The organism is Bacillus sp. F19 (genome assembly GCA_023823795.1).
In the GTDB taxonomy this organism is placed as follows: Bacteria; Bacillota; Bacilli; order Bacillales; family Bacillaceae; genus Bacillus_P.
In genome coordinates, this window is sequence record CP085710.1 from 865,073 (window position 1) to 980,415 (window position 115,343).

General features: G+C 39.8%; 100 protein-coding genes and 3 pseudogenes (1 of these 103 cut by a window edge). 77 read left to right on the forward strand and 26 right to left on the reverse strand.

Annotated elements, in window-relative coordinates:
• The 4 genes from LIT25_04540 to LIT25_04555 all read left to right on the forward strand — a co-directional run.
• Positions 1-310: the end of a coproporphyrinogen III oxidase gene (locus tag LIT25_04540; protein USK34636.1), read on the forward strand. 1,214 nt of this gene lie to the left of the window's left edge; only the last 310 of its 1,524 coding nucleotides appear in the window; the start codon falls outside the window, past its left edge; its stop codon occupies positions 308-310.
• 459 nt (positions 311-769) lie between these two features.
• Positions 770-1,825, forward strand: a complete 1,056-nt coding sequence (gene aroC / locus LIT25_04545; GenBank protein ID USK34637.1) for a chorismate synthase — start codon at positions 770-772, stop codon at positions 1,823-1,825.
• Positions 1,826-1,851: 26 nt separating this feature from the next.
• Positions 1,852-3,615 (forward strand): tetratricopeptide repeat protein, encoded by a 1,764-nt coding sequence (locus LIT25_04550; protein USK34638.1) that lies wholly within the window; start codon positions 1,852-1,854, stop codon positions 3,613-3,615.
• Between the two features lie 138 nt (positions 3,616-3,753).
• On the forward strand, positions 3,754-4,059 hold the full coding sequence (locus tag LIT25_04555; GenBank protein ID USK34639.1) for a transposase zinc-binding domain-containing protein: 306 nt from the start codon (positions 3,754-3,756) through the stop codon (positions 4,057-4,059).
• Positions 4,060-4,245: 186 nt separating this feature from the next.
• Here LIT25_04555 and LIT25_04560 read toward each other — a convergent pair whose 3' ends face one another.
• From LIT25_04560 to LIT25_04575, 4 genes are read right to left on the reverse strand one after another with little or no spacing between them, the layout of a single operon-like run.
• Positions 4,246-4,485, reverse strand: a complete 240-nt coding sequence (locus tag LIT25_04560; GenBank protein USK34640.1) for a hypothetical protein — start codon at positions 4,483-4,485, stop codon at positions 4,246-4,248.
• Positions 4,486-4,542: 57 nt separating this feature from the next.
• Positions 4,543-5,265: a hypothetical protein gene (locus tag LIT25_04565; protein ID USK36158.1), complete on the reverse strand. Its 723-nt coding sequence runs from the start codon at positions 5,263-5,265 to the stop codon at positions 4,543-4,545.
• A 7-nt stretch (positions 5,266-5,272) separates the two neighbouring features.
• Positions 5,273-5,824 carry a hypothetical protein gene (locus LIT25_04570; protein USK34641.1) on the reverse strand — a complete coding sequence of 184 codons (552 nt, stop codon included), beginning with the start codon at positions 5,822-5,824 and terminating at the stop codon, positions 5,273-5,275.
• 1 nt (position 5,825) lies between these two features.
• Positions 5,826-6,584, reverse strand: coding sequence for a TIGR03032 family protein (locus tag LIT25_04575; protein ID USK34642.1), 759 nt, complete (start codon positions 6,582-6,584; stop codon positions 5,826-5,828).
• A 496-nt stretch (positions 6,585-7,080) separates the two neighbouring features.
• Between LIT25_04575 and LIT25_04580 the strand changes: the two genes are divergently transcribed.
• From LIT25_04580 to LIT25_04605, 6 genes and pseudogenes are all read left to right on the forward strand, one after another.
• Positions 7,081-7,233 carry a hypothetical protein gene (locus LIT25_04580; protein USK34643.1) on the forward strand — a complete coding sequence of 51 codons (153 nt, stop codon included), beginning with the start codon at positions 7,081-7,083 and terminating at the stop codon, positions 7,231-7,233.
• A gap of 22 nt (positions 7,234-7,255) precedes the next feature.
• Positions 7,256-7,441 (forward strand): annotated as a pseudogene (locus LIT25_04585) (adenylyl-sulfate kinase).
• Positions 7,442-7,739: 298 nt separating this feature from the next.
• A complete protein-coding gene (locus LIT25_04590) occupies positions 7,740-9,083 on the forward strand; it encodes an AMP-binding protein (protein ID USK34644.1) in 1,344 nt (447 codons plus the stop codon).
• A 33-nt stretch (positions 9,084-9,116) separates the two neighbouring features.
• Positions 9,117-10,352, forward strand: coding sequence for an AMP-binding protein (locus tag LIT25_04595; GenBank protein USK34645.1), 1,236 nt, complete (start codon positions 9,117-9,119; stop codon positions 10,350-10,352).
• Between the two features lie 86 nt (positions 10,353-10,438).
• Positions 10,439-11,266 (forward strand): bifunctional 3-deoxy-7-phosphoheptulonate synthase/chorismate mutase, encoded by an 828-nt coding sequence (locus LIT25_04600; protein USK34646.1) that lies wholly within the window; start codon positions 10,439-10,441, stop codon positions 11,264-11,266.
• A gap of 57 nt (positions 11,267-11,323) precedes the next feature.
• Positions 11,324-11,920, forward strand: a complete 597-nt coding sequence (locus tag LIT25_04605) for a 4-hydroxybenzoate synthetase (GenBank protein ID USK34647.1) — start codon at positions 11,324-11,326, stop codon at positions 11,918-11,920.
• Between the two features lie 122 nt (positions 11,921-12,042).
• Here LIT25_04605 and LIT25_04610 read toward each other — a convergent pair whose 3' ends face one another.
• Complete coding sequence (locus LIT25_04610; GenBank protein USK34648.1) at positions 12,043-12,321, reverse strand: hypothetical protein; 279 nt, start codon at positions 12,319-12,321, stop codon at positions 12,043-12,045.
• Positions 12,322-12,850: 529 nt separating this feature from the next.
• The gene (locus LIT25_04615) at positions 12,851-13,063 is read right to left on the reverse strand and encodes a hypothetical protein (protein USK34649.1); all 213 of its coding nucleotides are present in this window, start codon (positions 13,061-13,063) and stop codon (positions 12,851-12,853) included.
• A 170-nt stretch (positions 13,064-13,233) separates the two neighbouring features.
• Between LIT25_04615 and LIT25_04620 the strand changes: the two genes are divergently transcribed.
• The 8 genes from LIT25_04620 (at position 13,234) to LIT25_04655 (ending at position 21,560) form a co-directional block, all read left to right on the forward strand.
• The gene (locus LIT25_04620; protein USK34650.1) at positions 13,234-14,334 is read left to right on the forward strand and encodes a hypothetical protein; all 1,101 of its coding nucleotides are present in this window, start codon (positions 13,234-13,236) and stop codon (positions 14,332-14,334) included.
• 48 nt (positions 14,335-14,382) lie between these two features.
• A complete protein-coding gene (locus LIT25_04625) occupies positions 14,383-14,562 on the forward strand; it encodes a hypothetical protein (protein USK34651.1) in 180 nt (59 codons plus the stop codon).
• A 105-nt stretch (positions 14,563-14,667) separates the two neighbouring features.
• Positions 14,668-15,477 carry a CPBP family intramembrane metalloprotease gene (locus tag LIT25_04630; GenBank protein ID USK34652.1) on the forward strand — a complete coding sequence of 270 codons (810 nt, stop codon included), beginning with the start codon at positions 14,668-14,670 and terminating at the stop codon, positions 15,475-15,477.
• A gap of 473 nt (positions 15,478-15,950) precedes the next feature.
• Positions 15,951-17,510, forward strand: coding sequence for a fatty acid--CoA ligase (locus tag LIT25_04635; GenBank protein ID USK34653.1), 1,560 nt, complete (start codon positions 15,951-15,953; stop codon positions 17,508-17,510).
• Between the two features lie 19 nt (positions 17,511-17,529).
• Positions 17,530-18,681, forward strand: coding sequence for an acyl-CoA dehydrogenase family protein (locus LIT25_04640; GenBank protein ID USK34654.1), 1,152 nt, complete (start codon positions 17,530-17,532; stop codon positions 18,679-18,681).
• Between the two features lie 15 nt (positions 18,682-18,696).
• Positions 18,697-19,560, forward strand: coding sequence for an NAD(P)-binding domain-containing protein (locus LIT25_04645; protein ID USK34655.1), 864 nt, complete (start codon positions 18,697-18,699; stop codon positions 19,558-19,560).
• Complete coding sequence (locus LIT25_04650; protein ID USK34656.1) at positions 19,557-20,708, forward strand: thiolase family protein; 1,152 nt, start codon at positions 19,557-19,559, stop codon at positions 20,706-20,708. The genes LIT25_04645 and LIT25_04650 overlap by 4 nt, the downstream gene beginning before the upstream one ends.
• Before the next feature lie 75 nt (positions 20,709-20,783).
• Positions 20,784-21,560: an enoyl-CoA hydratase gene (locus LIT25_04655; GenBank protein ID USK34657.1), complete on the forward strand. Its 777-nt coding sequence runs from the start codon at positions 20,784-20,786 to the stop codon at positions 21,558-21,560.
• Positions 21,561-21,991: 431 nt separating this feature from the next.
• On the opposite strand, the gene LIT25_04660 is transcribed toward LIT25_04655, so the two are convergent.
• Positions 21,992-22,177 carry a hypothetical protein gene (locus LIT25_04660; GenBank protein USK34658.1) on the reverse strand — a complete coding sequence of 62 codons (186 nt, stop codon included), beginning with the start codon at positions 22,175-22,177 and terminating at the stop codon, positions 21,992-21,994.
• Between the two features lie 139 nt (positions 22,178-22,316).
• On the opposite strand from LIT25_04660, the gene LIT25_04665 reads away from it, so the two are divergent.
• The 7 genes from LIT25_04665 to LIT25_04695 all read left to right on the forward strand — a co-directional run bounded on the left by LIT25_04665 (position 22,317) and on the right by LIT25_04695 (position 33,177).
• Complete coding sequence (locus tag LIT25_04665) at positions 22,317-23,216, forward strand: ABC transporter ATP-binding protein (protein USK34659.1); 900 nt, start codon at positions 22,317-22,319, stop codon at positions 23,214-23,216.
• The gene (locus LIT25_04670; GenBank protein USK34660.1) at positions 23,209-24,471 is read left to right on the forward strand and encodes an ABC transporter permease; all 1,263 of its coding nucleotides are present in this window, start codon (positions 23,209-23,211) and stop codon (positions 24,469-24,471) included. The genes LIT25_04665 and LIT25_04670 overlap by 8 nt, the downstream gene beginning before the upstream one ends.
• A gap of 470 nt (positions 24,472-24,941) precedes the next feature.
• Positions 24,942-26,174 carry a DNA repair exonuclease gene (locus LIT25_04675; GenBank protein USK34661.1) on the forward strand — a complete coding sequence of 411 codons (1,233 nt, stop codon included), beginning with the start codon at positions 24,942-24,944 and terminating at the stop codon, positions 26,172-26,174.
• A gap of 9 nt (positions 26,175-26,183) precedes the next feature.
• Positions 26,184-29,207 carry an AAA family ATPase gene (locus LIT25_04680; GenBank protein ID USK34662.1) on the forward strand — a complete coding sequence of 1,008 codons (3,024 nt, stop codon included), beginning with the start codon at positions 26,184-26,186 and terminating at the stop codon, positions 29,205-29,207.
• A gap of 37 nt (positions 29,208-29,244) precedes the next feature.
• Positions 29,245-30,459, forward strand: coding sequence for an MFS transporter (locus LIT25_04685; GenBank protein ID USK34663.1), 1,215 nt, complete (start codon positions 29,245-29,247; stop codon positions 30,457-30,459).
• A gap of 76 nt (positions 30,460-30,535) precedes the next feature.
• Positions 30,536-31,480 carry a 3'-5' exoribonuclease YhaM gene (yhaM, locus tag LIT25_04690; protein USK36159.1) on the forward strand — a complete coding sequence of 315 codons (945 nt, stop codon included), beginning with the start codon at positions 30,536-30,538 and terminating at the stop codon, positions 31,478-31,480.
• 1,505 nt (positions 31,481-32,985) lie between these two features.
• Positions 32,986-33,177: a sporulation YhaL family protein gene (locus LIT25_04695; protein USK34664.1), complete on the forward strand. Its 192-nt coding sequence runs from the start codon at positions 32,986-32,988 to the stop codon at positions 33,175-33,177.
• A 37-nt stretch (positions 33,178-33,214) separates the two neighbouring features.
• On the opposite strand, the gene LIT25_04700 is transcribed toward LIT25_04695, so the two are convergent.
• Positions 33,215-34,084 (reverse strand): peptidylprolyl isomerase, encoded by an 870-nt coding sequence (locus LIT25_04700; GenBank protein USK34665.1) that lies wholly within the window; start codon positions 34,082-34,084, stop codon positions 33,215-33,217.
• Between the two features lie 177 nt (positions 34,085-34,261).
• Between LIT25_04700 and LIT25_04705 the strand changes: the two genes are divergently transcribed.
• Positions 34,262-34,348 carry a YjcZ family sporulation protein gene (locus LIT25_04705; protein USK36160.1) on the forward strand — a complete coding sequence of 29 codons (87 nt, stop codon included), beginning with the start codon at positions 34,262-34,264 and terminating at the stop codon, positions 34,346-34,348.
• A 60-nt stretch (positions 34,349-34,408) separates the two neighbouring features.
• Entirely contained in the window at positions 34,409-34,489 is an 81-nt protein-coding gene (locus LIT25_04710) for a YjcZ family sporulation protein (GenBank protein ID USK36161.1), read from the forward strand.
• Between the two features lie 94 nt (positions 34,490-34,583).
• Here the strand turns inward: LIT25_04710 and LIT25_04715 are convergent, their stop codons facing one another.
• Together LIT25_04715 and LIT25_04720 are read right to left on the reverse strand one after the other, a co-directional pair.
• Positions 34,584-34,763, reverse strand: a complete 180-nt coding sequence (locus LIT25_04715; GenBank protein ID USK34666.1) for a hypothetical protein — start codon at positions 34,761-34,763, stop codon at positions 34,584-34,586.
• A 189-nt stretch (positions 34,764-34,952) separates the two neighbouring features.
• On the reverse strand, positions 34,953-35,489 hold the full coding sequence (locus tag LIT25_04720; GenBank protein ID USK34667.1) for a DUF3267 domain-containing protein: 537 nt from the start codon (positions 35,487-35,489) through the stop codon (positions 34,953-34,955).
• 215 nt (positions 35,490-35,704) lie between these two features.
• Between LIT25_04720 and LIT25_04725 the strand changes: the two genes are divergently transcribed.
• The gene (locus LIT25_04725) at positions 35,705-36,040 is read left to right on the forward strand and encodes a YhaI family protein (protein USK34668.1); all 336 of its coding nucleotides are present in this window, start codon (positions 35,705-35,707) and stop codon (positions 36,038-36,040) included.
• On the opposite strand, the gene LIT25_04730 is transcribed toward LIT25_04725, so the two are convergent.
• Together LIT25_04730 and LIT25_04735 are read right to left on the reverse strand one after the other, a co-directional pair.
• Positions 36,027-36,623: an HTH-type transcriptional regulator Hpr gene (locus tag LIT25_04730; protein ID USK34669.1), complete on the reverse strand. Its 597-nt coding sequence runs from the start codon at positions 36,621-36,623 to the stop codon at positions 36,027-36,029. The two genes, LIT25_04725 and LIT25_04730, sit on opposite strands and share 14 nt — an antisense overlap.
• Positions 36,624-36,824: 201 nt before the next feature.
• Positions 36,825-37,181: a YtxH domain-containing protein gene (locus tag LIT25_04735; protein ID USK34670.1), complete on the reverse strand. Its 357-nt coding sequence runs from the start codon at positions 37,179-37,181 to the stop codon at positions 36,825-36,827.
• A gap of 158 nt (positions 37,182-37,339) precedes the next feature.
• Here LIT25_04735 and LIT25_04740 point away from each other — a divergent pair, with 158 nt between their 5' ends.
• Positions 37,340-37,531: a hypothetical protein gene (locus tag LIT25_04740; GenBank protein ID USK34671.1), complete on the forward strand. Its 192-nt coding sequence runs from the start codon at positions 37,340-37,342 to the stop codon at positions 37,529-37,531.
• A gap of 61 nt (positions 37,532-37,592) precedes the next feature.
• Here LIT25_04740 and LIT25_04745 read toward each other — a convergent pair whose 3' ends face one another.
• From LIT25_04745 to LIT25_04755, 3 genes are all read right to left on the reverse strand, one after another.
• On the reverse strand, positions 37,593-38,114 hold the full coding sequence (locus LIT25_04745; GenBank protein ID USK34672.1) for a tryptophan transporter: 522 nt from the start codon (positions 38,112-38,114) through the stop codon (positions 37,593-37,595).
• A 116-nt stretch (positions 38,115-38,230) separates the two neighbouring features.
• Complete coding sequence (gene serC, locus LIT25_04750; GenBank protein USK34673.1) at positions 38,231-39,307, reverse strand: 3-phosphoserine/phosphohydroxythreonine transaminase; 1,077 nt, start codon at positions 39,305-39,307, stop codon at positions 38,231-38,233.
• Positions 39,308-39,442: 135 nt separating this feature from the next.
• Positions 39,443-39,865 (reverse strand): HIT family protein, encoded by a 423-nt coding sequence (locus tag LIT25_04755; GenBank protein ID USK34674.1) that lies wholly within the window; start codon positions 39,863-39,865, stop codon positions 39,443-39,445.
• Positions 39,866-40,577: 712 nt separating this feature from the next.
• Between LIT25_04755 and LIT25_04760 the strand changes: the two genes are divergently transcribed.
• The 3 genes from LIT25_04760 to LIT25_04770 are packed head-to-tail and all read left to right on the forward strand — an operon-like array spanning position 40,578 to position 43,268.
• Entirely contained in the window at positions 40,578-41,324 is a 747-nt protein-coding gene (locus LIT25_04760) for an ABC transporter ATP-binding protein (protein ID USK34675.1), read from the forward strand.
• Positions 41,311-42,540, forward strand: coding sequence for an ABC transporter permease (locus LIT25_04765; GenBank protein USK34676.1), 1,230 nt, complete (start codon positions 41,311-41,313; stop codon positions 42,538-42,540). Before LIT25_04760 ends, LIT25_04765 begins: the two co-directional genes overlap by 14 nt.
• Positions 42,541-42,554: 14 nt before the next feature.
• Positions 42,555-43,268 (forward strand): EcsC family protein, encoded by a 714-nt coding sequence (locus LIT25_04770; GenBank protein USK34677.1) that lies wholly within the window; start codon positions 42,555-42,557, stop codon positions 43,266-43,268.
• A 42-nt stretch (positions 43,269-43,310) separates the two neighbouring features.
• Here the strand turns inward: LIT25_04770 and LIT25_04775 are convergent, their stop codons facing one another.
• Positions 43,311-44,465 carry an amidohydrolase gene (locus LIT25_04775; GenBank protein ID USK36162.1) on the reverse strand — a complete coding sequence of 385 codons (1,155 nt, stop codon included), beginning with the start codon at positions 44,463-44,465 and terminating at the stop codon, positions 43,311-43,313.
• A 213-nt stretch (positions 44,466-44,678) separates the two neighbouring features.
• On the opposite strand from LIT25_04775, the gene LIT25_04780 reads away from it, so the two are divergent.
• Complete coding sequence (locus LIT25_04780) at positions 44,679-45,173, forward strand: phosphatase PAP2 family protein (protein ID USK34678.1); 495 nt, start codon at positions 44,679-44,681, stop codon at positions 45,171-45,173.
• Between the two features lie 176 nt (positions 45,174-45,349).
• Here the strand turns inward: LIT25_04780 and LIT25_04785 are convergent, their stop codons facing one another.
• Positions 45,350-46,735: a hypothetical protein gene (locus tag LIT25_04785; GenBank protein USK34679.1), complete on the reverse strand. Its 1,386-nt coding sequence runs from the start codon at positions 46,733-46,735 to the stop codon at positions 45,350-45,352.
• Between the two features lie 256 nt (positions 46,736-46,991).
• On the reverse strand, positions 46,992-47,495 hold the full coding sequence (locus tag LIT25_04790) for an antibiotic biosynthesis monooxygenase (protein USK34680.1): 504 nt from the start codon (positions 47,493-47,495) through the stop codon (positions 46,992-46,994).
• A 147-nt stretch (positions 47,496-47,642) separates the two neighbouring features.
• On the opposite strand from LIT25_04790, the gene LIT25_04795 reads away from it, so the two are divergent.
• From LIT25_04795 to LIT25_04830, 8 genes and pseudogenes are all read left to right on the forward strand, one after another.
• A complete protein-coding gene (locus LIT25_04795; protein ID USK34681.1) occupies positions 47,643-49,784 on the forward strand; it encodes a PBP1A family penicillin-binding protein in 2,142 nt (713 codons plus the stop codon).
• A 780-nt stretch (positions 49,785-50,564) separates the two neighbouring features.
• A complete protein-coding gene (gene hemE / locus LIT25_04800; protein ID USK34682.1) occupies positions 50,565-51,626 on the forward strand; it encodes a uroporphyrinogen decarboxylase in 1,062 nt (353 codons plus the stop codon).
• Positions 51,627-51,696: 70 nt separating this feature from the next.
• On the forward strand, positions 51,697-52,635 hold the full coding sequence (gene hemH, locus LIT25_04805) for a ferrochelatase (protein USK34683.1): 939 nt from the start codon (positions 51,697-51,699) through the stop codon (positions 52,633-52,635).
• 51 nt (positions 52,636-52,686) lie between these two features.
• On the forward strand, positions 52,687-54,108 hold the full coding sequence (gene hemY / locus LIT25_04810; GenBank protein ID USK34684.1) for a protoporphyrinogen oxidase: 1,422 nt from the start codon (positions 52,687-52,689) through the stop codon (positions 54,106-54,108).
• Positions 54,109-54,237: 129 nt separating this feature from the next.
• Positions 54,238-54,810 (forward strand): TetR/AcrR family transcriptional regulator, encoded by a 573-nt coding sequence (locus LIT25_04815; protein USK34685.1) that lies wholly within the window; start codon positions 54,238-54,240, stop codon positions 54,808-54,810.
• Between the two features lie 79 nt (positions 54,811-54,889).
• Positions 54,890-57,367 carry a YhgE/Pip domain-containing protein gene (locus tag LIT25_04820; protein USK34686.1) on the forward strand — a complete coding sequence of 826 codons (2,478 nt, stop codon included), beginning with the start codon at positions 54,890-54,892 and terminating at the stop codon, positions 57,365-57,367.
• 298 nt (positions 57,368-57,665) lie between these two features.
• On the forward strand, positions 57,666-58,679 hold the full coding sequence (locus LIT25_04825) for a LacI family transcriptional regulator (protein ID USK34687.1): 1,014 nt from the start codon (positions 57,666-57,668) through the stop codon (positions 58,677-58,679).
• Between the two features lie 147 nt (positions 58,680-58,826).
• Positions 58,827-59,295 (forward strand): annotated as a pseudogene (locus tag LIT25_04830) (catalase).
• Positions 59,296-59,463: 168 nt separating this feature from the next.
• Here LIT25_04830 and LIT25_04835 read toward each other — a convergent pair.
• A complete protein-coding gene (locus LIT25_04835; GenBank protein USK34688.1) occupies positions 59,464-59,598 on the reverse strand; it encodes a YhfH family protein in 135 nt (44 codons plus the stop codon).
• 272 nt (positions 59,599-59,870) lie between these two features.
• On the opposite strand from LIT25_04835, the gene LIT25_04840 reads away from it, so the two are divergent.
• From LIT25_04840 to LIT25_04855, 4 genes are all read left to right on the forward strand, one after another.
• On the forward strand, positions 59,871-60,611 hold the full coding sequence (locus LIT25_04840) for an MBL fold metallo-hydrolase (GenBank protein USK34689.1): 741 nt from the start codon (positions 59,871-59,873) through the stop codon (positions 60,609-60,611).
• A gap of 12 nt (positions 60,612-60,623) precedes the next feature.
• A complete protein-coding gene (locus LIT25_04845) occupies positions 60,624-61,613 on the forward strand; it encodes a lipoate--protein ligase (GenBank protein USK34690.1) in 990 nt (329 codons plus the stop codon).
• A 160-nt stretch (positions 61,614-61,773) separates the two neighbouring features.
• Entirely contained in the window at positions 61,774-63,330 is a 1,557-nt protein-coding gene (locus LIT25_04850) for a fatty acid--CoA ligase family protein (GenBank protein USK34691.1), read from the forward strand.
• Between the two features lie 17 nt (positions 63,331-63,347).
• Positions 63,348-64,118, forward strand: coding sequence for an enoyl-CoA hydratase/isomerase family protein (locus LIT25_04855; GenBank protein ID USK34692.1), 771 nt, complete (start codon positions 63,348-63,350; stop codon positions 64,116-64,118).
• A gap of 32 nt (positions 64,119-64,150) precedes the next feature.
• On the opposite strand, the gene LIT25_04860 is transcribed toward LIT25_04855, so the two are convergent.
• Positions 64,151-64,690, reverse strand: a complete 540-nt coding sequence (locus tag LIT25_04860) for a short-chain dehydrogenase (GenBank protein ID USK36163.1) — start codon at positions 64,688-64,690, stop codon at positions 64,151-64,153.
• Between the two features lie 178 nt (positions 64,691-64,868).
• Between LIT25_04860 and LIT25_04865 the strand changes: the two genes are divergently transcribed.
• The 5 genes from LIT25_04865 (at position 64,869) to aceA (ending at position 69,351) form a co-directional block, all read left to right on the forward strand.
• Positions 64,869-65,420: an XRE family transcriptional regulator gene (locus LIT25_04865; GenBank protein ID USK34693.1), complete on the forward strand. Its 552-nt coding sequence runs from the start codon at positions 64,869-64,871 to the stop codon at positions 65,418-65,420.
• Between the two features lie 17 nt (positions 65,421-65,437).
• On the forward strand, positions 65,438-66,157 hold the full coding sequence (locus LIT25_04870) for an AzlC family ABC transporter permease (protein USK34694.1): 720 nt from the start codon (positions 65,438-65,440) through the stop codon (positions 66,155-66,157).
• Positions 66,147-66,452, forward strand: coding sequence for an AzlD domain-containing protein (locus LIT25_04875; protein ID USK34695.1), 306 nt, complete (start codon positions 66,147-66,149; stop codon positions 66,450-66,452). The genes LIT25_04870 and LIT25_04875 overlap by 11 nt, the downstream gene beginning before the upstream one ends.
• 73 nt (positions 66,453-66,525) lie before the next feature.
• A complete protein-coding gene (locus LIT25_04880) occupies positions 66,526-67,794 on the forward strand; it encodes a M48 family metallopeptidase (GenBank protein ID USK34696.1) in 1,269 nt (422 codons plus the stop codon).
• 270 nt (positions 67,795-68,064) lie between these two features.
• Entirely contained in the window at positions 68,065-69,351 is a 1,287-nt protein-coding gene (aceA, locus tag LIT25_04885) for an isocitrate lyase (GenBank protein USK34697.1), read from the forward strand.
• A 597-nt stretch (positions 69,352-69,948) separates the two neighbouring features.
• Here aceA and LIT25_04890 read toward each other — a convergent pair.
• On the reverse strand, positions 69,949-70,182 hold the full coding sequence (locus LIT25_04890) for an IDEAL domain-containing protein (protein USK34698.1): 234 nt from the start codon (positions 70,180-70,182) through the stop codon (positions 69,949-69,951).
• Between the two features lie 448 nt (positions 70,183-70,630).
• Between LIT25_04890 and LIT25_04895 the strand changes: the two genes are divergently transcribed.
• The 12 genes from LIT25_04895 to LIT25_04950 all read left to right on the forward strand — a co-directional run bounded on the left by LIT25_04895 (position 70,631) and on the right by LIT25_04950 (position 90,763).
• Positions 70,631-73,342 carry an alpha-mannosidase gene (locus LIT25_04895; protein ID USK34699.1) on the forward strand — a complete coding sequence of 904 codons (2,712 nt, stop codon included), beginning with the start codon at positions 70,631-70,633 and terminating at the stop codon, positions 73,340-73,342.
• Positions 73,343-73,380: 38 nt separating this feature from the next.
• Complete coding sequence (locus LIT25_04900) at positions 73,381-74,673, forward strand: glycoside hydrolase family 125 protein (GenBank protein ID USK36164.1); 1,293 nt, start codon at positions 73,381-73,383, stop codon at positions 74,671-74,673.
• A gap of 19 nt (positions 74,674-74,692) precedes the next feature.
• Positions 74,693-77,338: a discoidin domain-containing protein gene (locus tag LIT25_04905; protein USK34700.1), complete on the forward strand. Its 2,646-nt coding sequence runs from the start codon at positions 74,693-74,695 to the stop codon at positions 77,336-77,338.
• 144 nt (positions 77,339-77,482) lie between these two features.
• Positions 77,483-78,118: a YesL family protein gene (locus LIT25_04910; protein USK34701.1), complete on the forward strand. Its 636-nt coding sequence runs from the start codon at positions 77,483-77,485 to the stop codon at positions 78,116-78,118.
• The gene (locus LIT25_04915; protein USK34702.1) at positions 78,099-81,245 is read left to right on the forward strand and encodes an alpha-mannosidase; all 3,147 of its coding nucleotides are present in this window, start codon (positions 78,099-78,101) and stop codon (positions 81,243-81,245) included. The genes LIT25_04910 and LIT25_04915 overlap by 20 nt, the downstream gene beginning before the upstream one ends.
• Before the next feature lie 102 nt (positions 81,246-81,347).
• A complete protein-coding gene (locus LIT25_04920; GenBank protein ID USK34703.1) occupies positions 81,348-83,153 on the forward strand; it encodes a sensor histidine kinase in 1,806 nt (601 codons plus the stop codon).
• Positions 83,146-84,678, forward strand: a complete 1,533-nt coding sequence (locus tag LIT25_04925; GenBank protein ID USK34704.1) for a response regulator transcription factor — start codon at positions 83,146-83,148, stop codon at positions 84,676-84,678. The genes LIT25_04920 and LIT25_04925 overlap by 8 nt, the downstream gene beginning before the upstream one ends.
• Before the next feature lie 259 nt (positions 84,679-84,937).
• Positions 84,938-85,876 carry a sugar ABC transporter permease gene (locus tag LIT25_04930; GenBank protein ID USK34705.1) on the forward strand — a complete coding sequence of 313 codons (939 nt, stop codon included), beginning with the start codon at positions 84,938-84,940 and terminating at the stop codon, positions 85,874-85,876.
• Positions 85,877-86,012: 136 nt separating this feature from the next.
• Positions 86,013-86,867: a carbohydrate ABC transporter permease gene (locus LIT25_04935; GenBank protein ID USK36165.1), complete on the forward strand. Its 855-nt coding sequence runs from the start codon at positions 86,013-86,015 to the stop codon at positions 86,865-86,867.
• A 37-nt stretch (positions 86,868-86,904) separates the two neighbouring features.
• A complete protein-coding gene (locus tag LIT25_04940; protein USK34706.1) occupies positions 86,905-88,368 on the forward strand; it encodes an ABC transporter substrate-binding protein in 1,464 nt (487 codons plus the stop codon).
• Positions 88,369-88,432: 64 nt separating this feature from the next.
• Positions 88,433-89,830 carry a glycoside hydrolase family 1 protein gene (locus tag LIT25_04945; GenBank protein USK34707.1) on the forward strand — a complete coding sequence of 466 codons (1,398 nt, stop codon included), beginning with the start codon at positions 88,433-88,435 and terminating at the stop codon, positions 89,828-89,830.
• Positions 89,831-89,854: 24 nt separating this feature from the next.
• A complete protein-coding gene (locus LIT25_04950) occupies positions 89,855-90,763 on the forward strand; it encodes an ROK family protein (protein ID USK34708.1) in 909 nt (302 codons plus the stop codon).
• Positions 90,764-90,876: 113 nt separating this feature from the next.
• Here LIT25_04950 and LIT25_04955 read toward each other — a convergent pair.
• Positions 90,877-92,234: pseudogene (locus tag LIT25_04955) on the reverse strand (IS1182 family transposase).
• Between the two features lie 357 nt (positions 92,235-92,591).
• Between LIT25_04955 and LIT25_04960 the strand changes: the two are divergent.
• From LIT25_04960 to LIT25_05000, 9 genes are all read left to right on the forward strand, one after another.
• A complete protein-coding gene (locus LIT25_04960; protein ID USK34709.1) occupies positions 92,592-92,783 on the forward strand; it encodes a hypothetical protein in 192 nt (63 codons plus the stop codon).
• Between the two features lie 75 nt (positions 92,784-92,858).
• Positions 92,859-93,860, forward strand: coding sequence for a LacI family transcriptional regulator (locus LIT25_04965; GenBank protein ID USK34710.1), 1,002 nt, complete (start codon positions 92,859-92,861; stop codon positions 93,858-93,860).
• A 124-nt stretch (positions 93,861-93,984) separates the two neighbouring features.
• Positions 93,985-95,007 (forward strand): inositol 2-dehydrogenase, encoded by a 1,023-nt coding sequence (iolG, locus tag LIT25_04970; GenBank protein USK34711.1) that lies wholly within the window; start codon positions 93,985-93,987, stop codon positions 95,005-95,007.
• 21 nt (positions 95,008-95,028) lie between these two features.
• On the forward strand, positions 95,029-96,051 hold the full coding sequence (gene iolC, locus LIT25_04975; protein USK34712.1) for a 5-dehydro-2-deoxygluconokinase: 1,023 nt from the start codon (positions 95,029-95,031) through the stop codon (positions 96,049-96,051).
• Position 96,052: 1 nt separating this feature from the next.
• Positions 96,053-97,516: a CoA-acylating methylmalonate-semialdehyde dehydrogenase gene (locus tag LIT25_04980; GenBank protein ID USK34713.1), complete on the forward strand. Its 1,464-nt coding sequence runs from the start codon at positions 96,053-96,055 to the stop codon at positions 97,514-97,516.
• Positions 97,517-97,642: 126 nt separating this feature from the next.
• Positions 97,643-99,562, forward strand: a complete 1,920-nt coding sequence (gene iolD, locus LIT25_04985) for a 3D-(3,5/4)-trihydroxycyclohexane-1,2-dione acylhydrolase (decyclizing) (GenBank protein USK34714.1) — start codon at positions 97,643-97,645, stop codon at positions 99,560-99,562.
• A 14-nt stretch (positions 99,563-99,576) separates the two neighbouring features.
• Positions 99,577-100,473, forward strand: coding sequence for a myo-inosose-2 dehydratase (iolE, locus tag LIT25_04990; GenBank protein ID USK34715.1), 897 nt, complete (start codon positions 99,577-99,579; stop codon positions 100,471-100,473).
• Positions 100,474-100,672: 199 nt separating this feature from the next.
• Positions 100,673-101,461: a 5-deoxy-glucuronate isomerase gene (locus tag LIT25_04995; protein USK34716.1), complete on the forward strand. Its 789-nt coding sequence runs from the start codon at positions 100,673-100,675 to the stop codon at positions 101,459-101,461.
• Positions 101,462-101,606: 145 nt separating this feature from the next.
• Positions 101,607-102,836, forward strand: a complete 1,230-nt coding sequence (locus LIT25_05000) for an MFS transporter (GenBank protein USK36166.1) — start codon at positions 101,607-101,609, stop codon at positions 102,834-102,836.
• Positions 102,837-102,997: 161 nt separating this feature from the next.
• On the opposite strand, the gene LIT25_05005 is transcribed toward LIT25_05000, so the two are convergent.
• The 3 genes from LIT25_05005 to LIT25_05015 form a co-directional block, all read right to left on the reverse strand.
• Positions 102,998-103,948 carry a hypothetical protein gene (locus tag LIT25_05005; GenBank protein USK34717.1) on the reverse strand — a complete coding sequence of 317 codons (951 nt, stop codon included), beginning with the start codon at positions 103,946-103,948 and terminating at the stop codon, positions 102,998-103,000.
• Between the two features lie 14 nt (positions 103,949-103,962).
• Complete coding sequence (locus tag LIT25_05010; GenBank protein ID USK34718.1) at positions 103,963-105,063, reverse strand: hypothetical protein; 1,101 nt, start codon at positions 105,061-105,063, stop codon at positions 103,963-103,965.
• 249 nt (positions 105,064-105,312) lie between these two features.
• Entirely contained in the window at positions 105,313-106,020 is a 708-nt protein-coding gene (locus LIT25_05015) for a hypothetical protein (protein ID USK34719.1), read from the reverse strand.
• 750 nt (positions 106,021-106,770) lie between these two features.
• Between LIT25_05015 and LIT25_05020 the strand changes: the two genes are divergently transcribed.
• The 6 genes from LIT25_05020 to LIT25_05045 all read left to right on the forward strand — a co-directional run bounded on the left by LIT25_05020 (position 106,771) and on the right by LIT25_05045 (position 112,053).
• Positions 106,771-107,163 carry a TIR domain-containing protein gene (locus LIT25_05020; GenBank protein ID USK34720.1) on the forward strand — a complete coding sequence of 131 codons (393 nt, stop codon included), beginning with the start codon at positions 106,771-106,773 and terminating at the stop codon, positions 107,161-107,163.
• A gap of 62 nt (positions 107,164-107,225) precedes the next feature.
• Positions 107,226-108,467, forward strand: a complete 1,242-nt coding sequence (locus LIT25_05025) for a DUF4071 domain-containing protein (protein USK34721.1) — start codon at positions 107,226-107,228, stop codon at positions 108,465-108,467.
• Positions 108,468-108,501: 34 nt separating this feature from the next.
• Entirely contained in the window at positions 108,502-109,380 is an 879-nt protein-coding gene (locus LIT25_05030) for a DUF4231 domain-containing protein (protein ID USK34722.1), read from the forward strand.
• A gap of 244 nt (positions 109,381-109,624) precedes the next feature.
• Positions 109,625-110,518, forward strand: coding sequence for a retron St85 family effector protein (locus tag LIT25_05035; protein USK34723.1), 894 nt, complete (start codon positions 109,625-109,627; stop codon positions 110,516-110,518).
• A gap of 182 nt (positions 110,519-110,700) precedes the next feature.
• Entirely contained in the window at positions 110,701-111,879 is a 1,179-nt protein-coding gene (locus tag LIT25_05040) for a retron St85 family RNA-directed DNA polymerase (protein USK34724.1), read from the forward strand.
• A gap of 54 nt (positions 111,880-111,933) precedes the next feature.
• Positions 111,934-112,053: a YolD-like family protein gene (locus LIT25_05045; GenBank protein USK36167.1), complete on the forward strand. Its 120-nt coding sequence runs from the start codon at positions 111,934-111,936 to the stop codon at positions 112,051-112,053.
• A gap of 373 nt (positions 112,054-112,426) precedes the next feature.
• On the opposite strand, the gene LIT25_05050 is transcribed toward LIT25_05045, so the two are convergent.
• Positions 112,427-114,727 carry a DUF2726 domain-containing protein gene (locus tag LIT25_05050; protein ID USK34725.1) on the reverse strand — a complete coding sequence of 767 codons (2,301 nt, stop codon included), beginning with the start codon at positions 114,725-114,727 and terminating at the stop codon, positions 112,427-112,429.
• Between the last annotated feature and the right edge of the window lie 616 nt (positions 114,728-115,343).

The window sequence follows — 115,343 nt, forward strand, 5'->3', positions numbered from 1 at the left end:
CCATGCCGTAAAATGGACGGATGAGAATGGATACGCCCCTTATTACCTGTACCGTCAAAAAAACATACTTGGCAATCTGGAAAACGTAGGCTATGCGCTTGAAGGGCAGGACAGCATCTACAACATTATGATAATGGAAGAACAGCAATCCATTATCGGTCTTGGGTGCGGTGCTGCAAGCAAATTTGTGGACCCTAAGACAGGGAAAATTACACAATTTGCAAATCCAAAGGATCCAAAATCCTATAACGATAGCTTCCAGCACTATACTGACGCGAAAATTAAAATTCTGGACGAAATGTTTGGCTGATTTTGAGATGAGAGGCTTTCCCATGTATTGGGAAAGCCTCTTTTTTAGTAAGGACTGATTTTCTTTTTGTACCTGTAGAAGAAGGAGAGTAGAAGTGTTGTATTAAAATAAAAAAATTATGTGTTTATACTTATTGCTGTTTTTTAATTAATCGATTCTTGCATATCACGTATCATTATCCTGGAAAAAATGTTTCACAATAATTGCGGACAAAACCTGCTTATCCAATTATTTTTTGGCATAACGATGCGTTTAACATTGGCATTAGCCGAGAACATATCATAAGAAAGGGCATATAATTATTATGTAATTCTTTATTTATGCATAGTAGATAGGAAAACCATGATTGGCACATAGGTAACCATGTGAAAGTATTGCCGCTATTTGTTCTAAATTTCTTCCAACTTACTATCCGGCATGGCGATACAAATGAAGCTGATCAAAGGAGGACTTTACAGTATGGCTGGAAATACGTTCGGCGAGATGTTCAAAATCACGACCTTCGGAGAGTCGCATGGAGCGGCGGTCGGTGTCATCGTGGACGGTGTGACGCCTGAGGTCGATCTGAGCGAAGAATATATTCAGATTCAGATGAATCGCAGAAAGCCAGGCCAATCCACCGTGACTTCACCGCGCAAAGAATACGATATCGTCCATATTTTATCAGGTGTATTTGAGGGGAAGACGACCGGTACGCCGCTTTTTGTGATCCTGCACAATCATGACATGAACCCGGCAGCTTACAGCAGTATTCAACATGCTTTCCGCCCGGGCCATGCGGACTTTACGTATCTCAAGAAGTACGGAATTCGTGATCACCGAGGGAGTGGGAGGGCATCCGGAAGGGAAACAGCAGGCCGAGTGGTAGGTGGGGCAGTGGCGCGTAAACTACTGGAACGAAGGGGTGTGCAGGTGCTGGCTTATACGAAAGAAATCGGGGGAATTGCATGCCGGTTGTTCGAAGAGCAAGCCATCGAGCAAAATGCCGTCCGTGCCTGCGACCCGACAGCAGCAACTGAAATGACGAATAAGATCGAGCAGTTGGCGGCGGTTGGCGACAGCTGCGGAGGCATCGTAGAATGCCGGATCCGCGGTGTCATCCCCGGCCTCGGTGAACCGGTATTCGATAAGCTGGATGCAGAGTTAGCCAAGGCAATGTTATCTATCGGCGCGGTGAAAGGCATAGAATTTGGTTCTGGCTTCTCCGCAGCTTCGATGCTTGGAAGCGAGCATAACGACGAGATGAGCTCCGCTGGTTTTTTGTCTAATCATTCGGGTGGGATTATCGGCGGAATAAGTACAGGACAAGAAATCATTTTCCGAGTTGTCGTAAAGCCGACGTCATCGATTTCGGTTCCGCAGAAGACGATCAACGTTAGAGGAGAAGAACAGGAGATTCGAACAGAAGGCAGGCATGATCCGTGTATTTGCCCGAGAATCGTGCCGGTCATCGAGGCGATGGCATGCCTGGTATTGGAAGATCATTATAAACGACAAACCGCTATGCTGGGCTGAAGATTATTTAGAACGGAGAGTTATCCATGTCTGACGACAAGCTGGAGAGTGAGAGGAAGTTAAAGGATTTACTGGTACGTTTAACGGATTCGCCATTTTACAAACGAAAATTAGCGGATTATAATCTGATGAACATAGGGTTAAAGAAAATCTCTACATTGCCGATTACAGTAAAAGGCGAACTTCGAAAGGCAGGAGCATTTGACCATCTTGCTGTTGACCGTAAAGAAACGGTGCATTATTGCGAATCGTTCGGCACTACTGGAGAACCGACATCTGCTTGGTTTACGAAGGAGGATTTGGAAACCGGCATAAGACAAATAAAAGGATGCAGGGTACGGTTTGACAAAGAAGACATTGTACTGCTTCGATTTCCACATGGATTGACGGCTACCGCATTTCTAATGCAGCAAACCTGCCTTCAAGTGGGGGCGACGATCATCCCCGAGCACAGTACGGTTACACCTTATCCTAAGGTGCTTGATCTCATGAATCGACTGTACGTCACGATCATTGCCGGATCTCCTCGAGAGATAGAATTGCTGGCCGAGACGACGCGCTTGCTAGGTTTAAACAGTAGCGAGCATTTCCCCTCTCTCCGGGCGATTATTGTTACCGGAGAAGTAGTGGGTGAACGTCGAAAGGAGCATTTGAAACGGAGGTGGGGTGTTCCAATAATTGATATATATAGTACTGCCGAGACTGCTAATATTGCAGCTATGTGCGAGCATGGCGCGATGCATGTCTTAGAGCAGGACGTTGTGGTTGAAGCGCTGAAGGAAGATGGTTCCGGGCTTGCCAAACCGGGGGAGAGGGGGCTCGCTGCGATTACGACATTGTCCCATCAAGCTTCACCGCTGCTGCGGTATCTCAACGAAGACGTGATCTCAGTCGAGCAGGGTTTATGCGCATGCGGCCAAACCGAAAGCAAGCTCGTCCATTATGGTCGACTGAAGAATAGAACTAGATTTGGGGAGATTGTGTTGGATGACAAGGATATTCAGGACGCCATATACTCGTTGGCTCCGGTACCCGATGCTTGGAAAGCTATGCAGCAAGAGAACGGATTTCATATGATTCTCGATTCGGAGCGATATGCCGATTGGTCGTTAGAGGGAATTCAGGTTCAATTATCCGAAATGCTGAAGGTGACGGTAACCGCGGAGATCGGCTTCGGTACGCTGCTTAACCGGGATGAGCTCGCACGAAATGTTGCTTCAAAGAGACAGGTCTATATATGTAAGCGCGACAACGAAGATCCCGACACAAGCAGCTCCATTCTACTGCGAGACTTGCTTCGTCGCGGTTACAGCGAGTTTATGAGCTGCAAGTACGAGAAAGCACAGCAATTGTTCGAAGAGGCGGTAGCGCTGATTCCACACAGTGCAGAAGCGCATGCATGGCTGGCTGCGGTTTACGGTCGGCAGATAGATGCCGCTTGGAGTTTGACGGAGAAAATTGAACTTTTTCCGATGCTGGAAAACGAGATCACGACCGCCCTTGAAATCGACCCGACATTGCCACTCGCTAGGAGAATGAACGGATCCAAATTGTTAAATACGCCGTATATGCTAGGTGGAGACCCCGCCGCCGCAGCCAATGAATTCCGTTATTGTATCGACCAGGGGATGAATGACGTTGAAATATGGGTATCCCTGGCTGAATGCTATATGAAAACGGATGATCCGGTTAAAGCGAAAGAAGTACTAAAAGTAGCATTGGCTCTAGAGCCAATGCATGAAAGGGCGGCACAATTATTGCAGCAAGCAAAAAAACGCAAGCATTTATGAAAAATAGAGAATAAAAGGTAAGAAAGTATAAAGTTCCTGAAAATATCACAGACATAATAACTGTGATATTTTTTGTTATAATAATATCAGAATTTATAAATGGGTGCCCCATTTTGGCTTTTGCGTTAAAAAAGGTGTATGGAAACAAACATCTTGAGACGTATTTTTTTCGATCACCATCATCATTGGGAGGTGTTTATAAAAAAACATGACCAAACGCCTCGTCCGATTGTGAGAAAAGAGATGGAAAAATTTCGAGACTGTGGGAATCCAAAGAATGGGTTTAAACTATTCGTGTGCGAAGGTTGTCATGATCCGATGATTTGTCACAAGTGTTCGTGTTATTTTGAATACAAAGGAGAAGTCTGTCCTCAGGATGGCGAGTTAGTGAAAAAGGCAGTATGTGAAACAAGCCATCAACTATCATTGCTTGGCTTGTCATGAGGAAGAGGAAATTCCTTATGATGTCGTACGAGATTTTGACATCATGGATGAAGGAGATCCGACCGTCCCACCACAATTTAGCTGTGAAAAATGTAGAGCAGAAATGTATCCATAATACTACAAAGGCATTCATGGCCAGGAATACAAACTATCGGACCCTCTCATCATAACAAATGACCGGGCTGGTTATGCCCGGTTTTTCTTAATACCCTCTAACCCATTCGTCATCATTTCTTGTCCAGCTGCTACGGCACCATTCCTCAAGGTAGTAAGGATTCGGGGAGACTGATTTACATCACTACCACTCACCTCAACATCCATTTCATTGATGAATCGTGTAGCACCGGTGATCAAAGCAGTTGTAATGATAGGCTTGGATTGTTCGCTTATTTTCTTAACGATCTTCTTAAAAGCATCTTTTGACATGCGTGTCACCTCCTTTCAAAAGAAACTTTCCCTCCCTATGGCCTGTTGCAGCATGGACTAGCGCCGTCCTTTCTTTTTGAGCCGTTTGCGGGGAGTTTCTTCTTTCTTTTGCTTCGCCCAGCTTAGGAGCTCGCCCCCGGCGGCACGAGCGGCCCTTCTTATCAAAATTGATGTGGGTTTCTCGGCGTTCGGTATTTGCTCAACAGCTGGTTTCCCTTCCAAAGACTTAAGCCTTAGCTTGAGGAGATGCAGAAAATCAGGATCCTGCGTTTCGTTCTTCACCCTTTTCCAGCATATAGTCGCAGCCTGATTTCGACCGATCCGGCAGTATACCTCGCCAAGTTCGTAGATAAGCTGCAAGTATTTTTCGGTCTCAAGGAAGCCTTCTTCATGCATTTCCCGATCGATGAGAAAGGTGTAATCTTCAATCACCGTTTGGGACCGGTGGAAATGCTTTTCAGGCAACATATATACGGTCTTGCCTCGCAGCAGTCGGATCTTGCCATCCTGAGGGGCGGCACTTACCGCTCCATCAAGAAGCTTCAGTCCTGCTTTCGACCACCTCAATTTATCCAACGGTTTTGTCTTATCCCGAGCGATTAGCATCATGGTGATGCCATGGTATGCATCCGCAAGCGGCTGGCCCGGATAGTCGGATCGCACCCGTTCCAACAACTGATGCATGTCTTGAACGGCCTTTTCATTGCCTTCTACGGCGTCCTTGTGTAGTGAAATAACCTGCTCAAGTAACATCTCGATATCCTTCTCGCTTACATTCACCAATTGTCTATTCCTCCCCTGTAATTTTTTTCTGTTTCTTTTTCTTTGATGTCAACTGGGTTAATTGTTGCAATACTTCATTCGCTTCGCTCAATTTTCCTACATTTTGGTAAGCATCACTTAGATCCTCCATAATTCCCCTCACTTGCTTATTAGTAAGGTAACCGGGATCTTCTTTATAACGATCCAGCAGGAAGGATAAGTCTTCGATTGCCGTCTGTGAGCAATGGAAGAAGGACTCTGGCAGCCGCAGACATACATTTGCACGCAACAACCGAATTTCCTTCTGGTTCGGGTCCATGGATATTGCTTGATTCAATGAATCTAGTCCTTCTTGCGCTTTATCCGCTTTTTCCAGTGGCTGAACAGCATCTCGTCCTAATAGCGCAAGTGTGCTGCCGTAATAGGCTTCAATAAGAGCATTGTCGGGCTCGGTATTGCGAAGCTTTAAGAAAATCTCATAGGCGATTTTCACCGCCTTTTTATCTCCGTCTACGCCTTTCATAAGAACCCTTTTTCCTTCCTCTAATTGCTTCATATGGGTGTCGTTTTTTTTCATTTCAATTCCCCCCTTCCAACGAAAAATCCGGATCAAGAACAAGAATCTGATACACCTGTTGCGCTGGCAATGATACAAATCGAGAGATTCTAAATTCGGGATTGTAGACATAGATTCCGCCATCCAAGCAGCAATTCGAGAACTCGTGAGGGATTCGTAAAACATGCCTCATCCTGCTCTGTCCGATAAAGATCGTATCGTCCGTTATTGCAAGTCCGCGTGTAAAACCTGGTAGTTGAATCGGCGCCTCGTTCCCGATTAGGACACTGAACGACATAGAGTCGCAATAAGATAGTTTGTTTTGATGCACCATTACCGAATGAGGCATATACAAACTCTTTACGACGACATGATTCGCCGGGTCTATGCCGAGGTGTTGACCGGGATGAAAATCGGTCAAATCAATCGCGACAATCCCACCGTTTTTATGAATCGGGTCCAGATACCATTTACCATAGGGAGAAAACATAGAAACATATAAAGTACGACTATCCAACCAAATGTCATTAATATGATGAACGTCTTTGTCCGCAGAATTGAATCGAATCTCCCCTATTCGGGTGAACGTATCGGTCTCATAGCATCCAATCGCATTAATCGCCGTTTCCACAACCAAAACAACATTATCATTAAACTTAACGATGTCGTGAAAATCGAGTTTCAAGTGTTTCGTTTTCTGGATGACTTGGAACCTCTCGTCCATAGTAATGATCTGATTATCGTCGGATGTTACGAATAATCGATCCTTAACCAATGTCATTCCCGAACAACTGCCGGTATAAAGCTTCTCCAAAGCGTTATTTTTAAAGTCTAGCAAAAATAGTCCACCCTGATCTGAACCACTTGCTGGACAGCTTATTAGAAGACGTGTATTGAGATATTCAAAATCTTGATCATTCTCCAATCCGAATAACAACACGGATCAATCCCCTCCTTAAAATAAACGATTTGTGTTAGTTACGATATGTATGGTTTATATGAACGGTTTGGATGAAATACTCATTTTTACAAAATGTGTTTTTGTCCGAATCAAGTCTAACTTTCGTATTTAGATATTCAAAATCTTGATCATTCTCCAATCCGAATAACAACACGGATCAATCCCCTCCTTAAAATAAACGAATTGTGCTAGTTACGATATGTATGGTTTATATAAACGGTTTGGATAAAATACTCATTTTTATAAAATGTGTTTTTGTCCGAATCAAGTCTGACTTTCCTTGCATTTCATAAAGAGAAAGGAAGGAGTGGAGAACATGAATGATGGAAAGCTAAATAAAGAAGAGAAAAAAGCAGAAAAAACAAAAAAAAGAGAAGAGAAGTTGGCAAAAAAAATGGAAGAGAAGCAGGTTAAAGATAAACGGAAATTAGAAAAGAAAGAAGCAAAAAAGATTGAAGCAAGAAATTAATAGAGATGGATCAAAACTGTCCAAGGAAACAATTCGCAGTATATCGGAGGTTGCAAAGCTGTTTATAGATGCGGGAATGGTTACGCCTTTTCGCACGGACCGTGCCCTCACTCGTTTTTTACTTCTTGAAGGTGATTTTATCAAAATTTATGTGACGTGTTCGCTCGGCGAATGCGAAAGACGCGAACCTAAAGGTCTTTATAAAAAGGTCACAGGATCTGCGCAACGAAATCTCCTACCGTTTGCTTATCGGTTTCTATAACGGTCTCTTGTGAACTAGGATTCATAAGGATAGGATATACCGGTAAATTCCAAGGATTTACTGCTTTACATTTCTATAACTATATTTTCCAAGAGACGCAATGATAGTTATCCGTTGGGACAGCCACAATCGATATTAGGCTTCAGGTGGTTGTAGGATGTTGTCTATCTTGGGCCATTGGTACATGCAGTTTAGGCCGCGTAGATTCTAAGAGTATTAAGAATACATGGAATGGAGGATTTAGATGAAGTTTCAAACTCATAAGATGACAGTTTCCATTGACGAACATTCATCCCATCTAGAACAATTCAAGGAATTTTATAAGCAATTGGATGATGAAGGAAAAACTATTGAAATACTTCCTCATCAAAAAACAGAAGATTATCAGTTAAAGGCTGTTAACGCCACTCTTGCTCATGTGTGGAACCGAAATGAATACTACCGTTCGACATTGGAAGAGGCAGGCTTCACAGAGCCTAAAATCGATAGTCTAGAACAATTAGCTTCCGTACCGATGCTGAAGAAAGATGTCATTAGAGGTGATAAACAAAAGATATTATGCGTCGATCCGAAAGAAATAGGCCAAGTTCACCTTACTAGCGGCACATCGGGTAAGCCAATATATACCTCTTACACATTAGCTGATCAATATGTATACGATCTGCTGCCGAAGTATTTGGAGCTGTTTAAGGAGACGAACGATGATGTCGCGGCAATTGCGCTGCCTTATGAATTTGCGCTGCCCGGCCTTGGATTTCAGCGATTATTTCAATTTGCGTTTGGTACGGCGGTTCTATCGCTTGGCAAAGGCGGTTACATGGCTCCTATCGATAAGTCGTTGGAATTAATGAAGGAATTTCAAGCCACGGTCCTTACTACAACCCCTTCTTACGCAGCACTCCTAGCAGAAGAAAGCGAGAAGTTCGGTATAAAAATTGGTGAAGATATTCGCCTGAAGAAAATTTGGCTTACCGGCGAAGGATGCTCCTTCACCTTCCGCGAACGGCTGGAAAAGTGGTGGGGATGCGAAGTCTCGTTCTTCTACGGATCAACCGAGTGCGGAGTTATCGGTGTAGAATGCAGTAAGCATAAAGGGTATCACGTCATGGAAGGGCATGTGAAAGTCGAAATCGTTGATCCGGTTTCAGAGGAAGTGCTTCCGTACGGTCGAACGGGAGAAATCGTTGTGACAACGCTGCTGCGTGAAGGAATGCCGATGGTACGCTACCGGACCGGGGATCTTGGCAACTTGCAAAAATCCAAATGCGATTGCGGAATCACATTGGACGTTATGCAGCTAAGAGGCCGAATGGAGCACATGCTGCGCGTGGGCACTGAAGACTATTCTCCATTCTTGATCGAGCACTTTCTCATGGAGATTCCCGAAGTAGGTTTATGGTATCACCTAAAGCTGGATCAAGGAGTGCTCACAATCGAAGCCGAGAAGTTTCGGACGAAGCTAAGTGACGAGCAATTGGCGGCGAAAATTCAAAAGCATATGGCTGATCGGATTGGGATACATTGCGAAGTCGTAATCAGACACGATATCCCTCGTACGTACGGCAAAGCGACCAGAGTATTCAATTAGCTATATACAAAAAAGGAGAGAGGAGGTGCCTTAATGAGCGACATCGATAGAGAGAGGGCGAAAAAGTTTCAGGAGATGTATGTGCGTATTCTAAAATCCCCTCTGTACAAGAGGAAATTATCGGACTATGCTTTAAACGGCATTGGATTGAGTCACATCCAGACACTTCCGTTAACGACAAAGGAAGATCTGCGGAAAGCGGGCATCTTCGGTCACCTCGCCGTCGATATGAAGGAAATCGCTCAATATTACGAATCGACCGGCACGACCGGGGAGCCCTCTGCTGCCTGGTTTACGCAAAAAGATATGATAATTGGCGGAAGACAATTGAAGGAATGCGGTGTGCGTTTGACGTCTGAAGATCTGGTGCTGATCCGTTTTCCTTACGCAATGGCGCTGCCTGCATTCTTAATGCAGCATGCAGCTTGGCAGACAGGAGCTGGGGTCGTTCCCGCAAGCGGACGTACTGTAGTTACCCCTTACCCCAGAGTGTTAAGCCTGATGAAACAGCTTTCTGTCACGGTGTTGGCGGGACTCCCGCGTGAGATGGAACTGCTGGCCGAAGCGGCTCGTCTCGGCGGTTCTGAGCCGAGCAAGGACTTTCCGGCTCTGCGCGCCATATGCGTCGCAGGTGAATTAATGAGCGACAAGCGCAGGGAGCATATAGAAAAGCTGTGGAGCGTGCCTGTATTTAATATGTACGGTTCGACGGAAACTGCCAATATCGCTACAATGTGCGAGTATGGCACAATGCATATCGTAGAACAAGATTTTTTCGTAGAAGTCCTGAATGAGGACGGTTCAAGCCCCGTCGCTTATGGAGAAAGAGGGTTTGCGGCGATCACGACGCTTTCCCATCAGGGTTCTCCTCTGCTGCGATACTTTAATGAAGACATTATCTCTGTAGAGCCCTGTTTATGCGATTGCGGCCGAGCTGGAGCCAAGCTGGTTCACTACGGCAGAAGCAAGGATCGAATCCGTTTCGGAAACACCGTCCTAGACGCAATGGATATTCAGGAAGCCGTATATTCGTTGTCTCCTGCTCCGGATGCTTGGAAGGTGCTAGAGCAGGAAGAGGGGTTGCACATTTTACTAGATTCGCATGATTCCGGGAAATGGTCCGAGGAAAATATCCGTTCTCGATTATCTTCTCGACTTCAAGTGCCGGTCACCGTTGAAATCACTGCGTTGCTCGATCGTGTCGATCTCATGAGTAACGTTCCATCGATAAAGCCTGTATATATCAAAAAGCGAAGTAACGGCGCATAGAAATAGATCCATTGAATTCGGGTAGCATAACGATAATTGGTTAGGAAGATTCCCATTAATTAGGCTGAAAGAAAGGATTGTTTATCATGAGCGATAAATTGCAGCAAGAGAAACCACCGCTTCTCGTAAGCCGCCACCATAAAAGCGAGGATACGATTATTAATATTAAGCAAGCGGTGATCGGTGGTTCTTCGCATACGCTGATCGCAGGTCCCTGCTCGATCGAATCGAGAGATCAGCTCGTAACGGTTGCTTCCGCTTTAAAGAAAGCTGGCATAACGGTCTTACGCGGCGGGGCGTTCAAACCGAGAACTTCTCCTTACGATTTTCAAGGGCTCGGTGAAGAGGGATTAAAAATTATGAAGGATGTGGCGGATGAAATCGGATTGGTGACCATCAGCGAAATTATGAGTCCCACTCAAATCGATACAGCCGCCCGTTATATCGATATCTTTCAAATAGGCGCGCGCAACATGCAGAACTTCGACCTGCTGAAAGCCGTCGGGCAAACGAAGAAGCCCATACTACTGAAACGCGGCCTTTCCGCTACTTTGGAGGAGTTTATGCTCGCAGCAGAATATATTCTGCATCAAGGGAATGACCAGGTCATGTTAATGGAACGTGGTATACGCACTTTCGAGAAAGCGACTCGTAATACGCTTGATATTTCCGCTGTTCCAATCTTAAAGCAGGAGACCCATCTTCCAGTGCTAGTGGATGTCACTCATTCTACCGGGCGGAAAGATATTCTGCTGCCTTGTGCAAAGGCGGCGCTTGCCGCTGGCGCCGACGGGATTATGGTTGAGGTGCACCCGAATCCCCCGGCCGCTCTCTCCGACGCGAAGCAGCAAGTCAACATTGATGAGTTTCATGCGTTCTGGAAGGGGCTCTGCGATTCCGGTTTGTACCATTAACAATTTTCCATAACTGGCGAAGAGAGTCGCACACAATTGTCTAATGGAGGTGAGAGTATGATAGACTCACAGTTTGAGCGAAAGGCGTCGGATGTTTTACACGGTTTGATATTCGATTTTCTATTAGTAACGGATGGACGGACAACGGATTTGCTAGAAATGCTGTTGAACGAGAAACTTATTGTACATGTGATCCGGCAAGAACAAATAGGTGAAGAGGATGCAAACCTGATGGGTGAATCCTCGGGAGGTCCGTACTATATTCGAGAATCGGTTTTGATCGGCGAGAAAAGTCGATTTGTCGTGTCACACAACATTGCGCTTGTATATTCTAAGCATGTACCTCCCGCTTTGTTCGAGAAAATTGCGCATCAACAAGAGGGAATTGGAAAAGCGATCAGCTCACTCGGAATGCGTACATTCCGAAAGGTGGCCGACTCCGGATTCATGAACGAAGCGGAAACGGTCGATCTTTTCGGGCGGCCGATCAAGATCCACTTTCCTAATCTGCAAAATAAGGTGCCTTACAAAAGATACTTCATTTATTTCGGACGTAAACCGGGGATTCAGATGCTCGAATATTTCCATCCGAGCATCATCGGACACCGTTTACAGCAAGGGATGACGAAAGAGCAATCGAACAAAGAAGAATAAGGTTCTGAAAGAAGAGTAACTGACCACTGGCTGGCTTTACAGGGAGAAACGCATCCCTTAGAGTCAGCCAGTGCTTTTGAATATGCAGGACTCACCAGTGAATTATATGCTGACAGGCTTCCTTATTTTTTTCTCGATTTTGCTTTCATTTGTTCGAAGATATCGACTCCGGAGGCGACCATTTGTTCACCAGCATATTGTACACCCTTCTTTACGGCTTCGAATAATTTTCCTGCAACGATATCGACGGGTTGATCACGATCTTCTAAAGCTTCAATGATTTCTTGCTCGGCTACGTCTGCTCCGTTTTTAACCGCCGTCGTGTAGTTAGCGGTAAAGTATCTAAATCCCCGATTGATTTCGCGAAAAATTCTCGAAAACTCTTGATTTTCCCTCGACAACTGTTTCACCTCCTTACGATACTACATTTAGCCATTCTCGGCTCTTTCCTCGTTCAACATACCACTGCAATACTCCGCTTCCTGAAAACGATCGACCCGTTGATGCGCTTCACCAAGTTCGTAGATCATTCTATAATAAGTGTCTTTATCAAGACTGCCCGGTTGACGTAGTTCCCAATCAGGTAAGATGGATATAGTCTTCAATGGCTGTTACCACAGGATACAAGGATCGATCGGGTAACAGGGAAGATGCGGAATTGCGGAGCATACGGACCGCAGTATCCTAGGGTGAATAAGCGACAGCTTCACCCGAGAAGACTCAGCCCTCGTCTCGCCAGCTCTCTCTTTTCTATCGGATTCGAGGCATCCCTTGCCATTAAAACCGCAACGTTGCCGTGGTATGCTTTCGTTACCCGAGCATCCCGGATGATCCAGACGCAATTGTGCGAATATGCGGTTTGCTTTCCAAATGGAGTCTACATTTCCTGCTGCCCCTTCATCATGAAACAAAAATCGCTTCAGCCAGCCTTTACTCGTCGGATTCGGCTTTTAACGCGATCGCAACCTCGTCATCCTGCATCGGAACGGAATCAATCGTTCCCGTTTGTTTCCTGCCGTCCCTAGATGTAAGCAATGCAACGATAACGCCCGCCACTAGTACGAAAACAAACACGCCGCATAAACTCATACCTAGAATGAATAAGATTCTATCCCTAAAAAAATCCATGTTCCTTGTTTTCATTCTGCTTTCAGTCCTTCCGTATAAGAATAGTTCAGTATATGATTAAATATCCTAGATCATATAGGTATTGGACTATTATTGGGTGAATTCCGCTTCAGCCCAATCCAGATTCGCTAACTCACATAAACATATACAGAGTCATTAAACATATAAAAGGAGGTTCCCAATCAATGGATCATATCCAGAGGGAAACTGATTCTAATCCGGTCGCAGATGAAGAAGCACTTTCGACAGTTTCGAAACAGGAGGACGATTTGGAGTGGAAGCGGTTTATCCAAAAAGAGTTAGGGAAACTAGAAAATCAGGAAATGGATGAAGGGAAAGAAGACTCAGAGAAACTAGACTCAGAGAAGACCTCGCCGGCTGAGACGGAGTTTACTCTCAGTTCCCTTATCGAGCAGATACCTATAGAACAATTGGTCGGTTCGGCAATACGAATTTTTAATAAGAAGACAGAACCGGAAAAAACAGACGACAAACCAAAAAAGGTATCTAAAATAGAAAAGGAAAAAGATAAAAAGATAAAAAAGGAGAAACAAGAAAAAAAAACGAAAGAACGAAATCAATTGACAGAGGGAAAACGACGAATAGAAGAAAGTAAAAATAACTACCATGAAGAGAAGAAAAAGAAAAAAGAACAAAAGGAAGAAGATAAAAAGATAAAAAAGGAGAAACAAGAAAAAGAAACGAAAGAACGAAATCAATTGACAGAGGAAAAACGACAAATAGAAGAAAGTAAAAATAACTACCATGAAGAGAAGAAAAAGATAAAAGAACAAAAGGAAGAAGATAAAAAGATAAAAAAGGAGAAACAAGAAAAAGAAACGAAAGAACGAAATCAATTGACAGAGGAAAAACGACAAATAAAAGAAAGTAAAAATAACTACCATGAAGAGAAGAAAAAGATAAAAGAACAAAAGGAAGAAGATAAAAAGATAAAAAAGGAGAAACAAGAAAAAGAAACGAAAGAACGAAATCAATTGACAGAGGAAAAACGACAAATAGAAGAAAGTAAAAATAACTACCATGAAGAGAAGAAAAAGATAAAAGAACAAAAGGAAGAAGATAAAAAGATAAAAAAGGAGAAACAAGAAAAAGAAACGAAAGAACGAAATCAATTGACAGAGGAAAAACGACAAATAGAAGAAAGTAAAAATAACTACCATGAAGAGAAGAAAAAGATAAAAGAATCTAAAAAGCATGATTATGATAAATATGAAGATGATCAGGAAGAAGAAACAGTCTTAATCATCCGTTCTAGAAGGAGATAATAGATTTGTTCAATGAATAAAAATAGACCCCATTATCAGAGGTCTCAAGTGGGCTATACATCATGGGATAACAGAGAAGTAGATGAATTCAGACCGTTTACAGAAGATGCTCTTAAACGATTTCAAGCCGATCAAAAGATATATGGTAACAATGAACCGACTGGTGTGTATGATTACGTGACAGCTCGTGCTTTTGCTTTGGTGTTGTCCGTTTACCATAAGCATTAGATTGAATCTAGATAAGAAAAAAGCCCTTCCTATTGAAGGGACTTATTTTAACGGGTTATTTTCAGAATAGATCGATAACGACTAAGAGAAGGAGCATCACGACTGATGAAGGAGACTCTTTTATTTCATTCCACTGTTTTACGAAATATAGCGTCATTGTTCTTATTTGGGTCACTTATTATCATTTTGCAAACAAATCACTACCTGCTGATGAGTGTTTGGGGAATATGCGCATGGTTATTCTTCATCAATAAATCAATGAGATTTTTTATCGTGACAACGATGGCTTTCGGAATCGGATTCTTTCTATATGGCTATGTGAACTCGCATTTGATCACCGACCTGAATCCTGAGGAAATGCTCATCATACTCAATAGGCTGTCGTTGATTTTTCTCATTCTTCCGTTAACAGCCATATCGCTTATTTACAAACTTCCTTTCATGCGCTATTGGCAGAAGCCGCAATGGGGTGAGTTGGTTCGCGTACCGTTTATTTTGTCAGGCTGCCATCATACGAAGGTAAGTGTATTTCTCTCCATTGCGATGATTATAAATCTCATTGCTTTTATTCCATTTATTGTGAATAATGGTTGGGCATACATCCAGGAAATTTGGCGGTTCATGCTTATTTTTTCAATCATTAACTCCGTGCTTGAAGAAATCATTTGGAGAGGCATGCTTCTAAGTCGTTTTTCTGAGCACTTTGGCAATCGATGGGCGGTAATGATAACGAGCATAGGCTTTGGGCTGCAGCATTATTCCCTTGGATTCTCTTGGGGTGGTTGCCTTGTATTTACTTTGGGAGGGCTGTTTTTCGGGGCAATTACAGTCAAATCAAAAAGTATCGTTCCTGCAGTAATATGGCATATGTCAATCAATGCCTTAATGGTTCTTAGCGGAATGATATTAAAATAAATCAATGTATGGATATCCCTCGCCAAATGAAAGGAAAATCTAAAGACAAGCGTGAGAAAGAGCCTGTCCCAAAACGAAAGGAAGACATAACTCAACCTATTCCATATCGATGATATTGAGGACGTTCATTATGAAAGAGGTGACTCTCACGGGATCGGAATTAAAACGATCTCGTATTTCCCGAGTGACAGGGGGACAGAATATCAGTCTATCTTCACCAGTATCGTCAATTTCCCGTTTATCAAAAAATGTTATCTATATTTTAGTTATTCCATTAAATCCCTTAAATTTAGGATCTTTTTTTTTGGGGGCAATTATCATCAATTGTATTTTACATAACCATCTAATGAAAGATTTCAGATGCAATGAAGGAATTTTCAGAAAAATGATGAATGTTAATAAAGGGTTCATTTAAAAGGTAAGACTATCATCTTATTTTTTGTAAACGCTTTCTATCTAAAGGAGGAGTTTCTGTGTATTTAACAATTGGAAAGACTTTTGATTTGACTGCTGAGAAATACCCATCAAAAGAAGCAATTTACGATGTCCGCAGGGGGATTCGCTTATCGTATGCCGATTGGCAGAAGGAAGTGAATAAGCTTGCAAATGCTTTTTTAGAAGCGGGCATAAAAAAAGGAGACCGCATCTCAACGTATCTTTTTAATACGATTGAGCTTGCAACCGCTTATTTTGCAAGTGCCAAAATCGGTGCAGTCATCAATCCAATTAACTTCAGGCTGAAAGCTCAGGAGGTCGCTTATATTTTAAATGATGCCAAACCTTCCATCGTCCTTTTCGAACGGGCGCTTGAGCCTCAAATCAGTGAAATACAATCCCAATTTGATCAGATCTCCTTCTGGTTTATAGACAGTGAATCGCCTTCATATGCATCAAGCTATCATGATAACGTGAAGGATACAAAAAATAATCTTGAAGAAATAGAAGTAACTGAAAATGATTTATATGCCATCATGTATACGAGCGGAACGACTGGAAGGCCTAAAGGAGTTCTTCATCGTCACCGCGATATGATTGAGCAAAATCATGTTTGTATCGCTTTAAAAAGGCTGACAAAGGATGACCGGGGATTGGTAGCTGCGCCAATGTTTCACTGTGCTGAGCTACATTGCTGTTTCCTTCCGCGTGTTCAGGTCGGCGGGAGCAATGTAATCCTTCATCACTTTGAGCCGGAGCTTGTCCTCCAGCTTATTGAAGAGGAAAAAGTTACGGTTTTCTTCGGAGCACCAACGATGTGGAACATGATGCTTCAAGAAAAAATTGAAAATTATAATCTCACATCCTTGCGTTTAGGGTTATATGGGGCAGCGCCTATGGCACCGGCTCTTGTCAAGCTATGCAAAGAAAAGCTTGGAACAGATCTTATTCAGGCGTATGGCATGACTGAGATGGGTCCTGCTGTAACGTTTTTGTCAGAGGATGAGCAGCTGACAAAGGTAGGCTCGGCTGGGAAAGCATGCTACGGGCATGAACTGCGGATTGTAAAGCCTAATGAAGAAGGACCATCGGAGCCTGATGATATTTTGCCTCCTGGTCAGGTTGGAGAAATCATTGTAAAAGGGCCTTGTATGATGGCAGGCTATTTCAACATGAAAGAGGCGTCCGAAAAAGCTCTGTACAAGGGCTGGTACCATTCAGGCGATTTAGGATACCTGGATAATGACGGCTTTTTATATGTGGCAGACCGTGTAGATGACATGATCATCAGCGGCGGAGAAAATGTGTATCCGCGAGAAGTAGAGGATGTTTTATTTGAGCATTCAGGGGTTTTGGATGCTGCTGTTTTAGGGCAGCCGCACGAGAAATGGGGAGAGTGCGTAACAGCCTTTATTGTAAGGAAGGATTTGAATTTAACAGAAGAAGAGCTTGAGGAATTCTGTAAAACGAGTGATAAGCTTGCTCCTTATAAAAGACCGCGAACGTATCACTTTGTTGATGCACTGCCTAGAAACGCAAGCGGAAAAATACAGAAATTTTTACTGAGGGAAAAACTCGCAGAACAGCCAAGCGCATAAAAAGGGGGACCTGAGTCAAATGCCTGCAGCATACTTGCAAGATGAGCATCAGATATTTCGTGAAGCACTAAGAAAATTTCTTCAAAAAGAAGCAGTACCATACTACGATCAGTGGGAAAAAGCCGGAATGGTTCCGCGGGAGCTGTGGATCAGAATGGGAGAGCAAGGCTTTCTCTGCCCATGGACCGATGAAAAATATGGCGGTTCAGGCGTAGACTTTGCTTATTCCGTCATTATAAACGAAGAACTTGAAAAAGTGGGCTCAAGTTTAATAGGCATTAGCCTTCATAATGATATTGTAGTGCCTTATTTTGATTCTTATGGCACGGATGAATTGAAGCAGAGATTTTTGCCGACTTGTGTAACGGGAGAAACAATTACGGCAATCGCAATGACAGAGCCTGGTGCGGGCTCAGATCTCTCTGCCATTAAAACGACAGCTATTAAACATGGAGACTACTATGTGCTAAACGGGGAGAAAACGTTCATTACGAACGGAATCTCCTCAGACTTAATTGTAGTCGTATGCAAAACCGATCCGAAGGCACAGCCTGCTCATAAGGGGATCAGCCTGATAGTTGTTGAAAGGGATACACCTGGTTTTAAGAGAGGAAGAAAGCTTGAAAAAGTTGGCCTGCATGCTCAGGATACAGCAGAGCTTATTTTTGAGGATGCTAAAGTGCCTGCTGCCAATCTATTAGGAGAAGAAGGAAAAGGGTTCTATTATTTAATGGATAAGCTGCAGCAGGAACGCTTGCTCGTTGCGATTGGAGCACAGACGTCTGCAGAAAGAATGCTCTCAATTGCCAAACAATATACAAAGCAAAGGAAAGCTTTTGGAAAATCAATCAGCGATTTTCAAACCGTTCAGTTCCGATTGGCAGAAATGGCAACGGAAATTGAGATTGGCCGGACATTTTTAGACTCCGTCATTAACGAGCATATGTCAGGGAAAAACGCTGTGACACGTGTTTCCATGGCTAAATATTGGATTACGGATATGGCAAAAAAGGTCGCATCAGAGGTCATGCAGCTGCATGGCGGTTATGGATATATGGAAGAATACGAGATAGCCAGAAGATATCGTGATATTCCGGTTTCTGCCATTTACGCCGGGACAAATGAAATCATGAAAACGATTATTGTGAAAAACTTAGATCTTGCATTATGAGGAGGAAATCCTTCAATGACTATTCATAAAATAGCCGTGATCGGTTCTGGGCTAATGGGCAGCGGCATCGCCCAAACCTTTGCAGCCGCAGGAAAAACTGTTTTTCTATACGATGTTTCGGAAAAGGCATTGGAGAAGGCGCAGTACGGGATTGATAAAAGTTTGTCCAGGTTTGTAAAAGCCGGTCATTTATCTGAAAAAGCAAAATCAAAAGCGGCAGCTAACATTCAAACATATACGGATCTTTCTAAAGCCGTTCAGTCTGTTGAACTTGTCGTTGAGGCCATTCCTGAAAACTTTGAGCTGAAGAAGAGGATGTTTCAAGAACTTGATGAACTGACAGGAAAAGAAGTCATTCTGGCTACAAACACGTCTGAACTTAGTGTAACAGCCATTGCTGCAGCAACATCAAGGCCAGATCAGGTGATTGGCATGCACTGGTTTAATCCAGCCCCTGTTATGAAGCTGATTGAAATCGTGAAGGGAATTGATACGTCTGATCAAACAATAGAAGCAATCAGGCTGTTATCAGAAGAAATCGGAAAAGAGACGGTTTTAGTAAAAGATGCTCAAGGTTTCGTGACGACAAGAGCACTGTCAGCTCATATGCTCGAATGTATACGCATTTACGAAGAAGGAATAGCAAGTGCAGAGGATATCGACAAAGCGGTAAAGCTTGGCCTGAATTACCCAATGGGTCCTCTTGAGCTTGCAGACTTAGTCGGACTCGATACAATGCTATTTGTGAGCAATGGCATGGCAGATGCATATGGAGACCGCTTCTTGCCGCCGCAGCTGTTAAGAAAGCTTGTTGAGGCTGGACATTATGGGAGAAAAACAGGAAAAGGATTCTACACATATGAAGGAGAGAGAAAATGACACGTGAGGTAGTAATCGTTGAAGCTGTAAGAACCGCAGTTGGTAAAAGAAAGGGGGCTTTTAGAGAAACACATCCTGTTCATTTGGCAGCTGCGGTGCTGGATGAGGTTGTGACAAGAGCAGGTTTATCAAAAGAGCTCGTGGAAGATGTTGTCATGGGCTGTGTTTCTCCAATTGCTGAGCAGGGCTTCAATATTGGAAGACTTGCTGTCCTTGAAGCAGGTTTTCCTGTCAGCGTGCCTGCCGTTCAAATTAACCGCATGTGCGGATCAGGCCAGCAGGCTATTCATTTTGCCTGCCAGGAAATCAGGTCGGGTGATATGGACATTGTCATTGCAGCGGGTGTAGAGAGCATGACGAAGGTTCCGATCCTAAGCGATGGCAACGACGGAACGATTCCTGCAAGCTTGCATGAAAAATATAACTTTGTTCATCAGGGCATTTCAGCCGAAATGATTGCAGAAAAACATCAGATTACCCGGCAGGAGCTTGATGCTTTTTCTCTCAGGAGCCATCAGAGGGCACTTGAAGCAATTAAAAATGGAATCTTTCAATCTGAAATTCTGCCTCTAAAAGGATTGAATAAAGAGGGCGATGAAATCGTATTTGACCAGGATGAGGGTCCTCGTGCCGACACCTCTCTTGAAGCTCTGTCAAATTTAAAAACGGTGTTTAAAGAAGATGGCGTTGTGACAGCAGGGAATGCCAGCCAAATGAGTGATGGGGCAGCGGCTGTGCTTTTAATGGAGGGAACCAAAGCACAAGAGCTTGGACTTAAACCAAAGGCTAAAATTATTTCACAAGCCGTTGCAGGCTCTGACCCTACCTATATGCTTGAAGGCGTCATTCCTGCGACTCAGAAGGTACTTGCGAAAAGCGGGCTTACTGTAAACGATATTGATCTTTTCGAAATTAATGAAGCATTTGCTCCTGTTGTCCTTGCCTGGCAGAAAGTGATAGGGGCAGACCTTGAAAAAGTGAATGTAAATGGAGGAGCTATCGCTCTTGGGCATCCACTTGGTGCTACTGGGGCAAAGCTTATGACGAGCCTCGTCAATGAGCTTGAACGCAGGAAGGCACGCTACGGTCTGCTGACAATATGCATTGGACACGGAATGGCGACAGCCACAATTGTGGAGCGTATTTAAATTATCTGAAAATAATATCAATTCTTTTCAGAACTAGCTATAATAAATAGGAGGATGGAAATTTAATAAAGGGGGATGGATATGGAAACTGTTACATATTCGGTACATGGAAGATATGCGACGATTGAAATGAACAGGCCTGATGTTTTAAATGCCATGAATGAACAAATGCTGAGAGAACTTCTTCAGGCACTGAAGCTTGCTTGTGAAAGTGAAGCGGATATTGTGGTTCTGTCTGGAAGCGGACGGGGATTCTCGGCTGGCGGGGATATTAAAACCATGCTAAATTCAATGGATAATTCGGGTTTTTCAGGGGTAATGGATTTAATTTCAGAGGTCATCACGACGCTTTATACACTGCCTAAGGTAACGGTTAGCGCCATTCACGGACCGGCGGCCGGCTTAGGATTCAGCCTTGCTTTAGCGGCAGATTACGTTGTCGCACATTCAAGCTCAGTTCTTGCCATGAATTTTATCGGCATCGGTCTGGTGCCTGACGGAGGCGGACACTATTTCATGGAAAAACGCTTAGGCGAAGCGAAGGCCAAGCAATTGATCTGGAGCGGAGATAAGTTAAGCGCGGATGAGGCTTACAAACTTGGACTTGTTGACTTAGTCTGCGATGCTGATTTAAAAGATGCCGTACAATCTCTTGTCAGCGAATGGCTGCAGAAACCTGTAAAAGCGATGATTGCCAGCAAAAATATATATTCAGCTGTAAAGAAATCAGAACTGGAACAAATCCTTTCTCTTGAAAAAGCAACCCAATATAACATGAGACAATCTCAGGATCATCAAGAAGGCATAAATGCATTTTTAGAAAAAAGAAAACCTCAGTTTACAGGTAAATAAATTGAGAGCGGTTACGATTGTTGTAACCGCTTTTCTATTTCACTTTGGCAATTAGGAGGCGAATGGAAAAAAGAAAGTAAATCGTTCATTTTGGAAAGTGTTTAGCAGACTTTAGAAAGTAAAAAGGCGATTTTGGAAAGTAAGCCGATCTTTTTGGAAAGTAAACACAGTTTCAGCTTGGAACTGTGTCCTTTCAAACAACAAAGTCTAACTGCAACTAGGAAAAAACTATCTGTTTTTATAACGATAAGCCAGAAAACAGAAGCATTTCATTCAAAACCCGGGAATATTTTCTGCTTTCCGCCTGAAAAAGAGCATTTTGGGAAACTTTTTTCTAAACATATTAACCCCCAGATTCCAGTATGATAAAAAGGACATTCCATATAAGAAATGCCCTCATAAACTTTTTTAAGATATTTACTATTCTTATCTTATCTTTCAAATAAAATCAATTTACCGCTTGCCGATGTACAGCGATGCGTTTTTTTTAGATAATTTTTCTCTTCAAGCTTTTGCTCGCCGACTTTTTTTGCTTCCTGGTCATTGGCGGCTTCAAAGCTTTCATCCATTAATTTTTCCCCGTCTTTATTAAATGCCGTTAAGTAATACATGCCCATTTATTAGCCCCCTTTGCATATGAAGTTTAAAATTTTTATAGGCTTATACCTATAATTCTCATTATCTTCTCTTTTTCCTGCAAGGAATGAAACAATTGCTTAATGAGTTTCGTACATAAGATAGACAGGAGGAATCAGGATGACATTAAAATTGGATGGAATTACAAAACGATTCGGCTCACACACTGCGGTTGATCAGCTTTCATTAACGATTCCAGAGAGTGAAATGTTTGGTTTGCTCGGGGCCAATGGCGCTGGGAAAACGACAACATTCCGGATGATTTTAGGCTTATTAAATCCATCAGCCGGGCAAATTTCATGGGATGGAAAGCCAATCGGATATGATGCGAGTGATGAAATTGGCTATCTCCCGGAGGAAAGAGGGCTTTATCCTAAAGTGAAAGTGCGTGATCAGCTTATTTATTTAGGGCGGTTAAAAGGGATGAATAAGCAGGCGGCGCAAAAAGAAATGAATGAATGGCTTGAACGCTTTAAGATTCCGGAATATGCAAACAAGAAAGTAGAGGACCTCTCAAAAGGAAATCAGCAAAAGATTCAATTCATTACAGCAGTACTGCATCGTCCAAAGCTTCTGATTCTGGATGAGCCGTTCAGCGGTCTGGACCCAGTTAATGTAGAGCTCCTTAAGGAGGCTGTATTGGACTTGAAAAACGGCGGGACATCCATTGTATTTTCCAGTCACAGAATGGAGCATGTAGAGGAGCTGTGTCAGCATTTGTGCATTATGCATAAAGGAAAGCCTGTAGTTGATGGGGCATTAAAGGATATTAAACGTTCCTTTGGAAGGAAAAACGTGATCGTTCATGCTGATTTTGATTTGTCCTACTTGAAGGAATTTGAAGGTGTGACAAAATATAAGCCGTTTTTTGAAGGAATAGAGCTTCAGGTAACAGGCGAAGAGGTCTCGCAGGAAATTATGGCTTCTTTGCAGGGCAAAGGATTTGTCCGGAAATTTGAACTGGCAGAACCATCTCTGAATGATATTTTCATTGAAAAGGTTGGTGCGGAGTATGAATAAATTTTGGATCATCTTTTGGCACACATATTCAAGCAAATTAAAGACAAAATCATTTTTGATTACAACAGGAATTACGCTGCTGCTGATCTTTGGGCTGACAAACCTGCAAAATGTGATTGAGTTTTTTAATAATGGGGACAAAGAAGCGGCTAAGGTAGCTGTTATTGATCAAACGGAAGACAAAAGTATATATCCTGTTTTTGAGCAGAATGCTTCAGCACTGGATGAGAAACTGCAGCTGAAACGCGCAGAGAAGTCAGAGGAACAGCTGAAAAAGGATGTCCTTGATGAAAAAATGGAAGGATATTTGATTCTGAGTCTTGACCAAAATGGTTTGCCGCAGGGCTCCTATTATGCAAGATCCATTGTAAACTCAAGTGTTTCAGGAACAATGGAGCAGGCTCTTCAGCAAACGAAAATAGCAGCAGGTACAGCAAACCTTGGCTTAAAAAGTGAGCAGCTAAATCAGCTGTTTGCCCCTTCAGAGCTTAAGAAAACGGCCCTTTTAGAAAATGCAAAATCTGAAGAAGAACTGAATCAGGCAAGAGGGCTGGTCTATGTTCTGCTGTTCATTATTTATTTTTCAGTGATCTTATATGCAAGTATGATTGCGATGGAGGTAGCGGTAGAAAAATCATCACGGGTGATGGAAATTCTGATCAGTTCTGTTTCTCCCATCAAGCAAATGTTTGCGAAGCTGCTTGGAATCGGTTTATTGAGCATAACACAGTTCATTCTAATTATCTTGGTTGGATACAGCTCTATGAAAGGGAATATGGAAAATGCCGAATTAATGGGTGACGGATTCTTCAGTTTTTCAGAAGTACCTGTTGCGACATTAGTCTATGCAATTGTTTTCTTTATTCTCGGGTATTTTATTTTTGCAACTCTCGCTGCTTTTTTAGGATCGCTTGTGAGCAGAATTGAAGATGTACAGCAAATGATTTCACCCATGACGTTTATAATTGTGGGGGCATTCATTATCGCGATGTTCGGGCTTGGAAATCCTGAAGCGCCTTTCATCACGGTTACCTCCTTTATACCGCTTTTCTCTCCAATGATCATGTTCTTGAGAGTAGGCATGCTGAGTGTTCCGGCATGGGAAATCGGATTATCAATTGGAATTTTGGTTATTACCATAATCGCTCTTGCGGTATTGGGCGCTAAAGTTTATAAAGGCGGCGTCCTCATGTACGGTAAATCCTCATCATTCAAGGATGTCAAGAAAGCCTTGCAAATGTCAAAGGATCAATAAGAAGAAGGAAGCAGAGTCTGTGCGGCTCTGTTTTATCTTTTGAAAGAAGATTTACAGTAGTTCTTATGGCGTTTCCTTATTCGGTTAAAAATTGATTCGGCTGAAAAAGGATGATTTCAGCTGATAGAAAAGAAAAGCGGCTGAATGCGGAGTTAAAAAGGCTGAAAGAATTAGAAAAACGGCTGTAAAAACCCAATTTCCGGCTGATAAAATTGTGAATTAGGCTGTATGATTGGCTGCGGTTCGCCAATTTTGACGGGTGATTCCGCATTTCTTATTGTCCAGCTTCACCTCCTAACTCCTCGGTCAGAACGGATCCGCCAGTAAAGGCAAAAAGCGCCTTTTCTGTCGGATCCTTATCTGCCTGCCTGCGCTAAACAGTCGGTTCCGCATTTCTTTTCAGAACGTGCATTCGTATTTCTGAGGTGGTACAATATAGAATAAGAGAGAAGTAAAGGAAGGAAACAAGGATGGAACCTATTCGATTTATTCATGCTGCGGATTTACATATAGACAGCCCGTTTGCCGGAATGCATCAGCTGCCGGAAACAATTTTTGAAAGGCTGAAGGAAAGCACGTTTGCCGCTCTCGACAATTTGATTCACCTAGCCATCAGGGAAAAGGTTGATTTCATATTGATAGCCGGGGATTTATACGATGGTGAGGACAGGAGCTTAAGGGCGCAGCTGAAGCTGAAAAAAGCATTTGAAAAGCTTGAGCTGCACGGAATTCAGGTATACGTTATACACGGTAATCATGATCATATGAGCGGAAGATGGCTGGATCTTAGCTGGCCGCATAATGTTCATGTTTTTTCAGACAAAGAAGTGGAGTGTAAAACATACTGGAAAAACGGAAATACACCGGTCAATTTATATGGATATAGCTATCCAAAGCGCGCTGTCATTGAAAATATGACACCTTTCTATAAAAAACAGGGAGAAGCCGGTTTTCATATTGGACTTCTTCATGGATCGATTGCAGGCAATACAGACCACGATGTGTATTCTCCTTTTTTGATCAGCGATCTGCTTGAAAAACAGCTTGATTATTGGGCGCTTGGTCATATTCATAAACGGATGCATCTTCATGAGAATGAGCCGCCGATTCTGTATTCAGGCAATATTCAGGGAAGAAACAGAAAAGAAACCGGAGATAAAGGATGCTTTCTGGTTTCCATGTCAGAAAGCACCGTCTCTTACACGTTTAAACCGCTTCATGATGTGATATGGGAAGAACTCGCAATAGAGATGAAAGGAAGTTTTCAGGAGTGGATCGACAGTCTGCATCAGCAGCTGCATCAGCTAAGAGGCGACAATGTACCGCTTGTGGTTGCGATCCGAATAAGCGGAACAAATGAGCTGTACCATTTGCTTCAGGAAGAGAATGTTCTTGAAGATTTAATGGATCAATGGAATGAAGATGAGACGGGGCGTGAGAACTTTGTATGGATCTCCTCCATCATCAATGAATCAATGCCGGTTATCAGCAAGGAATCGCTTCAGCTTGATTCTCATTTTTTATCGGATTTAACAGACATTATTGAAAGCTTTGATGACTTTGAGGATACCATTCAGCCTCTGAAACAACATGCATTATACAGGAAACACATTCCGGCATTTGATGACGAAGAACAGCAGCAGATTGAAAAAGAAGCTGAATATCTGCTGTTTCAGGAACTTTTAAAGCATAGAAGACTGTGAGGTGAAAAGATGAAAATCATTGAACTGAATATCTATGGGTATGGACAATTTAATCATATAAATTTCACCCTTCATCCCCGTGCCTTTCAAGTTATTTACGGAAAAAATGAAGCGGGAAAATCTACCATTATGTCATTCATACAGAGTATCTTATTTGGATTTCCTGCAAAAATTCAAAATGAAAACAGGTATGAACCAAAACGAGTGAAAACATACGGCGGAGCACTGATTGTCGATACAGAGCAATATGGAAAAGTCAAAATTGAGAGATTGCCTGGAAAAGCAGCAGGTGAGGTTACGCTGTACTTTGAAAATGGAGAAACCGGAAGCGGGGAAATCCTTAATAAAATGCTGTCTCATTTTGATAAATCGATGTATAAGTCTATCTTTTCATTTGATATTCACGGCATACAGCAGGTCAGTAAAGTAAGTGCTGATGAACTTGGGAAGTTTTTATTGTCATCAGGCTTACTTGGGACAGATGCTCTCTTACAGACGGAAAGCCATCTCTTGAAAAAACAGGAACTGCTGTATAAGCCTAACGGCAAAAAACCGGAGATCAATGCAGCATTAAGCAGACTTAAGAGCATTCATTCAGAAATGCAAAAAGCAAAAGAACTGATTCAGCCTTATGAAGAACTTATGAAAGAGAAAGAAATGATTGAACGTCTGCTTAAGGAAAAAGAAGAAAGCAAGTCCACGCTTGAAGCACGATCAAGAAGGTTTGCTGAAATAATAGATGTTCTCCCATTGTGGCTTGAAGAAGAGACGATTCTTACAGAGTTGACAAAGACAAATCAGGCATTTCCTGCAGATGGATTAAAGCGCATGGATGAGATTGAAGCTAAGGAAGAACCTTTGCAATCTGAAAAGCTGTCCCTTATTCGCGCGATAGAAGATCTTCAACAAACCATTTATCAGATGAATGTCAATGAATCTATCCTTTCGCATCATGCGGAAATCGACCATCTCAGGGAGACATACTCCGCATATCATGCGAAAAGAGATCAGCATCAGCAGTACAGTCTGAAGTACGAGGCACTTACACGGCAAATTTTTGATGAAAAAATGCGGTTTTTTGCAGAAAATATAGATGATAAAGCCGTGCTTTCATTAAACACTTCTATAACAGCCAAAGAAGAAATAAGAGAAATCGTTTCGGATTATCAACAACTGCAGCAAAGAAAGCAGCTGCTCGATCAGCAGTTTGAACGGGCTAAAGAAAATCTGGAGGAAAGCGAAAATAGATTAACAGATTACGCAAAAGGAATGCTTGATGCAGAAGAGAGAAAGCTTCTGGAAAAAAAGGTAAAGCAGCATGAAGCCATGCAGCAGCAAGTATTGGATGAAAAAAGATTACAAGAAGAATATCGGAATAATGAAAAGAAAATCAATGAACAAAGCAAGACGAACCAATCTAAAAAGAATCAAATGAAAATAATGAAAGCAGCTGCGGCTGTTTTACTGATTTTGTGTTCCGGATGGCTCATATATGAGCAGCAATGGCTCATCTTGCCGTTTTTCTTAGGCTTAACCGGACTCGTTTTATTCTTTATTTTTCAAAATGATAAAGGAGAAGATGCGTTTCTCATTCATTTGCGGAACAAACAGGAGGAATTAAAACGGCAGCTTGAACAATCGAGTGTGCAAGGTCATACAGAAACAGAAGAGCTGGGAGGCATCCTATGGAAGGATGAGCAACTGAGACGATCTCATGAACTTGAGCAAGTGACATTTACACAGAATGAGAGAGCGTATCACCGCACAGTAAGCGGTTTTGATGATTGGGAAGAGGAACTTTATCAGTTAAACCGAAAAGTTAAAAAAGCGTACAGTGAATTTAGAGTGAGCAGTGAATTCTCTCCGCTTGCCCTGCCAGATCTTCTGCAAACATTGATTCAGCTCCAGAAAGATGTCCGGGAGAGCTCTCAAATTGAAACGAAACTTTCTGAGCTCACAGCTGTTCTTTCGGCTTATGAAAAACGGCTCAGGGGTGTATGTGAAAAATGCGGTTTTGAACAAACGACTGATTTGAATGAAACAATGCGGAATTTGTCTGACGCTCTTCAAGATTCGATTGAAAAGAAGAACAGGCAGCTTATGCATAAAGAGAAAATAGCTGATGCCGAGGATCGATTAGTAAAAATCGAAGCAGAGCTCAGTCTTCTATCTGAGAAGAGAATGGAGCTTTTCATCTTATCAAATTCAGCTGATGCAGAAGATTTTCGGAAAAAGGCAGATGAAGCGAATCACAGAAAAGCATTAGAGCAAAAATTAAAATGGATTCAGCAGCAGCTCCAGGCTAAACAGCATTTGCTCAAAGATGGAAAGCTGGATTTTCTGATTGATTATAAAGAAGAGAAGCTTTTATGTGATAACCAGCTTAGAGCAGAAATGGACCAGGAAAGCAGCTTGCATAGACGGCTGGCGGAGCTAAAGGCTGCTCTTCTGAATATAGAGAGCTCAGGACTTTACTCAGAGCTAAAACAGAAGTATGAGCTTGAAAAGGGTGCAGTAAAGCAGCTTGCACACAAGTGGGCCGTGCTTGCAGCCGCGAAAAATATGCTGAATAAAACAGTGGAATTTAACCGCTCAGTGAGACTTCCGAAAGTATTGAAAGGGGCAGAGCACTATTTCTCTGTCATGACGAATCATCAATACAGAAAAATATTTCTGCCTGATGCTGAACAAACATTAATTGTAGAAAGAATGGATGGAAACCGATTTGCTGCAAACGAGCTTTCTCAGGCAACAGCAGAACAATTATATATTTCACTGAGGCTTGCCCTTGCCCATCACTTGAGCACTGGACAGGGCCTCCCGGTAATTATTGATGATGGTTTTGTAAATTTTGATTTTGAAAGGACAAAACAAGTCCTGTCACTGCTGAAGGAATTTTCAAAACAGCACCAGATTATTTTCTTTACGTGCCAGGAGCACCTGCTGCCGCTGTTTGAAGAAGATCAAATTCTTGATTTAAAAGCAGATGAGTCAGCTTCAAAACAAGTATCTATTGAGCAGAGATTATTGTAAAATGAACTGACGAAAGGTACCTGAAAGGAAGTACGCAATGCAGCAAAATAAACATGAGAAAAAACCGCTTGGCAAACCTCTTTTTTTACTGAGCTTTAACTTATTTATTATTATGGTGGGCATAGGCTTAGTCATCCCGATTCTGCCGTTTTATGTTGAAAAATTCGGAGCAGATGCAGCAACACTTGGATTTCTGGTTGCTGTATTTGCACTCATGCAGTTTTTTTTCGCCCCGATATGGGGGCGGTTATCTGACAGAATTGGCCGAAAACCGTTGATAACACTTGGTTTGTTTGGATTCGCATTAGCTGAATTTATTTTCGCTTTTGCAACGGATTTATGGATGCTGTTTTTATCAAGGATAATTGCAGGTATATTCGGTGCGGCGATTATGCCGAGTGCAATGGCATACGTTTCTGATGTAACAACACCTGAAAAACGCGGGCAGGGAATGGGGTATTTAGGCGCCGCAATGGGTCTTGGTATTGTAGTTGGCCCGGGGATCGGCGGATGGCTTTCTGAATTCAGTCTTTCTTTCCCGTTTCTTTTTGCGGGTATTGCGGCATCACTGGCAGGAATTGTATCAATCTTCGTTTTGCCTGAATCTCTTTCAAAAGAAGCGATGCAAAAGACCACAGATGAAAATGAAAAACGCGAAAATCAATTTATTCTAATCAAAAAAGCTCTTCAAAGCCCTGTAGGCTTTTTACTGATCCTAGTCTTTATGATGAGTTTCGCATTAACGATTTTTCAGGCGATCTTTGGCTTCTACGCATTAGAGCGCTTCGGCTATGGACCGCAGGAAGTCGGTCTGATTATCCTTATAACAGGGATTGTTGGAACAATCACACAAGGAGCAGCAGTTGGAAGGCTTGTGGCTAAATTCGGCGATGAACGGGTTGTCACCTCTGCTCTTTTGTTGAGTGCATTTGGATTTGTGATTATGACATTTGCTAACTCCTTCGCAACGGTCTTATTGACAACCTCTGTCTTCTTTTTAGGGAATTCTATTTTGAGACCTTCTTTAAATACGTTTATCTCAAAATTAGCAGGAAGCAAGCAAGGTATGGTGATGGGGCTTAATAATTCTTTTATGAGTCTTGGGAATGTCGCGGGCCCTATTTTAGCGGGTTACGTATTTGAGTATCAAATCAATCTTCCTTATTATATTGGTGCTGCGGTCATGCTTGCTGCACTTATTTCAACTAAGGTTTGGATTTCAAGAAGACAGCAAGCTGATGTCTCAGCCTAGCTGCAGACGGGAAAAAGAGACAAAATTTATGCTATACTCAGGATACTGAGGCAATTTGGGAGGGACCGTTTTAATGATGACAAAAGGAATTAATCATTACGAGGTAGGCGAGCAAGCGGATGTTTTTCTGCTCGTTAAATCATCGACTAAAGGAATAGCCAGTAACGGAAAACCATTTTTAACATTGATTCTCCAAGATCAATCCGGGGAGATTGAAGCAAAGCTATGGGATGCCGGACCAGATGATGAGGTGTCCTACAGTTCACAAAGCATTGTAAAGATATATGGCGATATTCATCACTACCGTGGACGAAATCAGTTGAAGATCCGCAATATCCGAACTGCCTCAAACACGGATAACGTAAAAATTTCTGATTTTCTTGAAACGGCTCCGGTTGGACAAGAAGAAATGATGGAAAAAGTAACACAATTTATTTTCGAAATGAAAAACCCTAACATACAGCGTGTGACAAGATATCTCATGAAAAAGCATCAAAGTGAATTCCTAGAATATCCGGCTGCAACAAAAAATCATCACGAATTTGTATCTGGATTAGCTTATCATGTTGTTTCAATGCTTGATTTAGCAAAGTCCATTGCAGCTTTATATCCAAGTCTTGATACAGATTTGCTTTATGCAGGGGTCATTCTGCATGACCTTGGGAAAGTAACTGAGCTCTCAGGTCCTATTGGCACAACTTATACAGTCGAGGGAAACCTGATCGGCCATATTTCCATCATGGTAAATGAAATTGCCAAAGCAGCAGAACATTTAGGCATTGAGGGAGAAGAAATTGTGATCCTTCAGCACCTTGTCCTCAGTCATCATGGCAAAGCAGAGTGGGGAAGCCCTAAACCGCCGCTGATCAAAGAAGCCGAAATTCTTCATTATATTGATAATCTCGATGCGAAAATGAACATGCTTGACCGTGCATTAGAGCGGGTGAAGCCCGGCGAGTATACGGAACGTGTTTTTGCACTTGATAATCGGTCGTTTTACAAACCAACGTTTCATAACTAATCAGGAGAGTCTTTCTTCTTTGAAGAAAGGCTTTTTTTGCTGTTATTGAATAACCGGCATAAGACTTGAAGTCTCGGAAACTCGTAAAAAAGTGTGGAAGTCTCGGAATTAATTGAAAGTCTCGGAAAAAAGTGTGAAAGTCTCGGAATAAAGTGTGAAAGTCTCGGAATAAAGTGTGAAAGTCTCGGAATTAGTTGAAAGTCTCGGAATAAAGTGTGGAAGTCTCGGAATAAAGTGTGGAAGTCTCGGAATTAATTGAAAGTCTCGGAATAAAGTGTGGAAGTCTCGGAATAAAGTGTAGAAGTCTCGGAATAAAGTGTAGAAGTCTCGGAATAAATTGAAAGTCTCGGAATAAATTGAAAGTCTCGGAATTAATTGAAAGTCTCGGAATAAAGTGTCAAAGTCTCGGAATAAAGTGTGAAAGTCTCGGAAAAAAGTGTGGAAGTCTCGGAATTAGTTGAAAGTCTCGGAATTAATTGAAAGTCTCGGAATAAAGTGTGAAAGTCTCGGAATAAAGTGTGGAAGTCTCGGAATTAATTGAAAGTCTCGGAATAAAGTGTGGAAGTCTCGGAATAAAGTGTAGAAGTCTCGGAATAAAGTGTAGAAGTCTCGGAATAAAGTGTGAAAGTCTCGGAATAAAGTGTCAAAGTCTCGGAATTAATTGAAAGTCTCGGAATAAAGTGTCAAAGTCTCGGAATAAAGTGTGAAAGTCTCGGAAAAAAGTGTGGAAGTCTCGGAATTAGTTGAAAGTCTCGGAATAAAGTGTGGAAGTCGCGGAATTAGTTGAAAGTCTCGGAATGAAGTGTGAAAGTCTCGGAATTAGTTGAAAGTCTCGGAATTAATTAAAAGTCTCGGAATTAATTAAAAGTCTCGGAATAAAGTGTCAAAGTCTCGGAATTAATTGAAAGTCTCGGAATTAAGTGTGGAAGTCTCGGAATAAAGTGTGAAAGTCTCGGAATAAAGTGTCAAAGTCTCGGAATTAATTGAAAGTCTCGGAATTAATTGAAAGTCTCGGAATAAAGTGTGAAAGTCTCGGAATTAAGTGTGGAAGTCTCGGAATAAAGTGTCAAAGTCTCGGAATTAATTGAAAGTCTCGGAATAGAGTGTGAAAGTCTCGGAAATAATTGAAAGTCTCGTAATTAAGTGTGAAAGTCTCGGAATTAGTCGAAAAGTCTCAGAATTAGTTGAAAGTCTCCGAATAAAGTGTGAAAGTCACAGAATTAGTCGAAAAGTCTCCGAATAAAGTGTGAAAGTCACAGAATTAGTCGAGAAGTCACGGAATTAGTCGAAAAGTCTCAGAATAAAGTGTCAAAGTCCCGGAATTAAGTTAAAAACTTCGGAATAAAGCTTGAGAGTCCCTGAAAAAAATAAAATAACTATCACGATTTATTGCATCCAAGAATCATAACAAGTTCTCTTTTCATCTTCTAAAAATCATGTATAAATGGAGCGAGATTCTCATATAGTGCAGTAAAGGGCTTGTCAATGAAAAGGGGGAAGCGGGAATGATCTTGCTGCCGTGGTGGGTTTACCTCTGTATACTTGGGATTTTATACAGCGGTTACATGGCTTTTTCAACAACAAGGAAAGAGAAGATTGTTGAGGAAGCGTATATAGAACAAGAGGGTAATGTTTATATTGAAAGAATGCTTAAGGAACGTGAGATTCGAAGAAAAAATCAGGATGATGAAATGTGAAAAACTCCCCCATTTTAAAAATGGGGGAGTTTTGCTGTTATTGTCCTTCAGCAGGCTCTGCAGGAGCTGCGGGTGCTTTGAATGTATCTTCTAATTCTTTGTCTTTAACCTGAACGTCTGCTTCTTTAAGGGCTTTGTCCAATGCTCCCTGAACAGCATCAGGCTGACTTGTTTTTTGTTTTTTTACATCTGCTTCAAGTTCTTTTTTCATTTCTTCATACGGCTTTAACGTTTTTGTCACTTTAATGATGTGGTAGCCAAATTCAGATTTTACAGGGTTGCTTACTTCGCCTTCTTTAAGGGCAAATGCTGCTTTTTCGAATTCAGGCACCATTTGTCCTTTGCCAAACCAGCCTAAATCTCCGCCGTTTTGTCCAGATGGATCTTTAGAAGCTTCCTTCGCTAAATCCTCAAACTTTTCGCCTTTATCAAGACGGGCTTTAATTTCTTTTGCCGTTTTTTCATCTTCAACGAGGATGTGGCTTGCTTGTACTTTGCCTTTTAGGCTTTCATAGTATTGTTTTGTATCTTCTTCTGTTACTTTCACTTCTTCCTCAGCTGCTTTTTTGCGAAGCAGATCGACTTTCACCATATCTTTAACAGTCTTTTCGCCTTGCTGCTGAATGACTGCTTCAAATTGAGGGCCGTATTGCTGAGTTAAATTGTCAATTTCTTTATTTACTTCTTCGTCAGAAACTTTGTATTCTTTGCTTAAAACTTTTTCATGTACAAGCTCTGTCAGAACATCTTTTCCGAAGCGGTCTTTCATTGCTTCATAAAATTCGTCTTTTGTTACATTGCCTGCTTTTGTTTCAGCAATGACCTCGGAACCGCCGTCATTATTATTGCATGCGCCTAGCGCCAAAACACTTGATGCTGCTGCTAATGCAAGAGCAAATCTTTTCATCTGATACAACTCCTACTTCTGTTTAATTTAAAGACTGCCTAATAATTGGAACACTATCACATTGTGCCATGAACTAAAAAGTTTTGCAATAGGACTAGGGTAATCAGGGCATTCGTCTAGGTCAATATGGGAAACTGTCCATATGATGTATGGAACGCCGATAAGGGAGGTTTTAACATGGGTGGAGGAAATTCAAACGGTTTTGCCTTGCTTGTTGTTCTGTTTATTTTGTTGATCATTATTGGTGCTTCTTACATTTGCTAGGAAGCAATAAGTGCTGAGATTTTATAATATATGTCTATTTTTTACATGAGGATCGTGCATATGGGAGGATACGCTGGAGGCTTCGCGTTAATCGTTGTTTTGTTCATCTTATTGATCATTGTCGGTGCTGCTTGGCTGTAAGCCAAAATAAACATAGCTAACAGATTAACCTGTCAGCTATGATTGGATAAGCTGTGTGCTAATGATTGCATGCAGCTTTTTATAATGGTGAAATCTAAGTAAATAAGATTTCTATGTAAGAAGAAACTAATAAAATGGTAATCAGGACGTTGATTGTCCGGAATACTTTTGTTTGTCGGTCTTCAGGAATCTCTCGGACCAGGCACAGCGTATTGGTCAATTTATTTATATAGAATAAAATGAACACGGCAAACAAAATGAAAAATGCTATCATATGAGATTCCCCCTCTCCTCACTGATACATATTACATTACCAAAAAAATGATGAAAAAGATAGCGATGACTCCTAATAAATAGCAAAAGAAAAGCTTCTCCTGAAAGAGAGGCTTTTCTTATATATATATAAGCATATCATATTCATTCTAAATAAACTGCTTAACCATATGTCCAGAACAGTTTTTATTCATTTCTGAAATAAGATTTCAAAGCTTTCATCGGCTTCTTCAATGAAACAGGCTTTCGGAGCTTTGGAGAGCTGGCTCAAAAAAATGAAATCAGTGATACACAACCCGGTATGAAAGGCAATTCCTAAACAAAAGTAGTGCAAATAAGAAGGAAATTGAATCAATCCTGCAGTCATAAATGAAGTGACAACTATAAAAGGTGTAATAAGAGACAACAGCATATTGGTTTTACTTACATTACAGTTTGTTTTCAAAAAAAGAATCGGAATGAAAGACTGGAACTTCAGTTTAAGTGATACGCGGTATCCGGACATCCACAAAGGCAGGGCATGAAGCAGTTTGTGACATGGCACGATGCCTGCGATAAACAGCAGCAATAAGAAAAAGTAATCTTCTTTTAATTGGATAGAAGGAAAAACGACCACAAGCGGTAAATATATGCTAATAAAGGTAATCATCATTGTTAATACAGAGACTATAAAAAGTCTATGGAATCCATAATCTTTTGAAAGATTAATGGTTTTCCAGCAATTCATTTAAATCACCGTCCGAAAGTTATAAATGTTAATGCGGGTGCATGATTGATCAAGTCCTTACATACTTTACGATGTTAAGTTGGAAAAAGCAATATGAAATTTTGCGTGTAAGCGATTAAAATAAAAAGTAAAGTTTTACAAAATAAGAAACTTTCGAAAAAGAGAAGAATGATTTAAAATAAATAAACGAAGAAGAATGAAAGAAGTGAACCTTAGTGGAATCCTTAGAAAAACGAATGGCAAATTTGGAGTACTACCAGAGGTTGCTTGTAAAGATGGTTGACGCGGATAAATACCCTTTTTATCTGTCGGTCATGAAAACAGGTTTATCTGCTGAAGAAATTGAGGACATTCATCGCATTTGCGAGGAGCTTGAGCAAATGCTTGCAGAACAAAAAGAGCAAGGACTCCTCGATTACATGAGTCTCCTTACTCTTTTCGCCGGACAGCTGGACCATAGGCTTTCAGTTGATGATACGATTCTTGCCTTGAATAAGCAGGGAATGTATGTGCCGCTGATGACAGAATTCAAAAAAATTATTCGGAAATAGCTGAAGCCGTTTCAGCAGCAGGATCTTCCCGTTTTTTTAGCTTCCGGTTTTCCTCAACAAATTCCTTCTCAATATTCGTAAAGGAATGTTCGAAGATCTCCATAAAGTCATCTCCGTATATGTTTCGTATGATACACATCATTTCCATAATTTCAGGGAATTTACCATATAGGTTCTGAAGCGGCAGAGCGCCTTTAAACACAGCGTTTCTGCTTGGATCATAGTCTTCTAAAAGCTTCAGAAGTATTTCCTCTCCCTGTTCCGTCAGCTGAATGTACGTATTGCGTTTGTCATTCTGCTTTTTCGAAAACTCAAGATAGCCTCGCTCTTCAAGCTTCTTTGAAAAGTTGAATGCAGTCGATACATGCATCACACCAAATTTAGCAATCTCTGAAATAGAAGCACCCTTTAAATGATAAGCAATCCATAAGATATGATGCTCATTGATATTCAAATCATAGGGCTTAATCCATTGCTGCCAGTCTTTTTCGATGGATTTCCACAAAGCTTTGCTGAGCTGCGCGATTCTCTGGCTGAATAAAAGCGCTTCTTTTATAGAATAATCCTGTTCGTTACGTTTCATCCCCAGTCACCTACTTTTTCTCTTTTGCTCTTATATTCTATTATGCCAATAAAATAAAGATTAATAAAGATTAAATTTACAAAATTTTTAAATAAATCTTAAATGCTTAGGAAAAGCGTTGCATTTTCAGGTAAAAAAAAGAGCGGCATTTGAGGAAATCTGCCACTCGTACAAGTTAATTGCTTTGTCTACAAAAATATTCTATTTGTTTAAAGTTTGCTCTAATTCTTTAATTTTCTGTTCGATTTCATTAATTTCTTTTTGAAGTTCATTTTTATGAGGCTCAATGTCTTCTTGCCAAGTCTTAATTGATTTTTGGAGATCCGCTGTTACATCTTTTAGGACTACAGCACTTTCTTTAGCTGTTTTTATAACTTGCTCTTTTAGCGATACACTGTCATCTTTCAGCTGAATTAAAATATTTTCGAGTTTTTGTTTATTTTGCTTTAGCTGGCTGCGCAGCTCTTTTCCGGAAGAAGGGGCGGAGAGGATTGCTGCTAAACCTCCAATAACGCTCCCAACTAAAAGACCGGCCATTAATGATTTTCCTTTTGACATAGGTATCACTCCATTTTGAGTATAATTGTATGTACTTTTTCAAGAAATGAACAGGAAAGTCCTTCTTATATAAGTACCCCCTGTCAGAATAGATAAACGCTGTTTTATACATAGCTTGTGATGCCTGTGCATAGATATGAGTAAAAGGGGGGAGGAGCTTGGCTGTTGTTATCTTTCTATTTTTCACCATAAGCTTGCTTTGTTTCATAGGGACTTTTCATTACCTCAAACTAGCGCAGCAATCAGCATCCTATCCGCCAAAACATGTTGTTCACCAAAAAGCTGCTGTGCTTGCAGGAGGCGGCGTACTTGCACTGATGATCGGCATTTTATTCTATTCTTTCCAATAGGCTTCATTTTGATAGATTTTCACAAAAAACCCGACCGGCTAGGATCGGGTTTTCTTATATGTTATTCAACAGCGATGTTAGAACGCTTCAATATAGTCTGTACAATCGGATAAATGAAAACCATTGCGATGGTATTAAGGGCAACTGTCGGCAAGACAACTGCTATGAATAATGCCATAAATCCTGCACCGCCCGGAAGACCGACAATGAATAATGCGGCTGTCAGGAAAACAGTACCGGAAACAAGTGTTCCGACCGCTGTCAGGATTCCTGCTCCAGCAGTGGATGCAGCAAATTTCTTAATTCCAATAACTAAAAGATAAAAAACAAATGCAGTCACAAATTTATCAATGACATTCGGCAGAAGTCCGCCTGGAAAACTAGTTGTTAAACCGGACAGGACACCAGTAACGGCTCCAAGTAAAAACACATTGCGAATGTTTGGGAACAGCAGGATGCCTAAGAACATCATAGTGAGCATCATATCTGGCTTCATTCCACTGAAAAAGGGCGGGATAATTCCGTGCAATGCCAGTCCCATTGCGACAAATAAAGATAAAACGACTAAAACTTTTGTATTCATTTCTCAACTCTCCTCAGACTAAGCTCTTATTTTTGAACTCCCCAATAATGACCTATGTCTTATTGCAGGAGAACTTACAAAAAGTATAACAGGTATTTCAGACCTTGTAAAAAAAATTATTCGTGCTTTTTCTGGAATTCAGACATGAACTCAGCAAGTGCCTCGCACGCTTCTAGCGGCACAGCATTATAAATGGAAGCCCTGCAGCCCCCAATCGACCGGTGTCCGCCAAGACCTGAAAAGCCTTTTTCAATGGATTCTTTTAGAAAAGCTTTCGTTAAATTTTCATCTTTAAGAGTAAAAGTAACATTCATTGCTGATCGGCTATCCTTTTTTGCGTGTCCCTTATAGAAGCCGCCGCTTTGGTCGATGCACGAATAAAGCAGGCTTGCTTTTTTCTTATTCAGATCTTCAATCGCTTTTAAACCGCCTTTATCCTGCATCCACTCCAGAACAAGGGAAAGCATGTAAATCGCAAATGTAGGAGGTGTATTGTAAAGGGAATTCTGCTTTGAATGTGTGCTGTACTTCAAAATAGCAGGGATACCCTCATTTGCATTCTCCAGCATTTCTTTTTTTACTATGACGACTGTAACACCTGAAGTGCCAAGGTTTTTTTGTGCTCCGGCATAAATAAGCGAGAAACGGCTGACGTCAATTTCCCTGCTCATGATGTCGCTTGACATGTCTGCAATTAAAGGCAGTTTTGTAGAAGGGAATTTTCTCCACTGTGTGCCGTAAATTGTGTTGTTTGAGGTTAAGTGTATATAGCTTCCTTCTTCAGGATCCTCAAAGCTTTCCGGGATATATGTATAACGATCTTCTTTACTTGTTGCAATGATAGTCGTGCTTCCGAGTTTGCCTGCTTCTGATTGTGCTTTTTCAGACCAGACTCCGCTCATGATGAAATGGGCAGAAGACCCGCCTTTTAAAAAGTTCATCGGAATCATAGCAAACTGAAGGCTGGCCCCGCCTTGAAGAAATAGCACTTCATAATCCTCAGGGATCTCCATCAGTTCTCTCAATAAAGAGACAGCGCGGTTGTGAACTTCTGCATAAGGTTTGCTTCTGTGGCTCAGCTCCATGACTGACATGCCTGTTCCGTTAAAATCAACTAGTTCGCTTTGCGCTTTTTCCAAAACAACAAGAGGGATTGCTGCTGGCCCTGCGTTAAAGTTATACGTTCTTTTCATGGGAAAATGACACTCCTTACTTTGTCGCGTTGCATGATTAAATACTTTTTATTATCCTAACATGAAATAGGGGGGTGGAGTCGGAATTTTAAAAAAATATTACAATCAACAAAAAAAACCCGCATGATGCGGGGGTTAGAGCAAGCCTTCCTGAATGGATGAAGCGATTTGCTTTAAGTCTTCTGGCGTATATTCTTCTGTATGCGTTTTCCAGACAGCGCCAAATCCATCACCCTTTCCATAGCGGGGAATCAGGTGAATATGGTAGTGAAACACTGATTGTCCGGCTTTTTCGCCGTTATTATTAAGAATATTCATGCCGATAGGCTCGAATTGTTTTTTAATGGAATTTGCGATTTTTGGAACGGCTTCAAATACATTTCGTGCGATATCCGGTGTTAGCTCATAAATATTTTCTTTATGTACTTTTGGAATAACCAGTGTATGTCCTTTTGTCACTTGACTAATATCCAAAAAAGCAACTACATGTTCGTTTTCAAAAACCTTTGCACTCGGAATCTCTCCGTTTACAATTTTACAGAAAATACATCCGCTCATCATGTTTCATCCCTTTCTCAATATAAACTGAATCTTAACCGTATTTTACCATAAATAATTGAGGGATAAAATCACTTAAGAAAAGCGCAAGCGCCTTTTTGCGAAGGCATGGCGGATTCGTTCTGACTGAGGAGTCAGGCGCTTTTGCTAGCCATCAATTCGCAGCCTTTTCACTTTCCTAAAGTTAAAAAGAAACAGGATGATCAAAAAGATCATCCTGTCCTGCAGAGGAAGCAGCTGGCGCAGCTTAAAGATTAAGGCTCGCAAAACTCTTTGTCATTTCCCTCATTTGCTTGGAAATGAAGGAAAAAAAAGAGTGAATAATCGTTGTTAAACATTGTTCAAAGCAACCATCCCCTAGTTAAGAAAATCACATAAAGGATAAACTCTTAACAAATCAGTAAACGGTCTTTGACGAACACCTCATTCACAAAATGAATTTATATATGAGCATCTATTACGAAAAGTAACGGCCCGTAGACACCTCATCTCGAAATGGAAATTGATCATCATTTTTTCAATGTTAACTTACTCAAGGATTCCTTAACATAAACTGTCTTTGACACACACCTCATTTGAACTGAATGTCTGTGACAGCTGCTTTCCTCTACACTCATTATGATGTCCGGAAAAGAATTGATTATGCATCGTAAATTAGCAAAAGTGTCGCGTGATTTGTTAAAATAAAAGAAAACGGTGAAGGGACGAAAACATGAGCTTATTAAAAGTAAATCACCTGACAGGAGGATACACACGTAATCCTGTCTTAAAAGATATATCATTTGAAATTGAAAAGCACCAAATTGTCGGTCTGATTGGTTTAAACGGAGCCGGAAAAAGCACAACAATCCGTCACGTGATCGGGTTAATGGAGCCGCATAAAGGAGAAATTGCCATTAACGGCATTTCCTTTCACGAGCAGCCGACTGAATACCGAAGCCAATTTTCATTTATTCCTGAAACACCGATTCTTTATGAGGAATTAACGCTTTATGAGCACTTGGAGCTCACGGCGATGGCGTATGGACTTAGTCAGGAAACGTTTAAACAGCGTCTTAACCCATTATTGTCTGAATTCAGAATGGAAAAAAGACTAAAATGGTTCCCAAGTCATTTTTCAAAAGGCATGAAGCAAAAAGTCATGATTATGTGTGCGTTTTTAGTTGAGCCTGAGCTCTACATTATTGACGAGCCATTTGTCGGATTGGATCCGCTCGCTATCAATGCCCTGCTTGAGATGATGAACAAAGCGAAAAAAGACGGAGCGGGAATTTTAATGTCAACACATATTTTAGCAACAGCGGAACGCTACTGTGATGCGTTTATTATTCTACATAATGGAAAAATCAGAGCAAAAGGGTCGCTTGAGGAGCTCCGGTCGGAGTTTGGAATGAGGGACGCGACGCTTGATGATTTGTATATCCAGCTCACGAAGGAAGATCAAAATGAGCAGCATTGATCAGATTTGGAAAACCCGATTAGAGGCTCATCTAAAAGAAGTGCAGTCTTATACAAAATATATGTTTAATGACCATTTAATTTTTGTTCTTGTATTCTTGGGAGCAGGCGGTGCTCTATCTTATCAGGAGTGGCTGAAATCAATGCCAGATGACTTTCCGGTACTTGCGATATTAACGGCTGTATTTGCTCTTATTATTACGGCATCGAGTGTCCGGACGCTCTTAAAAGAACCTGATTTAGTTTTTCTTTTGCCGCTGGAAGAAAAAATGGCCGGCTATTTCCAAAAAGCTCTTGTATACAGTTTCTTTAGTCAGATGTATGTGTTTTTAATCGCAGCATTAGTCCTCGCACCCATGCTGTTCAGGGCTGAGAGCTTAACCGGGACAGACTACCTGATTATCTGTATTCAAATCATTCTTGTAAAAGGCTGGAATTTAATGCTGAATTTTAGAATATCCTTTTATACTGAGCGGTCAGCCAAAATATATGATTTTATTGTACGTCTGGCAATAAATGCATTAACTATTTTCTTTTTGCTGTCAAAGGCCTATATTTACGTATTCATTATGTATGGGGTTATGGCAGTGCTCTGCATTTATTTTCACAAAGCCACAAAAGCAAAAGGAGTTAAATGGGAAAAGCTGATTGACCTGGAGCTTGAGAAAAAGCAGTCCTTCTATAGAATCGCAAACCTCTTTACAGATGTTCCAAAGCTAAAGAAAAAAGCAAAGCGCAGAAAGTATTTAGACGGACTGCTTGCGTTTGTTAAATACAAACAGGAAAGCATGTACAGTTATTTATATACAAGGGCATTCTTTCGTTCCAATGATTATCTGGGCATCTTTTTGCGTCTGACAATTATCGGGGGAATCGTCCTCTATATTATCCCTACAAATCAGTTTAGTGTGCTGGCGATAGCCATTCTTGTTCTCTATTTAACCGGGATTCAAATGATCGGTCTTTATAAGCATTACGACATGCTTGCTCTGCCGGACTTATATCCGGTTCAGCCGCAGTTTAAAAAAGCAAAATTCCTTAAACTGCTGTTTATCATGGTAATAAGCCAGCACGTGATATTAACTCTGATCGCTCTGCTTTCGGGGAATATCATCCCTGCTCTAAGTCTCTTTGCAGCCGGATTTATTTTTGCCTATGGGTTTGTTTATCTTTATGTGAAATCAAGGCTGGTGAAAATGGATGCCAGCGTATTCTAGGGTAAAGGCAGCTGATGCAGGTGATATATGAAAAACAACTGGAAGAGGATTTATTTCAGTGGAAAAAGAAATTGATTAGAAAGTCCTCCATGCTTGAACGTGTTTCTAAAAAAACACAAATGAAGATTAATGAGCACATTCCGGAAAAAGTCCATGCAATCATTACGGAGAGCATTAAAAAGATGGTGCAGGCAACACTCGCGGGATCAAACCTCACAACAAGCGAAAAGAAGCTGGAAGGACTGACACTTGAAGAAAAAGAAAAGAAAGTCAGGCAAACTATCGGCACCTTCCAAAAGACTGCTGCCGTAGAAGGAGCAGGAACCGGGGCCGGCGGAATTTTCGGGTCGGCTGCTGACTTTCCTTTACTCCTTGGCATTAAAATGAAGTGCTTATTTGAAATTGCGACTTTATACGGGTTTGACCCTAAACAATATGAAGAGAGACTGTTTTTACTCTATGTCTTTCAATTGGCTTATTCCAGTGACGAACATCGAAGAAATACGTTCGAGCTGATTGAAATCTGGGACAAAAGAAAAAATGAACTGAAAGAGATTGACTGGCAAACCTTTCAGCAGGAATACAGAGATCACATTGACCTTGTCAAACTGCTGCAGATCATGCCGGGAATCGGCGCAGTTGTCGGCGGTGTAGCGAACTACCACCTTGTCCGGCATTTAGGTGAAACGGCAATGAATTGTTATCGGCTTCGAATTATGAATAAATGAAAAGAGTGCGATTTTAAATCGCACTCTTTTGGATTCTAATACTTATTTCTCAACCGAAACAGCATTGTGTTCAGACTGATAAGTCAATAATGCCAGACTGAATGTTTTTGCTGCGATCAGCATAGCTTTTTCATCAATATCGAATTTAGGATGATGGTGAGGATAAGCTGTTTCTGAATAAGTTGGTTTCGCTCCAGTGAAAAAGAACGTGCCTTTAACATGCTGCAGATAATAAGCAAAGTCTTCGCCGCCCATTTGCATTGGGCTTTCTTCGACAATTTGAACACCGGGCACTTTTGAAGCAAGATCTGCAAGCAGCTCTGTTTCCTCGCGGTGATTGACTACAGCGGGGTAGCCTCTCTCAAAATGATATTCGTAGTCAGCGTCATAAAGGGCGCAGGAAGCTTTGACCACACGTTCAATTTCTTCCTCAATCAAAGTTCGCACATCTTCCTCAAAAGTACGGACCGTTCCAATCAGTACCGCAGAATCTGCAATGACATTAAAAGGATTTTCAGCCACAAAGGATCCGACAGAGACGACCGCTGAATGAACTGGATCAACTTTTCTGCTCACAATCTGCTGCAGGTTCAGGACAAGCTGGGAGCCGATAACAACTGCATCTTTCGTTTTATGAGGCTGTGCGCCATGTCCGCCTTTTCCATTTATCGTAATCTGGAACCGATCGGAAGCAGCCATGATAGGGCCAACACGATATTGAATTTTCCCGGTTGGTTCTCCTGCCCATAAATGAGTTCCGAAGATGACATCAACCCCGTCTAAGCAGCCGTCTTCAATCATGGAAACCGCTCCGCCCGGTGCATATTCTTCAGCATGCTGATGAATAAATACTACGCTGCCTTCAAGAGTACTGCTGTGTTTATGTAATATCTTTGCTAGTATAAGTAATGCTGCTGTGTGGCCATCGTGGCCGCAGGCATGTGCTACACCCGGGACAGTCGATTTATAAGGAACATCTTTTTCATCCCCTATAGGAAGTGCGTCAAAATCGGCGCGGAGAGCAATGGTCTTTCCAGGCAAATCACCTTTTATAACAGCAACGACTCCGTTTCCGCCTACACCTGTTCTGGCTTCAATGCCAAGCTTGTGATAAAACTCGGCGATGAAGGCTGCTGTTTTGAATTCCTGGAATGAAACCTCCGGATGCATATGAAGGTAGCGTCTGATCTCCACCATTTCTTCAAAGCTCGCATCTAAATCTGAACATATGTCAGTGTACAAAAATCTCATCCTTTCTTTTTTAAGACTTATATTCATCAAATCACTAATAAGATAAAATAAATACAGATATTACAATAAATTCTAGATAAATTGTTTGAAAATTACAAGAATAATGTTTGGAAAGGGGTAGCATATTTTCTTATTCTCACAGTCGGAATCATTCTTTCGATGGATACTGCATTTACAAAGCAGGCAGATGCAGATGCGCGTGAGGCAGTTTCATGGGTTCACAATTCAAATTTCCTGCTTTCTTTTTTAGATGGTATAGGATTCCTTGCTTTGAAAACAGGAATAATAAGCTTACTGGCTCTTGCCGCTATCTTACTAGCACTTTTATATAAGCACCCCTTGCATATAGAAGAAGGCTTCAGTTTTCCAAGCAGGCATGCGATGGTCGGAGTTATTTTCTATGGATTTTTAATCTATTTGCTTGCAGGGAAAATAGCATCAGCAGCAGTAAGAAGGTGGCTTTACGCTGCTGTCGGCATTCTGATGCTGCTGATCGGCATGAGCAGAGTTGTCACGAATGCTCATTTTTTATCTGATGTGATTAGCGGATATTTCATTGGTCTGATTTGTTTAATTTTTGTGATTGCGGATTATGAAAAACTGAATGAATTTCTTTCTGCTGCAAGAAGCAAAAAGAGCGGCGTATCTGTTTGAAACAGTTCGGACGCAATTCACAGAGGCACTCTTTCGGGTGTGCCTCTCTTTATATGCTGATCTTATCTCTGGATGCTGGTCATTTTAAGCTTTGGTGGATAAATTTCGTAAATTCGGTTGATAAAAGTCAATTATAGGTGGATAAATAAAACTTGGGACGTTCCTTTTCTTTCTATTTATATAAGAAACATAGCCACAATCGTTGTCACAATCAACCCAATGGTCACAGGCAGAATATTTCGTCTTGCGAGTTCAAATGGATCGACTCCGCAAATGGCAGCAGCGGGAATCAGCGCCCATGGAATGAGTGTTCCGCCTCCCACCCAGATGGCTGTGACTTGGCCTAATGCGGTTAAAGCAGCAGCTCCCGTACCAATTGCTGTGGCAAACAAGCTGGCTATTGAGCCTGCAAGCGATATACCTGAAAACCCAGAGCCATCAAGACCTGTAAGCACACCAACACCAGTCAGTGTAATAGCACCGATTTCTTTTGTTAATGGAACAACAGATGCGAGAGCAACCCCGAGGTCATTGACTATTCCATGTGAAGTTTTTGGCAAAAAGTCCCCGACAATTCTTATAAATCCGGCATCTCCCAGATAAAAGAAAGCTGCAATCGGAATGACAGGGCCAAACACCTTAAAGCCAAACTGAAACCCTTCAATCATGTATCCGGTTGTTTTTTCAAGACTTTCATTTTTATGGGCAAGCAAACAAACGGAAAGCAGAATCACAAGCGCTGTTCCTCCGATTAAAGCTGTTGCATCTTCGCCCTGCAAGTTAAGCTTAACCATTAGAAGAATATCAATCACAAATAATATAGGGATAAACAAGGCCATAAACAGTTTCATCCTGCCTGTCAGCAGCTGCATTTTTTTCTCAGCAGAGATTGGCATTGTTAGAGAAGGGAAAGGCTTTCCAAGCTTCATATCTCTCATTAAGAAGCAATATGCTGTTAAGGTTGTAACTGCCCCCATAACAATAACGAGCGGAATGGACGCGCTGATTACATCAGTAATCGGAAGACCGGCTGCATCTGAAGTGAGTTTTGGAGCGGCTTGAATGACAAAGTCGCCTGAGAGAGCAATTCCATGGCCGAATAAGTTCATGGCCATTGCTACCCCTAATGCCGGGAGACCTGTTTTAATGGCAACAGGAAGCAGTACGGCGCCAATCAGGGCAACAGCGGGCGAAGGCCAGAAAAACCAAGAAATCGTCATCATTAATAGTCCAATTGTCCAGTAGGCAAGCGTTGGATTGCGAATGATTTTCGTGAATGGCGACACCATGGATTCGTTGATTCCGGTTATTTCTAAAATCTTGCTCATTGAAACAATGATAGAGATAACAAGGATTGTCGGGAGCAGCTCAGTAATAGCATAAATGAAGCTGTTAAAGACACTTGTAATTGAATGACTTATAGAGTGGCTTGCAACAAAAGAAATGACAATGATTCCAATAATGCTGATCACTGTTGTATCTCTTCTAAAAAGCATAAAGCCTATGATGCTTATAATAAAAAATACATAAAACCAATGTATGAGCGTTAACTCAGCTCCCATAGTAATCACTCCTGTATATGCCTGAATTTCTGTAATACAGGTTATGTCCGGCATAGCAGGGGGGGATTGTTAATTTATAAAGAATAGGGGGCAGTATTTTAGTAGAATGCTGTCATTTCCAAGGAAATATTGTCACAAGAAAAGCGGAGCCGTTATGACCGAGGAGTTAGGAGGCAGCGCTACGACTGATGTGTTCAAAAATCTTATCTTTGAAATAAAAAAACCCCTCTGAATGCGAAGGGTTCAATTTTTTCATTTATTCAGATACAGCATGGTAGGTTGTAACGTAAGAAGGTCTTGGGAAAATCGTTTTTTGGTCCGCGCCTTCGCTTGTCCCTCTTTTTTTATGAGCCTGTTCAAAGGATTTTGATTGCTGCCAGTTTCTAAATGAGGATTCATCTTCCCATAGGGTAAGAATGACATATGTATCATCATTTACAGGTCTAAGGACGCGAATCGCGACGAATCCCGGCTCGCCTTCAATCATTCTGGCCCGTTCTTTGAAGCGCTGTTCAAAGAGAGGCTTTCCTTCATCAGATACAGGGATATTGTTCAGCACAGCATAGCTTCCTTTTTGGAAGTCACCCGCGCCATCAAGAACCTCGTATTTTTTAGGCTCCTTAAAAAGGGAAGGGGCATCACTTTCATGTAATAGAATCCCTTTATCCTCATTTTGCATAAGAAGCATTTTTTCATTTTGATGTCCAGATGACGTTTTAGCTAAATAGTCTGCAGTTCCAAATGTGACATAAAAATTCATTTTACATTCACCTCTTTTTGTTTCATTATAACAATGATTGCACAATTATTGCTATTTTCAGCCTCCATTGTACATATTCATTCCTTTTTTTAACAATAATAAGCTTATCTAAATTAAATCTAAATTAAACGAATTGTAGGTGATGACGTGCGGAAAAAAATCATTCTTTCAGCAACTGTTGCGCTTTCAACAGCTATTATTTCTTTTGCAGTCTACCTGCTTATTTTAGTGATCGGCGATTATTCAATTGATGAGAAAAAGCTAGTTATGGATTCGACAACTACTTTAGTGGATTTAAAAGGCAACGAGGTTGCAGAGCTGTATTTGCAGAACCGCGAGCCTGTCACGATAAAAGAGATTCCGGCACATGTACGCCATGCATTTATTGCTGTAGAAGATAAACGGTTTTATGAACATAATGGAATCGATATGAAGGCTATAACAAGAGCTTTGTATAAAGATTTGATTGCAGGCCAGAAAGTAGAGGGCGGAAGCACAATTACTCAGCAGCTTGCAAAAAATACGTTTCTCTCTAACGAGAAGTCTCTTTTAAGAAAAATAAAAGAAGCTGCCATCGCCATGAGTCTTGAAAATAAATACAGTAAGAATAAACTGCTTGAAATGTATTTAAATCAGGTGTATTTCGGTCACGGTGCATATGGCATTCAAAGCGCTGCACTTTATTATTTCAATAAGGATGCAAAGGATCTGTCAGTCGAAGAAGGAGCAATGCTTGCGGGTCTACCAAAAGCACCTTCGAATTATTCCCCGATTCTTCATCCTGAAAAAAGCAAAGAGCGCCGTGATACGATTTTAAGTTTGATGGGCGATCAGAATTATCTGACACCTGAAGAAGTTGTCCGCTCACAAGGGAAGACGCTGGGTTTAAACATCTCGGAAGAATCCGAAACGCCATGGCTTACAACATACATTGATATGGTCATGGACGAAGCGAAAGAAAGATATGCTTTATCTAATGAAGAATTAATGCGGGGAGGCTATACGGTCACGGTCCCTATAAATACGGAAATGCAGGAAACAGCCTACGAGCTGTTCAAAAAAGAAGAATATTTTCCGGGAACAGATCAGCATGCAGAAGGAGCATTTGTCCTTCTTGATAATAAAACCGGCGGGGTTCTGGCTGCGATCGGAGGCAGAAATTATACACAAAAAGGGTTTAATCGCGTCAATGCTAAAAGACAGCCGGGTTCAACTTTTAAGCCGCTTGCCGTATATGCCCCGGCGATGGAGGAAGAAGAATTCGGCCCATATTCTCTTCTTGAGGACAAACCGGCTTCATATAACGGGTATCAGCCCAAAAATAAAGATCAGCAATATGATGAAGAAGTAACCATGTATGACGCTATTGCTGCTTCTAAAAATGCTCCAGCTGTATGGGCATTAAATGAAATAGGCATTTCAAAAAGCAAGAAGTACCTCGAGAAGTCGGGTTTTTCAATAGAAGATAACGGTCTTTCGATTGCCCTCGGCGGATTAAAGGACGGGGTTTCACCCCTGCAGCTTGCAAATGCCTACAGATCTTTTGCTGAGTATGGAGTTTATAGTGAGCCGTTTGTTATCCAAAAGATAGAGGACCGTGAGTCAAATAGAATTGGTGAAGTGAAACTAGAGAAGAAGCGTATCTTTTCTTCCCAGACTGCATGGAATATGACGAGGATGCTTCAAGAGGTTGTTAACGACGGAACAGGACAGACAGGTTCGTACGAAGGTGAGCTTGCCGGAAAAACAGGAACAACCTCTTATGTCGATAAAAAAGGCGCTGTTAAAGATGCATGGTTTGTAGGCTACACCCCGAAAGTCTCAGGTGCTCTCTGGATGGGCTACGATAAGACAAATAGGGAGCAGCATCTAACACATGGCAGTTCCTATCCAACGAGACTTTTTAAAGAAATTTTGATGAATACTTCGATAGATCAGGATGTTGCGTTCAGCCTTCCAAAAGATGTAGAGGATTTGGAAGAACCAATCAGACTGAAAAACCTGGGTGCGGTTGACGCAAAATATACATTCAAGCCGCTTGGTTTATTCACCGTCACACTGAACTGGCAAGCTCAGGAGGATGATCGTGTCGTCTACAGGATTTATGAAACAATAGGAAATGAGGACAGGCTTGTTGGCTATGTTAAAGGAAAAGATTCATATGAAATCCCTTATTCTAACCTTTTCTCAGAGGCTTCCTATAAAGTTGTTCCTTATAATGAGCAAACTGAACAAGAAGGCAAAGGCTCAAAACCTGTAAAACCAAAACTATTTACATCAGCTCCTTAATAGCAGGCAGTATTTCAGTTTTTTTTAGATTTAATTTTGCGGCAGATGTTTGGTTTTTGCGCTAAGCCCTTAAAGGATCTGGCAGTCAAGTCAAACCCGGACTTTTCTGCCGGATCCTTATCTGTCTACCCGAGTCTGACCAGTCGGCTCCGCTTTTCGGTTTTGTCTAGCTCCATCGCCCAGCTCCTCGGCCAGAACGGCTCCGCCAGCAAAGGCAAAAGCGCCTTTGCTGGCGGATCCTTATCTGTCTGCCTGCGCTAAACGGGCGATTCCGCTTTTCGGTTTTGTCCAGCTCTGCCTCCTAGCCCCTCGGCCAGAACAAATTCCCCCAAAAAGTCAAACCCGGACTTTTCGGGTGAATTCTTATCTGTCTGTCGGAGCTAAACGGGCGATTCCGCTTTTCGGTTTTGTCTAGCTCCATCGCCCAGCTCCTCGGCCAGAACAAATTCCCCCAAAAAGTCAAACCCGGACTTTTCGGGTGAATTCTTATCTGTCTGTCGGAGCTAAACGGGCGATTCCGCTTTTCGGTGTTGTCCAGCTCTGCCTCCTAGCCCCTCGGCCAGAACAAATTCCCCCAAAAAGTCAAACCCGGACTTTTCGGGTGAATTCTTATCTGTCTGCCCGAGTCTGACCAGTCGGCTCCGCTTTTCGGTGTTTACGTCAATTTTTTGACATTTAATTGTGAAATCTATACAAGCAAGATTGAAACAGTTATAGTGTAAGAAGCAAAAACTTAGGATAGCGTGTTTGTTTTACATAGAAAGGTGGATTTGAGGATTTATGACGGATACAAAGCAGTTTAATGATACATTCCTTAGGGCGTGCAGAGGTGAAAAAACAGATCATGTTCCTGTATGGTATATGAGGCAGGCAGGAAGATCGCAGCCTGAGTACCGTGCTATTAAAGAAAAATACAGTCTGTTTGAGATTACACATCAGCCCGAGCTTTGTGCATATGTCACGAGATTGCCGGTTGAGCAGTATGGTGTAGATGCGGCTATTTTATATAAGGATATCATGACACCGCTTCCATCGATTGGGGTAGATGTAGAAATCAAGTCTGGCATTGGTCCTGTAATAGATAATCCAATTAGATCGCTGTCAGACGTTGAAAAGCTTGGCGAAATCGACCCTGAAAGCGACATTCCATATGTGCTGGATACGATTAAATTGCTGACAACAGAGCAATTGAATGTTCCATTAATCGGGTTTGCGGGAGCTCCATTTACAATGGCAAGCTACATGATTGAAGGCGGACCGTCTAAAAGCTACAACAAAACAAAAGCATTTATGTACGCAGAGCCGAAAGCTTGGTTTGCGCTTATGGATAAGCTTGCAGACATGACCATCATTTACTTGAAGGCTCAAATTAAAGCAGGGGCAAAAGCGATTCAAATTTTTGATTCATGGGTCGGAGCATTAAATGAATCGGATTATCGTTATTTTATTAAACCTGTAATGAAACGCATTTTCACTTCAATGAAGGAAGAAAATGTTCCGATGATTATGTTTGGTGTGGGAGCAAGTCATCTTGCACATGAATGGCACGACCTGCCGCTTGATGTAGTCGGTCTTGATTGGAGACTGCAGGTAGATCAGGCCCGCTCTATGGGACTGACAAAAACGTTAATGGGAAATCTGGATCCTGCAATCCTTCTTGCGCCTTGGGAAGTGATTGAAGAACGTGCTAAAAACATTCTTGATCAGGGAATGAAGCAGGACGGTTATATTTTTAACCTTGGACATGGTGTTTTCCCTTCTGTCAGTCCGGATGTTCTCAGAAGATTAACAGGTTTTATTCATGATTATACAAAAACTGCCAAGCGTGCGGAGAGCATCTGATTTGGAATCTTGCCCTGAGTAATGGCAAAATAAGACTAGATCTTATAACTAACCAAAGAGGAGTAGGAAAATGACAAAGAAAACAATGGGTCTGCTCGTTATGGCATACGGAACACCATATAAAGAGGAAGACATTGAACGCTATTACACACATATTAGACACGGCCGTCCGCCTGCTCCTGAAATGCTGCAGGATTTAAAGGACCGCTACGAGGCGATTGGCGGCATTTCTCCTCTTGCTAAAATTACATTGGATCAAGCCAAGTCCCTTGAAGAACATTTAAATGCTATTCAGGATGAAGTGCAATTTAAAATGTACCTGGGACTTAAACATATTGAGCCTTTTGTTGAAGATGCAGTGAAGCAAATGAAAGAAGATGGCATTGAAGAAGCCGTCAGCATCGTGCTTGCGCCTCATTTCTCTACTTTCAGCATCAAATCATATAATGGGCGGGCAAAGCAGGAAGCGGAAAATCTGGGCGGACTAGAGATTACATCTGTTGAGAGCTGGTATAAAGAGCCTAAATTTATTGATTACTGGACGAAAAAAGTAAAAGAAACATATGCATTAATGACCTCAGAAGAACGAGAAAAAGCTGTTTTAATTGTATCTGCACACAGCCTGCCTGAAAAGATTATCGCAGCGGGAGATCCATATCCTAATCAGCTTAAGGAAACAGCTGATCTGATCGCAGAAGCAGCAGGCATTGAAAACTATGAGATCGGCTGGCAAAGTGCGGGAAATACACCTGAACCTTGGCTTGGACCAGATGTACAGGACTTAACAAGAGATCTATATGAACAAAAAGGATACCGAACGTTTGTCTATATACCAGCAGGTTTCGTTGCGGATCATCTAGAGGTTTTATTTGATAATGATTATGAATGTAAAGTTGTTGCAGACGAACTTGGCGCCAAGTATTACAGACCGGAAATGCCAAATGCCAAAGACGAATTCATCGACTGTCTGGCAACGGTTGTTTTAAAAGAACTATCTATGAAAAAGTAAGGCTCTTTCTGTGGAGAGACTAAAAGTAAACAAAAAAGAAGGCGATAAACAATGACTGACAAGAAAAAGAAAGTTGTCATCATTGGCGGAGGGATAACTGGATTATCCGCGGCATTTTACTTGCAAAAAGAAATACAGGAAAACAACCTGCACGCAGAGTCAATCTTGATTGAAGCAAGTCCAAGACTTGGCGGTAAAATTCAGACTGTCCATAAAGATGGATTTATCATTGAACGCGGACCTGACTCGTTTCTAGAAAGAAAAGCAAGTGCACCGCAGTTTGTTAAAGATGTTGGACTCCAGTCAGAGCTTGTAAACAATGCAACAGGACGATCATATGTCCTTGCAGGAGATCGGCTGCATCCAATACCGTCAGGCGCCGTAATGGGAATCCCTACACAAATCCTTCCATTTGTTACGACAGGGTTATTTTCCATTCTGGGGAAAGCAAGAGCTGCAGGTGATTTTATCCTTCCTGCGAAACGGGAAACGGGTGATCAATCACTGGGTCATTTTTTTAGAAGACGTCTCGGGAATGAAGTTGTAGAAAATCTGATCGAACCTCTCCTTTCAGGGATTTATGCAGGGGATATAGACAAGCTGAGTTTAATGTCAACTTTTCCGCAATTTCATAAAGTGGAGCAGGATCACCGCAGCTTGATACTTGGTATGAAAAAAGGACTGCCTGCATCGAACCAAAAACATGAACCAGCCCGAAAAAAAGGTATTTTTCAAACCGTAAAAGGCGGACTGCAGAGTTTGGTGGATGCCGCAGAAAGCAAGCTAACAGATACAAAGATTTTAAAAGGCGTTAAAGTAGAAAGCATTGCAAAAACTACCGCTGGATATATTCTCCGGTTAAGCAATGGGGAGATTATTGAAGCTGATTCCCTTATTATCACAACTCCTCATCAGCAGACCGCGAACATGCTGCCTGATAAAGAAAATTATCAATACATGCAGGAAATGCCCTCAACATCGGTCGCTACTGTTGCCATGGCTTTCCCTGAAGAAGACATTGATATTGCAGGGAATGGCACAGGATTTGTTATTTCCAGAAATGGTGATTACACGATTACTGCATGTACATGGACTCACCGAAAATGGCCTCATACGGTACCGGCAGGCAAAGCGCTGATCCGGGCATATGTAGGAAAAGCTGGTGATCAGGCGATTGTGGAGCAGCCTGATCATGAAATTATTGCTGCTGTTTTAGAGGATTTAAACAAAATCATGAAGATTGATAAAAAACCGGATTTCACCGTCGTTTCAAGATGGAAAGAATCGATGCCGCAATATAACGTCGGTCATCTGGAAGAAATTCTTGAGGTGAAAACAAAAATCATGAATTCATATCCAGGAATGTTTTTAGCAGGTGCTTCCTTTTCCGGTGTAGGAATCCCGGATTGTATTGATCAGGGAAAAATGGCTGTTGCTAATGCATTGGACTATCTTAAAAAGGCAACTCTTTAATAAGAGAGTTGTTTTTTTTTGATGATTCATTTATTTAAATCTTGATTGTGGGAAATTCATGTGATATATTTGTTTCTGTACTAATTGACCTAAATTGTCATTTGGTCATTTCGAATGGAGGTTAGGCAGTTGAGCATTGATCGAAAACATTTGATTGTGGAGGCTGCAAAGAGGTCGTTTACACAATTTGGCTATAAGGCTACAACGATGGACTCTGTCGCAAAGCTTGCCAACGTGGGCAAAGGGACCATCTATACTTTTTTCAAAAACAAGGAAGAACTTTTTGATGAAATTGTTACTACGCTTCTTGCTGAAATGAAAATAGAAGCAGAAAAAGCAATGGATGATGATCTGCCTTTTTTCGAAAATGTACATCGTGCTCTTTACAGCCTGCTTGAATTTCGGAAAAAACATCAATTCACGATCAAAATCTTTCAAGAAAGTTCAGATGTTGGCACTCCTGCCGTCCAGGAGGTTGTGCAGCGCCTTGAGAAAATGATTCTGCAATTTATTGCATCAAAGATAGAAGATGCAATTGCAAAAGGCGAGCTCCGGGAATGCAATCCTGAAGTAACGGCATTCGTCATGGTAAAGCTTTACATTTCCCTTATTTTCGATTGGGAAAAAAATCACGAACCGCTCGAAAAAGCGGAAATAGCAGATCTTTTTCAGCTTTACTTATTAAAGGGATTGTCAAAATAGATGGTCCTCATTTTTTTAAACAGAATTGACCAAATGAACAAATTAGTCAATATGTATATTTATAGGAGGAGATTTTTGAATGAGCTTAATAGCGAAAGAATGGAGAGCCTTAGTTTCCAACAAAAAAGTTCTAATTCCTGTACTCGCTGTTTTATTTATTCCGCTGATGTACGCCGGAATGTTCCTTTGGGCTTTTTGGGATCCATATGAACAATTAGATCAGCTGCCTGTTGCAGTAGTAAATGAAGATACTGGCGCTGACTACGAAGGAACTGAATTGAAAATTGGTTCAGACCTTGTTGATAATTTAAAAGATAATCCTGAATTTAAATGGGATTTTGTATCAAAGGATGAAGCAGTAAAAGGTCTTGAAAATGAACAATATTATATGATGATTGAAATTCCAGATGACTTTTCTAAAAATGCTACAACTTTAATGGATGAAAACCCTCAGTCCCTGGAATTAAAATACGTTCCAAATGAAGGCTTTAACTTTTTATCAGGGCAAATTGGCGGATCGGCTGTTGCTCAAATAAAAGAAGAGGTTTCAAATACTCTGACAAAGACGTACGCTGAAAGCATTTTCGAAAACATCGACAAGCTTGCAGATGGCATCGGTCAGGCAAGTGACGGTGCAAGCGAGATAAATAATGGCGTTGGAGATTTAAAAGACGGCTCTTTCAAACTGAAGGAAAACCTTCAAGCATTGGCAGAGAAGTCAATCAGTTTTAAAAATGGACTTAATGATGCATCTGCCGGTTCGAAAGAATTAGCAGCAGGTATTAATGATTTAGACAGCGGGCTTGGGCAATTGCAGAATGGGGGAAAGCAGCTGTACAGCGGTTCTGCTGAAGCAGAAGAGGGCACTGTTAAACTGAATGAAGGTCTAGGTTCATCTTTATCAGGTATGAAAAAGATGCAGGAGTCAGCTCCGAAGTTAACAGACGGTTCAGCGAAGCTCAGCGAAGGTGCAGGTGAGCTGTCAGGCGGTTTAAATCAGCTGGCTGATGGAAGCAAAGCTTTATCAGCTGGTGCAGGAGAACTTTCAAGCGGTTTAAATCAGCTTACTGATGGCAGTAAAGCATTATCAGCTGGTGCAGGAGAACTGTCAGGCGGCTTAAATCAGCTTTCTGAGGGAAATCAAGCCGCACAAGCAGGAGCTGCAGAGCTATCTGCGGGATTATCTTCATTAAATGATCAGCTGGCTGTATTGCTTCCTCAAATTGAAAAGCTGCCATTGCCAGAAGCAGAGAAACAAAGATTGATTGAGGCAGCAAAAGGTGTAAATCAATTATCACAAGGCAGCAAGAAGCTTGAAAGCAGTCTTGGAGAGCTTTCAGCAGGAGCAAGTAAGCTTGAAAATGGTGCGGCTGTCCTTTCGGAAAAATCCGGAAATCTTTCAGCGGGAGCAAGTGAGCTTGAAAATGGTGTAGCGACATTATCTGAAAAATCCGGGGAGATTTCAGCAGGAGCAAGTAAGCTTGAAAAAGGTGCAGCTACTCTATCAGAAAAATCCGGACAGCTTGCTGCAGGTCAAAATCAAGTTGAGACTGCCTTAGATCAGCTTGTTTCAGGTCAAGAAGCTTTATACGATGGTTCTGTCAAGCTTTTAACCGGCCAAAAGAAGCTGACGGACGGTTTAGAAACATTTAATCAGAAATTTGCCGAAGCAAAAGCAGGATCTGCCAAGCTTGCAGCAGGAAGCGGTGAACTCAACTCAGGAATTTCGAAACTTGCAGATGGTTCATCCGCCATTCAAGACGGTACGAATCAGCTTGCTTTCGGTGCCGGCAAAGTAGATGAAGGTGTTGGCAAACTGTCAGAAGGAACAGGGGAGCTATCATCTAAACTTGGAGAAGCTGCAGAAGAGACAAAAGACACTGGCGGATCAGATAAGACGTATGACATGATTTCCGATCCTGTAAAAGTGAAAGATGAAAAAGTAAATGCGGTTCCTAACTATGGAACAGGCTTCGCACCTTACTTTTTGTCACTTGGTTTATTTGTTGGGGCATTGCTGCTTTCAATTGTATTCCCATTGAGACAAGCGGCTGGAGAACCTAAAAGTGCAATCGGATGGTTTATGAGCAAGTTCGGCATTCTCGCAGTCGTTGGCGTGATTCAGGCATTGCTCGCAGATGCGGTCTTATTATATGGATTAAACATTGAAGTACAAAGTGTTCCATATTTTATCCTGTTCAGTATTATTACGAGTCTTACATTTATTACACTTGTACAATTCTTAGTTACAACATTAGGTGATCCGGGAAGATTTGTTGCGATCATCATTCTGATTTTACAGCTTACAACAAGCGCAGGAACATTCCCGCTTGAACTGATTCCAAATGAGCTGCAGATTTTTAACGCATGGCTGCCGATGACCTACTCAGTCTCAGGCTTCAAAGCAGTCATCTCATCTGGTGACTTCGCCTTCATGTGGCAGCAGGCAGGAATCTTGGCTATCTTTATCGGTGCTATGATGATAGGTACAATTGTTTATTTCTTCTTTGCTTTAAGAAAGAATAAAAGAGAAGAATTAGAAGAGGCCGCTTCCTAATGAAAAAACGTCTAAAGCGATATGCTTTAGGCGTTTTTTTCTGGAAATATTCAGGGTGGTTTGCGAGCACAAATGCTTTTTGTATTGAAAATTGACGGTTAGAGGGCAGCCTCTGTTTTTAAACAAATCATTTAAAAGGGTTAAGAAGAAGTCAAAGAATAATTATTAAACGATAAGTGCAGAAACAGTCAATCTTTTTATATATTGAAAGCCCTTACATTTTGAAATATAATGGGGAATGAGAACGATTTCATTTTTATAGGGACACCATTCGTTCGCGAGATGAGGGGGAAAGCAAGTGTCTACAATTGAGGATGTTGCCAGACTTGCAGGACTGTCAAGGACCACTGTATCACGAGTCATCAACAACCATCCGTATGTATCTGAATCTAAAAAAAGGGTTGTATTAGAAGCGATGGAAGAGCTTGGTTATGTGCCTAATTCTTCTGCCAGAAGTCTTCGCAATCAAAAAACTGAAATTATAGCTGTGTTTATTCCAAGAGTTCTTAATCCTTTTTTCAGCCAGTTCATTGAGTCATTGGAGATTGCTTCGTCTGAAAGAAACTATCAGCTGATTGTCTGCCAGACACAATATTCCAAAACTAAAGAACTTAAATATTTAAACCTGCTTAAAACAAAACAGGTTGATGGCGTCATCCTTGCATCCCTTGAAAATGACTGGAGCAAAATCGAACCGTATATGGAGTACGGCCCAATCGTATTATGCAATGAGTTTGAAGAGAATGCAAAAGTCCCTATGATCAGATTAGATCAGGCATTTGGAGGCTACATAGCGACAAAGCACTTGATTGATCAGGGACACAGACATATTGCTTATTGCTGCGGAGGCCACAGAAGCAATGTTGCAAAAGATCGGGAAAGAGGATTTAAACAAGCCTTGGCAGAAGCAGGACTGCCTTTTGACGAAAAAGCCGCGTTCAGAGACGCATTTAATATTGAAGACGGGAAGAGAGTTTTCCATGAATTAAAAGAGCTGAATGAGAAGCCTACAGCTGTTTTTACTGGTGCTGATGAAGTAGCAGCAGGAATCATTTCTGAAGCAAAGAAGAATGGATGGAACGTTCCGGAGGAGCTTGCCGTCGTGGGCTTTGATAACCAGGCGATTACTGAACTGCTTGATCCAATGATTACAACAGTTCAGCAGCCAGTTGGAGAAATGGCTAAAAAAGCAATGGATGTGATGATTGATAATATCAACAGGAAAATCTATCATTCTCATGAAATTTATCAGTTTCCTCTGAAGCTTATCGTCAGGGATTCGACAGTGATCAAAAACTTGGCGAAAGTTTAGCTGGTAAATAACAATCTTGAATAGAGCACTTAAAGGACACTGATTAAAGCAGTGTCTTTTTTGATGGATGGAGAATAACTCTAAGGAGGGTTTTATTGTCGAAAATATTTGGTAATTCAATAGAGTAAATATAATAGAACGGAAGGAATGAATCAATTGGACAATCATTCTAAAAACAGCAAGGACGAACAGTTAGAAGCATACCGGGTGGATGATACGGGAAAAAAGCTGACAACGAATCAGGGGCTGCGTGTTTCAGATGATGAGCATTCTTTGAAAGCGGGTGTCAGGGGCCCAACACTTATGGAAGATTTTCATTTCAGGGAAAAGATGACTCATTTCGATCATGAGCGCATTCCTGAAAGAATTGTGCATGCTATGGGCTATGGGGCTCATTGTTATTTTCAGGTTTACGAGCCGATGAAAGAGTTCACAAAAGCTAAATTTCTTCAGGATCCATCTGCCTGTATTTGTCCGTTTTTCAACGGTGGCGGGCTCCAGGGGTTCAGGTGATACAGTAAGGGATGTAAGGGGATTTGCAACGAAGTTTTATACGGAAGAAGGAAATTATGATCTAGTCGGAAATAACATTCCGGTTTTCTTCATTCAGGATGCGAAGTAGACGCCTGAGGCATTACAGCTGCAGCCGAGCATCGCCACTGGGATAGAGAGGTTTAGAATAGCGGAGGAGACACTGAGAAATCAGTGTCTTTTTGTGCATAAAAAAAGAGAAAGAACACAAGGTTCTTTCTATAAATATAGGCATTGTTAGGATGAACGAAGGTTAAATGTGATTAATTTTCATGCATTTATCGCATGTGTTGCCATAACACTCATGCTGTTCTTCAATTTTATCCCCGCACTCTAAGCATTTCTTTGCAGGCAGGTTTTTGAAAAATTCAGTCATTTTAACTAACATTGGTATCCCCTCCAAGTTGTTGTTAATATCATTGTATTATAACAGATGGCAACATGTCAACATCTGTTTTGTAACAATATCATAAAACATGCCCTTTTCTTTGAAATTGATAAAGTATAAATTTTCGTGCATACTTGTCAAGCTCCTGACTCTCGGAAAACCGGACTTTTTCTCTGGATCCTTATCTGCCTGTCGGAGCTGACCAAGGCGCTTGCGCTTTTCTGATGAAAATGGGTATATTGATAGAAGGAAAAAAATATGGGAGGTTTGTCATGAAGGTAACAGTTGTTGGTTTTTGGGGCGGGTATCCTGCTGTTAATGAGGCGTCATCAGGATATCTTTTTGAATCTGACGGGTTTAGGCTGCTTGTAGACTGCGGAAGTGCTGTTTTATCAAAGCTGCAGAATTATGTGAAGCCTGAAGAGCTTGATGCTGTCATTCTTTCCCACTATCACCATGACCATATTTCAGATGTGGGACCTCTGCAATTTGCAAGGCTGATTGCTGCGTATTTAAAAAAGAGCAATAAAGCACTGCCGATCTATGGACATGCTGTCGATCAGAAGGAATTTGCAAGACTTACATATAAAGACGCAACAATAGGGAAGGCTTATAATCCAAATGAACAGGTTCAAATTGGTCCTTTCACCATTCGTTTTTTAAAAACAAAGCATCCTGTTGACTGCTTTGCAATGAGGATTTCAGATGGTGCTTCAGAAGTCGTTTATACAGCTGACTCAAGCTTCATCGAGGAGTTTATTCCCTTTTCGGAAAATGCCGACCTGCTTCTATGCGAGTGCAATTTTTACGGAGAGATGGATGGGTCGGGTGCAGGCCATATGAATAGCTTCGATGCAGCAAACCTGGCGAACCGCGCTTCCGTAAAGGAATTAATGCTTACTCATTTGCCGCATTTCGGTAATCATTTGGACTTAGTTGCAGAAGCCAAGACCATTTATAAAGGCCCTGTCCGCCTTGCTGCTTCCGGCTTACAGTGGACACAGGAAAATTAGGAGGAACAAAAAATGCTATTTATCGATAATCAAGGGATTACGGATCCAAGAATAAATCTGGCGATCGAAGAGTATTGCCTGAAAAATTTAGATCCTGAACAAACTTACCTGCTTTTCTATATTAATGAACCTTCAATCATCATTGGGAAGAATCAAAATACAATAGAAGAAATTAATACGAAATATGTAGAAGATCAAGGGCTGCATGTTGTCCGCAGATTATCAGGGGGCGGAGCGGTTTACCACGATCTTGGAAACTTGAATTTCAGCTTTATTACGAAAGACGATGGAGACAGCTTTCACAATTTCAAAAAATTCACTGAACCTGTGACCCGTGCATTAAAACGTCTTGGAGTAGATGCAGAGCTTAGCGGAAGGAATGATATTTTAGCTGAAGGCAGAAAAATATCCGGCAACGCTCAGTTCTTGGCGAGAGGCAGAATGTTCAGCCATGGCACACTTCTGTTTGATTCAGAGATGGAAAATGTTGTTTCCGCTTTAAAGGTGAAAAAAGACAAGATTGAATCCAAAGGCATAAAATCGATTCGCAGCAGGGTAGCAAACATCAGCGAATTTCTTGAAGAAAAAATCACGATTGAACAATTCAGAGAAATCATTCTCCGTTATATATTTGATACAGATGGCGAAATTCCCCAGTATAAACTGACAGAATCTGATTGGGAAAAGATCAATGAACTCTCAAAAGAACGCTATCAAAACTGGAACTGGAATTACGGCAAATCGCCAGCCTTTAATCTTCAGCACTCAAACCGTTTTCCTATCGGCCAAATTGATATCCGTCTGGAAGTTCATAAAGGCAGGATTGAACACTGCAAAATCTTCGGCGATTTCTTTGGAGTCGGAGATGTTGAAGAAATTGAAAACCGCTTAAAAGGTCTTCAATATGATCGTTCATCAATTGAAATGGCTCTCAAGGATGTTGATATCAAACACTATTTTGGAAACGTAGAAAAAGATCAATTTATCGAGCTGCTGTATTAATGCAAGTAAGGGATGTCCGAAAAATCGGGCATCTTTTTTTTGAAATAATTTAGGCGAGCAGTTTCTTGAGAATTTCTGTTCCATAAAATATAATAGACTTATAGTTTTAAATTTTTTGAAAATGAGTGGTTGTTCATTCATTTTTACAAGGGGTGGGAGAATGAATTTATTATCACAGTTGTCTTTATCCGCAAAAACGTATAGAGACAAGCCGGCGTTTATCTTTGAGGGGAAGGAAACATCCTATGGGGAACTGGATGTTTTAATCAGCAAATTTGCCGATGGTCTGCAGAAGCTCGGAGTGAAAAAAGGGGATCACCTTGCTCTTGTGCTTGGAAATTCACCATATTTTGTTATATCACTATATGGAGCAATGAGGGCTGGTGCTACAGTTATTCCAATCAATCCAATCTACACACCAGATGAAATCGGGTATATTTTAAACAATGGTGATGTAAAAACAATTGTAACCCTTGATGTGCTGCTGCCTTTATTTGAAAAAATGAATGATGTTTTGCCAATGGCGGAACATATCATCTCTTGCGAAACTCCTCCATCTGATGCTAAATCAGGATTGGATGTTTCGGCTCTCTCAATCAGCACAAAATTGAAATCGTTTACAAGTTTACTTGCTTCATCTGTGTCTGAGCCAGAAGAAGTCATCCTTTCAGAAGAAGATGTTGCCGTCATCTTATATACATCAGGCACAACAGGTAAGCCTAAGGGTGCAATGCTTACTCACAAGAATCTATACAGCAATGCGAAAGATATAGGGTCTTATTTGAAAATGAATGATGGGGATAAGGTGGTAGCGACACTGCCAATGTTCCATGTTTTTTGTTTGACGGTTTCACTGAATGCGCCGCTGATCAGCGGCGCAACACTGTTAATCGTGCCGCGCTTCAGTCCTGCTGAAGTTTTTAAGCTGATTAAAACCTATAAGGCTACTGTATTTGCGGGTGTGCCGACGATGTATAATTTCCTTTTGCAGCATGAGGCGGGAGATGCAAACGATTTACAGTCTCTCAGACTCTGCATTTCAGGGGGAGCATCCATGCCGGTTGCTCTATTAAAAGGATTTGAGCAGAAGTTTAAGGTCGTGATTTCTGAAGGCTACGGTTTATCTGAGGCTTCTCCTGTTACGTGCTTTAATCCGCTTGACCGTCCGCGCAAAGCAGGCTCAATCGGCACGAACATTCTAAATGTCGAAAATAAAGTAGTAAATGAATTAGGCGAAGAAGTCCCTCCTGGGCAAGTCGGCGAACTGATTGTAAAAGGGCCGAATGTCATGAAGGGGTATTATAAAATGCCTGAGGAAACATCCCATATAATCCGGGACGGCTGGCTTTATACAGGGGATCTGGCCACGATGGATGAGGAAGGCTACTTTACCATTGTTGACCGCAAAAAAGATATGGTGATTGTTGGCGGATACAATGTTTATCCGCGCGAAGTCGAGGAAGTGCTATACAATCATCCCGGAGTAGTGGAAGCGGCCGTTGTCGGCGTTCCGGATCCTGACCAGGGGGAAGCTGTGAAATGCTTTGTTGTTTTAAAAGATCAATCGCTGACAGAAGAAGGATTAAAAGCATATTGCCGCGAACACTTAGCTAAGTATAAAGTTCCAAGTTCCATTGAGTTTTTAGAAGAACTCCCTAAAAATACAACGGGGAAAATTTTACGCAGGGCGCTAAAAGATCAAGTCCTTCAAAAATAGTCGGGAGGAAATCTGTTTTGACCAACATTTTATACACAGTAGAAAAAAACCTTGCCGTTGTGATGCTAAATCGTCCGGAGGTATTCAACTGCTTTAACTATGACACTTTGCTTGAGCTTGAGGAAGCAGTTGAAGATATTCGCACGAACCCTGATGTAAGGGCGGTCATTTTTACAGGGGCAGGGGAAAAAGCATTTTGTGCAGGAGCCGATCTGAAAGAGAGAAAGACTCTGACCGATCAGCAGGTAAAGCGGAACCTATATAAAATAGGAGAGGTATTCACTAAAATCGATGCTCTCCCTCAGCCCACCATTGCAGCCATCAACGGTTATGCATTCGGCGGGGGCATGGAGCTTGCTTTGTCATGTGATTTCAGGCTGATAGCAGAAGGCACGTCTGTCGGGCTGACCGAAACAGGCCTTGGCATCATTCCTGGTGCAGGGGGAACGCAGCGTCTTCCGCGCATTATCGGCGAGGCTAAAGCGCTTGAGCTTATTTTAACTGCCCGCAAAATTACTTCCAAGCAAGCACTGGAGTATGGTCTTGTTTCAAAGACAGCTCCTGATGTCATAGCAGCTTCAGTAGAGCTTGCAGAAGAGATTCTCAGAAATGGGCCAATCGCTCTGCAGCAGGCTAAATTTGCAATCAAACAGGGGATGAATGCAGACCTTCAGACAGGCTTGCATATTGAGCGCAAGGCTTATGAAGTAACGATCCCAACCGAAGACCGTGTTGAAGCTTTAGCGGCTTTCAGCGAAAAACGAAAGCCTGTTTTTAAAGGGAAATAAAAAGGAAGCGGTCAAATGCCTGGCCGCTTTTTCTATGGCCTTTTTTCCCATGGCTCCATGATGCCGATTACCGTATCTTTAATATCCTCTTCTATACTTTTTATGACTCCTTCGCCAATTTCTTTATTTGTCAGCCACCTCGAACCATCTGCTTCTAAAACAAATCCAAGAAGGATCGAACGATATAAACAGTTTGGCATTACATCAACTGCTCTTTTCTCTAAGTGACTGCTGCTTCCTTGAATATGAAACAGCCGCCATCTAACTGCCGATTTTGAGACTTCCCCGGAAATGATGTCTAATACTTCAGAAGCGTAAGAATGAATCCAGCTGACAACAAGTGTGATTGGGCCATATCTTTCAATCGCTATTTTTATGTGCTGTCTTAGGTCTTCTTTGTCAACATAATCCACAATCAAACTGTTCAATTTCTTCATTCTTTCCTGCAGCTTCCTGTGTTTATGCTGCTTTCTCCCTATAACCGATACTTTTTCTGCATGCTGTTCAAGCCAGACGGATGCATCTGCAAGCATACCTGTTCCGCCAACAACTAATACATGAGAATGATTTATCGCCTTTATCCACCCCTCTTCTTAACAATAGACTGTATTCAGGTTTAAAGAATCGAGAGATAGATGGAGAGTTCCTTGGACTTCAGTCTTAAAAATCAGAATATTACTATTTCTATATTGTTCAAAATATAATACGAATGTATACTATATAAAACAAACAAGTTAAAAGGGAGAACTTATGAAATCACTGCAGGAACAAATTGGCATCAATTTAAAAAATGTCCGTAAAATGCGGCAGTACAGTCTTGATCAGCTTTCAGCCGTTACGGGAGTGAGCAAAGGCATGCTTGCCCAAATTGAAAAAGGCCAATCAAGTCCAACCGTTAATACGCTCTGGAAAATTGCGAACGGACTTGGCGTTTCTTTTTCGTCTCTGGTAGAAGAAGAACAGACTAATGTTGCGGTTGTACGCAGGACAGATAAAACAGCAATTCAGGATTTGAATGAATTATATAATGTCTTTTCCTATTTTCCTTATGATCAGCAGAAGAAATTTGAAATTTTTCTGCTTGAGCTGCTTCCGGGATGCAAGCATGTATCAGAGCAGCATCTAAGCGGAGTTGAAGAATATCTATTTGTAAGTGAAGGTGAAATGGCCGTTTCCATTGGAGAAGAGCGTTATGAGCTGAAAAAAGGAGACTCCATCAAATTCACCGCTAATCGGGAGCATGTTTATGAAAACAAAGCGGATGTGGCCGCAAACTGTTTTCTGCTGATTTATTATCCGTAAAGAAGAGAGGGAGTAGGATGGCAACAACAGCATTTTTGAGAAAACAGTCACATTTTTCAGAAGGATTAACAGCCGGTCTCAGCATTGCAATTGGTTATATGCCTGTAGCTATAACATTTGGGCTTCTTGCAAGTGATACTGGACTCACTCTTTCAGAAACCGTCTTAATGAGTATTTTCGTTTTTGCAGGTGCTGCACAATACATATCGCTAAGTCTGATAGCAGCAGGAACCGGGGTCTTTGAAATTATTTTTACTACTTTTATCGTGAATATCCGGCATTTTTTGATGTCGGCCTCATTAAATGAAAAGGTCGAGGAAGACAGTTTGTGGAAAAAAGCGCTGTATTCATTTGGGATTACAGATGAAACATTTTCGGTTGCTTCTATGAAAGAGGGAAATGTATCAGCGGGTTATATGTTTGGGCTCATTTTCATTTCCTACTCGAGCTGGGTAGTGTTTTCAGGCGTTGGACATCTGATCGGCGCCAATTTGCCGGAAACACTGCAGGAAAGTATGTCTGTTGCATTATATGCGATGTTTATCGGGCTTTTAGTTCCTTCTATGAAAAAACAGCGGAAAGTTGTATTTTTAGCATCAGCTGCCGGGGTCATTCATTCGTTTATTTACCTGACTGGCCTGCTTTCAACTGGATGGGCAATTGTTTTATCTACGCTGCTTTCAGCTATTCTGATCGAAATGATCTATCCTAAGGAGGAGAAGCGCAATGATCAGTAATGTCATGATGATGATCATCGGCATGGCAGTCGTCACTTATTTGCCAAGAATGATCCCTCTGGTGGCTCTAAGCGGAATTGAATTGCCTCCTTTTGTACAAAATGTATTAAGAAATGTTCCGTATGCGACCCTTGGCGCATTGATTGTACCTGGTGTTTTTCTTATCCAGGAAGATATCTGGTTTGGAATCATTGGGGCCATTTCGGCTTTTGCCGCTGCATATCTCGGTGTCAATGTCATTGTCGTCGTGATGAGCTCAATCCTGACGCTGATTGTATACGGACTCTTGTTTTAACCTGAATTTTAGTTCTAACTCTCTTTGTCCTGAACTACACTTATACAAAGAGCTTGTTCGAGGGGGCATCATCATGCGCAAATGGCTGACTGTATCAGTCCTTATTTACTTCTTGTATGGCCTGTTTGTTTATTGGTATATCTATATGGGAGCAGATTCCGCCCTTCCAACTCAATTTCAGGGGGGCTCTGCGGACCCAAATACGTTTATGAACAGTCGTGAGCTGGAACTGTCAGGCGAATATTCCAGTTTGAGGGATTTTCTCTATTTTGTCACTGCGCCATTTGAATGGTTTATCTTCTTCGTCATTCTTGTAATAGGATTTTCTAAAAAAATACAGCATTGGTCTGAAGGCATTTCACGCTTCTTTGTGATTCAGACAGCGGTATATGTGTTTTGGCTTTCTTTTATCGTGGCACTTTGTGCATTTCCAATTGAATGGCTGCGATACAAGATCTCGCTTTCTTACCACATTACAACGCAAGCCTTTACTGGGTGGATGAAAGATCAAATCATTGATTTCTGGGTCAATTATGCATTTATGATTTTAATTGTTGCTGTACTGTATAGTCTTATCCGCAAGTTTTCCGGGAAGTGGTGGCTTTTTGCCTGGATTTTGTCGATTCCATTCAGTCTGTTCTTAATGTTTATACAGCCTGTGTTAATTGATCCGCTTTACAATGATTTTACCCCGTTAAAAAATAAAGAGCTTGAGGCGAAAATCCTTGCTATAGCGGAAAAAGCGGATATCCCGGCAGAGCATGTGTTTGAAGTGAACATGTCTGAAAAAACAAATGCGCTAAACGCCTATGTAACCGGAATTGGAGACAATTCCCGAATTGTCCTCTGGGATACAACGTTAAATAAGCTGAGTGAAGACGAAATCCTGTTTATCATGGCACACGAAATGGGACATTACGTTATGAAGCATATTTACGTCGGAATAGCCGGCTACCTTGTTCTAACCCTTATTGGGTTATATCTGATCAACCGGTTAATGAATTTTACGATCAGGCGGTTCGGGCATATTCTCAATATCACCGAAAAACAGCAGCTTGCTTCGTTGCCGTTGTTTCTGATGCTCCTTGGGATGCTCACCTTCGCCTCAAATCCATTTTCCAACATCATTTCGCGCCATCAGGAAAAGGACGCGGATCTATACGCTATTGAAATGACTGAAAATCCGGAAGCAGCCGTCAATACGTTCCAGGAATTGACGAAAGCAGGCTTAAGCCAGGTGAATCCGCCTGGACTGGTGAAAATTTTCAGATACAGCCATCCAACGATTCTTGAGCGGATTACCTATCTTGAAGAGTGGGGAAGCAAAAATCCTGATAAGTAAAAATAGTAACAGCGCTGTCTCCCTGAGGAGAAGCGCTGTTTTTATTTTTCGCCGTAAAATGGGCTGTCTTTTCACCAGAAGACAACCAATAAACTCCAATACACTAACCTTGGAAATCCCATTCTATCAATCATTTAAACACCAAAAATAAAAAAATTCAAAAAATTTAAAAGAAAATGATTCCATTTTCAATTAATCTGTTATATATTAATAATATAAAATATTAACTGTATTATAACAAACTAAACAAACTATTGGAGGGTTCAGGAAATGACAAACGAAAGAGTGCAAAAATTAAAAGAGAATTGGGAAATGGATGCAAGATGGAACGGAGTAGAAAGACCATATACAGCGGAAGAAGTAATTCGTCTTCGCGGTTCGATTGATATTGAACATACACTTGCACGCAGGGGTGCTGAAAAGTTCTGGAACCTGCTGCAGACGGAAGATTATGTACATGCACTGGGTGCACTTACAGGAAATCAGGCAGTTCAGCAAGTAAAGGCAGGATTGAAAGCGATTTATTTAAGCGGCTGGCAGGTAGCGGCTGATGCAAACCTTTCAGGACACATGTACCCGGATCAAAGTTTATATCCGGCAAACAGTGTGCCGTCGGTTGTAAAACGAATCAATCAGGCTCTTCAGCGTGCCGATCAAATTCAGCATCTTGAGGGAGGAGGAAACATCGACTGGTTCGCTCCGATTATTGCTGATGCAGAAGCTGGCTTCGGCGGACAGCTGAACGTATTTGAATTAATGAAAGGAATGATTGAAGCTGGAGCAGCGGCGGTTCATTTCGAAGATCAACTATCATCTGAGAAAAAATGCGGTCACCTCGGCGGAAAGGTATTGCTGCCGACACAAACAGCTGTAAAGAATTTAATATCAGCACGTCTTGCAGCTGACGTTATGGGCGTTCCAACATTAATCATTGCAAGAACAGATGCGGATGCAGCTGACTTAATCACAAGTGATGTAGATCCTGAAGATCAGGCATTTATTACAGGTGAGCGCACACCGGAAGGCTTCTTCCGCACTGCTGCCGGCATTGATCAGGCAATTGCACGCGGACTCGCTTACGCTCCGTATGCAGACTTAGTCTGGTGCGAAACGTCAGAGCCGAACTTAGAGCAAGCGCAGAAGTTTGCTGATGCCATTCATGCGAAATTCCCAGGCAAGCTGCTTGCCTACAACTGTTCACCATCTTTTAACTGGAAGAAAAAATTAGATGAAAAGACAATTGCCCAGTACCAAAAAGAAATCGCTAAAATGGGCTACAAATTCCAGTTCGTCACTCTTGCCGGCTTCCATGCACTAAACTACGGCATGTTCGAGCTTGCCAGAAAGTACCGTGATCATGGCATGGCTGCTTATTCTGAGCTGCAGCAGGCTGAATTCGCAAGTGAGCAATACGGCTATACAGCAACAAGACATCAGCGTGAAGTCGGTACAGGCTACTTTGATGAAGTATCACAAACCATCACAGGCGGAACTTCTTCCACAACTGCATTAAAAGGTTCAACAGAAGAAGAGCAGTTCACGTCAACTCAATCTTAATACAGAAAGCTGCCGCAGCACATTGCGGCAGCTTTTTTTTTGTGTTCTCGTCCTAGGGTGAGAAAGAACTGCTATTCAGGCGGTGGAGTTGCTTGATGATTTTGGCGGTGTGAGTGGAACGGTCTCAATTACACAATTTTCTCTTTTTACGATTTCTTGTCCTCAATGCGGCTGAATGAGGACATCAAACTGTTCTTTTGAGATCGAAGAACTTGTATGATGCCCTTCAATCGAGAAAAACTTAAACGAAGGTAACCAAAGGGGTTGTATGATACCCCAAAACCGAGAAAATCTTAAAAGAAGGTAATCAAAGGAGCAGTATGATTCAAACAAGAAAATACCATACGGAGAATGACAACTTCAAAGCACCTGAATGAGGTACTCAAACAACTCACATGACAACTTCACGACCTCAAAACGGCTGAATGAAGTACTCAAAATGCCGGTTTGACAGTTTCACAACCTCAAAACGGCTGAATGAAGTACTCAAAATGCCGATTTGACAGTTTCACAACCTCAAACAGCTTCTTGCAGGCAGCCTTCGCCCTCCGCATTTTTCAGGCAACATAAAAGCAAGCCCCGCTTAGGGGCTTGCTTTTAAATGATTAATCGCAGTTCTGCATATTCTTTGGCTAACTTTAAAAATAACGGTTTGTCATTGCGGTCCAAGGACTCATCGATCTTTTCCTGAAGGAGGGACAGTTTCCGGGTTAACACAGCTTCATCCAACACCATTTGAATGTAAATATCAAGTACGGTTTCCTGTTTCTTTTCCATCTTGAATGTGTTACGTGACTTCATGATCTCGGTATACGTTTTCTTGTTTTTCACGAAAGATCACCCCTGATGCCTTTTTTTAATTATATGGATAAAAGGACCGGAAATCAACTAAATATTTATAATTTTTAGAAAACTTATTCTTCAAATTCTGCAGTCATTAAATGGAACGGAAACAGAAGCATGAAAGGATATTTTTGTAAACTATAGTTGAAAAGATAATTCTTATGATGATGTTTTTGCAGAAATTTTAAGGCGAATGTATCGATTAACAATTAATTGAAGAGTTTTAAAGTGTATGGACAGGAAACAGGCAGCCAAGCTTTGCTGCCTGTTTCATTTTGTTTTGATCACTCAATAGGAGATATGGGCTCTTGTGAACTTTTATTAGATATGGTGGAAAAACCTTATCATTTCTTATCGTTTCATTGACTCTACTTTTCAATCAAAATATTGTTAAGGTAATAAGTAAGAAACCGCTTACAATAATGAGGTGGAAAAAATGAAAAATAAAAGAACAGCACATATCATTTCCCACTCCCATTGGGATAGGGAATGGTATATGTCTTTTGAGAAACATCGATATTATTTAGTGAAATTAATGGATGAACTACTTGAGTTGTTTCAAAAAGAACCAGATTTTAAAAGTTTCCATTTAGATGGACAAACGATTCTGTTAGAGGACTACCTTGAAATTCGCCCTGAAAAAAGGGAAGAATTAAAAAAAGCAATAAGTGAAAAAAAGCTTCACATTGGACCATGGTATGTTCTTCAAGATGCTTTTTTAACAAGCTCTGAATCAAACATACGAAATCTTATCTATGGCTTAAGGGATGCTAAAGAATTTGGATCGGTCTCAAAGCTAGGTTACTTCCCGGATACGTTCGGGATTTATGGTCAGGCACCGCAGCTGTTAAAGCAAGCAAAAATCGAGACAGCTGCATTTGGAAGAGGTGTAAAACCTACTGGATTTAACAATACGGTGGAAGATGCAAAAAACTTCGAGTCACCCTTTTCAGAACTAAAATGGGAATCACCTGATGGTTCATCCATCCTTGGAATTCTTTTTGCGAATTGGTATTCAAATGGCAATGAAGTACCAGAGGATGAAAAGGATGCTCTTAGCTTTTGGAATATAAAAATTGAGCAGGCCATGAAGTATGCGGCAACTCCACACCTGCTTTTCATGAATGGGTGTGATCATCAGCCAGTTCAGCACAACCTTCCAGCAGCCATTTTAACTGCTAAAAAGCTTTTTCCTGACATCGATTTCGTTCATGCAAGCTTTGATGATTATCTAAAAAACCTTAAACCATCTTTACCTAATGAATTACAGACAATCACAGGTGAGCTGCGAAACCAGCGAACAGATGGTTGGTCTACACTTGTGAATACAGCTTCCGCAAGAATCTATCTTAAGCAAATGAATCAGGAGTGCCAAGTGTTACTTGAAAAAGCAGCCGAACCTCTTTCGGTAATGGCACATCTCGTTGGATTTGAATATCCGAGTCACTTCTTAAACTATGCATGGAAAACATTAATGAAGAATCATCCGCATGATAGCATATGCGGATGCAGCGTAGATGAGGTACACCGCGAGATGGTGAGCCGGTTTGAAAAAGTTAAGCAGATAACTGAAATGATTGTACAAGAAAAAGGAACTGAAATTGCTTCACGTATTGATACAAGGATAGATAATAACTCAAAAACTTGCATACCTATTGTTGTTTTTAACGGATCTGGTTCGAAGCGTGAAGAAGTGATTACAAAAGAAGTTGAACTTGAGAAGATCTATTTTTCAGAAATGGATTTTCAGCAAATCCCAGCTTATCTTGCTGAAAAATCTATGCCAGTGCTTGAAGTGAGAGATCCAATGAGATCCGCAGTTCCAAGTGTCTATCATGATAAAGGAATCCGTTTTGGCTATGACTTACCTTCTGACGGCTTTAGAAGACCCTATTTTGCCAGGATTGCAGAACTCACATTTTTAGCTGAAAATGTTCCCCAAATTGGTTATAAAACGTATTACGTAAACCAAAACGAAAATCCTGCTCAATTTAAACAGATTGACATAATGAATCATGACCGTGAAATGGAAAATGATTTTGTTCGTATAAAAATCCATGAAGACGGCTCTTATACTCTTACAAATAAGAAAAGTGAAAAAACATATGAATGTTTAGGAGTATATGAAAATACGGGCGATATTGGCAATGAATATATGTTTAAAAATACTTTGGACTCAATCCCGCTGACTACAAAGGGCTTGAAAGCCCAAATCCAAGTGTTAGAAAACAATAGCCTAAGAGCAAGGGTTGAAATGATCCACAAATGGGTGATCCCAAAGAGCGCAGATCAAACATTTGAAAAGGAAAAAAGTATGTTAGTTTGGCACAAAAACAGAAAAGCGTTTCGTTCAGCAGAAACCGCAACTATTCAGATAAGAACCATTATGACGCTAGATCAAACGTCAAGAGGACCATCCTTTCAAGCTTTTATTGAAAATCAAGCTAAAGATCATCGAATAAGAGTCTTATTTCCAACAAATATTCAAACTGACTCTCACCATGCAGATAGTGTTTTTGAAATCGTTAAAAGAAAAAATTGCCCTGAAATAGAATGGGAGAATCCTAGCTTTGACCATCATCAGCAAGGTTTTGTCAGTATGTCAGATGAACGGAACGGTTTGACCATTGCCAATAAAGGCTTACATGAGTATGAAATCTTAGAAGAAAACAAAACCATCGCCTTAACATTACTTCGTTCTGTCTCTGAACTAGGGGATTGGGGTGATTTCTCTACACCTGAAGCTCAATGTTTAGGGGAGAATGAAGCAGAATGGATGGTTATCCCTCATTCCGGTGATGTGATTACATCTGAATCTTATCATCTTGCCTATCAATTTCAAGCGCCGTTAACGATGATTCAAACGGATCTTCATCATGGGGACTTACCTAAGGAAAACCAATTCCTCGAATGGAATGGTCCATCGCTTGCAATGACGACTATCAAGATTGCAGAAGAGGGCGATCACGTGATTACTAGATGGTTCAATACTTCAGATGAAAAAGTTGATTTAAAAGTAAACATGCCTCTTGTTAAACAAGGATTTGCCAGCAATATCATTGAAGAGAAGCTAGAAGGTTTGCCAAGCAACAACATTGAAATAGCCTTAAAACCATTCGAGATTAAGACGGTAGGCTGGACCCGTTAAAAGGAGTAGAGAATGTGAACGCAACGATACCTGAGTCAATGAAAAAACTAATTTTAAAAGTGAATGAACATTTTCTGAATGATAAAAAACTTCAGGAGATGTTTGCACAATGTTTTATTAATACCTATACAACAACTTTAAAACCACAAGAAGATGGAACAACCTTTGTAATTACAGGTGATATACCGGCAATGTGGCTAAGAGATTCAGCAGCACAAGTGAGGCCTTATCTTATCTTAGCTGAAGAAGATGAGCAAATCGCAAAAATGATTGAAGGTGTTGTTTCTAAACAATTCCAGTTCATTAACCATGATCCTTATGCAAATGCGTTTAATGAAACCCCAAGCGGTAAGGGGCACCAAAGCGACTTAACAGACATGACTCCTTATATTTGGGAAAGAAAATATGAAGTAGACTCCCTTTGCTATCCATTGCAGCTTGCCTATCTGCTTTGGAAATCAACGGGACGGACTTCTCATTTAAACGATTCTTACCAAGCGGGATTAAAAAGCATTTTGAACGTGTGGAAGGTAGAACAAAATCATGAGAATAAATCAGCATACCGTTTCGAACGTGAAAATGTTCGGCAATCAGACACACTCACGCGCAGTGGTATGGGATCAGAGGTAATAAAAACCGGTATGACTTGGAGTGCATTTCGTCCAAGTGATGATGCCTGCCACTATGGTTACCTTGTTCCAGCCAACATGTTTGCGGTTGTGGTTCTTAAATATTCTGCTGAAATTTGTCTTCAGGTCTTGCTTGATTCCGAACTTGCTAAAGAATGCATGCAATTGGCTTGTGAAATCGAGGAGGGAATAAAAAAATATAGTGTGATCAACCATCCTGTCTATGAGGAAATGTACGTCTATGAGACAGATGGCAGGGGAGGTTATAACTTAATGGATGACGCGAATGTTCCCAGCCTTCTCTCGATGCCATATTTAGGTTATTGCGATTTTAACGATCAAACCTACCAAAATACGAGACATTTTTTGCTGAGCCGGGATAACCCTTATTATTATGAGGGGAAATTGGCAAGTGGAATTGGCAGTCCGCATACCCCAGATCATTATATATGGCATATCGCCTTAGCAATTCAAGGTATGACAGCACAAGAGGAATCTGAAAAACAAAGAATATTATCTGTTTTTAAACAAACAGATGGAGATACAGGCTATATGCATGAAGGGTTTAACTCAGATGATCCAAAGGAGTACACAAGAGAGTGGTTTTCATGGGCAAACTCTATGTTCAGTGAATTTGTTTTAAGTCTTTGTGGATATGCAGTCAAAGGAAGTCCGCTGAATCAATGGCTTCAAAATAAATAATGAAATGGGGATGTAAGGCATGGTTCGGTCTAAAAAGGGGTTATGTTCCATTGTTGCTTTTCTAGCTGTTTGGTTTGTGATCTTTATGCCATCCGGCAGCTTTGCAGCACAGCCGGAATCATCTTATTGGTTTCCAGAACAACTCCTTAAATGGAGTCCTGAAAAGGATCCTGATGCTCCATTCAATCGGAGTACGATTCCTTTAGCAGATAGGGAGACGCTTTATAATGTTAACAGCAATGCTCAATCAGAAGCAAAGCTTGTTGCATTATCAGCGTTAAACAAAAACACTAGCGGTGTACCTTCTCAAGGAGGAAAAGAGTTCTTTGCCAACACATTTAGCTATTGGCAGTATGTCGATTTAATGGTGTATTGGGCAGGTTCATCCGGCGAAGGCATCATTGTTCCTCCAAGTGCAGATGTGATTGACTCTTCCCACAAAAATGGTGTTCCGATTTTAGGGAATGTTTTCTTCCCTCCTGCTGTTTATGGAGGAAAAATAGAGTGGTTGAATCAAATGCTTGAGCAACGCGCGGACGGTTCATTTCCTGCAGCCGATAAACTGCTGGAAGCAGCCGAATATTATCGATTTGATGGCTGGTTTATTAACCAGGAAACAGAAGGCGGAAGCCAAGAAACCGCTCAAAAAATGAAAGAGTTTCTCATGTACCTTCAAAAAAATAAAAAAGATGGCATGCACATCATGTGGTATGACTCGATGACAGAGGATGGCAGAATTAACTGGCAGAATGCCTTAACTGATAAAAATAACGCCTATCTGCAGGATGGAAATAATCGGGTATCCGATAGTATGTTTTTGAATTTCTGGTGGAAAAACCAGGAAGCATCTAACTTAAAAGCTAAGGAAATCGGAAGATCCCCCTATGATTTATATACGGGCATTGACGTGGAAGCAAAAGGAACACAAACAAAAGTTCCATGGAATGGAATTTTCCCGGAAGGAAAAAGTCCAAATACTTCATTAGGAATTTATCGTCCGGATTGGACCTTTAACTCTTCTAAAACAATGAATGAATTTTATCAAAAAGAACAGGATTTCTGGTCTGGCCAAAAAGGGGATCCTGCCAGTACGGATGGAAATGGTGATTGGAAAGGAATGTCATACTATTTTACAGATAAAACGGCAATTACTCATTTGCCATTTGTGACTAATTTCAATACTGGCAGCGGACAATTTTTTGCCGCAGAAGGAATTATACTGAGTCATAAATCCTGGAACAACAGAAGTTTGCAGGATATCCTTCCGACTTGGAGATGGCTCATTGAAGGAACACCAATCTCTGTTCAATTTGATTGGAATCAAGCGTATACAGGTGGAAGCTCTTTAAAAGTGTCAGGTGAAATAAAGGGGAATGAATCATCCCATATTAAATTGTATAAAACAAAGCTTCCGGTTGAGTGGGATACGGAACTTTCGATTACCTATAAATCTGCAAAACCAAATATGAAGGTTGGCATCAGTTTCCTAGACAAACCGAATCACTTTGAATTTTTCGATGTGAAAAAAGAAGCCCAAGGAGAATGGGTGACTCAAAAGATTAAACTGAAAAGGTTTAAGGGAAAAGAAATCGCTGCCATCTCACTCAAATTTGATCAACAAGAAGCAATCGATATTAATATTGGTGAGATAAAAGTCTCTAACAAAAAAGATGACAAAAAAGTTCATCAACCTGAAAATGTCATGATAAAAGAAACGGAATTCCAAAATGGGATTTATGCAAATGTTTCTCTGACCTGGGAACGAAACAAACAAGCAGATTACTATGAAATTTATCGGGTGTTGCCAAATGGTGATAAAGAATGGCTAGGCGGAACTCCAAACAACTACTTTTATCTCTCTGATTTAAAACGAGAGGGAAAAGAGACGAAAACCGAATTGGAAGTAAAAAGTGTTTATAAAGGAAATCAGCGAAGCAATTCTGCTGAAGATGTATTTGATTGGCCGCCCTATCCAATGCCGAAAGCGAATTTCAGTTCAGATAAAACACTTGCAGCCCCAGGTGAAGAGATTCAATTTATGAATCAATCATCAGAAGTGACGGAGGAGCTTGAATGGCGTTTTGAAGGAGGATCACCATCCAGCAGCACAGACGCGAAACCTGTTGTTACGTATGAATCAGAAGGAACTTACTCTGTTTCTTTAGTGGCAAAAAATAGTGAAGGGGAAGATATTGTCACTAAGGATGCCTATATTACGATTTCAAAAGAAGCAAAAAATGTTACGAATGCAGCATTGAATAAGCAAGCTGCTGCTGATGGTCAATGTGCTTCATCTGAAGGTCCAGGATTTGCAATTGACGGTTCAAAATCGAGTAAGTGGTGTGCACTTGGAGATGCACCACATTGGTTAAAGATAGATCTTGGCAAAAATCACGCACTTTCAAAATTCGTCCTTCACCATGCTGCAGCGGGGGGAGAACCAAATGCCTTTAATACAAAAGCTTTTAGAATTGAAGGAAGTACGGATGGGGAGAATTGGTCTGAAGTTGTTAAAGTGTCAGATAACACAGCAGATGTTTCCGAACATAGTATCCGATTGACTGAAGCAAGATATGTAAGGCTATGGATTGATCAGCCTACTCAAGGGGGAGATCAAGCAGCGAGAATCTATGAATTTGAAGTTTTTGGTTATCCTGCTCCATAGTCAAGTATTAAGGGGAATCCATCTAGGGTTCCCCTTAAAAGCCGAAGCACCGTGTGACATAGCGGGGGCGGCGCTTTAGATAAACATGAATGAATATCGGAAACTTATATCCTGGTATCCATTGAAAAAGGAGATGACGGTATCATGGGCAAATTTGTCCAGGAAGCAAGTGAGTGGATTTGGAGAATTCTTGCCGCAAACGTGCTATGGGTAGGATTTACACTGCTGGGCATTGGAGTGTTTGGCCTTTTTCCATCCACAGTTGCCTTATTTACGGTTACAAGAAAATGGGTACAAAAGGATTTGGATTTTTCTATATGGAAAGTATTTAAAGACACATTTAAAAAAGAATTTATGCCTGCTAACAAATTGGGAACTTTCTTTTTAGGCATAGGATCGTTTTTGTATATTGATTTGAAATTTGCTTTTACCATGCAAGGAACGGGGTCTGTCATCCTCTATTTCTTTTTAATCTTTGTCTCCTTTTTATTTGTGTTAACACTTATTTACTTCTTTCCATTATATGTTCATTATCATTTATCATTTTTTCAATACATCAAACAACCTTTTATTCTCGCAATTCTTAGTCCTAAAACGACTATATTGATGGGAATCGGTCTGTTTTTTATTGGGTATTTGATTAAATCGATGCCAGGGCTGATCCCTTTTATAGCAGGAGTATTTCCGGCGTATTGGATCATGCATGTTTGTTACAAAAGATTTATAGAGGTAAAAGCCGACATTGGAAAGGAGAATACCCTTGTTTTATACGGAAAATAAGCTTGAAGCAAGAATTAAGGAATTGTCAGAATATCGGTACAGGCACAAACAGGAGATTTCAACATTCAATTGTATGCAAGATACTGGGGAGATAGGAGCCTATCCGCCGGATAAAGCATCGGACAAGACAATTGGTATTGGGGACAAATGGAGAGGGCGAGATGTCTATTTATGGCTTCAGACAGATTTAGAGATTCCGGCAGAGTGGAAAGGAAAAAAGGCAGTTGGATTATTTGACTTTGGCCGGACAGGGGGAGGAAATAATTCAGGATTTGAGTCTCTCTTATTTTTAAATCAAAAGCCATTTCAGGGAGTGGATTCTAATCATAAAGAGGTCTTTTTCCCAGAAGAAGCTGCCGGTAAATCGATTCGGCTAGATTTTCGCTTATGGTCAGGACTTGAAGGGGGCGGACCGCAGAAAGAACAGGAATATACAATTCGAACTGCTGAGATTGCATGGCTTGATGAACAAATAGATGATCTTTATTTTACCTCACAAGCTGTCTATGAAACAATCAAAGAATTAAGAGAAGAGGCGCCTGAAAAGCAATTATTGTTAACGGCCCTGAACCAAAGCTACAAAGAATTGGACTGGACGGAACCTGGAAGCAGCTGCTTTTATAAGTCTTGTTATCAGGCTCGGGCCATACTTAATGATCGGTTGGGACAAATTGAAAAACATCATTCTGTTACGATTCATGCCATCGGCCACACGCATATAGATGTCGCCTGGCTGTGGAGATTAAAGCATACACGAGAAAAGACGGCCCGATCTTTTTCTACAGTCTTAAGATTAATGGAACAGTATCCTGATTATGTTTTTTTACAAACTCAGCCGCAGTTATATGAATATTTAAAAACAGATTACCCAGAGATCTATGAACAATTAAAAATGCGGATTAACGAAGGAATGTGGGAAGCTGAAGGGGCCATGTGGCTGGAGGCAGATTGCAATATTCCAAATGGAGAATCTCTAGTCAGACAAATTTTATATGGCAGTAAATTTTTGAAAGAGGAATTTGGGATCACATGTCGTTATTTATGGCTTCCAGATGTTTTCGGTTATAGCTGGGCTTTACCTCAAATCTTACAAAAATCAGGTATATCCACGTTTATGACCACGAAAATCAGCTGGAATCAGTATAATCGGATGCCGCATGATACCTTCAGGTGGAGAGGGATAGACGGAAGTGAAATCTTGACACATTTTGTGACGACGCCAGAACCATGGAATTCAGATGACTCTTGGTTTTATACCTACAATGGTTTGATTACTGCTAAAACAGTTAACGGAGCTTTTAAATCCTATCGTGATAAAGATATAAATCAAGACTTGCTTCTTTCATATGGCTATGGGGACGGCGGCGGCGGAGTCAACCGTGAAATGCTTGAATTTAGGAGAAGATATGACAAGATGCCCGGTTTGCCGCATGTAAAGCCTTCAAAAGCAGGTGATTATTTTACAAGACTTCACGAAAACATCCAAGCAGCAGAAGACTATGTTCATGATTGGGATGGAGAGCTTTATTTAGAGTATCATCGAGGAACATATACAAGCCAAGCCTATAATAAAAAAATGAATAGAAAGCTAGAGCTTGCTTATAGAGAAACAGAGTGGCTGCAAGTATTGCATGCCCTTCAAAGTGAATGGAGCCACTATCCGAAGAAAGAACTGGACCAGGGCTGGAAGATCATCTTGAGAAATCAATTTCATGATATCATCCCAGGGTCATCTATTAAAGAAGTATATGAAGACTCGAAACTTGAGTATGATGAGGCGTGGAAAAAGCATAAAAAATTCACAGACCATGCAGCAGCTCAATTAACAAGTTCAAACACGGGGAAGCATTACACAGCCTGGAATTCCTCACATTGGCAATGTGTGGAGCTGGTATTCATACCTTTTGATGATGATAATCAAAAGGCAGGGAGCTGGCATGATGACAAGGGCAGTGAATTAACTGGACAACAAACAAATGAGGGCTGGCTTGTTAAACTTACTAAAACCCCTTCATTTGGCGGAATAGCGCTAGAATTTATTGCATCTTCCTTGAAAGAGAAAAAGATAGTAAAAGCACCATTTCAAATGAATCAGAACTCTTTAACTACACCTTTCTACGAAATTGCTTGGAATCATGCTGGCCAATTAACTCGAATATATGATGTGTCTGAAAAGAGAGAGGTGTTAGCAGAAGGTTCAAGGGCGAATGTCCTGCAAATTTTTGAAGATAAGCCATTAGCACATGATGCATGGGATATTGATCTCTTTTACCAAGAAAAAATGCAGGAGGTAACAGAACTTATTTCAATAGAATTGATTGAATGCGGTTCTATTCGCACGATTGTACAGTTTATTTGGAGCTATAACCAAACAAAAATCAAACAGCAGATGATTGTTTATGGTCATTCCAAACGAATTGACTTCAAGACGCATATAAATTGGCAAGAACGCCGCAAGCTTCTAAAGGCTGCCTTTCCTGTAAATGTCAGAACGACAGAAGCGACTTATGATATTCAATATGGGAATGTATTGAGGCCGAATCATTGGAATACAAGCTGGGATATGGCCAGATTTGAAAGCGTTGGGCATCAATGGGCAGATTTATCTGAAACAGGATATGGTGTAAGCTTACTTAATGATTGTAAGTATGGTTACGACATTAAGGGAAATGTTCTCCGGCTGTCTTTATTAAAGGGTGCAATGTACCCTGATCCAACTGCTGACTGTGGAGATCATGAATTCACTTATTCGATCCTTCCTCATAAAGGAGATTGGCGAGAAGGCGGGACAGTTCGTGAAGCTTGGTTTTTGAATAGTCCGCTCCTTGTACAGAAAGGTCAGCTATCGGATTGCAGCCAATCATTTATTTCTCTGTCCTCTCAAAACTTGCATATTGATGCTATAAAAAAAGCTGAGGAAAATGACATGGTGATCGTTCGGTTACATGAATTTGAAGGAAGAAGAGGCGAGGTTACTCTTTCCTCTGATTGGAAAATAGAAGAATGGCATGAAGTGAATTTACTGGAAGAGCCCCTGTCAGAGACAAAAAGATGTTCAAGTGTCACATTTAAAATCAAGCCATATGAAATTAAAACCTTTGCTATCCGTTTCACATGCAGCCTATGAAAGCGTTTTATGTTTCTTTATAATAGACGTAGTGCCATTTACGGTACTGCGTCTGTTTTATCTTTAAAGAAAGATCGATCAATGATAGAGGGTGTAACTGCTATGCTATTAAAAATAAGAGAATGGCGGAATAAGATTTTCCATCGCATTTTGTTCACATATTCTGTCATTATTTTATTGTGTATGTTTTTGCTGTTTTCACTTTTATCTCAGTATTATACAGAAGTAGTTGTCCAAAGAGAATTGGATGCAAATACAAGAATACTAGAGAGAGTGGAAACTTATTTTAATCGCAAACATGATTATGTTGACAGTGTTTTTAAGGAACTCTATTTTAAAACAGATCTTATTCAAGATATCTCATTCGCTTTGCAGCACGATTATGATCAATATCTTTCCTACCGGCTTGACCGTTACAGTGAAAGCAGCTCTTTTGTACCAAGTGATCTCGAAACATTCATCGAGAATTACTTTAGTCAAGATTCAGATGTTAATGCGGTCAGCATTAACAGTGATGCCACCCTTAGTGAATATTTGTATATTTTTAACCACTACAGATGGTCGCAGTCAATTAATCAAGTTAGTGAAATGAGTTTTGATAAAGATTTCCTCATATCTGAAAGGAAATACAGCGGACTTGTAAATGATATCAGTCAACGATCCATTCAAAACAGCTACCATGTCACGAAGAAATTAAATGACCCTGGCACATTAAAAAAACTTGGTGACATATCGATCTACTATAGTTTTGAAGGTTTAGAGAATCTCCTTAATTTACGTCAGCAGCAATTAAAAGGAACAGTTCTTATCTATAATCACTTAGGTGATCTTCTATATCCCTCAAAGGGAACTTCGATACAAAAGGAAGTAAGTAAGCCTGATTTTCAAACCATTTTAAAAAAGACTAGACTGAAAGGGGAAACCTATTATGTCAACACATTGGCTGATGAACGCTCACAGCTTATGCTTGTAGGTCTCATTCCTGAAAAAGAAATCCAAGGCGTTACTCTTGTTCACCGGACCATGCTGCTGATCACGATTTTGTTAACGGCTGTCGCCATTTCACTCACCTATATTGCTATGCGAAAATACTCCAAACGCATTCAGGTCATCGAGCATTCCATGTCTGAGGTACAAAAGGGAAACTTGGATGTCAGGATTCAAGATGTTCATCAAAAAGATGAATTGAGTATGATTTCAACCAGCTTTAATCAAATGGCAGAGGATTTAAATCGCTATATCGATCAAATGTTTATTTCAGAAATCAAACAAAAAGAAGCCGAAATGAAAGCCTTGCAATCTCAAATCAATCCGCATTTTTTATATAATACACTTGAAGCGATTCGTATGAAAGCAATCGCAGACGGGTCAAAAACAGCCAGTACGATGATTTATTATTTAGCTCAATTATTCCGCTATTCTTTAAAAGATAGTGAAGCGGTCACCGTACAAGATGAAATAGAGCATGTGAAACAATATCTGCAATTATTTCAGGTGCGCTATCCAGAGCGTTTAAATGTACATTACGATATAGAGGAACAGGTACTAAACTATGAAATTCTTAAATTTATGCTTCAGCCCATTGTAGAAAACTATGTCATTCATGGATTAAAAAAGCATGAAAGAACGAATCATCTATACATTGGAGTTCATAGGAAACAAACTCAATTAATCATCATGATTCGCGATAATGGAAGAGGAATAGCACCTGATCGATTAGCAGACATTCAAAAGCGGTTAAAAGAAGAACATGATACATTTGAATCGATTGGATTATCCAACGTCCTGCAAAGGATAAGGCTGAGATTTGGAGATGAGTACGGATTAATCATCGACAGCGCAGTCGATGCAGGAACAGATGTCCAGATATCAATGCCAATAATAGGAGGAAATGAGCAGGATGTATAACGTTTTTCTTGTTGATGATGAACCATTTATTATTGAAGGAATGAAATCAATTATTAATTGGGAAGATATCGGGCTTCAAATAATCGGGCATGCCTATGACGGAGAAGAGGCTCTAAAAACACTTCAAACAAAGGAATGCAACATTCTTCTTACTGATATCATGATGCCTCAAATGAACGGTTTAGAATTGATCACAGCTTTAAAAGTCATAAAGCCTCATATGAAATATATTGTGCTATCAGGCTACCAAGAATTTGAGTATGTTAAAAAGGGCATTTCACTTGGAATTGAAAACTATCTATTAAAACCGATTGACGAAGAAGAGCTGGCTGCAACATTACGTAATACAATCGAAAAGCTTCAGCAATTGCAGCACGAGGATGAAGACTACTATGTGCTAAGAGACAATGCAATCTGGAGATGGTTAAACAGAGATATCAGCCACCAGGAATTAAAAAAACGGCTGGAAATTTATGATCTTCATCTTCATGATTCAACACTGGTATTTGCCGTTGTCCAGCTGGAACTTGCAGCTCACCATAGGGGAGAACGATCAGGGATTCGTAAATGGATTGAAGAATGTTTAGGATGTCTATGTGTACTGAATCCAGAGGAAGAAATGATATTAATTTGGTTAAGCAAACGGCCTGATGAGGTTGAAAGAGATTTACATCATTTACAAATGAATCTTGATCAAAAGCAGGAGGTTCACGATTATTTCATCGCTCTTGGAAAAGAAAATGGTTCATCAGATAATATTTTTCTAAGTTTTTATCGAACCAGGGATCTGCTGAAATATCGATTTGTCATTTCTGAGGGTACAAAGTTAATTCTTGAAAAGGACGCAGAAAAGTTCTCCGAGACCACGGAAATGATTCGGACATTTAACTTTCAGGAACTTTTGAAACAGGTGTTGACGGGAAATCACTGTGAAGTGGAGAAATGGATTCATTCTGCTTTCGATCATTTTTCTGAACGGATATCTTTGGATACCTCACAATTAGCTAAAAGCTTTTCCATCGAATTAATGTCCACCATTCGCAGTTCACTCGATATGCCAAATGATTTAATTAAGCTTTCAAAAGAGACATCAAGTGTTCTTCAAGCGGATACAATCACTGAATTACGAAAAGTGGTGATCGCATTTTTGAAAAATCTTATGGAGCAAATAAAAAATCGAAATGACCAAATGAGCCCGATCATCCATAGTGTTCTTCAATATATTCAGACCTCATACCATGAAGAGCTCTCCCTAAAAACGTTAAGTCAAAAGTTTCATGTAAACACCATTTATTTAGGGCAGCTCTTTCAAAAAGAAGTCGGAAGTGTTTTCTCTGATTATATTAATCAGCTGAGAATTGAGAAAGCAAAGATGATGTTAAAGGAATCCCATTTGAAATCGGGGGAAATTGGAAAAAAGGTAGGGTATTCAGACTCAACTTACTTTTATAAGCAATTTAAAAAAAGCATGGGTGTAACTCCAACCGAATGGCGAGCACTGCATAGTTATGAGAGCCAGTCTTAAATGGGCTGGTTTTTTTGTTTGGTTTGGACACAAACAGATTTGAATGTGACTAAATGGATACATGTAAGCTCTCGGGGTCAATTCAGAAATTAAGTTAAAACCGGATTTCTTAGCTCTATGCAGCTTGCCCTAGGGTGAACAAGGTGTTTTCACTTTTCGAAGGAATCCTAAATTAGTCCATCAAATCTAAAAATTGTTAACTTTTATCCAGAAGCGTTCAAATTTACAATAAGAGTAGGAGAAGAAAGGGAGGGCCTCTATGAAATGGATCAAGAATTTCTTTGTTAATGTGTACAAAAATCGTGTGTGGCTCCTCATGGTTTTGCCAGGGACGATTTGGTTTTTATTTTTCTCTTATTTACCGATGTTTGGAACAGTTATTGCTTTTAAGAATTTTCGCTACGATGCAGAAGGATTTTTGGCAAGTGTATTAAATAGCGAATGGGTTGGATTTCAGAACTTTGAATTTTTGTTCAGTACAAATGATGCCTTCGTAATTACTAGAAACACAATCTTATATAACGCAGTCTTCATCATTTTAGGATTAATCCTTTCTGTTTTTATTGCGATCGTGCTGAGTGAATTAGCGAACAAAAAACTTGCAAAAGTGTATCAGACCGGAATGTTATTTCCTCATTTTTTATCATGGGTTGTTATTAGTTATTTTGTTTTTACATTTTTAAGTGTAGATAGAGGTTTGTTGAACAAAATTTTTGAGTGGTTTGGATTGGAAGCGGTTTCTTGGTATAGCGAAACGGAATATTGGCCATTCATTCTTATCTTTATGTCAATGTGGAAAGGTGTAGGGTACGGAAGCATCGTCTATCTGGCAGCGATTGTTGGTATCGATCGAACATATTTTGAAGCTGCAATGATTGACGGGGCCAATAAGTGGCAGCAAATTCGCCATGTGACGATGCCGATGATAACACCGCTTATTGTCATTTTGACTATTTTAAATGTTGGAAAAATTTTCAACTCTGACTTTGGTTTGTTTTTTCAGGTGCCGAGAGATTCCGGTGCATTATATCCCGTTACAAATGTTATTGATACCTATGTCTATCGAGGATTAACGACTATGGGTGAAATAAGCATGAGCACGGCTGCAGGGCTCTATCAATCGGTCGTTGGCTTTATCCTGGTTATGCTGACGAATTATCTTGTTAAGAAGATTGATAAGGAGTATGCCTTATTTTAATAAGAAAGGAGACGAAAGTGTGAGACCAGTAAATACTCAAGTAAAAGATACGGCTGTAAAGGTTGACGTACAGAAAAAAAAGAAGCGGCAAAGAAAATATAACCCGCATGAATTAAATGGCTTCCCAAATCTAATCATGAACGTGATCTTAGGCGGATTTGCCATGGTATGTGTGTTTCCTTTTATATATGTTATTATGATTTCTTTAACGGATGAAAAGACGCTTGCTGTTAACGGGTTCCAAATTATTCCTGAAAAATGGAGTCCAGCTGCCTATCAATATTTATGGGCTATGAAAGATCAATTGTTTCAATCTTATTTCATTACGATACTCGTTACAATTTTAGGTACATTAATAAGTGTGATGACGATCTCTTTTTATGCTTACGCCATCTCAAGAAAACAGTTTTTGTATCGCAAATTTTTCACGTTTTTAGCTTTCTTTACAATGTTGTTTGGCGGAGGGTTAGTTCCTTTTTATATCGTGGCCACTCAGGTTCTGCAATTAAAAAATACGATCTGGGCTCTTATTCTGCCTCTTGTTGTAAACGCTTTCTATATTTTGATTATGCGAACTTTTTTCATCAGAGCGGTACCTGAATCTGTATTAGAATCAGCACGCATTGATGGCGCAAGTGAATGGAGAATCTTTTTTCAAATCGTTTTCCCATTATCCTTGCCTGGTATTGCAACCATCGCATTATTCAGTACACTAGGTTACTGGAATGATTGGTTTAATGCCTTGTTATTTATTGATAATCCAACCCTGGTTCCATTGCAATCTCTTTTAATGAAGGTTGAGGGCAACTTGGAATTCATTCGCCAAAATGCATTAACAAATGGTCAGCAAGCCGGAATATTAACCTCCATTCCGCAAGATGCAGCAAAAATGGCGATGGTAGTCATTTCAACCTTACCGATTGCGATTGCTTATCCATTTTTCCAAAAATATTTTGTTAGGGGGCTGACAATCGGCAGTGTAAAAGAATAATAGTTAGGAAGAAAACAAACAATAAGGGGGAAAAAGCATGCAAAAGAAATGGGTATCGATTTTTATGGCTGTGATTAGTTTAACCTTGATTTTATCAGGATGCATGGGGGGAGCTAAGGAGAGCAATTCAACTGAAAATGGGGAAATGAAACCGTATGAACTAACGTGGTATATGATCGGAACACCCCAAAAAGATGTTGATAAAGTCATGGAAAAAGTAAATGAATACACGAAAGAAAAAATAAATACTAAAATCAATCTGAAAATGATCGACTGGGGTGACTATGATAAAAAAATGCAAGTCGTGATTGCCTCGGGTGAGCCGTTTGATATTGCATTTACAAGTTCATGGGCAGCAAACTATGTGTTAAATGCCCGAAAAGGTGCTTTTGTTGAATTAGATAAATTACTGGATTCAGAAGGAAAAGAATTAAAAGAAGCATTAGACCCTGCCTTTTTAGAAGGGGCAAAAATTGATGGGAAATTGTATGCCGTTCCGGCTAATAAAGAAGTAGGACAGCAAAGTGTTTATGTTTTTAACAAGAGATTAGTTGAAAAACACAACCTGGACATTACGAAAGTTGAGTCACTTGAAGACTTAGAGCCATTATTAAAAACCATTAAAGAAAATGAACCTGATTTCACCCCGATTTCTACGTTTAATCCATACCTGCCGTTTGATTATATTTTAGATGATAAAATGCCGTTTGCTGTTCATCTGGATACAATGGATCACAAAATTGTGAATGTGTATGAAACACCAGAGATGGAGCAAGCATTAAAAATGATGCACAGCTTCTATAAAGCCGGGTATATTAAGTCAGATGCTGCAACCAGCAATGATCCTTGGCCACTTGAAGTTGAAAACTGGTTCGTTCGTAAAGAATTGTATCAGCCATATGCTGAGCTTACATGGGCACGTACTTCAGGATATGATTTAGCAGTTCAGCCAATTCATGAGCCGATTACTTTTAATGCTTCAGTAACGGGTTCGATGCAGGCTATCTCTGTGACATCAAAAAATCCGGAACGTGCGATGATGTTCTTAAATTTATTAAATACAGATCCATATTTACGAACTTTATTGGATAAAGGTATTGAAGATGTTCATTATGAAAAAGGAGAGAATGATAAAATTAAAGATTTACAAGCACGTATTGATAACTTTAATATGCCAAGCTTTGCCATTGGAAATCAATTTATCCTGCCTTTATATGACAATGATCCAGATGATAAGTGGGATGCCTTTGAGAAATTCAATAATGAATCTATACCTGCTCCAACGCTTGGGTTCTATTTTGATCCTAATCCAGTCCGTACGGAAATCGCTGCTATCTCTAATGTCTCAAGTGAGTTTTCAAAACCGCTCATGACAGGTTCAGTAGACCCAGAAGAGTACTTGCCAAAAGCAAACAAAAAGTTTAAAGAAGCCGGACTTGATAAAGTCATGGCTGAAATTCAAAAGCAATATGATGCTTGGAGAAAAACACAAGGTAAATAATCATACATGACACCAAGCTGGATTAAGCGGCTTGGTGTCCTTTTTAAGGAAGGGGTTTAAAAACATGGAAAAACAAATGAATTATCTTTTTCCCAACGATTTTTGGTGGGGATCTGCATCATCCGCAACACAAATGGAAGGACATGCAGAAGGAGACAGCAAAGGTCAAAATATTTGGGATTATTGGTTTGAGACAGAACCGCACCGTTTTCATAATGGAGTAGGACCCAATCATACTTCAAAGTTTTATGAGAAATACAAAGAAGATATTCAATTAATGAAAGAAGCAGGACATAATAGCTTCCGATTTTCAATCTCATGGTCAAGGCTGTTTCCGGACGGAGAGGGAGAAGTAAATCAGCAAGCCATTCATTTCTATGAAGATGTCATCAATGAATTAATTATCCATAACATCGAACCTTTCATCAATCTCTATCATTTTGATATGCCGCTTGCTCTGCAAAAAAGGGGAGGATGGGAAAACCGTGAAGTAGTTGATGCTTATGTGGAGTATGCCAGCACCTGCTTTAACCTTTTTGGTGATCGAGTGAAAAAGTGGTTTACCCATAACGAACCGATTGTGCCTGTCGAAGGCGGTTACTTATACGGATTTCATTACCCTGCTATTTGTGACTTTAAAAAAGCCGTACAAGTAGGTTTTCATACGATTTTAGCTAGTGCAAAAGCTATTGAAGCATATCATGACAGCAGGAAAGACGGAAAGATCGGAATCATATTGAACTTGACGCCTTCCTATCCGCGCAGTCAGCATCCAGAAGATGTAAAAGCAGCCAGAATGGCGGACCTATTCTTTAACCGATCGTTTTTAGACCCTAGTGTAAAAGGGAAATTTCCTGAAGAACTAGTTGCTCTTTTGAAAAAGGAAAACTTCCTGCCTGAAATGAAAAAGAAGGATTTAGAAACCATTCAACAAAACACTGTTGATTTATTGGGGATTAATTATTATCAGCCACGGAGAATAAAAGCAAAGGAACACCTCCCAAACCTTCAGGCACCATTTGTACCGGAAAGATACTTTGATTATTACGAAATGCCTGGAAGGAAGATGAATCCTTATCGAGGATGGGAAATCTATGAGAAAGGCATCTATGATATTTTGTTGAATGTCAAACAGGACTACGGAAACATTGAATGCTTTATTTCTGAAAATGGCATGGGTGTAGAAGATGAGGAGCGTTTCAGAGATGAAACAGGCAAAATTATTGACGATTACCGAATTGAGTTTATGCAAGCGCACCTTAAATGGATTCACCAAGCGTTGAAAGAAGGCGTAAATGTCAAAGGATATCACCTCTGGACCTTTATGGATAATTGGTCTTGGCTGAATGCCTATAAAAATCGATACGGGCTTGTCTCTGTTCATTTAGATGATCATTATAAAAGATCAATCAAGAAAAGCGGTCAGTGGTTTGCTCAGCTTTCAAAAAATAATGGATTTTGAAATTTAGAAAGCGGAGGGAGATCGTTGGAACTAACAGCGGTATTTGATATTGGAGGAACATCTGTTAAATCAGCCGTCATGAATAGTGATGGGAATGTAATTGAATCAAACTTGCATCAAACACCACCACAAGGGAACAATGAAATTTTCACCATGCTTATTAATCAAACGGAAGAATATAAACAAAAATATCCTATTAAAGGAATCGCACTCAGCGTTCCTGGAGCTGTTGATGTTCACACAGGGAACGTCTATTTTGCTGGGGCGGTAACTGATTTACAGAACAAAAGGATTAAGGAAGAGCTTAAAGGTTTGAACCTGCCTATAGAATTAGAAAATGATGCGAATTGTGCGGCGCTTGCAGAAAAATGGAAAGGTAACGCAATTGCTAACAATCACTTTGTCGTCTTAACAGTTGGAACTGGGATTGGTGGTTCTATTTTTATCAACAATGAGTTATATAGGGGAAGCCAAGGTATGGCTGGAGAATTTGGTTTAATGTGTCTGCAAATAACAGAAGAGCTGCCTTTACTAATGGAAACAGCTACACTGAGCAGATTAGGCTCTACTTGGAATCTGATCGACCGTGTGAATATTCGGCTTCATCAAGCTTATACAGGTGAAGAGATATTTGATCTTTATCAGAAAAAAAATCAAGTGATAATCGAAGAAATGGAAGCTTTTTTCACAGCCCTTGCAGTTGGGACTGTCAACATCATTCATTCTTTAGCTCCAGAAAAGATTCTATTTGGAGGAGGCGTAAGCTCACAAGAAGCTTTCATTTCTTTATTGAAGGATAAGATTGGACTGATACGGCCTGAAGCATTGGAACTAGCAATTATTGATCATTGCCGGTACTTCAATCAATCAGGCTTGCTCGGTGCTTTATATCATTATCAAAAACAAAGAAATAAGAGAAAAAGAGAGATATAACAATCTCTCTCTTTCAGATTGTAGACAAAAGGCATTCGGATGAACTCTATCCGAATGCTTTTTGTCATTTCTAGGGCTAATTTGATGTTTGTAGGCCTATTCGTTGACTATTTTTATACCGCTTTCGCTGGCTTCCATGTCCAGGATGCCAACTTTTTCAAGTTCATGGCAGCAAAAGTAAGCATCGCCTGCATGGACAATTTTTTGAGTCCTCTCAACGTTGTCCAACGCATACCATGCTTTTCTTTTGCATCTGCAAAGACACGCTCTATCGTTTCTTTACGTTTTGCATAAATTGTTTTGTTCTCTTCTGTATGACGAAGGTGTTCAGCTTCATCTAAGTATTCTTGCCAGAGATGCCTTTCAATCAATTTCTGATGATTTTGGCTCTCCGTACATTGGCTTAGGAATGGGCAATTTTCACAAACCTTCGGATCGGAAGAGTATTGTCTGTATCCTTTTTTCGTAGTAGTTCTGTAAGGAAGCACTTGATCGTGCGGGCATATGTAACAATCAAAATGTTCGTCGTACACATAATCACTTTTCTTGAAAAATCCATCTTTTGTTTTTGGCCGTGTATAAGGAAAAACCGGACGAATTTCTTTTTCGTTCAAATAGTGAGCAAGAGCAGGGTTCTTGTAAGCAGCATCGGCAGCAACAGCAGCAGGTTTCTTGTGAAGCTCAGTTACTTGATCAAGTAGAGGCTCGAATATTGCACTGTCGTGCACGTTACCAGGCGTAACGATTGTCCCCAGAACAAATCCTTTTTCGTCAGAGGCTGCGTGAAATGAGTAAGCGAACTGTTTTGTTCTTTCATCTTTTACGTAATAGCCACTTTCCGGATCCGTCGTACTTTCTTTAATCTCTTTCTCTTCCGGTTCAAATTTATCTGGGGGAAAAGGCTTTTTCCGTTTTCTTCGCGGTCTAGATTGAGTTCGTTTTGGAGCCTTTCCTCATATGATTTCGTTTCTTTTCGTACGATTTTTTTCTGATACTTTCGTTTATTAGCACTAGCCTTTACGTGAGTTGAATCAATAAATACCTGTTCTCCATTGACCAGTTTCTTATCAATCGCCTCTTTTAAGATGCGGTAAAATATCTGCTCAAACAGATCTGTATCCTTAAAGCGCCGTTCATAGTTTTTACCGAATGTTGAGAAGTGGGGCACCTTGTCATGAAAACCAAAACCCAAAAACCAACGGTAGGCTAAGTTGGTTTCAATCTCTTCAATGGTTCTTCTCATGGATCGAATACCGAAAAGGTATTGGATGAAGGTCATTTTAATCAATATGACCGGATCAATACTTGGACGACCTCGATCTGCGGAATAGACTTTCTCTACTAATGGATAGATGAAAGAAAAATCGAGAGCTTGTTCAATTTTACGGACTAAGTGATCTTCCGGCACCAACTGTTCAAGTGTAATCATTTCTAGTTGATCGCGATTCATTTGATTATTTTTAGACAACATCCAAATCACCTCTGTATTGTTCTATTTTCATTATATAAAAAAACTGCCGACAAATCCCCCAAAAAGGGGGGATTTGTCGACAGTCTGAAAGAGAGATATAACAATCTCTCTCTTTTTTTTATGCTAAATTGACAGAGGAGGAATAGGATATGTTTTATGGTGAAATAGAAGCAGGTAATATTGGGAATTTGCAGAAAAAAGGGAAGAAAATAGGCTGGATTTTGAAAATAGTAATTGAATAAAAAAAAAGAGTAAGCTAGAATAGGTAGAGAAAGAGAAAGCGCTTACCTTATTTTTTATCTTTAACTTTCTGAATATTTTGTCATGAGTGATCACGATGGCTAAAATCTGCTGCAGTTGAATCTAGAAGGGAAGCTTGCTGGTACAATTGCACAAAGTCCTTACAACATGGGCTATCAAGGTGTCGAAAACGCATTGAAAGCAATTAAAGGGGAAAAGGTCAAAGAGCGTATAGATAGTGGAATAGATATCATTACAACTGAAAACGCAGAAGAAAAATTAGAATTTTTAAAGAGTATTTCTAAATAAGGTCTAAATTTGGTACAGCAAATTTCCTTCAAGCTAAACTAATGAAATAGACAAATCGGAGGAGTTTGAAAATACATGAAGCTCACAATTTATGATGTAGCAGAAAAGGCGGGAGTCTCCATTGCCACTGTATCCAAGGTGTTGAATAATACAGGACGGATCAGCAATAAAACAAGGAATAGAGTACTGGAAATCATGCAAGAACTTGAATACCAGCCAAGCACTGTGGCAGCAGCGCTGACAGGTAAGAAAACTTTTACAATCGGAGTGCTTGTTCCTGATATTGCCAACCCCTTTTTTGCTGAGGTAGCCCGGGCTTTGGAGAACAGCGCACGGGAAACGGGCTATGCCATCATATTATGCAGCACAGATTATCAGCAAGAACGTGAACAAGACTATTTAGAGCTGCTTTTAAAAAAACAAGTTGATGGAATTATTATTGCAACAGAACAAAAGGATTGGAAGATTTTTAAAAAACTGCAAAGAAAGAGTATCCCTCTCTTAATGTTTTCTATTGATCATCCATCTTTTGCTTCTCACGTTGTTACGACTGATGATGTTCGCGGCGGATATCTGGCAGGACGTTACTTGCTTGATAAAGGTCACAAGAATATTGCTGTGATTGCAGAATTAAACCGGGCCAGCGGACGGTTGCGTTTACAGGGCTTTAAACATTCTCTTGCTGATGAGGGAATTAATTTAGATGAAAACCTTGTTGTACATTCAAAATCAAAAATAGAAGAAGCGAAAGCGGCTGCCCGGCAAATATTGAAATTAGCGGTAAAACCCACTGCGGTATTTGCTTCAACGGATCTAATCGCTGCAATATTCATGAATGAAGCAAGAAAAGCTAAAGTGGCTATTCCAAATGATATATCAGTGATTGGTTTTGATAATACGATTCATGCGGAATTAGCAGATCCAGGTTTAACTACAATCGGACAGCCTATTGAGGAATTGGCACATTATGCCATTCAAAAGCTGCTGCAATCAATTAAAAATCCAGATATGCCTGGACACAGAATTATGCTTGCACCAGAGCTGATTGAACGTCATTCTGTCAGAGATTTGAATTAAATTGCGGCTAAGATAAGGATTTAACTTTCCGGCTTGGGCCGGTATTTTTCCAGTCAAAAGGAAAGCGCTTAATCAGTAAAGCTTATAAAAATTTAATATTAACGATTAAAGGGGGAATCGGTCGATGACATTGACTGTGGGAATTATTGGAGCTGGGCGTATCGGAAGATTGCATGTTGATAATTTGAGGTTGATTCCGCACATTCGGATTAAAAGTGTATCGGATGTTGCTGCCCAACATCTTGAAACATGGGCAGCCGATAAGCAGATTGAAGTATTAACAACAGATTATCATGAATTGCTGAATGATCCTGTTATACAAGCAATCTTTATTTGTTCGCCAACAAATACTCATGCAGACATTATTAAAGAAGCAGCAGCTGCTGGTAAACATATTTTCTGTGAAAAGCCAGTCAGCTTCTCGGTGGAAGAAACAGAGGAAGCACTTACTGCTGTTGAAAAAGCCGGTGTAAAGCTGCAGGTTGGTTTTAACCGCCGCTTTGATCTGAACTTTCGAAAAATTCGGACACTCGTTCAACAGGGGGAAATCGGAACACCTCACATTCTGAGAATCACTTCACGCGATCCAGAGCCGCCAGGTGTTGATTATATTAAATCATCAGGCGGGCTGTTCATGGATATGACCATACATGACTTTGATATGGCGCGCTGCGTAATGGACAGTGAAGTTGTGGAAGTTTTCGCGAAAGGTGCTGTGCTTGTAGATCCGGTGATTGGGGAGGCAGGCGATATTGATACAGCAATTATTACCTTGAAATTTGCAAATGGCGCACTTGGTGTAATCGATAATAGCCGCCGTGCAGTTTACGGTTATGACCAGCGCCTTGAAATCTTTGGTGATAAGGGAGCCGCGCAGGTAAATAACAATCGGGCAACAACAGTTGAAGTTTCAACCATTGATAATGTAACGAAAGAGAAACCGCTTTACTTTTTCCTTGAACGTTACACTCAAGCATATGTCGATGAAGTAACTGAGTTTGCTGCTGCAGTCCTTGAAAACCATGAAGTGAGCTGCAATGGCTTTGATGGTTTACAAGCTGAACGTATTGCCAGAGCAGCAAGACAATCACTTGAAACGGGGGCCCCAGTTCAATTAAAGCCGGCTGCCCAAACTGCAGCAAATTAATTGTACGGAAGGAAGGATCATATGAACCCGCTCAAATTTGTAAAGGATAGGCCCCTTGATATTATTGCTGTCGGCAGGCTTTGTATTGACTTAAACTCCAATGAAACAAATCGTCCAATGGAAGAAACGAGCACATTTACCAAATATGTCGGCGGTTCCCCAGCCAATATTGCTATTGGTTCTGCTAGATTAGGTCAAAAAACGGGATTTATCGGCAAAGTTGCTGATGACCAAATGGGCCGTTTTATCACAAATTACTTAGAGAAAAACAACATCGATACAAAGGGCGTCACAGTTGACCAAACAGGTGCTGTCACAGGCCTTGCTTTTACTGAGATAAAAAGTCCGGCTGAATGCAGTATTTTGTTGTACCGTGACAACGTCGCAGACTTGAAGCTTCACCCTTCAGAGGTAGAAGAGGATTATATTAAACAATCAAAAGCTCTTTTAATTTCAGGAACAGCTCTAGCGAAAAGCCCATCTCGGGAAGCGGTATTTTTGGCGCTCGAATATGCGATTAAACATAAAGTAACGGTTTTCTTTGATCTTGATTACCGCCCGTATACATGGACTGACGAATCCGAAACAGCTGTTTATTACAACTTGGCTGCTGAAAAATGCGACGTCATTATCGGGACTCGTGAAGAGTTCGATATGATGGAAAAATTGTTGAATATCGATGAATCGGATGACCACTATACAGCGTCCCGCTGGTTCTCATACCGTGCAGAGCTTGTTGTCATTAAACATGGCGGTGCAGGATCCATTGCCTATACAAAAGACAATGAATCACATAGAAGCGGAATTTTCAGGACGAATGTTCTGAAAACGTTCGGTGCAGGCGACTCTTATGCATCTGCTTTCATTTACGGCCTAATGAATGGAAAAGACGTGTCTGAAGCGATGAAGATGGGCAGTGCCTCGGCATCAATTGTTATTTCCCGCCACAGCTGCTCAGATGCCATGCCGATAAAGGAAGAGCTGATCAATCAGATGGAAACAGCAGTTTACGAACCAGTTCAGGTAAAGAAAGGGAGAATATAAAATGACACAAACAACTGTAAAAACGTTAAAAAACTATATTGGCGGTGAATGGGTAGAGTCAGCTTCTGTAAAAACAGAAATCGTCTATAACCCAGCAACAGGTGAAGAGCTTGCTATAGTACCTCTTTCTACAAAAGAAGATGTGGACCGTGCTGTCCAAGCAGCGAATGAAACGTTTAAAACATGGTCCCAGACATCCGTTCCAAAACGCGCTCGTATTCTTTTTAAATATCAGCAGCTCCTTGTAGAGAAGTGGGATGAGCTTGCAAAGCTTATAACAATTGAAAACGGAAAAAGCTTTCAAGAAGCACACGGCGAGGTGCTTCGCGGCATTGAGTGTGTTGAATTTGCTGCAGGTGCACCTACGTTAATGATGGGTAAACAGCTTCCTGATATTGCGACAAACATCGAATCTGGTATGTATCGCTACCCAATCGGTGTAGTCGGCGGAATCACACCATTCAACTTTCCAATGATGGTTCCTTGCTGGATGTTCCCGCTTGCAATTGCTTGCGGCAATACATTCGTTTTGAAGCCATCTGAACGAACTCCGCTTCTTGCGGTACGTCTTGCAGAATTATTTGAAGAAGCAGGCCTTCCTAAAGGTGTATTAAATATCGTGAATGGTGCACATGACGTAGTTAACGGCATTTTAGAGCACAAGCATGTAAAAGCTATTTCGTTTGTCGGTTCTCAGCCTGTTGCAGAATACGTCTATAAAACAGGCACTGCAAACTTAAAACGTGTTCAAGCATTGGCAGGAGCTAAAAACCATTCCATTGTATTAAAAGATGCAAACATTGATGCAGCAGTAACACAAATTACAAGTGCCGCTTTTGGATCAGCAGGTGAACGCTGTATGGCAGCGGCTGTTGTAGCAGTCGAAGAGCAGATCGCAGATGAGCTGATTGAAAAGCTTAACAAAGCTGCTGATGAGATCATAATCGGAAATGGACTGGATGAAGGCGTATTCTTAGGACCGGTTATCCGTGAATCTCATAAAGAACGTACACTTGGCTATATCGAATCTGGTGTCAAGCAAGGAGCAACGCTTGTCCGTGATGGTCGGGGCGACGAAGCGGCAAACGGTAAAGGTTACTTTGTTGGACCTACAATTTTCGATCATGTTACACAAGAGATGAAAATTTGGCAAGATGAAGTATTTGCACCGGTTCTTTCGATCGTTCGCGTAAAAGATTTAACAGAAGCGATTGATGTAGCAAATGCTTCACCATTTGCAAATGGGGCATGCATCTATACAGACAGTGCATATGCTATCCGCCAGTTCCGTGAAACAATTGATGCTGGCATGTTAGGTGTTAATGTTGGAGTTCCAGCACCAATGGCATTCTTTCCATTCTCAGGCAATAAAGATTCATTCTACGGCGACCTTCATGCAAATGGTACGGATGGTGTCGAATTTTACACCAGAAAGAAAATGGTTACAGCTCGTTTCGTGAAGTAAGGATTAAAAAGGGAAGTGGCGGGACCGGGTGCCGCTTCCCTTTTTCATTTTGCACTAGGAAGGCTTCAGAAAATATTCTTTTTCAGACAAATCATGGTGTTTCTTAATGAGAGAGGAGAGTTATAAGTGAAGACGATACAAATGACAACTGCACAGGCACTCGTGAAATTTTTAAATGAGCAGTATATAGAATTTGATGGAAAACAGGAACGTTTTATAAAAGGGATTTTTACTATTTTCGGTCACGGGAATGTGCTTGGACTTGGCCAGGCACTAGAAGAAAATCCAGGAGAACTGGAAGTCTATCAGGGACGAAATGAGCAGGGAATGGCTAATGCTGCGATGGCGTTTGCTAAACAGAAACATCGGAAACAGATCATGGCATGCACCTCATCTGTTGGACCTGGAGCAGCAAACATGGTCACTTCTGCCGCTGCTGCTACAGCGAATAATATTCCTGTTTTATTATTACCCGGTGATGTGTTCGCAACACGCCAGCCGGATCCAGTGCTTCAGCAGATCGAACAAACCCACGATCTATCCATTTCAACAAATGATGCATTCCGGACTGTAAGTAAATATTGGGATCGCGTTACCCGGCCAGAACAGCTTATGTCTGCGATGCTGAATGCGATGCGTGTATTGACGAATGCAGCAGATACAGGAGCTGTCACGATTGCACTTCCACAGGATGTACAGGGTGAAGCATGGGATTTCCCTCAAAGCTTTTTCGAAAAACGGATTCACCGGATTGACCGCAGGCTTCCATCTGCTGAAAGTGTGCAGGATGCAGTGAAACTTATTCAGGTAAAGAAAAAACCATTGCTGATTTTTGGCGGAGGCGTCCGTTATTCTGAAGCAGCTGACTCTTTAGTGAAATTTGCAGAAACGTTTAATATCCCATTTGGTGAAACCCAGGCTGGCAAAAGCGGTGTGGAAAGTAATCACCCGCTCAATTTGGGCGGACTCGGCGTAACGGGCAACTCGGCTGCTAACACACTGGCAAAAGAAGCAGACCTGATTATTGGGGTCGGAACGCGTTTTACTGATTTTACAACAGCGTCTAAGCAGTTGTTTGGAAAGGCTGACGTACTTACGATAAACGTTTCGGAATACCATGCAGCAAAACTTGATGCAGTAAAAGTAGTCGCCGATGCAAAAGCCGGACTTGAAGCCATTGCAGCAAAACTTGGAGACTATCGTTCTGCTTATGAAAATGAAATTGAAGATGCGAAGCAAGGCTGGCAGAGTGAATTAAACCGCTTATACGGGATTACTTATGGCGATCGCTTCACACCCGAAATAGCTGGTCACCTCGATGAAAAGCTGCCTGAATATAAAGAAGCGCTTGGCACTGAATTGACACAGACAAGCGTGCTTGGAGCATTAAATGAAATGGTGGCTGATAATGCGATTGTGGTTGGGGCAGCCGGCAGTCTGCCAGGCGACATGCAGCGTATGTGGGTTTCTAGAACACGCAACACCTATCACATGGAATATGGCTACTCATGCATGGGCTACGAAATAGCTGGAGCTCTAGGAGTAAAGCTTGCCGAGCCAAATCGAGAAGTATACGCGATGACTGGTGATGGCAGCTATTTGATGCTGCATAGTGAGCTCGTCACATCCCTGCAGGAAGGGAAGAAAATTAATGTTGTCCTATTTGATAATTCAGGTTTTGGCTGCATTAATAATTTGCAGATGGAAAACGGGATGGGCAGCTTTGGTACAGAATTTCGAAAAAGAAACCCTGAAACGGGAAAAATGGATGGTCCGGTCATGGCCATTGACTATGCAAAGGTCGCAGAAGGCTATGGTGTTAAAACATACTCCGTCAGAACGATGGATGAACTTCATGCTGCCGTCATTGACTCGAAAAAGCAAACGGTAAGTACACTGATAGACATTAAAGTGCTTCCAAAAACAATGACACATGGTTACGATTCATGGTGGCATGTTGGTTTAGCTCAAGTTTCTGAAAAAGAAAGCATCAAGATTGCATTTAAAAACAAGGAAACAAATCTAGAAAAAGCACGTGCGTACTGACGGAGGGAACAGCAATGTTTAAAACCAATCAAGTGAAATTAGCTATTGCACCAATAGGCTGGACAAATGATGATATGCCTGAGCTTGGCGGTGAAGTGACATTTGAGCAATGTATTAGTGAAATGGCGCTATCCGGATATACAGGAAGTGAAGTGGGAAATAAATATCCGCGTGACACAAAGGTATTAAAAAAGGCATTGTCTTTACGCGGCTTAGAAATTGCCAGCGCTTGGTTCAGCTCCTTTTTAACATCAAAACCATTTGAAGAAACAGCGGATTCGTTTAAAGAACACCGTGACTTTTTGTATGAGATGGGTGCAAAAGTGATTGTGGTATCTGAACAAGGCAACAGCATCCAAGGACAAATAGAGACATCGCTGTTTGATCATAAACCAGTCTTCACAGAAGACGAATGGACGCTATTATTGGAAGGTTTGCATCATCTTGGAGATCTCGCAGCGGAAAAAGGAATGAAAATTGTCTACCATCATCACATGGGCACTGGTATTCAGACGACAGAAGAAATTGCCCGGTTAATGACTGAAACGGATCCTGAAAAGGTTTCGCTTCTTTACGATACAGGGCACCTTGTATTCTCAGGGGAAGACCATCTTGCCGTGTTAAGCACCTATATGGATCGCATTCATCATGTTCACTTAAAAGATGTACGAACCGATATTGTTAAAAAAGTCCGTGAAGAAAAGCTGAGCTTTCTACAGGCTGTCAAAGCTGGCTTATTTACAGTGCCGGGAGATGGTTTAATCGACTTCAAACCAGTGTTTGAAGCGTTGAGTAGAGCTGAGTATAAAGGCTGGTTTGTCGTTGAGGCTGAGCAGGACCCAGCAGTTGCCAATCCTTTTGAATATGCAGTGAAAGCACGCCAGTATATTCGTGAAATGAGCGGGATTTAAAGTTTTTGCAAATTGCGGAAGTACATTTGAAGAATTCCACGCTTCATTTAACCATGTGATTGAAATAGTGAACGGGGAAGCACCTTTCCGTAATTACTTTCCTTATCATGAACGCATGATAGAGGCAGCTGCTGGTGAAGCGTCATATGCGCATGTTTCAAAGTGCAGGGCGTGCCCTAAATCGAAGGAGGAACTGTACATGTATGAAAAATTAGGTGAATTAACAGAAGGCTATACGGAAATGACAAAAGGCGACGGAAAACACAGCGATATGATGCAGGATATCGGTATTTATGCCATGCAGGCTGGTAAATCGGAAACGCTCAGCGACAGTATTCAAGAAACAGCGATACTGCTTCTTGAAGGTGCCGTTCAGATAGAATGGAGCGGGAAGACACAGGAAATGAAGCGAGATAGCGTTTTTGAAGAAGATCCTTGGTGTCTTCATGTTCCTAAAGGTGTAGATGTAACGATTACGGCGCTTTCAGCAAGCGAAGTGCTAGTCCAAAAAACAGACAATGATCGTATATTTGAAGCGAAATTATATACGCCGAAGGATTGCAAGAGCGCGGTCGCCGGAGAAGGCGTCTGGAACGGAACGGCAGAACGTGTCATCCGGACTATTTTTGATTATAATAGTGCTCCTTATTCAAATCTTGTTATAGGAGAAGTCATTTCCTATCCGGGCCGATGGTCCAGCTATCCGCCTCACCATCATGCTCAGCCAGAAGTGTACTATTACCGTTTTGATAAACCTCAAGGCTTTGGATGTGCAATGGTCGGACCGGAAGCATACCGCGTTGAGCACAACAGTTTTATTACGATTCCAGGTGACCTTGATCACCCTCAGGCGACTGCACCGGGATATGCTATGTATTTCTGCTGGATGATTCGCCATCTTGAAAACAGTCCATGGACAGAACGAATCATGGAAGAGGAACATAAATGGCTGCTTGCGCCCGATGCAAAAATCTGGCCGGAAAAATAAATACTCCTCGCCTGCATGCATTCGAAAAGCGTGCAGGTTTTTCTGATTTTTTGACATTAAACAGACATATCAGCTTTAGCGCATGGAAGTTTCAAGGGATGGAATAGGGGAAGAAGGAAGGTGTTTTAGGGTGATCAATGATAAAATGCGGCAGCCTCAGAATTTTCATATCGTTTTTCTCAGTATTGTTTTTTGCTTTTGGTTTTCGATGTATATTTATATCCCGACATTCAGTATTTATTTGGATGTATTAGATATGGGATATTATGCCTCAGGAATAATCATGGGCAGCTATGGGATCATGCAAATAATCATCAGATTCCCATTAGGCATCGCGGCGGATAAATATAAAATCAGCAGCAAGTTATTGGTTGCCTTAGGGTTTGCCGTTTCATTCATTAGCGCAATATTGCTGGCCTTGACGAACGACTTTATGCCAATCTTTTTCGGACGGTTTCTTGCGGGTGTTACAGCTGCCATGTGGGTAGTCCTGACTATTTGGTATAGTTCTTCTTTTGAAGAAAGCCGGTCACTAAAAGCAATGGGCATTTTACAATCAATGACTGTAGCCTCTCAATTGATCAGCATGGCAATCAGCAGCTGGATTGCTGATGTTCTGGGCTTTACAAGTTTATTCTGGATCGGTGGGATTTTTGCTTTAATCGGACTCGTCCTTGTCCTATCCCTGTCTAGTGCTGACACGGTGGAGGCAGAAGACAAAACAGGGGAAAGTAAACAGGGTGAACCAATTGTCAAGCATGTGGTGAAAAATCGGAAATTGTGGTCACTAAGTCTTTTATCCCTCTTGTCCCACGCTGTTCTCTTTACAACTATTTTTGGTTTTTCATCCGTCTATTTTAATGAGCTGAATGATCATGCTGCAGCTATACTTCTGCTTGTCATCGCTTTTATGGTACCGCACGTCCTTGCTCCTGTTGTGCTTGCATTGAAAAAAAGATCCTGCTCTAACCCCTTTTTAATAATGTTCATTTGCTTTGTTATAGGAGCTTTATCCCTATTACTGATGGGAGGCACAAACAATTGGGCTGTTTACTGTTTTTTGCACGCTATATTAGGTTTGTCCCTTGGTTTTATCTTTCCTGTTCTCTTGGACCAAGTCAGCAAAACAAACCATAAAGCGGGATCCAAAACGGCAATGGGATTCTATCAGTCCATCTATTCAATCGGAATTGTGGCAGGACCGATAGCAGCAGGCTATGTTGCCAGACAAGCGGACCTTGGGGCCGGCTTTATCATGTCATCCATTTTGCTTTTCATTGGAGGTATGATATCTGTTGCAGAAAGCGCAGCTTACCAGAAATCAAGAAAATATAAAAGGGAGCATCTGGAAAGCTGGGGAGATGACAGCTGTTAAAGGTATGAGGGAATTAGATGTAAAAGACTACTTTTTATAAGTTGGTTAAAGAATATGAAAAGGGGATTTAAAAGGGTAATATATAATAGTAGAAACTCGTTAAAAATAGAAGCCTTTGCTCTTGATGAGCAAAGGACATTGAAATCTAGGATTTATCAATATTATTCATAATACAAGCTTTTTATTAATTCGTGTAACGATTCAAATCCTAATTCTTTTATTTTATTTTTCATATTTAAAGAGTATACTTCTTCATAATCTTTTTTTTCAATTGATAAAATAAAAGATTCATGACCTTTTATTTTCATTATATCAATCTTGTTTCTATTTTTTTCTTCATAATATTTAATAGCTTTATGAAATAAATTATTTTTCAGCTTTCTTCCAACAGATAATTTTCTGTGATTAAAAGAATCTCTAACAATATTAACACCAGTTATCTTAACATGATTTGATTTTTCAAAACTAATTATTTTAGTTTTTGATGAATTTAATTTTAATTTGTATCTTGATAGAAGCAACTTAACAATAGAAATAACTGTAGATATATTATCAACTTTTGTTTTAGAATCTATAAGAATATCTTCTTTGAAGGAAATTACTAAATCATCAGCGTATCTTGTATAAATTACATTCTTTAAAGTCATTTTTTTTAGTTTTCCGTATAAAATATTGTCAAATTCTTTCAGATATACATTAGATAAGATTGGGGAAGTAATAAGACCCAGTGGAAGCCCTTTTTTTGAAATTGAGCTTTTAGAAACAATCATTCCACATTCAAGTTTATTAATTGTATCTTTTTCTTGTATGTTTAATTCATGAAATAATGCATTAATCAATAATTTATGATTAATATTGTGGAAAAAGTCTTTAATATCTAATGAGATAAAGATATCATTGTACATATGTGAAATAGCATTATGATATATTGATCTATTTTTAACATAGGCTTTCGTAAATTTAGATGGTATAAAATTGTCATAGATAAAACTTGCTATCTTTTCATGTTGCATCTTAATGTCTGGAAATTCATTTTTGTAAGTTATAATTTTTCGCAACTTATTCTTGGTCTTTATATATTTAACTTGAAACTGAGTGTTTTGATTGTTCATCTATTTTCACTCCATTATAGTGAATCGTTAAATTTACTAGGTTTAATTTCTTTAATTATATTAGAATAACAGTTAAATAACCTTTCAAACTTAGGACTAATAACAAAATTTTTATCATTATTAGGTAATTTAACCATATCCATAGCTTGTAACATATATAAAAAATAACCGATTGCTGTTCTAATTTCCAATTTGCGATCATTCAGAAAAATTTTAATTTGATGTTGAGAGAAATCGAAACCCTCGATATGTGAAATTGAATTCATGATAATTAATTTAAAATTATTCTGTAAGGTTTGGACTGAATCCTTTATGGCAGAATTAGTTCGAAGCTCTTTTCTCAAATCAGATAAATTAAATAGTGAAATTAACAATATTCTGATAATTTCAGGAGAAATATAAACATTTAATTCTTTATTGTTATAAAAATATGAAATAGTATTTTGATCTCCGGAAATTTTATTGAAATTACTTTTTTTAAATGATACTTTAATAATCTCTTTGTCGTCTTCCTTAATAAATTTATCAATGTTAATTCCTAAATTTTTAGGTATTTTATTTTGTGGAAAATAAGAATGATAATCAGTTTTAATCTCTGATACAATATTCTTTTTAATTTTAGGATAAAATGTTATATTTTTTATATTATCCTCTTTAGATTTATAATTAAAAAAAGCAAGTCTAATAAATGCTGATATTTTGTCTTCTTCCACAGAAAAAGTGTCTGGGGTTATCAAACAAGTCCTTTTTAATAAGTTTATATCAGTTGCGAACATTCCTAATTCAGCTGCAGTTGATATACTTTCATGAATAATAAAAATTTTATCAGAGTATAATCCCGTTAAAATCTCTACATCTTTTAAATTTTTCATGAATATTTGGTCGTAAGATAAATGATCTTTAAACTTCTTAGATTTTTTATTGCCGAAAATAAAGTGTTCTTCAAGTATAATAACTTTATGATTTGAATTATAATTAGTTTCAATATGATTTTTTAAAACGTTTCTTTTATCTTCTAAACCATCTTTAGTGAATTTTGTTCCACATAAAAAAAACACCCTTAAAGGGTCTGTAATTTCAATTTTTTGATTAAATTTAAATTTTTTTCTATTCATCAACTATCACCTTTTCAGAAAATAACAAGGGATTCTACTTTAATTTTTCAATAATTATTTGAAGCAACACATTTCTTTATTATGTTCTGTGAAGTAGCGAAGTAGCGGATTCACACGGTTATAATAAATAAATTGTTTGCCACCTGAAATATTGACGGTAGTCAATAAAAATTAAACTAATTGTAATTACTACAACCTTAAAAGCTAAGGCAGCATAAATGCTTTACTAGAATCCCTTCTACAATCTTATCATTTAATAAATAATTTTTCAAATTCTTCATTATTATTAAATTTTATATCTATTTTACTTTGGTTCCAATCATTAATAGAGTAAACAGAATATATTTCAGTTGCAGATATTTTATATCCTATTTTTTGTAAATATTTTTTTGAAACATCATCGTTGTATTTATAAAAGTTAGCGAGAGAGATAAATTTTGCTAACTGTCTCTTTACCCTGTTAAAAGAAGGAGCATGGGCTAATTCCATGGCATATTTCTCTTTAGCGATTATTAAGTTCACTAAATTTACTAAATCCTCAAAGTTAATACAGAAGTCTGCCTTGGTTTCTATTTGTTTATTAAATTTCAATCTTTCTTTATCGGTAAATTTTAAACCTAACGTAGTATAGTTTATATCGCTTACACTAAATAAAAATTCCTGTCCACTCTCTATATATAAATTATAAAATGATTTGATTATCATATTATAATATTCTTCATCTAATTTAATAATTAAATCAATAATATCAGCATCTGTAAGATATAACTTTATTTTGTCTATCTCCTCTTCAATAATAAACTTCATTTTTTTTTGTTTTAAGCACCAAAAAGCATTGCTACTGTAACTATTATTAAATTTTATTTTTCGGTAGTGATGATAATTTTCATCAAAACCAATTCTGCCATCATTTTTTATTTTTTTATATTCTTCATCAATATTAGTTAAAAGATTCATTATTCTACTCCGTTCATAAGAAAATATTTCAAAAACTTTTTCCGTTTAAATATATGGTTTATAGAAATTATTTGTCAATTAATATCTGTATCATTTAACAAGAAATGATACTTATTTAACTTGACTTTCTGAACAAAAGAACAAAGAAATTTGTTTGCGAAAAACTCAATATTCGATTAATTAAAAACATGTTGAGATATACTAACTAGTCCAGTCCAGTTTTGTTATTCTCATGTACTTCAAATTTACTTTACTTAAAATACGCTTAACATCTAGTATTTCTCGCGTCCTAATATCAACTCCTGACTTAATAACATCAATCATCTGAGTGGAAGGTAAAGGTTCTTTTGAACACTTAACATATTTAATTAACACCGACAATACCCAATGTTTCCTAGTTGAGCCATCATGAATATAATCTAAAATCAAATAATTAAAAAAGCTGTTAATTGAGATGAGCGTCAATTGCGAAAGAGGGAATATTTTAAAGATTTTCCATACTTTATTATATCAATTTTAAGCGTTAAATTAATATCTTTATTAATAGCTTTTAAGTATTTGTAGCTTGGGAATTAATACAAAAACTAGTCAATCTGCTAGATAAAATTAATAATTTTATTTCATTCTGTAGTAATGACTAAATAATTTAGGTATTAAATAATATAGTGACTTTTTTACTACCTATTTCATTATTAATAGTATAAAATGGTATATATATACAACTTATTACAAATTGAAGGGGGGAGTATAATGCCAAATGTAGTGTTTTTTAGTTATAAGGAAGAAGATAGAGAAGTAGTTTTAACAATTAAGGGTAGAGCAGTTAACTCAATATATAAAGGTCTAAATTTTAGAGTTAGAGACCTATTAAAAAGATGGAAAACTGAAGATTCAGCTGTTATAAAACAAGCTATTTCAAAAACTATGATAGGAACTGCAAGGACAATAGTTTTTGTTGGTGAGAAAACTCACAAAAGCTATTGGATACCACATGAGGTACAAATGACTCTAAATTCAGGAAAGCCTGTATATGCTATTAGATTAAAAGGTACCAATGGAACTATACCAAATTGTTTGTCTGAAAATGGTATACATGTTTACAGTTGGAGTGAAGGAAGGTTGCAAGATTTGGCGACTAGATAAAATACAAGTAATTTATATTGCTCCTTTATGGAGCGTGATTAAAAAAAGAGAAGGCGATTATAATGAGCGGCAAAGGCACATGTTTTGTAATTATGGGGTACGGTGTAAAAACAGACTTATCAACAGGAAGAGAACTTAATTTAGATAAAACTTACAAAAATATTATTAAACCTGCAGCATTGGAGGCAGGGCTCGAATGTATTAGAGCTGATGAGATTAAGCATTCTGGTACAATTGATGTACCAATGTATAGACATCTAATAACAGCCGATGTTGTTATAGCGGACTTGTCTACTAGTAATCCAAATGCATTTTATGAGTTAGGAGTCCGCCATGCCTTGCGACCCAAAACTACTATTTCTATTGCAGAAAGCGAACTGAAACCTCCCTTTGATGTTAGTCATACTGTAATTCGACAATATGAACATCTAGGAAAAGATATCGGTGTAGATGAAGCATTTCGATTTAAAAAAGAACTTGTTGATGCAATAAATACGATTTTAACCACAGAGGAAATTGATAGTCCAGTTTATACTTACCTAAAAGAATTAGAACCCCCAAGGTTTGGTTTGGAGAGCGAAACTACTAGTAAAGAGAAACGAATAGAGAATCTGGGGAATATTATTGAAACTGCCAATATCTTCTTTTCAAAGAACGATTTTCACGCTGCAAAATGTGTATTGGAACATGCAGCACAAATTGATCCGAATAATGATTATATTTTACAAAAGCTTACTTTGGCAACATATAAAAGTAAGCTTCCAAATCATGTGGATGCGCTAAATGAAGCCTTGGGTTTTTTAGAACGGCTTAATATTGATATAACCACAGACCCTGAATCTTTAGGGCTTGCAGGGGCTATTTATAAACGGCTATGGGAGGAAGTGGGCGAGATTGATTACTTAAATAAGTCAATTTTTTATTATGAAAAAGGATTTTATATCAGAAACGACTATTATAATGGAATAAATCTAGCATACTTATATAACGTCAGAGCGAATAATAACAGTAAGATGAATAACAAACATGAGTCCATCGCTGATTTTATAATTGCAAATAGAATTAGACAAAAAGTTATTGACATTTGTGAGGCATTATTTGTTCAAGATAGCTTTAAGGAAAGAAGTGATAAATACTGGATTGTAGCAACCATGGAAGAAGCTTACTACGGTTTAGGAAATATTAATAAGTACAAAGAATTTAGTGAAGTTGCTAGAACGCTTTCTAATGTTGAATGGGAAAGAGAAACAACTAAAATTCAGATATCAAAAATCAAAAAGTTAATAGATAACTTACAAATATAAGATGGTAATATAAGGAAGAAAAAAGAGGTTTGACATGACTAATAAAATAAAATTAGAGTTTCCAACAATTTTCGATTCTGCTGATAATGCGTCTTCTGCTGCCCAAAAAGAGTATATATTCCTAATTAAACTCCAGTTATTTTTTTTGCTTCTCTCAACAATCTTTAGTGTATTTATTGGATTTTATAGGGGCCTTCTTATTTTTGTTGGTATATCAATGTTAGGAAGTCTTTTTGTTACTATCCTATTAAGAATAAGGAAAAAAGAACGAGTCTGGTTTGATGGCCGAGCATTAGCTGAATCAATTAAGACATTGTGTTGGCGTTATATTATGGGAGCAGAACCTTTCAAAATAACATTGTCAGAAGAAGAGGCAAATAGGCTTTTTATTGAATCGATCAAAAACGTTTTACAAGAGCGAAAAAACTTATCGTCTGTTCTAGTAAGTAGCTCTAAAAATCAAGGATACATTACCAAATCAATGAAGGATATCAGAAAATTGAACTTTTCCCAACGTCTTGAGGTATATTTACAATATCGTGTTCAAAATCAGCAAGATTGGTACTCAGATAGAAGTGAATATAACCGAAAAAGGGAAAGTTTTTTATTCATAGTTTCGTTTCTTTTTCAATTTTTATCTATAATTTATATCTTAGTTCTTGTAAACCAAAACTGGACAATTAATATTACTGGTATTCTTTCAGCATTAGCGACGGTAACAATTACTTGGTTGCAGGTAAAACGGCATCAAGAGCTTGCACAAGCATATGGTTTAGCTGCTCAAGAATTAACTTCAATTTATTCTATGAGTTTTGAAGTTAAATCTGCAGATTCGTTATCCGAATATGTAAATGAATCAGAAAACGCTATTTCTAGAGAGCATACTCTATGGGTGGCAAGACGAGGACAATAAATAAAGGAACCAGTGAATCATTGCTGGTTCCTTTATTAGTGTCCTTACCTTAAAATATAAATTTATTAAAAATATCACCTAAAAATAATTTTATTCATGCCTCCACAAAAATAAGAAAAATTATAACAAGATTATCAAATAAAACTATATGTGGTATGATTTACCTTATTATAAAAAGTTTGGGTGAGCATGAAAAAATTTTAACTTTGAAGAGAGTTTTTTTAGGAATGAAATGGGTGATTCTATGACAAATAAAAAGATGACCTTTCAAAATGATATATTTGTGAAAATTCATGACGAAATCTATAAAAAAATAAATCAGAAATATATCGATGTTTTTTTGTGTGGAGGGGCAAGCAGTAATAACTATATATCTGTTCGAGATAAGATAAGAGATGGTTTAGAAGAATTTGAAAATATTAGAATTTTATATCCGGAAGATTTATTTATTGAAATGCTAAATAAAAATAAAAACTATGATTTACTAAGTCTAGAAAGATTTTTGGCAAATAATTGCGACATTATTTGTATAGTCTGTGAGAGTCCTGGCTCTCTAGTTGAGTTAGGGGCATTTACCAATAACGATAACACGGTTAATAAGGTTATTGCATTAATTGAAGAAAAAAGCAAAAGACAAAAAAGCTTTATTATGCTTGGCCCAATTAAGACATTAAAAAATAAAGGAAAAGGTCGGGTAATTTTTTATAATAAAGAATTAGATGGCTTGAATGAAAAGTTAAAAAAGACTTTTGAAAATAATAAAAAAAATAATTCAAACGGATTATATAAGCCAATCAATACTCTAATTGGTTTATACTATTTTGTTCCACTAATTTTATACTTTTTCAAAAAAATTGATATGGAAGTTTTAACCGAATCCTTAAAATTTTTATTTAAAGATAAAGGTCACGAATTGGAAGATTTTGACACCCTCTTCAGACCAACTTTAAAACTTCTCTACAAAGATAAATATATTAGCAAAAATATAAAAGAAGGTAGAACCGTATACTCTTTAACAGAAACAGGATATAAAAAGGTGAATGAACTACTAGGTAACATCGATATTCAAGATAAAAATGTTTTGTATGACAGAATAAGATTTGGTATTATTAGGAGTGAGTATTACCGCTCTTCTTAGATGCTACTGGCTAAATTCATAATGATGTACATTGCTATTATGGTTTAGTTATGTGGGGGACGGTTCGTCTTCTATTGTGTTATGTGAGAACTAGATTTACCTAAAGAAAGTCCATTACTTCACCCTCGTGAAGCAATAAACATTCTTCAGATAAAAGAATTTCAGGTAAGAGGAGCGGTAATATGAAAAATGATTTTACAAACAGTTTTATTTTGTACTCCTTAGACTTACCAATAATTAAAGATTATGAATCTCTTTCAAATTCCATTGGTATAAGTAAAACAATGTTGTATTTATTATCTAAAAAGACTTATTTATTTTATAATTCTTTTGATATTTATAAAAAGAATGGCACTAAAAGAGAGATAAACAGTCCAAATTATTCACTTAAACTAGTTCAGAGATGGATACTAGCAGAGATACTTGAAAAAATAAAGGTATCTGATGAATCAATGGCCTTCCAAAAAGGTATAGGTAATGGTAGTAAAGTGAATGCAGAGCATCATAGATATAGTCTATATTTATTACAATTAGATATTAAAGATTTTTTCACTAGTATAAAGAGAGAAAGAGTATTTTATCTATTCAAAAGTCTAGGATACAATTCATTAGTATCAAATACTTTAACAAATCTAAGTACATATAATGGATATTTACCACAAGGTGGAGCATGTTCTCCTTACATATCTAATTTAATCTGTTATAAATTAGATAAGAGATTAAAAGGTTTATGTTCAAAAAGGGATATCTTATATACTAGATATGCAGACGACTTAACATTTTCATGTGACAATAAAATGGTATTAAGAAAAGTTAAAAATCTTATTCAAGATATAATTATTGATGAAGGTTTCACTCTTAATTCCTCTAAAACACGATTGCTATCTCCTTCTTCACATAAAATGGTTACAGGAATTACAGTAAATGATAATAGAATTAAAGCAAGTAAACAAATGAAGAGAAAAGTAAGAGCTATGATTCATAACGCTCTGGTAAGTGGAGACTACTCTAAGAAAAATATAATAAAAGGATATGTTTCTTACATAGATTCCATAGAACAGGGTTATATAGAAAAAATCAAAAACTATATAAATAGATTGATTAAAAAAGAAGAATACATATTTTATTCTGATATAGTTGAGTCGTTTAATGAAAATAAAATATTTAATGATATAAATGAAATGATTTTTGAAGTGAATCAATTTAGGGGTATAACCAATGAATCCGAATGGGAGTCTATCGAAGTAGAAAGATTTCAGTTTTTATTAGCAAGAAATTACATAGACTTAGCTGAGCCACCTGATGAAGAAAGCTATAAGCAAATTGCTTCTTCTAAGGAAGAGGATGATTTTAATTTTTAAAAACACTCTTAAGGGTGTTTTTTTGTTTATAAAAAATGTGAATTTACTCACGACATTACAGGCCGTGTTCATTACGTCGATCCGATAACGCGTGAGCTGCGTATTGAAGTAAAGGACGGAGAGTTTGAACGAGTTGGATTTGAAAGTGTGGTCGGAGTGAAGGTCATAAATTAGGACACCAACATAAAGTATAGGTCTGCCTTGCGTCGGTTGGCGTTTTTATTTTTTCTTATTAAACTCCCATGAAAATTCAAAAAGCCAAAAATCAAAAAAAGAGCATAACAAAATAGCCTGTCTCGAAAGTCGGGAAATCCGTTGTGCAATTATCCTTGAACGGGGAGTACAATAAAACATATGAGCGAATAAGTGAAGCGATAGCGGAACTTGATGTTATAAATTAAACAGGCATCATCGATGCTGTAAAGGCAGTAGAAAAACTGCCTATCAATTCAAATTGATGTACGAAGATGATTATCTATTACAAAAAGCCAACTGAAAAGTTGGCTTTTTTCTTGTAATTTTCTCGCTCTGCCTTCAAGGCAGCTTTTTATTTCCATCGAAAAACGACATCCTTAATCGCAGAAAATTCTCTTTTCAATTCTTTTTCAATATGCGGTTTGCTATGGGTTAAAACAAACAGATCCTGCGGGATTTCGATGACAAGTCGCTCATCTTCCATGCCAAGGACCGTAATACGGTCCTTGATTGCAGGACCGACCAATGATGCCACGATGGCTGAAATCTTATTTAAATCGACTTCTTCCGCCACCTCGAATTTGGATAAATCGACGGATTGAATAAGGATTTTTGAGAAATGGTCTTCTTTATCCAAATGTTCCAAGATGAAAGGCTTTGTAGCTGAAATGATGTCGCGGCGAAGTTGTTCAGCACTCATGGCGCTCGTGTAACGAATACGTATAAGTGGTATGCCTGATAGCTGGAATATGAGATTTTTCATATTATCCTTGCGCACCGCGTCAGGATGGTTATGGTAATCGCTGTCTTTTTCGATGACAATCATCGGGAAATAGCTGAAGCTGTTGACGATGGCGAAATCAACATGTGTCATGAGATAATACTGGAATGTTTCATAATCCACCAAAGGTTTTAATTTTTCATAATCGATGATGGTCTGCAAACTCATATTCGGGAACACATAGCTTTGCGGAAAGAGGTCGCAAAGCACTCGATATAAATCGAGCTCCGACCCATGAAAGAAGACTTGCTTGTACAATTTGTTACTGCTCGCTTTTATGACCTGTGCCTCAAGCTTCGGATCGGCTACTTTCGCAACCAGTTCTTCGATCATCGGATCCATTCCGTACAATGTATTTCCGTCCGAATGTATCATGCCGTGTTGAATCAGTTTATTTACATGCTGCATAAGGAAGCGGTTCTGATTTTCTTTCCAGCGAAGGACATTCAATATCTGTTCCGGACGGACTTTATCATCATTCTTGAGCAGTTCATAGATGATAATTAATATTTTCCTTGTCAGTTTGTCGAGACCAAAATAGGCTGTTTTCAGCTTCGCTGACCGCTCCGCGGCAGCTTTTTTATTCTTTTCGTCCTCTAGTTCCTTCAGTTCACTGATTTCATTGATTAAATCGTCCACTTCAAAGCCGTCTTCTTTTGCATTTTGGAGGATATTAAGGATATCCTCAAATTGTTTCACCGCTTTATATACATCGGTAATCAGCCTGTAAACCTCTTCATCCTTTTCCTCGATTTCAAAAAGGAAATCGGCAGCTTGCTGATATTTCCTCTCAGACAGATACAACGCGGTAGCGATACGGAAAAAAGAATCTTTGGACCAATCCTTTTTCGATAATTCATCGAGAATCCGTTTTTTATTTTTCTCTAAGTATTCGAGTGCCCATTTGTCATGAGGGTAATCATGACTACAGGAATTCATGTTCCTGAACGTATCCCAATATTTCTCTGATTCGAAGGCAATTCCTTTCAAAAGGTCTATTTTCCATTTCGTCGTAGAACTGCTGGATTTCATTTCATATGCAGAGACAATGAAACTGTTTAAGAAATTGTCCCTATACAAATCGATATAAAATAGAATGGTCTCCTTGTTTTCCTCGAAACCTGCCAAATTCATTTTTTGCATGATTTTTTTTAATGAACATTGAGAATCCAGCACTTCATCTTCTTCCGTTCCTACCAGTTCAAGATATTCGTTCTTAATGCACTGGATAAATTGATAACGAAGGCTGTCCGAGTCCACCATCTCCAACAATTTATCTAAGTAATCACCCGCACGGTTAATTACTTGGGATTCTCGTTCTAGCAGAAAAAAACAACCGATATTATTGGCGATCAAGGAAACGAGGGAATCGAAAAACTTCCATTTTTGAGCTTCATCCATTGATGCGATGGCTTCCAAGATAAATTTGACGAATTCTTCCACCGGATATGACGGCATAAAATAATCGTCTTCTTTCAAAGAATCGAGAAAGAAAGGAGTCAATTTCTGTAACACAGAGATGGCTTCATCTGATTTTCCCGTTTGATACATGCTCACGAGAATCGATGCGATGATCGGATCATCTGATCTTCCGTACATATAATCGCCACGGTTAATGATTTCGATGATTTCCTTGCCGATTATTTTTTCGTGCATTGAGTATTTCACATAATAATAGTTGAGTTCAGAAATCAGAAGAAATAAATGCCAATACACATTTTTGTTCTCCATTTTCTTCTCGACTTCAAAGAATTCTTTGCGTTTTCTTTCTGCCAGTTCCAATCGTTTCAATCGTTCTTCATCGTCAATCTTTCTTTCGGAAACATATTCATATAAATGATAAAGTGTGTCCAATTCCTTTACTTCACTCATTTTGTTCACCTCAATACAATTGCTTCTACCATCAAACCTGTAAATGCAGCATTTCCCATGTTTCCCTAGGTCATTTTCTAGATCGTACACTTCAAAACATAAATCTCTAAATCCATGCCCTAAACCAAGTAAACTAAAATCGCTGTATCCATTACATTTTAAAATGTATCTGCAAGTGTTATATAGTACATTGGGCTTTCAAATTTTTTAGCCATGCGGTCTTCTCCTCCTAATTTTAAAGATAAGTGAATCGTAGCACGAATACTAAATATTGACAATATATGCAATGGGCGTGTATAATTAGAAAATTTGCAACCAGTTCGACAAGATTTCGACGCTATTTCGACAGTATTTCAACATAACTTATACGCAATGGGGGGAAATGGCTGTGTCATTCGACAAATGTTTTGTCGATTTATTTTTTTGGAAGTATTGAGTAAGTAAAAAATATCTGGCGAATGATTAGAAAGTAGAATATCAAAAGTGGGTTATTCTTAAACGGCTAATCCTATTATTGTTTTAGGAAACACGGTAGTGAGCCGTTTAGCTTGCAGAGATATGACAATGACACGCCGTTACGTATAAATGACGGAGGCTATCGTTAAGGATTAGCATG

What these genes read in the sequence shown, in the direction of transcription:
- aroC (USK34637.1), top strand. Translation starts at nt 770, where the DNA reads ATGGCTGGAAATACGTTCGGCGAGATGTTCAAAATCACGACCTTCGGA.
- LIT25_04550 (USK34638.1), top strand. Translation starts at nt 1,852, where the DNA reads ATGTCTGACGACAAGCTGGAGAGTGAGAGGAAGTTAAAGGATTTACTG.
- LIT25_04555 (USK34639.1), top strand. Translation starts at nt 3,754, where the DNA reads ATGGAAACAAACATCTTGAGACGTATTTTTTTCGATCACCATCATCAT.
- LIT25_04560 (USK34640.1), bottom strand. Translation starts at nt 4,485, where the DNA reads ATGTCAAAAGATGCTTTTAAGAAGATCGTTAAGAAAATAAGCGAACAA.
- LIT25_04570 (USK34641.1), bottom strand. Translation starts at nt 5,824, where the DNA reads ATGAAAAAAAACGACACCCATATGAAGCAATTAGAGGAAGGAAAAAGG.
- LIT25_04575 (USK34642.1), bottom strand. Translation starts at nt 6,584, where the DNA reads ATGACATTGGTTAAGGATCGATTATTCGTAACATCCGACGATAATCAG.
- LIT25_04580 (USK34643.1), top strand. Translation starts at nt 7,081, where the DNA reads ATGAATGATGGAAAGCTAAATAAAGAAGAGAAAAAAGCAGAAAAAACA.
- LIT25_04590 (USK34644.1), top strand. Translation starts at nt 7,740, where the DNA reads ATGAAGTTTCAAACTCATAAGATGACAGTTTCCATTGACGAACATTCA.
- LIT25_04595 (USK34645.1), top strand. Translation starts at nt 9,117, where the DNA reads ATGAGCGACATCGATAGAGAGAGGGCGAAAAAGTTTCAGGAGATGTAT.
- LIT25_04600 (USK34646.1), top strand. Translation starts at nt 10,439, where the DNA reads ATGAGCGATAAATTGCAGCAAGAGAAACCACCGCTTCTCGTAAGCCGC.
- LIT25_04605 (USK34647.1), top strand. Translation starts at nt 11,324, where the DNA reads ATGATAGACTCACAGTTTGAGCGAAAGGCGTCGGATGTTTTACACGGT.
- LIT25_04615 (USK34649.1), bottom strand. Translation starts at nt 13,063, where the DNA reads ATGAAAACAAGGAACATGGATTTTTTTAGGGATAGAATCTTATTCATT.
- LIT25_04620 (USK34650.1), top strand. Translation starts at nt 13,234, where the DNA reads ATGGATCATATCCAGAGGGAAACTGATTCTAATCCGGTCGCAGATGAA.
- LIT25_04630 (USK34652.1), top strand. Translation starts at nt 14,668, where the DNA reads ATGAAGGAGACTCTTTTATTTCATTCCACTGTTTTACGAAATATAGCG.
- LIT25_04640 (USK34654.1), top strand. Translation starts at nt 17,530, where the DNA reads ATGCCTGCAGCATACTTGCAAGATGAGCATCAGATATTTCGTGAAGCA.
- LIT25_04645 (USK34655.1), top strand. Translation starts at nt 18,697, where the DNA reads ATGACTATTCATAAAATAGCCGTGATCGGTTCTGGGCTAATGGGCAGC.
- LIT25_04650 (USK34656.1), top strand. Translation starts at nt 19,557, where the DNA reads ATGACACGTGAGGTAGTAATCGTTGAAGCTGTAAGAACCGCAGTTGGT.
- LIT25_04655 (USK34657.1), top strand. Translation starts at nt 20,784, where the DNA reads ATGGATATGGAAACTGTTACATATTCGGTACATGGAAGATATGCGACG.
- LIT25_04660 (USK34658.1), bottom strand. Translation starts at nt 22,177, where the DNA reads ATGGGCATGTATTACTTAACGGCATTTAATAAAGACGGGGAAAAATTA.
- LIT25_04665 (USK34659.1), top strand. Translation starts at nt 22,317, where the DNA reads ATGACATTAAAATTGGATGGAATTACAAAACGATTCGGCTCACACACT.
- LIT25_04670 (USK34660.1), top strand. Translation starts at nt 23,209, where the DNA reads ATGAATAAATTTTGGATCATCTTTTGGCACACATATTCAAGCAAATTA.
- LIT25_04675 (USK34661.1), top strand. Translation starts at nt 24,942, where the DNA reads ATGGAACCTATTCGATTTATTCATGCTGCGGATTTACATATAGACAGC.
- LIT25_04680 (USK34662.1), top strand. Translation starts at nt 26,184, where the DNA reads ATGAAAATCATTGAACTGAATATCTATGGGTATGGACAATTTAATCAT.
- LIT25_04685 (USK34663.1), top strand. Translation starts at nt 29,245, where the DNA reads ATGCAGCAAAATAAACATGAGAAAAAACCGCTTGGCAAACCTCTTTTT.
- yhaM (USK36159.1), top strand. Translation starts at nt 30,536, where the DNA reads ATGACAAAAGGAATTAATCATTACGAGGTAGGCGAGCAAGCGGATGTT.
- LIT25_04695 (USK34664.1), top strand. Translation starts at nt 32,986, where the DNA reads ATGATCTTGCTGCCGTGGTGGGTTTACCTCTGTATACTTGGGATTTTA.
- LIT25_04700 (USK34665.1), bottom strand. Translation starts at nt 34,084, where the DNA reads ATGAAAAGATTTGCTCTTGCATTAGCAGCAGCATCAAGTGTTTTGGCG.
- LIT25_04705 (USK36160.1), top strand. Translation starts at nt 34,262, where the DNA reads ATGGGTGGAGGAAATTCAAACGGTTTTGCCTTGCTTGTTGTTCTGTTT.
- LIT25_04710 (USK36161.1), top strand. Translation starts at nt 34,409, where the DNA reads ATGGGAGGATACGCTGGAGGCTTCGCGTTAATCGTTGTTTTGTTCATC.
- LIT25_04715 (USK34666.1), bottom strand. Translation starts at nt 34,763, where the DNA reads ATGATAGCATTTTTCATTTTGTTTGCCGTGTTCATTTTATTCTATATA.
- LIT25_04720 (USK34667.1), bottom strand. Translation starts at nt 35,489, where the DNA reads ATGAATTGCTGGAAAACCATTAATCTTTCAAAAGATTATGGATTCCAT.
- LIT25_04730 (USK34669.1), bottom strand. Translation starts at nt 36,623, where the DNA reads ATGAAACGTAACGAACAGGATTATTCTATAAAAGAAGCGCTTTTATTC.
- LIT25_04735 (USK34670.1), bottom strand. Translation starts at nt 37,181, where the DNA reads ATGTCAAAAGGAAAATCATTAATGGCCGGTCTTTTAGTTGGGAGCGTT.
- LIT25_04745 (USK34672.1), bottom strand. Translation starts at nt 38,114, where the DNA reads ATGAATACAAAAGTTTTAGTCGTTTTATCTTTATTTGTCGCAATGGGA.
- serC (USK34673.1), bottom strand. Translation starts at nt 39,307, where the DNA reads ATGAAAAGAACGTATAACTTTAACGCAGGGCCAGCAGCAATCCCTCTT.
- LIT25_04755 (USK34674.1), bottom strand. Translation starts at nt 39,865, where the DNA reads ATGAGCGGATGTATTTTCTGTAAAATTGTAAACGGAGAGATTCCGAGT.
- LIT25_04760 (USK34675.1), top strand. Translation starts at nt 40,578, where the DNA reads ATGAGCTTATTAAAAGTAAATCACCTGACAGGAGGATACACACGTAAT.
- LIT25_04765 (USK34676.1), top strand. Translation starts at nt 41,311, where the DNA reads ATGAGCAGCATTGATCAGATTTGGAAAACCCGATTAGAGGCTCATCTA.
- LIT25_04770 (USK34677.1), top strand. Translation starts at nt 42,555, where the DNA reads ATGCAGGTGATATATGAAAAACAACTGGAAGAGGATTTATTTCAGTGG.
- LIT25_04775 (USK36162.1), bottom strand. Translation starts at nt 44,465, where the DNA reads ATGGTGGAGATCAGACGCTACCTTCATATGCATCCGGAGGTTTCATTC.
- LIT25_04780 (USK34678.1), top strand. Translation starts at nt 44,679, where the DNA reads ATGGATACTGCATTTACAAAGCAGGCAGATGCAGATGCGCGTGAGGCA.
- LIT25_04785 (USK34679.1), bottom strand. Translation starts at nt 46,735, where the DNA reads ATGGGAGCTGAGTTAACGCTCATACATTGGTTTTATGTATTTTTTATT.
- LIT25_04790 (USK34680.1), bottom strand. Translation starts at nt 47,495, where the DNA reads ATGAATTTTTATGTCACATTTGGAACTGCAGACTATTTAGCTAAAACG.
- hemE (USK34682.1), top strand. Translation starts at nt 50,565, where the DNA reads ATGACGGATACAAAGCAGTTTAATGATACATTCCTTAGGGCGTGCAGA.
- hemH (USK34683.1), top strand. Translation starts at nt 51,697, where the DNA reads ATGACAAAGAAAACAATGGGTCTGCTCGTTATGGCATACGGAACACCA.
- hemY (USK34684.1), top strand. Translation starts at nt 52,687, where the DNA reads ATGACTGACAAGAAAAAGAAAGTTGTCATCATTGGCGGAGGGATAACT.
- LIT25_04820 (USK34686.1), top strand. Translation starts at nt 54,890, where the DNA reads ATGAGCTTAATAGCGAAAGAATGGAGAGCCTTAGTTTCCAACAAAAAA.
- LIT25_04835 (USK34688.1), bottom strand. Translation starts at nt 59,598, where the DNA reads ATGTTAGTTAAAATGACTGAATTTTTCAAAAACCTGCCTGCAAAGAAA.
- LIT25_04840 (USK34689.1), top strand. Translation starts at nt 59,871, where the DNA reads ATGAAGGTAACAGTTGTTGGTTTTTGGGGCGGGTATCCTGCTGTTAAT.
- LIT25_04845 (USK34690.1), top strand. Translation starts at nt 60,624, where the DNA reads ATGCTATTTATCGATAATCAAGGGATTACGGATCCAAGAATAAATCTG.
- LIT25_04850 (USK34691.1), top strand. Translation starts at nt 61,774, where the DNA reads ATGAATTTATTATCACAGTTGTCTTTATCCGCAAAAACGTATAGAGAC.
- LIT25_04865 (USK34693.1), top strand. Translation starts at nt 64,869, where the DNA reads ATGAAATCACTGCAGGAACAAATTGGCATCAATTTAAAAAATGTCCGT.
- LIT25_04870 (USK34694.1), top strand. Translation starts at nt 65,438, where the DNA reads ATGGCAACAACAGCATTTTTGAGAAAACAGTCACATTTTTCAGAAGGA.
- LIT25_04875 (USK34695.1), top strand. Translation starts at nt 66,147, where the DNA reads ATGATCAGTAATGTCATGATGATGATCATCGGCATGGCAGTCGTCACT.
- LIT25_04880 (USK34696.1), top strand. Translation starts at nt 66,526, where the DNA reads ATGCGCAAATGGCTGACTGTATCAGTCCTTATTTACTTCTTGTATGGC.
- aceA (USK34697.1), top strand. Translation starts at nt 68,065, where the DNA reads ATGACAAACGAAAGAGTGCAAAAATTAAAAGAGAATTGGGAAATGGAT.
- LIT25_04895 (USK34699.1), top strand. Translation starts at nt 70,631, where the DNA reads ATGAAAAATAAAAGAACAGCACATATCATTTCCCACTCCCATTGGGAT.
- LIT25_04900 (USK36164.1), top strand. Translation starts at nt 73,381, where the DNA reads ATGAAAAAACTAATTTTAAAAGTGAATGAACATTTTCTGAATGATAAA.
- LIT25_04905 (USK34700.1), top strand. Translation starts at nt 74,693, where the DNA reads ATGGTTCGGTCTAAAAAGGGGTTATGTTCCATTGTTGCTTTTCTAGCT.
- LIT25_04910 (USK34701.1), top strand. Translation starts at nt 77,483, where the DNA reads ATGGGCAAATTTGTCCAGGAAGCAAGTGAGTGGATTTGGAGAATTCTT.
- LIT25_04920 (USK34703.1), top strand. Translation starts at nt 81,348, where the DNA reads ATGCTATTAAAAATAAGAGAATGGCGGAATAAGATTTTCCATCGCATT.
- LIT25_04925 (USK34704.1), top strand. Translation starts at nt 83,146, where the DNA reads ATGTATAACGTTTTTCTTGTTGATGATGAACCATTTATTATTGAAGGA.
- LIT25_04930 (USK34705.1), top strand. Translation starts at nt 84,938, where the DNA reads ATGAAATGGATCAAGAATTTCTTTGTTAATGTGTACAAAAATCGTGTG.
- LIT25_04935 (USK36165.1), top strand. Translation starts at nt 86,013, where the DNA reads ATGAACGTGATCTTAGGCGGATTTGCCATGGTATGTGTGTTTCCTTTT.
- LIT25_04940 (USK34706.1), top strand. Translation starts at nt 86,905, where the DNA reads ATGCAAAAGAAATGGGTATCGATTTTTATGGCTGTGATTAGTTTAACC.
- LIT25_04945 (USK34707.1), top strand. Translation starts at nt 88,433, where the DNA reads ATGGAAAAACAAATGAATTATCTTTTTCCCAACGATTTTTGGTGGGGA.
- LIT25_04965 (USK34710.1), top strand. Translation starts at nt 92,859, where the DNA reads ATGAAGCTCACAATTTATGATGTAGCAGAAAAGGCGGGAGTCTCCATT.
- iolG (USK34711.1), top strand. Translation starts at nt 93,985, where the DNA reads ATGACATTGACTGTGGGAATTATTGGAGCTGGGCGTATCGGAAGATTG.
- iolC (USK34712.1), top strand. Translation starts at nt 95,029, where the DNA reads ATGAACCCGCTCAAATTTGTAAAGGATAGGCCCCTTGATATTATTGCT.
- LIT25_04980 (USK34713.1), top strand. Translation starts at nt 96,053, where the DNA reads ATGACACAAACAACTGTAAAAACGTTAAAAAACTATATTGGCGGTGAA.
- iolE (USK34715.1), top strand. Translation starts at nt 99,577, where the DNA reads ATGTTTAAAACCAATCAAGTGAAATTAGCTATTGCACCAATAGGCTGG.
- LIT25_04995 (USK34716.1), top strand. Translation starts at nt 100,673, where the DNA reads ATGTATGAAAAATTAGGTGAATTAACAGAAGGCTATACGGAAATGACA.
- LIT25_05000 (USK36166.1), top strand. Translation starts at nt 101,607, where the DNA reads ATGCGGCAGCCTCAGAATTTTCATATCGTTTTTCTCAGTATTGTTTTT.
- LIT25_05005 (USK34717.1), bottom strand. Translation starts at nt 103,948, where the DNA reads ATGAACAATCAAAACACTCAGTTTCAAGTTAAATATATAAAGACCAAG.
- LIT25_05010 (USK34718.1), bottom strand. Translation starts at nt 105,063, where the DNA reads ATGAATAGAAAAAAATTTAAATTTAATCAAAAAATTGAAATTACAGAC.
- LIT25_05015 (USK34719.1), bottom strand. Translation starts at nt 106,020, where the DNA reads ATGAATCTTTTAACTAATATTGATGAAGAATATAAAAAAATAAAAAAT.
- LIT25_05020 (USK34720.1), top strand. Translation starts at nt 106,771, where the DNA reads ATGCCAAATGTAGTGTTTTTTAGTTATAAGGAAGAAGATAGAGAAGTA.
- LIT25_05025 (USK34721.1), top strand. Translation starts at nt 107,226, where the DNA reads ATGAGCGGCAAAGGCACATGTTTTGTAATTATGGGGTACGGTGTAAAA.
- LIT25_05030 (USK34722.1), top strand. Translation starts at nt 108,502, where the DNA reads ATGACTAATAAAATAAAATTAGAGTTTCCAACAATTTTCGATTCTGCT.
- LIT25_05035 (USK34723.1), top strand. Translation starts at nt 109,625, where the DNA reads ATGACAAATAAAAAGATGACCTTTCAAAATGATATATTTGTGAAAATT.
- LIT25_05040 (USK34724.1), top strand. Translation starts at nt 110,701, where the DNA reads ATGAAAAATGATTTTACAAACAGTTTTATTTTGTACTCCTTAGACTTA.
- LIT25_05050 (USK34725.1), bottom strand. Translation starts at nt 114,727, where the DNA reads ATGAGTGAAGTAAAGGAATTGGACACACTTTATCATTTATATGAATAT.